The 102,707-nt window shown below is 72.3% G+C and carries 96 protein-coding genes, 1 tRNA gene and 1 pseudogene (1 of these 98 cut by a window edge); 60 read left to right on the forward strand and 38 right to left on the reverse strand.

Annotation, left to right across the window (positions count from 1 at the left end; genetic code table 11):
* A pseudogene (locus HHX41_RS03295) lies at positions 1-226 on the forward strand (FGGY-family carbohydrate kinase) (its annotated part extends 485 nt beyond the left edge of the window); the annotation flags it as partial.
* A 45-nt stretch (positions 227-271) separates the two neighbouring features.
* Here the strand turns inward: HHX41_RS03295 and HHX41_RS03300 are convergent.
* From HHX41_RS03300 to HHX41_RS03315, 4 genes are read right to left on the reverse strand one after another with little or no spacing between them, the layout of a single operon-like run.
* A complete protein-coding gene (locus HHX41_RS03300; RefSeq protein ID WP_259400626.1) occupies positions 272-1,660 on the reverse strand; it encodes an NAD(P)/FAD-dependent oxidoreductase in 1,389 nt (462 codons plus the stop codon).
* Positions 1,660-3,105 carry an NAD(P)/FAD-dependent oxidoreductase gene (locus HHX41_RS03305; protein WP_310741747.1) on the reverse strand — a complete coding sequence of 482 codons (1,446 nt, stop codon included), beginning with the start codon at positions 3,103-3,105 and terminating at the stop codon, positions 1,660-1,662. The genes HHX41_RS03300 and HHX41_RS03305 overlap by 1 nt, the downstream gene beginning before the upstream one ends.
* On the reverse strand, positions 3,102-4,550 hold the full coding sequence (locus tag HHX41_RS03310) for an FGGY family carbohydrate kinase (protein WP_182904720.1): 1,449 nt from the start codon (positions 4,548-4,550) through the stop codon (positions 3,102-3,104). Before HHX41_RS03310 ends, HHX41_RS03305 begins: the two co-directional genes overlap by 4 nt.
* Positions 4,551-4,593: 43 nt before the next feature.
* The gene (locus HHX41_RS03315) at positions 4,594-5,358 is read right to left on the reverse strand and encodes a DeoR/GlpR family DNA-binding transcription regulator (RefSeq protein WP_182904721.1); all 765 of its coding nucleotides are present in this window, start codon (positions 5,356-5,358) and stop codon (positions 4,594-4,596) included.
* Positions 5,359-5,560: 202 nt separating this feature from the next.
* Here HHX41_RS03315 and hisD point away from each other — a divergent pair, with 202 nt between their 5' ends.
* The 9 genes from hisD to hisF all read left to right on the forward strand — a co-directional run bounded on the left by hisD (position 5,561) and on the right by hisF (position 11,724).
* A complete protein-coding gene (hisD, locus tag HHX41_RS03320; protein WP_182904722.1) occupies positions 5,561-6,868 on the forward strand; it encodes a histidinol dehydrogenase in 1,308 nt (435 codons plus the stop codon).
* Positions 6,865-7,941 carry a histidinol-phosphate transaminase gene (locus HHX41_RS03325; protein WP_182904723.1) on the forward strand — a complete coding sequence of 359 codons (1,077 nt, stop codon included), beginning with the start codon at positions 6,865-6,867 and terminating at the stop codon, positions 7,939-7,941. The genes hisD and HHX41_RS03325 overlap by 4 nt, the downstream gene beginning before the upstream one ends.
* A complete protein-coding gene (gene hisB, locus HHX41_RS03330) occupies positions 7,938-8,543 on the forward strand; it encodes an imidazoleglycerol-phosphate dehydratase HisB (protein ID WP_169978398.1) in 606 nt (201 codons plus the stop codon). The genes HHX41_RS03325 and hisB overlap by 4 nt, the downstream gene beginning before the upstream one ends.
* The gene (locus tag HHX41_RS03335) at positions 8,543-8,695 is read left to right on the forward strand and encodes a hypothetical protein (protein ID WP_169978396.1); all 153 of its coding nucleotides are present in this window, start codon (positions 8,543-8,545) and stop codon (positions 8,693-8,695) included. The genes hisB and HHX41_RS03335 overlap by 1 nt, the downstream gene beginning before the upstream one ends.
* Positions 8,692-9,324, forward strand: a complete 633-nt coding sequence (gene hisH, locus HHX41_RS03340) for an imidazole glycerol phosphate synthase subunit HisH (protein ID WP_182904724.1) — start codon at positions 8,692-8,694, stop codon at positions 9,322-9,324. Before HHX41_RS03335 ends, hisH begins: the two co-directional genes overlap by 4 nt.
* A gap of 108 nt (positions 9,325-9,432) precedes the next feature.
* Positions 9,433-9,804 carry a hypothetical protein gene (locus HHX41_RS03345; protein ID WP_182904725.1) on the forward strand — a complete coding sequence of 124 codons (372 nt, stop codon included), beginning with the start codon at positions 9,433-9,435 and terminating at the stop codon, positions 9,802-9,804.
* Positions 9,805-9,808: 4 nt separating this feature from the next.
* The gene (priA, locus tag HHX41_RS03350; protein WP_169978392.1) at positions 9,809-10,534 is read left to right on the forward strand and encodes a bifunctional 1-(5-phosphoribosyl)-5-((5-phosphoribosylamino)methylideneamino)imidazole-4-carboxamide isomerase/phosphoribosylanthranilate isomerase PriA; all 726 of its coding nucleotides are present in this window, start codon (positions 9,809-9,811) and stop codon (positions 10,532-10,534) included.
* Positions 10,531-10,950 (forward strand): RidA family protein, encoded by a 420-nt coding sequence (locus HHX41_RS03355; protein ID WP_211591421.1) that lies wholly within the window; start codon positions 10,531-10,533, stop codon positions 10,948-10,950. The genes priA and HHX41_RS03355 overlap by 4 nt, the downstream gene beginning before the upstream one ends.
* 3 nt (positions 10,951-10,953) lie before the next feature.
* Positions 10,954-11,724, forward strand: coding sequence for an imidazole glycerol phosphate synthase subunit HisF (gene hisF, locus HHX41_RS03360; RefSeq protein ID WP_169978390.1), 771 nt, complete (start codon positions 10,954-10,956; stop codon positions 11,722-11,724).
* Positions 11,725-11,764: 40 nt separating this feature from the next.
* On the opposite strand, the gene HHX41_RS03365 is transcribed toward hisF, so the two are convergent.
* Entirely contained in the window at positions 11,765-11,995 is a 231-nt protein-coding gene (locus HHX41_RS03365) for a hypothetical protein (protein WP_169978387.1), read from the reverse strand.
* 215 nt (positions 11,996-12,210) lie between these two features.
* On the opposite strand from HHX41_RS03365, the gene HHX41_RS03370 reads away from it, so the two are divergent.
* Positions 12,211-12,498, forward strand: coding sequence for a chorismate mutase (locus HHX41_RS03370; protein ID WP_169978385.1), 288 nt, complete (start codon positions 12,211-12,213; stop codon positions 12,496-12,498).
* A gap of 263 nt (positions 12,499-12,761) precedes the next feature.
* On the opposite strand, the gene HHX41_RS03375 is transcribed toward HHX41_RS03370, so the two are convergent.
* From HHX41_RS03375 to HHX41_RS03385, 3 genes are all read right to left on the reverse strand, one after another.
* Positions 12,762-12,923 (reverse strand): hypothetical protein, encoded by a 162-nt coding sequence (locus tag HHX41_RS03375; protein ID WP_167530286.1) that lies wholly within the window; start codon positions 12,921-12,923, stop codon positions 12,762-12,764.
* A 139-nt stretch (positions 12,924-13,062) separates the two neighbouring features.
* Positions 13,063-13,227: a hypothetical protein gene (locus HHX41_RS03380; RefSeq protein WP_182904726.1), complete on the reverse strand. Its 165-nt coding sequence runs from the start codon at positions 13,225-13,227 to the stop codon at positions 13,063-13,065.
* 101 nt (positions 13,228-13,328) lie between these two features.
* Positions 13,329-13,964, reverse strand: coding sequence for a TIGR03085 family metal-binding protein (locus HHX41_RS03385; RefSeq protein WP_182904727.1), 636 nt, complete (start codon positions 13,962-13,964; stop codon positions 13,329-13,331).
* Between the two features lie 262 nt (positions 13,965-14,226).
* On the opposite strand from HHX41_RS03385, the gene HHX41_RS03390 reads away from it, so the two are divergent.
* The 3 genes from HHX41_RS03390 (at position 14,227) to HHX41_RS03400 (ending at position 18,284) form a co-directional block, all read left to right on the forward strand.
* Positions 14,227-16,017, forward strand: coding sequence for an ABC transporter ATP-binding protein (locus HHX41_RS03390; RefSeq protein ID WP_182904821.1), 1,791 nt, complete (start codon positions 14,227-14,229; stop codon positions 16,015-16,017).
* Positions 16,018-16,099: 82 nt separating this feature from the next.
* Positions 16,100-17,908, forward strand: a complete 1,809-nt coding sequence (locus tag HHX41_RS03395; protein ID WP_396703009.1) for an ABC transporter ATP-binding protein — start codon at positions 16,100-16,102, stop codon at positions 17,906-17,908.
* An 82-nt stretch (positions 17,909-17,990) separates the two neighbouring features.
* On the forward strand, positions 17,991-18,284 hold the full coding sequence (locus HHX41_RS03400; RefSeq protein WP_182904728.1) for a hypothetical protein: 294 nt from the start codon (positions 17,991-17,993) through the stop codon (positions 18,282-18,284).
* A gap of 7 nt (positions 18,285-18,291) precedes the next feature.
* Here HHX41_RS03400 and HHX41_RS03405 read toward each other — a convergent pair whose 3' ends face one another.
* The 4 genes from HHX41_RS03405 to HHX41_RS03420 all read right to left on the reverse strand — a co-directional run bounded on the left by HHX41_RS03405 (position 18,292) and on the right by HHX41_RS03420 (position 22,370).
* The gene (locus tag HHX41_RS03405; RefSeq protein WP_182904729.1) at positions 18,292-19,092 is read right to left on the reverse strand and encodes an ABC transporter permease; all 801 of its coding nucleotides are present in this window, start codon (positions 19,090-19,092) and stop codon (positions 18,292-18,294) included.
* A gap of 10 nt (positions 19,093-19,102) precedes the next feature.
* The gene (locus HHX41_RS03410; protein WP_182904730.1) at positions 19,103-19,969 is read right to left on the reverse strand and encodes an ABC transporter permease; all 867 of its coding nucleotides are present in this window, start codon (positions 19,967-19,969) and stop codon (positions 19,103-19,105) included.
* A gap of 70 nt (positions 19,970-20,039) precedes the next feature.
* Positions 20,040-21,269, reverse strand: a complete 1,230-nt coding sequence (locus HHX41_RS03415) for an ABC transporter substrate-binding protein (RefSeq protein ID WP_182904731.1) — start codon at positions 21,267-21,269, stop codon at positions 20,040-20,042.
* A 48-nt stretch (positions 21,270-21,317) separates the two neighbouring features.
* Positions 21,318-22,370 carry an ABC transporter ATP-binding protein gene (locus HHX41_RS03420; protein ID WP_169978369.1) on the reverse strand — a complete coding sequence of 351 codons (1,053 nt, stop codon included), beginning with the start codon at positions 22,368-22,370 and terminating at the stop codon, positions 21,318-21,320.
* A gap of 120 nt (positions 22,371-22,490) precedes the next feature.
* Between HHX41_RS03420 and HHX41_RS03425 the strand changes: the two genes are divergently transcribed.
* The 18 genes from HHX41_RS03425 (at position 22,491) to HHX41_RS03510 (ending at position 36,250) form a co-directional block, all read left to right on the forward strand.
* Entirely contained in the window at positions 22,491-23,237 is a 747-nt protein-coding gene (locus HHX41_RS03425; protein WP_169979692.1) for a FadR/GntR family transcriptional regulator, read from the forward strand.
* Positions 23,238-23,241: 4 nt separating this feature from the next.
* Positions 23,242-24,003 carry a cache domain-containing protein gene (locus HHX41_RS03430; protein ID WP_182904732.1) on the forward strand — a complete coding sequence of 254 codons (762 nt, stop codon included), beginning with the start codon at positions 23,242-23,244 and terminating at the stop codon, positions 24,001-24,003.
* A gap of 35 nt (positions 24,004-24,038) precedes the next feature.
* Positions 24,039-24,389 carry a phosphoribosyl-AMP cyclohydrolase gene (gene hisI / locus HHX41_RS03435; protein WP_030509961.1) on the forward strand — a complete coding sequence of 117 codons (351 nt, stop codon included), beginning with the start codon at positions 24,039-24,041 and terminating at the stop codon, positions 24,387-24,389.
* The gene (locus HHX41_RS03440) at positions 24,386-25,012 is read left to right on the forward strand and encodes a Trp biosynthesis-associated membrane protein (RefSeq protein WP_182904733.1); all 627 of its coding nucleotides are present in this window, start codon (positions 24,386-24,388) and stop codon (positions 25,010-25,012) included. Before hisI ends, HHX41_RS03440 begins: the two co-directional genes overlap by 4 nt.
* A gap of 150 nt (positions 25,013-25,162) precedes the next feature.
* Positions 25,163-25,633 (forward strand): DUF4190 domain-containing protein, encoded by a 471-nt coding sequence (locus tag HHX41_RS03445; protein WP_310741748.1) that lies wholly within the window; start codon positions 25,163-25,165, stop codon positions 25,631-25,633.
* Between the two features lie 50 nt (positions 25,634-25,683).
* Positions 25,684-26,325 carry an RDD family protein gene (locus HHX41_RS03450; RefSeq protein WP_182904734.1) on the forward strand — a complete coding sequence of 214 codons (642 nt, stop codon included), beginning with the start codon at positions 25,684-25,686 and terminating at the stop codon, positions 26,323-26,325.
* A 10-nt stretch (positions 26,326-26,335) separates the two neighbouring features.
* Positions 26,336-26,761, forward strand: a complete 426-nt coding sequence (locus tag HHX41_RS03455; protein ID WP_182904735.1) for a DUF2752 domain-containing protein — start codon at positions 26,336-26,338, stop codon at positions 26,759-26,761.
* Positions 26,762-26,905: 144 nt separating this feature from the next.
* Complete coding sequence (gene trpC, locus HHX41_RS03460; protein WP_169978359.1) at positions 26,906-27,730, forward strand: indole-3-glycerol phosphate synthase TrpC; 825 nt, start codon at positions 26,906-26,908, stop codon at positions 27,728-27,730.
* 47 nt (positions 27,731-27,777) lie between these two features.
* Entirely contained in the window at positions 27,778-29,001 is a 1,224-nt protein-coding gene (gene trpB / locus HHX41_RS03465; protein ID WP_182904822.1) for a tryptophan synthase subunit beta, read from the forward strand.
* Positions 29,002-29,023: 22 nt separating this feature from the next.
* Positions 29,024-29,818 (forward strand): tryptophan synthase subunit alpha, encoded by a 795-nt coding sequence (trpA, locus tag HHX41_RS03470; RefSeq protein ID WP_182904736.1) that lies wholly within the window; start codon positions 29,024-29,026, stop codon positions 29,816-29,818.
* A 137-nt stretch (positions 29,819-29,955) separates the two neighbouring features.
* Positions 29,956-30,525 carry a DoxX family protein gene (locus tag HHX41_RS03475; RefSeq protein WP_169978355.1) on the forward strand — a complete coding sequence of 190 codons (570 nt, stop codon included), beginning with the start codon at positions 29,956-29,958 and terminating at the stop codon, positions 30,523-30,525.
* Positions 30,526-30,576: 51 nt separating this feature from the next.
* The gene (locus HHX41_RS03480; protein ID WP_310741749.1) at positions 30,577-31,323 is read left to right on the forward strand and encodes a thioredoxin domain-containing protein; all 747 of its coding nucleotides are present in this window, start codon (positions 30,577-30,579) and stop codon (positions 31,321-31,323) included.
* 211 nt (positions 31,324-31,534) lie between these two features.
* On the forward strand, positions 31,535-31,696 hold the full coding sequence (locus HHX41_RS03485; protein ID WP_169978353.1) for an alpha helical protein: 162 nt from the start codon (positions 31,535-31,537) through the stop codon (positions 31,694-31,696).
* 34 nt (positions 31,697-31,730) lie between these two features.
* Entirely contained in the window at positions 31,731-32,426 is a 696-nt protein-coding gene (locus HHX41_RS03490; RefSeq protein WP_182904737.1) for a GPR1/FUN34/YaaH family transporter, read from the forward strand.
* A gap of 72 nt (positions 32,427-32,498) precedes the next feature.
* Complete coding sequence (locus tag HHX41_RS03495; RefSeq protein ID WP_182904738.1) at positions 32,499-33,467, forward strand: ADP-ribosylglycohydrolase family protein; 969 nt, start codon at positions 32,499-32,501, stop codon at positions 33,465-33,467.
* 91 nt (positions 33,468-33,558) lie between these two features.
* Positions 33,559-34,605, forward strand: a complete 1,047-nt coding sequence (lgt, locus tag HHX41_RS03500; RefSeq protein WP_182904739.1) for a prolipoprotein diacylglyceryl transferase — start codon at positions 33,559-33,561, stop codon at positions 34,603-34,605.
* A complete protein-coding gene (locus HHX41_RS03505) occupies positions 34,602-35,321 on the forward strand; it encodes a VIT1/CCC1 transporter family protein (protein ID WP_182904740.1) in 720 nt (239 codons plus the stop codon). Before lgt ends, HHX41_RS03505 begins: the two co-directional genes overlap by 4 nt.
* Positions 35,318-36,250, forward strand: a complete 933-nt coding sequence (locus HHX41_RS03510) for a hypothetical protein (protein WP_182904741.1) — start codon at positions 35,318-35,320, stop codon at positions 36,248-36,250. Before HHX41_RS03505 ends, HHX41_RS03510 begins: the two co-directional genes overlap by 4 nt.
* Before the next feature lie 17 nt (positions 36,251-36,267).
* Here the strand turns inward: HHX41_RS03510 and HHX41_RS03515 are convergent, their stop codons facing one another.
* The 3 genes from HHX41_RS03515 to HHX41_RS03525 all read right to left on the reverse strand — a co-directional run bounded on the left by HHX41_RS03515 (position 36,268) and on the right by HHX41_RS03525 (position 39,190).
* Positions 36,268-36,456, reverse strand: a complete 189-nt coding sequence (locus HHX41_RS03515) for a hypothetical protein (protein ID WP_169978341.1) — start codon at positions 36,454-36,456, stop codon at positions 36,268-36,270.
* A 114-nt stretch (positions 36,457-36,570) separates the two neighbouring features.
* Positions 36,571-37,425, reverse strand: a complete 855-nt coding sequence (locus HHX41_RS03520) for an LLM class flavin-dependent oxidoreductase (RefSeq protein WP_182904742.1) — start codon at positions 37,423-37,425, stop codon at positions 36,571-36,573.
* Between the two features lie 214 nt (positions 37,426-37,639).
* Complete coding sequence (locus HHX41_RS03525; protein WP_169978337.1) at positions 37,640-39,190, reverse strand: bis-aminopropyl spermidine synthase family protein; 1,551 nt, start codon at positions 39,188-39,190, stop codon at positions 37,640-37,642.
* A gap of 159 nt (positions 39,191-39,349) precedes the next feature.
* Between HHX41_RS03525 and gltB the strand changes: the two genes are divergently transcribed.
* From gltB to HHX41_RS03545, 4 genes are all read left to right on the forward strand, one after another.
* Positions 39,350-43,876 carry a glutamate synthase large subunit gene (gene gltB, locus HHX41_RS03530; protein ID WP_182904743.1) on the forward strand — a complete coding sequence of 1,509 codons (4,527 nt, stop codon included), beginning with the start codon at positions 39,350-39,352 and terminating at the stop codon, positions 43,874-43,876.
* A gap of 66 nt (positions 43,877-43,942) precedes the next feature.
* The gene (locus HHX41_RS03535) at positions 43,943-45,427 is read left to right on the forward strand and encodes a glutamate synthase subunit beta (protein WP_182904744.1); all 1,485 of its coding nucleotides are present in this window, start codon (positions 43,943-43,945) and stop codon (positions 45,425-45,427) included.
* A 178-nt stretch (positions 45,428-45,605) separates the two neighbouring features.
* Positions 45,606-47,243 (forward strand): S8 family serine peptidase, encoded by a 1,638-nt coding sequence (locus tag HHX41_RS03540; protein ID WP_259400568.1) that lies wholly within the window; start codon positions 45,606-45,608, stop codon positions 47,241-47,243.
* A gap of 104 nt (positions 47,244-47,347) precedes the next feature.
* Positions 47,348-47,764, forward strand: coding sequence for a DUF2784 domain-containing protein (locus HHX41_RS03545; RefSeq protein ID WP_182904745.1), 417 nt, complete (start codon positions 47,348-47,350; stop codon positions 47,762-47,764).
* On the opposite strand, the gene HHX41_RS03550 is transcribed toward HHX41_RS03545, so the two are convergent.
* Positions 47,685-48,539: a hypothetical protein gene (locus tag HHX41_RS03550; protein WP_182904746.1), complete on the reverse strand. Its 855-nt coding sequence runs from the start codon at positions 48,537-48,539 to the stop codon at positions 47,685-47,687. The two genes, HHX41_RS03545 and HHX41_RS03550, sit on opposite strands and share 80 nt — an antisense overlap.
* A gap of 107 nt (positions 48,540-48,646) precedes the next feature.
* On the opposite strand from HHX41_RS03550, the gene pyk reads away from it, so the two are divergent.
* The 4 genes from pyk (at position 48,647) to HHX41_RS03570 (ending at position 54,439) form a co-directional block, all read left to right on the forward strand.
* Entirely contained in the window at positions 48,647-50,077 is a 1,431-nt protein-coding gene (pyk, locus tag HHX41_RS03555) for a pyruvate kinase (protein WP_169978328.1), read from the forward strand.
* 130 nt (positions 50,078-50,207) lie between these two features.
* Positions 50,208-52,013 (forward strand): ABC transporter ATP-binding protein, encoded by a 1,806-nt coding sequence (locus HHX41_RS03560; protein ID WP_182904747.1) that lies wholly within the window; start codon positions 50,208-50,210, stop codon positions 52,011-52,013.
* Positions 52,010-53,923, forward strand: coding sequence for an ABC transporter ATP-binding protein (locus HHX41_RS03565; RefSeq protein ID WP_182904748.1), 1,914 nt, complete (start codon positions 52,010-52,012; stop codon positions 53,921-53,923). Before HHX41_RS03560 ends, HHX41_RS03565 begins: the two co-directional genes overlap by 4 nt.
* Before the next feature lie 153 nt (positions 53,924-54,076).
* The gene (locus tag HHX41_RS03570; RefSeq protein WP_182904749.1) at positions 54,077-54,439 is read left to right on the forward strand and encodes a nuclear transport factor 2 family protein; all 363 of its coding nucleotides are present in this window, start codon (positions 54,077-54,079) and stop codon (positions 54,437-54,439) included.
* Between the two features lie 72 nt (positions 54,440-54,511).
* Here HHX41_RS03570 and HHX41_RS03575 read toward each other — a convergent pair whose 3' ends face one another.
* The 7 genes from HHX41_RS03575 to HHX41_RS03605 form a co-directional block, all read right to left on the reverse strand.
* The gene (locus HHX41_RS03575; RefSeq protein ID WP_169978320.1) at positions 54,512-54,940 is read right to left on the reverse strand and encodes a thioesterase family protein; all 429 of its coding nucleotides are present in this window, start codon (positions 54,938-54,940) and stop codon (positions 54,512-54,514) included.
* Positions 54,937-56,082 carry an acyl-CoA dehydrogenase family protein gene (locus HHX41_RS03580; protein WP_182904750.1) on the reverse strand — a complete coding sequence of 382 codons (1,146 nt, stop codon included), beginning with the start codon at positions 56,080-56,082 and terminating at the stop codon, positions 54,937-54,939. Before HHX41_RS03580 ends, HHX41_RS03575 begins: the two co-directional genes overlap by 4 nt.
* Before the next feature lie 74 nt (positions 56,083-56,156).
* Positions 56,157-57,440 carry an ABC transporter substrate-binding protein gene (locus HHX41_RS03585; protein WP_182904751.1) on the reverse strand — a complete coding sequence of 428 codons (1,284 nt, stop codon included), beginning with the start codon at positions 57,438-57,440 and terminating at the stop codon, positions 56,157-56,159.
* Positions 57,401-58,483 (reverse strand): branched-chain amino acid ABC transporter permease, encoded by a 1,083-nt coding sequence (locus tag HHX41_RS03590; RefSeq protein WP_396793972.1) that lies wholly within the window; start codon positions 58,481-58,483, stop codon positions 57,401-57,403. The genes HHX41_RS03585 and HHX41_RS03590 overlap by 40 nt, the downstream gene beginning before the upstream one ends.
* A gap of 64 nt (positions 58,484-58,547) precedes the next feature.
* Positions 58,548-59,438: a branched-chain amino acid ABC transporter permease gene (locus HHX41_RS03595; RefSeq protein ID WP_169978312.1), complete on the reverse strand. Its 891-nt coding sequence runs from the start codon at positions 59,436-59,438 to the stop codon at positions 58,548-58,550.
* On the reverse strand, positions 59,438-60,331 hold the full coding sequence (locus HHX41_RS03600) for an ABC transporter ATP-binding protein (RefSeq protein WP_259400569.1): 894 nt from the start codon (positions 60,329-60,331) through the stop codon (positions 59,438-59,440). Before HHX41_RS03600 ends, HHX41_RS03595 begins: the two co-directional genes overlap by 1 nt.
* On the reverse strand, positions 60,319-61,185 hold the full coding sequence (locus HHX41_RS03605) for an ABC transporter ATP-binding protein (protein WP_182904753.1): 867 nt from the start codon (positions 61,183-61,185) through the stop codon (positions 60,319-60,321). The genes HHX41_RS03600 and HHX41_RS03605 overlap by 13 nt, the downstream gene beginning before the upstream one ends.
* Before the next feature lie 187 nt (positions 61,186-61,372).
* Here HHX41_RS03605 and HHX41_RS03610 point away from each other — a divergent pair, with 187 nt between their 5' ends.
* Entirely contained in the window at positions 61,373-62,551 is a 1,179-nt protein-coding gene (locus HHX41_RS03610; protein WP_182904754.1) for a CdaR family transcriptional regulator, read from the forward strand.
* A gap of 112 nt (positions 62,552-62,663) precedes the next feature.
* Here HHX41_RS03610 and HHX41_RS03615 read toward each other — a convergent pair.
* Positions 62,664-62,738: transfer RNA gene (locus HHX41_RS03615), tRNA-Leu, on the reverse strand.
* 120 nt (positions 62,739-62,858) lie between these two features.
* Between HHX41_RS03615 and HHX41_RS03620 the strand changes: the two genes are divergently transcribed.
* Both HHX41_RS03620 and HHX41_RS03625 read left to right on the forward strand, forming a co-directional pair.
* Positions 62,859-63,455, forward strand: coding sequence for a response regulator (locus HHX41_RS03620; RefSeq protein ID WP_310741750.1), 597 nt, complete (start codon positions 62,859-62,861; stop codon positions 63,453-63,455).
* 206 nt (positions 63,456-63,661) lie between these two features.
* On the forward strand, positions 63,662-64,966 hold the full coding sequence (locus HHX41_RS03625) for an ABC transporter substrate-binding protein (RefSeq protein WP_169978304.1): 1,305 nt from the start codon (positions 63,662-63,664) through the stop codon (positions 64,964-64,966).
* A gap of 104 nt (positions 64,967-65,070) precedes the next feature.
* On the opposite strand, the gene HHX41_RS03630 is transcribed toward HHX41_RS03625, so the two are convergent.
* The 6 genes from HHX41_RS03630 to HHX41_RS03655 all read right to left on the reverse strand — a co-directional run bounded on the left by HHX41_RS03630 (position 65,071) and on the right by HHX41_RS03655 (position 70,568).
* The gene (locus tag HHX41_RS03630) at positions 65,071-65,544 is read right to left on the reverse strand and encodes a hypothetical protein (protein ID WP_182904755.1); all 474 of its coding nucleotides are present in this window, start codon (positions 65,542-65,544) and stop codon (positions 65,071-65,073) included.
* 103 nt (positions 65,545-65,647) lie between these two features.
* The gene (locus HHX41_RS03635) at positions 65,648-66,526 is read right to left on the reverse strand and encodes an ABC transporter ATP-binding protein (protein WP_182904756.1); all 879 of its coding nucleotides are present in this window, start codon (positions 66,524-66,526) and stop codon (positions 65,648-65,650) included.
* The gene (locus tag HHX41_RS03640) at positions 66,523-67,452 is read right to left on the reverse strand and encodes an ABC transporter ATP-binding protein (RefSeq protein WP_182904757.1); all 930 of its coding nucleotides are present in this window, start codon (positions 67,450-67,452) and stop codon (positions 66,523-66,525) included. Before HHX41_RS03640 ends, HHX41_RS03635 begins: the two co-directional genes overlap by 4 nt.
* The gene (locus HHX41_RS03645) at positions 67,442-68,431 is read right to left on the reverse strand and encodes a branched-chain amino acid ABC transporter permease (protein WP_169978296.1); all 990 of its coding nucleotides are present in this window, start codon (positions 68,429-68,431) and stop codon (positions 67,442-67,444) included. The genes HHX41_RS03640 and HHX41_RS03645 overlap by 11 nt, the downstream gene beginning before the upstream one ends.
* Before the next feature lie 13 nt (positions 68,432-68,444).
* Positions 68,445-69,728 (reverse strand): branched-chain amino acid ABC transporter permease, encoded by a 1,284-nt coding sequence (locus HHX41_RS03650; RefSeq protein WP_259400570.1) that lies wholly within the window; start codon positions 69,726-69,728, stop codon positions 68,445-68,447.
* Positions 69,729-70,187: 459 nt separating this feature from the next.
* Positions 70,188-70,568: a PaaI family thioesterase gene (locus HHX41_RS03655; RefSeq protein ID WP_169979678.1), complete on the reverse strand. Its 381-nt coding sequence runs from the start codon at positions 70,566-70,568 to the stop codon at positions 70,188-70,190.
* A gap of 98 nt (positions 70,569-70,666) precedes the next feature.
* Here HHX41_RS03655 and polA point away from each other — a divergent pair, with 98 nt between their 5' ends.
* On the forward strand, positions 70,667-73,348 hold the full coding sequence (gene polA, locus HHX41_RS03660; RefSeq protein ID WP_182904758.1) for a DNA polymerase I: 2,682 nt from the start codon (positions 70,667-70,669) through the stop codon (positions 73,346-73,348).
* Between the two features lie 165 nt (positions 73,349-73,513).
* Here the strand turns inward: polA and HHX41_RS03665 are convergent, their stop codons facing one another.
* On the reverse strand, positions 73,514-74,311 hold the full coding sequence (locus HHX41_RS03665) for a DUF2127 domain-containing protein (RefSeq protein WP_211591419.1): 798 nt from the start codon (positions 74,309-74,311) through the stop codon (positions 73,514-73,516).
* 75 nt (positions 74,312-74,386) lie between these two features.
* Between HHX41_RS03665 and HHX41_RS03670 the strand changes: the two genes are divergently transcribed.
* The 3 genes from HHX41_RS03670 (at position 74,387) to HHX41_RS03680 (ending at position 77,761) form a co-directional block, all read left to right on the forward strand.
* Positions 74,387-75,436, forward strand: coding sequence for a polysaccharide deacetylase family protein (locus HHX41_RS03670; protein WP_182904759.1), 1,050 nt, complete (start codon positions 74,387-74,389; stop codon positions 75,434-75,436).
* Between the two features lie 207 nt (positions 75,437-75,643).
* Complete coding sequence (rpsA, locus tag HHX41_RS03675) at positions 75,644-77,110, forward strand: 30S ribosomal protein S1 (RefSeq protein WP_169978289.1); 1,467 nt, start codon at positions 75,644-75,646, stop codon at positions 77,108-77,110.
* A 180-nt stretch (positions 77,111-77,290) separates the two neighbouring features.
* Positions 77,291-77,761, forward strand: coding sequence for a GNAT family N-acetyltransferase (locus HHX41_RS03680; protein WP_310741751.1), 471 nt, complete (start codon positions 77,291-77,293; stop codon positions 77,759-77,761).
* A gap of 85 nt (positions 77,762-77,846) precedes the next feature.
* Here HHX41_RS03680 and HHX41_RS03685 read toward each other — a convergent pair whose 3' ends face one another.
* Together HHX41_RS03685 and HHX41_RS03690 are read right to left on the reverse strand one after the other, a co-directional pair.
* The gene (locus HHX41_RS03685; protein WP_182904760.1) at positions 77,847-78,503 is read right to left on the reverse strand and encodes a response regulator transcription factor; all 657 of its coding nucleotides are present in this window, start codon (positions 78,501-78,503) and stop codon (positions 77,847-77,849) included.
* On the reverse strand, positions 78,500-79,663 hold the full coding sequence (locus HHX41_RS03690; protein ID WP_310741752.1) for an ATP-binding protein: 1,164 nt from the start codon (positions 79,661-79,663) through the stop codon (positions 78,500-78,502). The genes HHX41_RS03685 and HHX41_RS03690 overlap by 4 nt, the downstream gene beginning before the upstream one ends.
* An 85-nt stretch (positions 79,664-79,748) precedes the next feature.
* Between HHX41_RS03690 and HHX41_RS03695 the strand changes: the two genes are divergently transcribed.
* The 4 genes from HHX41_RS03695 (at position 79,749) to HHX41_RS03710 (ending at position 83,460) form a co-directional block, all read left to right on the forward strand.
* Positions 79,749-81,269 (forward strand): hypothetical protein, encoded by a 1,521-nt coding sequence (locus tag HHX41_RS03695; RefSeq protein WP_182904761.1) that lies wholly within the window; start codon positions 79,749-79,751, stop codon positions 81,267-81,269.
* 46 nt (positions 81,270-81,315) lie between these two features.
* On the forward strand, positions 81,316-81,921 hold the full coding sequence (gene coaE / locus HHX41_RS03700) for a dephospho-CoA kinase (RefSeq protein WP_182904762.1): 606 nt from the start codon (positions 81,316-81,318) through the stop codon (positions 81,919-81,921).
* A 104-nt stretch (positions 81,922-82,025) separates the two neighbouring features.
* Entirely contained in the window at positions 82,026-82,886 is an 861-nt protein-coding gene (locus tag HHX41_RS03705; protein ID WP_259400571.1) for an alpha/beta fold hydrolase, read from the forward strand.
* Positions 82,879-83,460: a TetR/AcrR family transcriptional regulator gene (locus tag HHX41_RS03710; protein ID WP_182904763.1), complete on the forward strand. Its 582-nt coding sequence runs from the start codon at positions 82,879-82,881 to the stop codon at positions 83,458-83,460. The genes HHX41_RS03705 and HHX41_RS03710 overlap by 8 nt, the downstream gene beginning before the upstream one ends.
* Here HHX41_RS03710 and HHX41_RS03715 read toward each other — a convergent pair.
* Positions 83,429-89,161, reverse strand: a complete 5,733-nt coding sequence (locus tag HHX41_RS03715) for a TIR domain-containing protein (RefSeq protein WP_182904764.1) — start codon at positions 89,159-89,161, stop codon at positions 83,429-83,431. The two genes, HHX41_RS03710 and HHX41_RS03715, sit on opposite strands and share 32 nt — an antisense overlap.
* 78 nt (positions 89,162-89,239) lie before the next feature.
* Between HHX41_RS03715 and HHX41_RS03720 the strand changes: the two genes are divergently transcribed.
* The 6 genes from HHX41_RS03720 (at position 89,240) to HHX41_RS03745 (ending at position 94,959) form a co-directional block, all read left to right on the forward strand.
* Positions 89,240-90,430 carry an SLC13 family permease gene (locus tag HHX41_RS03720; protein ID WP_182904765.1) on the forward strand — a complete coding sequence of 397 codons (1,191 nt, stop codon included), beginning with the start codon at positions 89,240-89,242 and terminating at the stop codon, positions 90,428-90,430.
* A 115-nt stretch (positions 90,431-90,545) separates the two neighbouring features.
* Positions 90,546-91,154, forward strand: a complete 609-nt coding sequence (locus HHX41_RS03725; RefSeq protein WP_169978265.1) for a biotin transporter BioY — start codon at positions 90,546-90,548, stop codon at positions 91,152-91,154.
* A 7-nt stretch (positions 91,155-91,161) separates the two neighbouring features.
* On the forward strand, positions 91,162-92,535 hold the full coding sequence (locus HHX41_RS03730) for an AMP-binding protein (protein WP_182904766.1): 1,374 nt from the start codon (positions 91,162-91,164) through the stop codon (positions 92,533-92,535).
* A 1-nt stretch (position 92,536) separates the two neighbouring features.
* The gene (locus tag HHX41_RS03735) at positions 92,537-93,682 is read left to right on the forward strand and encodes a thiolase family protein (RefSeq protein WP_182904767.1); all 1,146 of its coding nucleotides are present in this window, start codon (positions 92,537-92,539) and stop codon (positions 93,680-93,682) included.
* Positions 93,683-94,357: an energy-coupling factor ABC transporter ATP-binding protein gene (locus HHX41_RS03740; RefSeq protein WP_182904768.1), complete on the forward strand. Its 675-nt coding sequence runs from the start codon at positions 93,683-93,685 to the stop codon at positions 94,355-94,357.
* A complete protein-coding gene (locus HHX41_RS03745; RefSeq protein WP_182904769.1) occupies positions 94,354-94,959 on the forward strand; it encodes an energy-coupling factor transporter transmembrane protein EcfT in 606 nt (201 codons plus the stop codon). Before HHX41_RS03740 ends, HHX41_RS03745 begins: the two co-directional genes overlap by 4 nt.
* 18 nt (positions 94,960-94,977) lie before the next feature.
* Here the strand turns inward: HHX41_RS03745 and HHX41_RS40165 are convergent, their stop codons facing one another.
* From HHX41_RS40165 to HHX41_RS03760, 3 genes are read right to left on the reverse strand one after another with little or no spacing between them, the layout of a single operon-like run.
* Entirely contained in the window at positions 94,978-95,820 is an 843-nt protein-coding gene (locus HHX41_RS40165) for an inositol monophosphatase (RefSeq protein WP_182904770.1), read from the reverse strand.
* Positions 95,793-96,446 (reverse strand): hypothetical protein, encoded by a 654-nt coding sequence (locus HHX41_RS40170; RefSeq protein ID WP_182904771.1) that lies wholly within the window; start codon positions 96,444-96,446, stop codon positions 95,793-95,795. The genes HHX41_RS40165 and HHX41_RS40170 overlap by 28 nt, the downstream gene beginning before the upstream one ends.
* On the reverse strand, positions 96,443-97,495 hold the full coding sequence (locus HHX41_RS03760; RefSeq protein ID WP_259400572.1) for a hypothetical protein: 1,053 nt from the start codon (positions 97,493-97,495) through the stop codon (positions 96,443-96,445). The genes HHX41_RS40170 and HHX41_RS03760 overlap by 4 nt, the downstream gene beginning before the upstream one ends.
* A 245-nt stretch (positions 97,496-97,740) precedes the next feature.
* Between HHX41_RS03760 and uvrB the strand changes: the two genes are divergently transcribed.
* The 3 genes from uvrB (at position 97,741) to HHX41_RS03775 (ending at position 101,921) form a co-directional block, all read left to right on the forward strand.
* The gene (gene uvrB, locus HHX41_RS03765; RefSeq protein WP_211591417.1) at positions 97,741-99,852 is read left to right on the forward strand and encodes an excinuclease ABC subunit UvrB; all 2,112 of its coding nucleotides are present in this window, start codon (positions 97,741-97,743) and stop codon (positions 99,850-99,852) included.
* 557 nt (positions 99,853-100,409) lie between these two features.
* Positions 100,410-100,892, forward strand: coding sequence for a hypothetical protein (locus HHX41_RS03770; protein WP_182904772.1), 483 nt, complete (start codon positions 100,410-100,412; stop codon positions 100,890-100,892).
* 423 nt (positions 100,893-101,315) lie between these two features.
* A complete protein-coding gene (locus HHX41_RS03775; protein ID WP_182904773.1) occupies positions 101,316-101,921 on the forward strand; it encodes a DUF4126 domain-containing protein in 606 nt (201 codons plus the stop codon).
* Positions 101,922-101,969: 48 nt separating this feature from the next.
* Here the strand turns inward: HHX41_RS03775 and HHX41_RS03780 are convergent, their stop codons facing one another.
* Positions 101,970-102,497: a Uma2 family endonuclease gene (locus HHX41_RS03780; RefSeq protein WP_259400573.1), complete on the reverse strand. Its 528-nt coding sequence runs from the start codon at positions 102,495-102,497 to the stop codon at positions 101,970-101,972.
* Between the last annotated feature and the right edge of the window lie 210 nt (positions 102,498-102,707).

Here is a 102,707-nt window from a genome sequence, read left to right on the forward strand (position 1 = left end):
GCGCCGGATCGCGCCTACTGTCTTCGGCCGCCCCGTGCTCGTCCCACCACTGGGGGAGTACGTCGCCGACGGCGCCGCCCGCCAGGCGGCCTGGGTGTTGTCGGGCGGGCAGCGGCCGCCGTCGTGGACGGTCGGGCAGGTTGAGATGCACGAGGCGGACGCCGTGCCGGCGATCCGCGAACGGTACGCCGTGGCCCGCGCGAACGTCCTCGACCGCGCCGGCTGACGGCGGCGGCACCGGTGCCGGAATCACCGGCAGCGGGGCCCGCGGTCACGCCAGCGAGATGGTGATCGCGCCGCCGCGTGGGTCGGCTCCGGACAGCATCGACGAGGGCACACGGAAGACCCGGCCGGGGGAGACCGGCCACGGCAACGTGCGGCGGGCGATCTCGCGGCCGTCCTGAGTCACGACGACCCGGGCGATCGGGCGGTGCTCGGCCGGCCACAGCAGGATCCGGCGGCGCGGCGGCGCGCCCGCACCCGGCCGGATCAGGCCGGGGAAGACCCATCGGAACGGCGCCTCGGCCCGCAGCGGGATCGCACCCGCGAAAGTGCCGCCTGTCTCGCCGCCTCCGGCGTCTCCAGGCTCGTCATCGCCGTGAGCACCGCCCGTGCTCGTCCCGGGACCCGTTCCGCTGCCGGAGGGAGGTGCCGCGTCAGGGAGATCCCTCGCGGCGGACTGGTCCACGGTGCGGGAGGCGGCGGGGGAGGGCGCGGCGAGGTACGTCTGGACGTGCCGCACCACGTGACGGCCGTCGAGGGCCGCCACGTCGGCGGTGTCCACCGGGTGGACCAGGTTGCCGACGGCGAAGACTCCGAGGCGGCTGGTGGTCAGGGTGTTGTCCACCAACGGGCTTCTGCTGCCCGGGTCCATCGCCAGCCCGGCCGCCCGGGCCAGCTCGTTGTCCGGAACCCAGCCGCCCGTGAACACCACCGTGTCGCAGGGCACCGTACGGCGCTCGCCCGTGCGCAGGTCCTCGACCTCCACGGACTCGACGGCGTCGCGGCCGTTGATCCGCACGACCCTGGTGGCGGTGGCGACCGGTACGCGCAGCCCGGCCCGGCCCGGCACGCTGAACGCCGCGTACGACTCGGCGCGGGCGTGCTCGCTGGTCATCAGCACCGTACGGCAGCCCGCCTCGCGCAGCGTGAGCACGGCCGACCAGCTCACCGGCTCGGCCCCGACGACGACGGCCCGCGTGCCGACCCTGCCGCGATGCAGGTGGACGACGTTCTGCAGCTGCCCGGTCGTCAGCACACCGGGCGGGCGGTCACCCGGCACCATCCGGGCCGTACGGGGACGCTCCCTGGCGCCGGTGGCCAGGACGACGGCGCGGGCGTCCACCCGCAGGCGGCCCTCCGGTGTGGTGACGTCCAGGACGCGCTGCCCGGCCCACCCGGTGACCATGGCCGAGGTCCGCACCAGCGCTCCCGCCTCCAGCGCGCGGTTGGCCAGCAGGCGGGCGTACGCCGGGCCGGTCATCAGCGTGCGCAGGTCCCGCAGGCCGTACCCCGTGTGGTCGCTGTGCCGGGGAATGCCGCCGGCCTCGCGTTCCCGGTCGAGCACGAGGACCCGCAGGCCGGCGGCCGCGAGACCGGCGGCGGCGGTCAGCCCGGAAGGGCCGCCGCCCACGACGGCGACGTCGGTGGTGAGGCGCATCACGATCCCTCCACGCGGGCGAGGCGCTCGGAGATCTCGGCTCCGCAGTAGAAGCCCTGGCAGCGGCCCATCGTGGCCCGGGTGCGGCGGCGCAGGCCGTCGAGGTCGGCCGGGGGGAGTGGGGAGTCCAGGGCGTCCCTGATCTCACCGGCGGTGACCCGCTCACAGAAGCAGACGACGGTCCCGTACGCCGGGTCCCGGCGGATGAGGTCGTCGCACATGTACGGCCGGGGGAACGCCTCTCCGATATTGGGCATCCGGGGCGGATCGGGCAGATCGTCGCGTACGGAGGTGACGAGGCCCGCCTCGGCCAGCAGCCCGGCGGCGTGCTCGGCGAGCGCCATGGACGAGGTCAGCCCGGTCGACCGGATGCCGCCGAGCACGAGGTACCGCTGCGCGGCGTCCAGGTGGACCTGGTAGTCGCCGTGCTCGGTGGCCGCCCGCAGCCCGGCGTAGGAGGCCGTGACCTCCTCCTTCAGCAGCGCCGGCATGAGCGCGAGGCCCTTGTCGACGAGGAACGCGAACCCCTCCTCAGAGGTGGAGGTGTCGGCGTGGTCGCGCAGGTCCTCCGCCGTCGGGCCGAGCATCACGTTGCCGTAGATGGTCGGGCTGATCAGCACGCCCTTGCCACGTGAGCCGGGCACGGGAAGCACGATGCGGTTCGCCAGCGGCCTGGCCATCTTGTCGAAGACCAGCAGCTCGCCCCGGCGCGGGGTGACCGTGAACCGCTCGTGGCCGAACATGCGGTCGACCGCGCCGGACCCCAGCCCCGCGGCGTTGACGACCCAGCGGGCCCGCAGCGGGCCCCGGTTCGTCACGAGCACGGTCTCCTCGCCGCCGTCGTGCTCGACGCCCTCGACCCGCGTGTTCAGCAGCACGTCGGCGCCCCGGGCCAGCGCCTCCGTGGCGTACGCGAGCGTGGTGGTCCACGGGCAGATGATCGACTCGCCGGGCACGGTCAGCCCGCCGAGCGCGCCCGGGCCGAGGGCCGGGACCAGCCGGTAGACCTCGTCCGCGCCCACGACCTCGCACTCCCGGTAGCCGTTCTTCACCGCCTTGTCCGCCAGTCCGGCCAGCACGGCGAGCTCCTCGGCGGTCCACGCGACCAGCACCGCGCCCGTCGGCTCGACCGGGATGCCGGCGCGCTCGGCGTACCCGCCGAGCAGCTCGTGTCCCCGCCGCACCAGCCGCGACTCGAGCGTGCCCGGCGTCGCGTCGAAGCCGGTGTGCAGGATCGCCGTGTTGGCCTTGCTGGTGCCGTCGCCGACGTCCGAGCGCGCCTCGACCAGCGCCACCGTCAAGGACCGGCCGTCGCGTTCACACCCTGTCACTTGCCGTCCTGCCAGCTCGCGGGCCACGGCGGCGCCCACGACGCCGCCGCCGACGACCGCCACGTCGACCGTCCTCTCCGGCAGCGGCCCGGACCTGCTGACTCCTCGGCTCACGCGCCCCTCCCCGTCTCGATCGCGGCGCGGACGCCCCGCCGCCAGCGCGCCATGAACTCCTCCGCCCGGTCCGCCGGCCAGCGCGGCTCGTACGTCGTCGCCGGGGCCCACGCGGGCACGGCGTCCGCCACGGTGAGCGAGGGGGTCATGGCGAGGCGGGCCAGCGCGGCGGCGCCGAGGGCGGTCGCGTGCGGCGACGGGTAGACGTCGACCGGCGCCTGCAGCAGGTCCGCCTGGGCCTGCATGAGCGCGGCCGACCCGGTGAGCCCGCCGTCCACCCGCAGGCGGGTCAGCGGGCGGCCGAGATCGGCCGCGACGACCGCGGCCAGGTCGGCCACCTGAGCCGCGATGCCCTCCAGCACGGCGCGGATCAGGTGCCCGGGCCGGGTGGACAGCGTCATGCCGAGGAACGCGCCGGTCGCGTCCGGCCGCCACCAGGGGGCGGCCAGCCCGGCCAGCCCGGGGACGAACAGGGCGCCCTCGGCGTCCGGCGCGGCCAGCGTGTCCAGGTCGGAGGCGGCGCCGACGAGGCCGAGGCCGTTCAGCCACCGCACCGCCGAGGCCGCCGTGTAGACCTGCCCGTCCACGCAGTACGGCGTGGCCCCCCTGGCCCGCCAGGCCACCGACGTGGTCAGGCCGGAGGCCGAGCGCACGGCCCGCTCGCCGGTGTTGGCGAGCAGGAACGCCCCGGTGCCGTACGTGCACTTGGCCTCGCCCGCGGTCAGGCAGCCCTCGGCCAGCAGCGCGGCCTGCTGGTCGACGACCAGGCCGCCGACCGGGATCTCCCCGCCGAAGGCCCGGGTCGTCCCGGCCACCTCGTCGCAGGCGACGATCGCGGGCAGCCGCTCGCCGTCCAGGCCGAACAGGCCGAGCAGCTCCCCGCTCCACTCGACCGCGTCGAGGTCGAGCAGCGCCGACCTGCTCGCGGTCGCCGCGTCGGTGACGAACTCCCCGGTCAGACGGTGGACGAGCCAGGTGTCGCTGGTCGTCACCACCCCCTCGCGGGTGAGGTTGCGGCGGATCCAGGCCATCTTCGGCGCCGAGAAGTACGGGTCGAGGACGAGGCCGGTCAGCTCGGCGACCCTCTCGGCGTGCCCGGCGAGACCGGTGCAGACGTCCTCGGCCCGCCGGTCCTGCCACACCAGGGCCGTGGTCAGCGGCTCGCCGGTCGCCGGGTCCCAGGCCAGCACGGTCTCGCCCTGGTTGGCCAGCGTGACCGCGCCGACCGGCACGCCCGCCGCCTCGACGGCCTCCCGCCCGGCGGCCAGCACCGAGGCGAGCAGCTCGCGGGGGTCCTGCTCCACCCGCCCGCCCGGCAGGTACGCGGGGTGGACGGGTGCCTCGGCCAGCGCGAGGACCGCGCCGTCGCCGTCCACCACGACCGCCTTGGTGCCCGAGGTGCCCTGGTCGATCGCCAGCACGGACGGCGTGGAGGGGCGGGACATGGATGGTCTCCTCGCTGGAGCTGGGGGAGTCGCGACGGCCACCCTATGGGTTGATCACCTGGGTGCCCGCCCTGACCAGGGCGGACGCGAGCTCGGGAGGGGGCTCCGCGTCGGTGATGAGACCGGACGGGCCGTCCAGGGCGCACACCCGGTAGGCGGCGACCCTGCCGTGCTTCGAGCTGTCGGCGAGCACGTACGTCCGGGCGGTGCCGGCGAGGATCACCCGCTTGGTCGCGACCTCGTCCAGGAAGTAGTCGGTGAGCCCGGCCTCGGCGTCCACGCCGCCCGAGCCGAGGAACGCCACGTCGGCGCGCAGGTCCTGGAAGAACCCGAGCGTGTGGGCGTTGGAGACGGCGAGGTCGCCCTGCCGGACGCGCCCGCCCGCCACCAGCACCTCCACGCCGGGACGGCCCGCCAGCTCTGCCGCCACCAGCAGCGAGCAGGTGGCGACCACTCCCCGGAAGGACGGGGGGAGGGCCCTGGCGACGTGGACGGCCGTGGTGCCCACGTCGATGATCACGGTCTGGCCCGGCCGCAGGAGCCGCGCCGCGAGCTCGCCGATCAGGGCCTTCGCCTCGGACTGGCTCGTCGAGCGCTCCAGGTAGGACAGCTCCTCGCCGGTGCCGGACGGCGCCGCGGTCGCCCCGCCGTGGACGCGGACGAGCAGCGCGCGGCGCTCCAGGATCGCCAGGTCGCGCCGGACGGTCTCGTGGGAGACGCCGAGCAGCGCGGCCAGATCCTCGGTGCGCACGGTGCCCTTCCGCCCGAGGGCTTCGATGATCCGCTGGTGACGCTGTGCCGGCAGCACGAGACCCGCCTTCGACCGACCGAATATGACTGTTCTCGCCCGAGAGTGTGGATCGGTGCCCGGAAACCCGTCAAGGTCCGCGCCCTTAATCGGGCGTGGACGACGACGTCGCAGCTCCGGGAGGGTGCGCCCGCCGGTGAAACACCCGTCCCGCATGCTGGACACACGCGGATCCGTCCCTGGTCATCCGTAGACTGGGACGGTGATTTCCCGTATCGACCTGCGCGGGTCCCTTCCTGCCGACCTGCGCGACGTGCTGCCCCGCGCCGAACTCGACGTCGAGGCCGCCCTGGAGAAGGTGCGGCCCATATGTGAGGACGTACGCCATCGTGGCGCGGCAGCCGTACGGGAGCTGACCGCGAGGTTCGACGGCGTCGAGATCGAGTCGGCCCGGGTGCCCGCCGAGGCCCTCGCGCGCGCCCTCGAGGGGCTGGACCCGGTCGTGCGCGCGGCGCTGGAGGAGTCGATCCGCCGCACCCGCCTGGTCCACCACGATCAGCGGCGTACCGACACCACCACGCAGGTCGTGCCGGGCGGCACGGTCACCGAGCGCTGGGTGCCGGTCGACCGCGTGGGGCTGTACGTCCCCGGAGGCCGGGCCGTCTACCCCTCCAGCGTGGTCATGAACGTGGTCCCCGCGCAGGAGGCGGGCGTGCCCTCGCTGGCCGTCACCTCGCCCGCGCAGAAGGAGTTCGGCGGCCTGCCGCACCCCACGATCCTCGCCGCCTGCGCGCTGCTCGGCGTCGACGAGGTGTACGCCGTGGGCGGGGCCCAGGCCGTGGCGATGTTCGCCTACGGCACCGAGGAGTGCCGCCCGGCCACCATGGTGACCGGTCCGGGCAACATCTGGGTGGCCGCGGCCAAGCGCCTGCTCAAGGGCCGCATCGGGATCGACTCGGAGGCGGGTCCGACCGAGATCGCGATCCTCGCGGACGAGACCGCCGACCCCGCGCACGTGGCCGCCGACCTGATCAGCCAGGCCGAGCACGACGTGATCGCGGCGGCCGTCCTGGTCACCACCAGCCCCGAGTTGGCCGACGCGGTGGAGAAGGAACTGCCCGGCCAGGTGGCCGCGACGCGGCACTCCGCGCGCATCACCGAGGCGCTCACCGGCCGCCAGTCCGGCATCGTGCTCGTCTCGGACCTTGAGGACGGCCTGAAGGTCGTCGACGCCTACGCCGCCGAGCACCTGGAGATCCAGACGGCCGACGCGCACGCGGTCGCCGCCCGCGTGCGCAACGCCGGCGCGATCTTCATCGGCCCGTACGCGCCGGTGTCGCTCGGCGACTACATGGCGGGCTCCAACCACGTGCTGCCGACCGGCGGCTGCGCCTGCCACTCCTCGGGGCTGTCGGTGCAGACGTTCCTGCGCGGCATCCACGTGGTGGACTACAGCCGCGAGGCGCTGGCCGGGGCCGCGGCGCACGTGTGCGCGCTCGCCGACGCGGAGGACCTGCCCGCCCACGGCGCCGCGATCCGCGCCCGCTTCGACTGGGAAGTGCCCGCATGACGACTCTCGACGACCTGCCGATCCGCGACGACCTGCGGGGCAAGCAGCCGTACGGCGCGCCGCAGCTCGACGTGCCGGTCCAGCTCAACACCAACGAGAACCCCTACCCCCCGTCGGCGGCGTTGATCGACGACCTCGCCCGTGCCGTGCGGCAGGGCGCGGCGACGCTCAACCGCTACCCCGACAGGGACGCCGTCGAGCTGCGCAAGGATCTCGCCGACTACCTCGGCCACGGGCTGACGGCCCGCCAGATGTGGGCGGCCAACGGCTCCAACGAGGTCATCCAGCAGATCCTCCAGGCGTTCGGCGGCCCCGGACGCTCGGCGATCGGGTTCGAGCCGTCGTACTCGATGCACCCGATCATCGCGGGCGGCACGAACACCCGGTGGATCGAGGGCCTGCGTGAGGATGACTTCGCGATCGACCCGGACGCCGCCGTGCGGATGATCGAGGAGCACCGGCCCGACCTGGTGTTCCTGACCTCGCCGAACAACCCGACCGGCACGGCCCTGCCGCTGGAGGTGATCGAGCGGATCCTCGCCGCCGCGCCCGGCATGGTCGTGGTCGACGAGGCGTACGCCGAGTTCGCCCGCACCGGCACGCCGTCGGCGCTGACCCTGCTGCCGGGCAACCCCCGGCTGATCGTGACGCGGACCATGTCCAAGGCGTTCGCGATGGCCGGCACCCGGCTCGGCTACCTCGCCGCCGACCCGGCGGTGGTCGACGCCCTGCTGCTGGTCCGCCTGCCCTACCACCTGTCCACGCTGACCCAGGCGGCAGCGCGGGTGGCGCTGGCGCACCGCGAGGAGTTGCTCGGCACGGTGGACGCGCTGCGCGCCGAGCGGGACGCCACCGTGGACTGGCTGCGGGAGCGCGGCCTCACGGTCGCCGACTCCGACGCCAACTTCGTGCTGTTCGGTACGTTTGCGGATCGGCGGTCCGTGTGGGAGGGACTGCTCGATCGCGGGGTGCTGATCCGGGAGACCGGCCCCGCGGGCTGGCTGCGCGTGTCGATCGGCACGCCGGAAGAGATGGCGGCGTTCCGCGCCGCGCTGGAGGGGGTCCTCGCATGACCGAGATCGACGAGCGCCGCGGCCGTATCGAGCGCACGACGAAGGAGACGTCGGTGCTGGTCGAGGTGGGCCTCGACGGCACCGGGATCGTCGACGTGTCGACCGGCGTCGGCTTCTACGACCACATGCTCGCCCAGCTCGGCAAGCACGGACTGTTCGACCTGACCGTGAAGACCGAGGGCGACCTGCACATCGACGCCCACCACACGATCGAGGACACCTCGATCGCGCTCGGCGCGGCGTTCCGCGAGGCCCTGGGCGACAAGTCGGGCATCCGGCGGTTCGGCAGCGCCTCCTGCCCGCTGGACGAGGCGCTCGCGCAGGTCACGGTGGACCTGTCCGGCCGGCCGTACCTCGTCCACACCGAGCCCGAGGGCATGGCCCCGATGATCGGGCCCGACTACGACACCACCATGACCCGGCACATCCTGGAGTCGTTCGTCGCGCAGGCGGCGGTCTGCCTCCACGTGCACGTGCCGTACGGGCGCAACGCGCACCACATCGTGGAGGCGCAGTTCAAGGCGCTCGCGCGGGCGCTGCGCGAGGCGTCGGAGCGGGACCCGCGGGCGACCGGGGTGCCCAGCACCAAGGGCGTCCTCTGATGACCTTCGCGTCCGGAGGAATGATCTTCATCGGCCTCTTCCTGATCGGCGGGGTCATCTCGGGCATACGGCAGGGCTCGAAGCTGCTGGCGGCACTCACCGGCGTCGGCGCGGCCCTGGCGCTCACCGCGGGGGTGATGTGGTGGCAGTGAGCAAGCGCGTGGTCGTGCTCGACTACGGCTCGGGCAACCTCCGCTCGGCCGAGCGGGCGCTGGCCCGGGTGGGGGCGGACGTCACCGTCACCGCCGACTTCGACGCGGCCCTCGACGCGGACGGGCTCGTCGTCCCCGGCGTCGGGGCGTTCGCGGCGTGCATGGAGGGCCTGAAGGCCGTGCGCGGCGACCAGATCGTCGGCCGCCGCCTGTCCGGCGGGCGCCCGGTGCTCGGGATCTGCGTCGGCATGCAGATCCTGTTCGAGAAGGGCGTCGAGCACGGCGTCCACACGGAGGGCTGCGGCGAGTGGCCGGGCACGGTCGAGCGGCTCGACGCGCCCGTGCTGCCCCACATGGGGTGGAACACCGTCACCGTCCCCGAGGGCAGCGTGCTGTTCCGCGGCCTGGACGAGGGCGTGCGCTTCTACTTCGTCCACTCCTACGGCGTGCGCGACTGGGTGCTGAAGGCCGGCGACGGCTTCCACGAGCCGCTGGTCACCTGGGCCGAGCACGGAGTGCCGTTCGTGGCCGCCGCCGAGAACGGTCCCCTCATGGCCACGCAGTTCCACCCGGAGAAGTCCGGGGACGCGGGGGCCGTGCTGCTGAACAACTGGCTGAGCACGTTGTGAGCGTGTCCGGCACGCGAAATCTCGAGGCAGCGGTGCGACACTGGGGAACGGCGGGGCTGCGGCGCGTACGGCCGGCCAGGCCGTGACCGGACCCGAGCGGGAGGCCCGATGAGCAAGGAACGGGCCCGCCGGAGGGCGGAGCGCGAAGCCGAGCGCGAACGCCTCGCGGCGGCCCGCGCCGCTCGCGAGGCGAAAGCCGCCAGGCGGCGCGAGGTGCGCGACCGGCTCGTCGGACCCGTCGCCGGAGCCGTGGCCGCGGTGCTGCCCCGGCCGGCCAGACCGGTGCGGGTGGCCCGGCAGCGGGGCTACCTCGCCCGTCGCCGCCGCACGGAGAACGGCGTCGTCGTCGTGCTGTGGTTCCTCGTCCAGGTGCTCGCCTGGATCCTGCTCGACTCGTGGATGGCCCGGCTGGGCGTCTTCCTCGGCTCGATCCTGCTGCTCCCGGTGCTCGTCACCATCGTTTTCGACCGGAGGTCCTGACCAAATGTCGCTCGTATTGCTCCCAGCCGTCGACGTCGCCGACGGCCAAGCCGTCCGCCTCGTGCAGGGCGAGGCGGGGACGGAGACCTCGTACGGGGATCCGCTCGCCGCCGCCCTCGCCTGGCAGAAGGCCGGCGCGGAGTGGATCCACCTGGTCGACCTCGACGCGGCGTTCGGCCGGGGGAGCAACCGCGAGCTGCTCGCCTCCGTCGTCGGCGCGCTCGACGTGAACGTGGAGCTGTCCGGCGGAATCCGCGACGACGCCTCGCTCGAGGCCGCGCTGAGCACCGGCTGCCGCCGCGTGAACATCGGCACCGCCGCGCTGGAGAACCCCGAGTGGTGCGCCAAGGCGATCGCCGAGCACGGCGACCGCATCGCCGTGGGGCTGGACGTGCGCGGCACCACGCTGGCCGCCCGCGGCTGGACCCAGGAGGGCGGCGACCTGTGGGAGGTGCTCGACCGGCTGGAGTCCGAGGGCTGCCCCCGCTACGTCGTCACCGACGTCACCAAGGACGGCACCCTGCGCGGCCCCAACCTCGACCTGCTGCGCCAGGTGTGCGCGCGTACCGACCGCCCGGTCATCGCCAGCGGCGGGGTGTCCTCGCTCGACGACCTGCGGGCGATCGCGACGCTCGTGCCGGACGGCGTCGAGGGCGCCATCGTGGGCAAGGCGCTGTACGCCCAGGCGTTCACGCTGGAAGAGGCGCTCGCGGCGGTGAAGAGCGCATGAGCACACAGATGCCCGAAGGGCGGATCTCCTCCGGCGGCCCCTGGGAGGACCGTTACGGCTACGCCCGGGCGGTCGTGGCCGGGCCGCACGTGCTCGTGTCCGGCTGCACCGCCACCGTGGGCGGCGAGGTCCAGCACGTGGGCGACGCCTACCAGCAGACGCTCACCGCCTTCTCCATCGCGCTGGACGCCGTCGAGAAGGCCGGCACCACCCGGGCCGACGTGGTGCGCACCCGCATGTACGTGGTGAACGCCGACGACTTCGACGCGGCGGGCAAGGCCCACGGCGAGATCTTCGGCGACGTACGGCCCGCCTGCACGAGCGTGCAGGTCGCCGGGTTGGTCGACGCGCGCATGCTGGTCGAGGTCGAGGTCGAGGCCTACCGGCCGGTGGAGCGCGGCAACGATGAGGGCTGAGCGATGACGGTGGCGGTGCGGGTGATCCCCTGCCTGGACGTGGACGCGGGCCGGGTCGTCAAGGGGGTCAACTTCGAGAACCTGAGGGACGCCGGCGACCCCGTCGAGCTGGCCGCGCGCTACGACGCCGAGGGGGCCGACGAGCTGACCTTCCTCGACATCACCGCGTCCTCGGGCGAGCGCGAGACCATGCTCGACGTGGTGCGCCGTACGGCCGAGCAGGTGTTCATCCCGCTGACCGTCGGCGGGGGAGTGCGTTCGGTCGACGACGTGGACCGGCTGCTGCGCGCGGGGGCCGACAAGGTGGGCGTCAACACCGCCGCCATCGCCAGGCCGGAACTGCTGACCGAGGCCTCGCGCAGGTTCGGGTCGCAGTGCGTCGTGCTGTCGGTGGACGCGCGCCGGGTGGTCGACGGGCCGCCCACGCCCTCCGGGTTCGAGGTGACCACCCATGGCGGACGCCGCAGGACCGGCATCGACGCGGTGGAGTGGGCCAGGCGCGGGGAGGAGCTCGGCGTCGGCGAGATCCTGCTCAACTCGATGGACGGCGACGGCACCAAGTCGGGGTTCGACCTGGAGATGCTGCGGGCCGTACGGGCGGCGGTGAGCGTCCCGCTGATCGCCTCCGGCGGCGCCGGGCGGCTGGAGGACTTCCCGCCCGCGGTGGACGCCGGAGCGGACGCCGTGCTGGCCGCCTCGGTCTTCCACTTCGGCCAGCTCAAGATCCACGAGGTCAAGGACACGCTGCGCGCGGCCGGTCACCCGGTCCGCTGAACGTCACCGGGGGCCGGGTCCCGGCCCCCGGTCGCGGGTCCTAGTCGATGTCGACGATCGCCGTCGGGTAGGCGTCCGGACCGGTGCCGAGCGAGGAGGACGCCATGGACTGGTACTGCCACTGTCCCTGGAAGGATCCGCCCTGGCCGCACCCGCCGTCGCCCCAGCAGGTCGCGGCGGCGGACGCCTCGTGGGTCGGCTGGGCCGCCGCGAGACCGACGGCCGCGAGGAACGCCAGGCCCAGCAGGCTCGGGAAACGCTTGGCACGCATAGCTGTCTCCTGTCCGTAGAGGGATCCTGCGGCGCTCCGGAGCCCGCCTCCTCAATGGTCAGCCGGTGGTGAGGGAACCGTCCATACCAATCACCCCAAATAGGGCGATAGTGGGCGAAAACCGGCATGAGCGATTGTGTGGTCTTTTATCGGCTATGTCTGGCCGGTGTGGCCTAAGGTTGCCAGTGATCATCGCTGACCATCGGAGGGAACGCATGTCCGACCCCACCTCGCTCGACGAGGTCCGCCGCCGGATCGACGAGATCGACGCCCGTCTGACGACGCTGCTGGCCGAACGGCAGAAGCTCGTCCGCGCGGCGGCGGCGTTCAAGACGGACGAGCAGTCCGTACGGGCTCCCGACCGGGTGGAGCGCGTCGTGACGGCGGCGCGGGAGAGGGCGGAGCGCGAGGGGCTGTCCCCGGAGGTCGCCGAGGCCGTCTGGCGGGCGATGATCGGGGCGTTCGTCGAGTACGAGCTCAGCGAGCACCGGCGGGCCGGGTAGATCGCCCGGCGCTCCCGTCGCCCGGGTCTGTCATCCGGGGTTGTCAGCCGGGGTTGTCAGCCGGGCCCGTGCGCGACAGGCGGGTGTGGAAACGGGATTCGGGGGCAGGTGGGTGCGCGGAGGGGATGCGGAAGGAGAGGCCGGCGGAGCAAGGCGGATGCCCTGCCGGCCCTTGTACGCGGAGAGCCTCGCGGCTCCGGTCACTCGAAGTGGTTATCGTCGGAGCCGCCGGGATGGAGAGCGGGAGCGGGGAGTCCGCGACCTCAACTCAGGACCGAGGTGAAGAAGGTCGCCAGCCGGCTGGCTCCGGTGTTGACCGTGTCGAACACGCCTCGCACGGCGCCTGCCGCCGCTTGCGGCTGGCTGTAGAGGTAGAAGACCACGAACGCGATGGCCGCGTACGTAAGAACCTTCTTCGCCTTCATCGGGGGGCCTCCTGCAGTCGGTATCCCGGTCGTTTGTACCCGGCGGCAGTTTTGATCATAACTAGCCGCGAGGACATGAGGCCGTTCCGCCCTCATCGTGAGACGCGGGCGCGGACGGCCTCGCCGGGGATCTGACCGATCAGCCCGAGACGAGCGAGGTGAAGAACGCGGACAGGCGTTCGGCCCCCGTGGTGATGCCGCCGAACAGGTTCCTGACCGCGCCGGCGGCGTTCGCGGGCTGCGTGAACAAATAAAAGATCACGAACGCGATGGCCAGGTAGGTCAGGACCTTCTTGAGGTTCATCCGGGGCTCCCAAACGCTCCCACACATCGTGGCTCGTCTCATGCTGCCCCATTGAGCGGCGTTTACGTGGAGAATTCCGGACAAGTCCAGAAACTCCGTTCTCATGGCCCCAATCGGGCCTCGCGCAGCCGGGCGACCGCCGCGGCGTCCCCGTCGTACGTCACCCGGGCGTGCGCCTGCCTGCCGAAGGCGAACAGCACCAGCTCCGACGGCTCGCCGGTGACCACCACGGCCGGCTCGGCCATGCGCCCGGCGGCCTTCGCCCCGTCGGGACGGCGGAGCACGACCCCCACCGGGGCCTTGCGCAGGAAGAGCCGGGCGGCGCCGCGCAGCCGGTGCCAGAGCGCCTCCTGCAGGTCCCTCGGGACGACGCGGGGCTCCCATCCGCTCTGCGCCCGGCGTACGTCCTCATGGTGGACGAACAGCTCGACGGTGTTGACGATCTCGTCCAGACGGGGGACCAGGCCGTACGGCGTCCAGCGCGGCGGCCCGTGCCGGACGAGCCCGACCAGTTCGGAGTAGGGGTGACGCCGCTTGAGACGCTCCTGCACGGCGGCGGTGTGCCCGGCCAGGAGCGGCAGCGCGATGCCGGGCACGGCGTCGAACCGGCGCTCGCGCAGGACGAGGTGGGCCGCGAGGTCCTCGGTCGTCCATCCCTCGCACAGCGTGGGCGCCCCGGGACCGAGGCGGTCGAGCAGGTCGCAGAGCGTCGCGCGCTCCGTCTGGGCGTGTGTCACGTGATCAGCCTATGCGCCGGTCACGCCACCCGGATCGGAGGCCGGGCACGTCCGAGGAATAAACAGCTTGATCAGGATGATAGGGAGTATCTAGGACCAAGGGCTCGGGCGGCGTCGGTCCGGTGACCGATCCGGCGGCGTCCCCGAGTGGGTAACGTCCCCCTCCGGGGCGCTCGCAGGGAGCGGCCCGGCTGGTCCCCGATCGGAAGGAACGCACCGCGTGCCGACGAAGGAGTCTCCCGCGCGGCCCCGCAGCTCAGTGATGCTCCAGGGTCTCAAGGTCATCGGTGTGGCGATCAGTACCGAGCCGAGGATCTTCACCGGCGCGGTCCTCGCCAGCGCCCTGTACGGCGCGATGACCGTCGCCTCGTCCTGGGCGCTCGGCTGGGCGACCGACAACGCCGTGCTGCCCGCGTTCCGGGACGGCGCGGCGAGCAGCGGCGCACTGGTCACCGCGGCCCTGCTGATCGTGGGCGTGGCGGTGTTCAAGGCGGCGGGGATCATGGGCCGGCGCATCATGGCCGGCATCCACCAGTACCGGATGCAGGCCCACTCCCGCCGTGCGGTCACCCGGCAGTACCTGCGGCTGCCCCTCGCCTGGCACCACCGTCACCCGACCGGGCAGCTGCTGTCCAACGCCAACTCCGACGTCGAGGCGGCCTGGGGGCCGCTCGCGCCGCTGCCGATGGCGGTGGGCGTTGTCGTCATGCTCGTGACGGCCGCCGCGGCGATCGTGCTGGTCGACCCGGTGCTCGCCGTCGTCGGCTTCCTGATCTTCCCGGCCGTGGCCGTGCTCAACCTGGTCTACCAGCGCAGGCTCTCACCGCTGGCGATGCGGGCGCAGCAACTGCGGGCCGAGGTGAGCGAGGTCGCGCACGAGAGCTTCGACGGCGCGCTCGTCGTCAAGACCCTCGGCCGCGAGGACGCCGAGACCGCGCGGTTCCAGGCGAAGGCCGACGCGCTGCGGGACGCCAACGTCGCCGTCGGCCGGGTCCGCGGGCTGTTCGACCCCATGCTGGAGGCGCTGCCCACGCTGGGCGTGCTGGCCGTGCTGCTCGTCGGGTCGCTGCGGCTGGAGTCGGGCGGCGTGGCGGCCGGCGACCTGATCCAGGTCGCCTACCTGTTCACCCTCCTCGCCTTCCCGATCCGGGCGCTCGGCTGGGTGCTGGCCGAGCTGCCGCGCAGCGTCGTCGGCTGGACGCGGGTCAGGGACGTCCTCGACGCCTCCGGCTCCATGGAGTACGGCACCGCCCGCCTGGAGGCCTCGGGCCCGGCCCGGGTCGAGGCGGAGGGCGTCGGCTACGCGTACGTGCCGGGGAGCCCGGTGCTGACAGACGTGACCTTCTCGGTCGCGCCGGGCCACACGATCGCGGTCGTCGGACCGACCGGAGCGGGCAAGTCGACGCTCACCCAGCTGCTGGCGCGCCTGATCGACCCCGACGAGGGCGTCGTCCGCGTCGACGGCGTCGACCTGCGCACGGTGGCCAGGGGTGGGGTCAGCGACTCGGTGGCGTTCGTCCCGCAGCAGACGTTCCTGTTCGACGACACCGTGCGCGGCAACCTCGCGCTCGGCGCGGCGGTGCCGGACGAGCGGATCTGGGCCGCACTGCGGCTCGCGCAGGCCGACGGCTTCGTCAGCGCGCTGCCGTCCGGCCTGGACACCAGGATCGGCGAGCGCGGCGCGACGCTGTCGGGCGGGCAGCGGCAGCGCCTGGCGCTGGCCCGCGCGGTCGTGCGCGAGCCCCGGCTGCTCATCCTCGACGACGCCACCTCCAGCGTCGACCCGCAGGTGGAGAAGCGCATCCTGTACGGCCTGCGCGACGGCGCGGCCGAGGCCACCGTGATCGTGGTCGCCTACCGGATGGCGACGATCGCGCTGGCCGACGAGGTCGTGTACCTGGAGCAGGGCGTGGTCGCCGACCACGGCACGCATGAGGAGCTGCTGGCTCGCTGCGCGGGCTACCGCGACCTCGTCACCGCCTACGAGCGCGAGGAGGCCGAGCGGGCCGAGCTCGACATCCGCGACGACACCGACGAGGAGGTCGTCGCATGACGTACGGCCCGAAGCCTTTGACGAGGAGTGTGACGCGGTGACCGCCGTGACCGACCCAGCGAGTGACCCAGCGAGTGACACGGTGAGTGACACGGTGAGCGACACGGCCACGGGACAGGCCTCGTCCCTGCGGTCGGCCGACCGGGGCGCGCTGGAGACGCTCAGGCAGGGCCTGCGGCTGTCGCCGGAGTTCCGCCGCGGGCTCGCCGGGACGCTCGTCCTGGCCGTGCTGGCCACGCTGGGCAAGGTCGTCGTGCCGATCGCCGTGCAGCAGGTGATCGACCGGGGCCTGGGGTCGGGCGGGCCCGACCTGCCGTTCATCCGGAACGCGGTCGTGCTGTGCGCGCTCGCGGTGGTACTGACCGCGCTCTGCGGCTACCTGATGAACGTCCGGCTCTACCGCTCCACCGAGTCGGGCCTGGCGGCCCTGCGCGGCAAGGGCTTCCGCCACGTGCACGACCTGTCGGTGCTGACGCAGAACACCGAGCGGCGCGGCGGCCTGGTCTCCCGGGTGACCGGCGACGTCGACCAGATCAGCACGTTCATGCAGTGGGGCGGGTTGATGGTCATCGTGTCCGCCGGCCAGCTGGTGGTGGCGACCGTGCTCATGGCCGTCTACTCCTGGCAGCTCACGCTGCTCGTGTGGGCCTGCTTCCTGCCGCTGGTGCTGGCCCTGCCCCGGTTCCAGCGCCTGGTGGCCAGGGCGTACACCCGGGTGCGCGAGCGCGCCGGCGACGTGCTCGCCGCCGTCAGCGAGTCGGTGGTGGGCAGCGCGGTGATCCGGGCGTACGGCTCGGAGGACCGCACGGCCGAGCGGATCGACACGGCGGTGGACGGCATGCGCGCGGCGCAGACCCGGGCCCAGAAGATCGTCGGGTTCACGTTCCCGACCACCGAGCTGGTCGCCTCGATCTCGGTGGCGCTGGTGGTCGTGGCCGGGGTCTGGCTGGGCGTCGCCGACTCGATCACGGCGGGGCGGCTCATCGCTTTCCTGTTTCTGATCACGCTGTTCATCAGCCCCCTGCAGACCGCGACCGAGGTGCTGAACGAGGCGCAGAACGCGATCGCCGGGTGGCGGCGCATCCTCGGCGTGCTCGACACCCCGGCCGACGTGGCCGACCCGGTGAACGGCGCGACGCTGCCGCGCGGCCCGATCTCGGTCCGCTTCGACGGCGTGGGCTTCGCCTACCCGGGCGGACCGCCCGTGCTGCACGACGTGTCCGTGGACATCCCGCCGCGCACGCGGATCGCGGTGGTGGGGGAGACCGGCTCGGGCAAGACGACCTTCGCCAAGCTGCTCACCCGGCTCATGGACCCGACCTCAGGCCGGATCCTCGTGGACGGTGCCGACCTGCGCACCGTGAGCTTCTCCTCGCTCAGGGAGCGGATCGTGATGGTCCCGCAGGACGGGTTCCTGTTCGACTCGACGCTGGAGGACAACATCCGCTTCGGACGGCCCTCGGCGACCCGGGAGGAGATCGCCCGGGCGCTGACCGAGCTCGGCCTGGCGGACTGGCTCGACGGCCTGCCCGCCGGCCTGGACACCCCCGTGGGCCAGCGGGGCGAGTCGCTGTCGGCCGGGGAGCGGCAGCTCGTCGCCCTCGCCCGGGCCTACCTCGCCGACCCCGACCTGCTGCTGCTCGACGAGGCCACCTCCGCCGTGGACCCCGCCACCGAGGTGCGGCTCGCCCGCGCTCTCGACGGCGTCACCCGGGGCCGTACGGCGGTCTCGATCGCCCATCGCCTGTCCACCGCCCAGGCGGCCGACGAGGTCCTGGTGTTCGAGCACGGCCGGATCGTGCAGCGCGGGCCGCACGCCGTCCTGGTCGAGCAGCCCGGCGTGTACGCCGACCTCTACGCCTCCTGGACCACCGCCACCACCACACGCTGACGCCCCGCGCCGCCGACGGCGGACCGGACGACGCGCCTCCCGCCGATCGCGCGTGCGACGGTACGGCCGGCAGCCTGCGGCGATGCGCTGGGAGCAGGCCGGCTGGCGCCTGATCGGGGTGCCCGACCTCGAGAAACCGGACCACGACGTTGACGGCAGGGGCGGCCTGTGGGTGCTCGGTCGCCGCGATCTGCTCTGGCATCTGTCCGGCGGGCGCTGGACCCGCCACCGCGTGCCCGCGCCGGCCGGGCACACGGCGGAGGTCGCCTCCCTGGCCCGGCGGCCCGGCACGAGCCAGGTCTACGCGGTGGGCTCGGTGATCCTGAAGAAGAACGCCTCCGACGTCTCCCACGCCGCCCTGTGGCGTGCGGGCTGAGCAGGGTTCAGTGGGTCTGGGGGTCGCCGCCGGACAGGCGCTGGGCGAGCCAGATCGGGATCACCGACAGCAGGATCAGCGCGGCGGCGACCACGTTGACCACCGGCGCCTGGTTGGGCCGGAACAGGTTCTCGAAGATCCAGATCGGCAGTGTGCGGACGCCGGCCCCGGCGGTGAACGTGGTGACGATGATCTCGTCGAACGACAGCGCGAAGGCGAGCAGCCCGCCCGCGAGCAGCGCCGAGCGCATCATCGGGAACGTGACCAGGCGGAACGTGGTGAACGTGTCCGCCCCGAGGTCGGCCGAGGCCTCCTCCAGGTTCAGGCCCATGCGGCGCAGCCGGGCCAGCACGTTGTTGTAGACGGTGACGACGCAGAACGTCGCGTGGCCGACGATCACGGTCAGCAGCCCGAGGGGAAGCCCGAGCACCGTGTGGAAGGTGTTGCTCAGCGCGATGCCGGTCACGATGCCGGGCAGGGCGATGGGCAGCACGATCACCAGTGAGACGGTCTCCCGGCCGAAGAACGCGTAGCGCTGCACCGCGAACGCGGCCATCGTGCCGAGCACGAGCGCGATCGCGGTCGCGCCGAGACCCGCCAGGACCGAGGTCCACAGCGCGTCGCGCAGGCCGGCGGAGCTCCAGGCGGCGCTCCACCAGCGCAGGGTGAACCCTGCGGGCGGCCAAGAGAAGGTCCTGTCGGAGTTGAACGAGTTGAGCAGCACCACGGCCAGCGGCACGTAGACGACCGCCAGGCCGGCCGCCAGCGCCGCCCGCAGCAGCGTCCGGGACGTACGGGAGAGGTTCACCGGGCCTCCTTCACAGGCTCTCCAGCGCGCCGGTGCGGCGTACGGCCGCGAGGTAGACCAGCATGATCACGACGGGAACGGTGGCGACGGCGGCGGCGAACGGCAGGTTGTTGGCCGCGCCGATGTTGTCGTAGACCACGTTGCCGATGAGCTGGGTCTTACCGCCGACGATCTTCACGGTGATGTAGTCGCCCAGTGAGAGCGAGAATGTGAAGATCGACCCCGCCACCGCGGCGGGGAAGGTCAGCGGCCAGACCACGGTGCGGAAGGTGCGCCACCCGCGCGCGCCCAGGTCGCCGGCCGCGTCGAGCAGCGAGTTCGGCAGCCGTTCGAGACCCGCGTAGATCGGCAGGATCATGTACGGCAGCCACAGGTACGACAACGTCACCACGGTGGCGGTCAGGCCGTAGCCCCAGCCGAGCACGCCGTCGGAGGACAGCATCACCCGCCAGGCGTACGCCTTGACCAGATAGGACGCCCACAGCGGGGTCAGCACGGCGATCACCAGCCAGCGCTGGGCCCGGGGTGAGGCGAGCTTGGCCATCGCGAAGGCCATGGGGAAGGCCACCACCAGGTCGATCAGCGTGACCGCCGCCGCCACGCCCAGCGAGCGCAGGGCGACCGTACGGTAGACCTCGCCGGTGACCAGGTCGGTGAAGTTGGCCCAGGTGAACACCCTCACCACGTCGCCGGTGAACACGTCCGTCGACCAGAACGCGGTGACGAAAAGGGCCGCGAGCGCGCCCAGGTAGGCCAGCCCCAGCCAGGCCAGCGGCGCCGACAGCAGCAGCGACAGCCGCACCCCGGAGTGCCGGTGCAGGAATGATGCGGCTCGCCTCCGCACCCCGGCGGGGGCGGCCGTCGTTGTCGTCGTCATCGTCCTCTCTCCGTGGGGCTGTTCGTGCTGCCGAGGGGGACGGCCGGGCGGCCGCCCCCCGGAGGAGCGCTCAGCCCTTGATCTCGGTCCAGGCCCGGGTCCACTCGGAGTAGTCGGTGCACTTGACGTCGGTGCGCCCGTCGAGGCACTGCGCGATCGGCGTGGTCCAGTAGTGGACCTTGGAGAAGTACTCCTCGTCCGTCGCGTGGTAGGTGTCGCAGAACGACTTGTCGGAGGTCTCCGCGCACGCCTTGACGTTGGACGGCGCCTCGCCGAACCACTCGGCCACCTGGGCGTTGGCCATGGGGGAGATGATCCAGTCGAGCCACTTGTAGGCGCAGTTGGGGTGCTTGGCCTTCGCGGCGACCATCCACGTGTCGGACCAGCCGGTGGAGCCCTCCTTCGGCAGCGTCGTCTCGACCGGCGCCTTGTCGGCCTCCACCAGGTTGGCGATCACCTGCCAGGTCGTGCCCACGGCCGTGTCGCCGGACTTGAACGACTGCACCGCCTTGGTGTAGTCGGACCAGTACTCGCCGATGTTCTGCTTCTGCTGCTTGAGCAGGTCGACGGCGGCCTGGAGGTGCTTGTCGTCCAGCGCGTACGGGTCCTTGATGCCCAGCTCCGGCTTGGCCGACATCAGGTAGAGCGCGGCGTCGGCGATGTAGATGGGCGAGTCGTAGGCCGTCACCTTGCCCTTGTACGGCGAGGCCGGGTCGAACACGACGCCCCAGGAGTCGGGGGCGGGCTGCACCGTGTCCGTGCGCCACATGAGCAGGTTCGCGCCGCGGCCGTGGGGGATGCCGTACGCGACCCCGTCGACCGAGTTCCACGGCTTGAGCTTCAGGCCCTCGAACACGTCCTTGTAGTTCGGCACGAGGTCGGTGTTGACCGGCGCGACCGTGCCCGAGGCGATCAGGCGCAGCGAGGCGTCGCCCGAGGCCGACACGGCGTCGTACTCGCCGGTCTTCATCAGGTTGACCATCTCGTCGGAGGTGCCGGCCGTCTTGGTGTTGACCGTGCAGCCCGTGGCCTTCTCGAACGGGTGGACCCAGTCGACCTTGGGGTCGTTGGAGCCGTCCTCCGCGTACCCGGCCCAGGCGACGAGGTTGACCTGACCCTCGCCGGGGCCGAGGGACTTCAGCGCCTCGATCTTCGGCGGCGTGAAGGCATCGCCGCCGGGGGCCGCGGCCGAGCCGCCGGCGGTGGACGACCCGCCGCCGCAGCCCGCGACGGCGGCGAGCGCCAGTGCGGCGGTCACGACGAGGGAAGGCCTGGCGAAACGCGGACGGGGGGACCGCATCGTGGTTCTCCTTGCTGTGAGGTGGTGCTGTGGGCGCGGTGGCAAAGCTCAGCCGGCGATGACCGGCTCGGCGGGGGCGTCGATGGGGAACTCGTGCCGGCGGTGCCACACGAGGCGGACGCGGGCGCCGCGCAGGCCCGTCACGTCCATTGAGGAGGCCTGCAGGTTCTGCTGCAGGGCGATCAGGCGCCCGCCCGCGTCGAGGTCCACGACGAACCGGGTCGCCGGGCCGGCGTACACCACCTCGCGGACCGTGCCGGCCGCCTCGTGCTCGTCGGGACCGGTCTCCTCCTGGCCGAGCACGACGCGCAGCTTCTCCGGGCGGACGCTGAAGGTGCCCTCCCTGCCCAGCACGGTCCGCGCGGCCTCGCCGGAGATGAGGTTGGAGGTGCCGACGAAGGAGGCGACGAAGGCGGTGGCGGGGCGCTCGTACACCTCGGCGGGGGTGCCGACCTGCTCGATCCTGCCCTGGTTGAAGACCGCGATCCGGTCGCTCATCGTCAGCGCCTCCTCCTGGTCGTGGGTCACGAACAGGAACGTGATGCCGACCTCGCGCTGGATCGCCTTCAGCTCGACCTGCATCTCCTCGCGGAGCTTGAGGTCGAGGGCGCCGAGCGGCTCGTCGAGCAGGAGCACGCGCGGCCGGTTGACCAGCGCGCGGGCCAGCGCGACCCGCTGGCGCTGGCCGCCGGACAGCTGGGCCGGGCGCCGCTTCTCGAAGCCCTCCAGCCGCACCGAGCGCAGCGCGGCGAGCGCCCGCTCGCGCCGCTCGGCTCTGGGCACCTTCTTCACGCGCAGGCCGTACTCGACGTTGTCCAGCACGCTCATGTGGGGGAACAGCGCGTAGTCCTGGAAGACCGTGTTCACGTCCCGCTCGAACGGCGCGAGCCGCGTGACGTCGCGCCCGCCCAGCTCCACGGTCCCGGCGGTGGGCGACTCGAAGCCCGCGATCATGCGCAGCACGGTGGTCTTCCCCGAGCCGGACGGCCCGAGCATCGCGAAGAACTCCCCGTCGGCGACGTCGAGGTCGACTCCGGCCACCGCCTCGACCGGCCCGAAGCTCTTGCGCAGGCCCCGGAGACTGACTGCTTGGTCTGGCATGACCTGAAACATATGGAGTTAAATGTTTCGCGTAAAGACCTGATCCGGTATCACTGTTGTCAACTTTCGCGATGTCGGTTCTCGCGGACGGCGTGGGCGAACAGGAGTGCGACCGTGAACATGGCCCGCCTGGCCGTCTTCTCGCCGGTGGACAGCACCGCCCGGGTGGACGCCGTGGTGCGGCGGCTCGCCGACGCCATCGCGGTCGGCCTGCTCGCCGACGGCGAGCAGCTGCCCAGCGAGGCCGAGCTCGCGGGCCGGCTCGGCGTGTCCACGGTGACCCTGCGGGAGGCGCTCATGGCGCTGCGCCAGCAGGGGATGGTCGAGACGCGGCGCGGCCGGGGCGGCGGCAGCTTCGTGCGCCTGCCCGCCGAGCTCGACCCCCTGGCGCGGCTGCGCACGTTCGCGGCCGACGAGCTGCGCGACTTCGGGGACCACTACGCGGCCATCGCCGGGACGGCGGCCCGGCTGGCCGCCGAGCGCTCGCTGCCCTCGGACCTCGCGCCCCTGTGGCGCACCCTGGACGAGATGGACGAGGTCGCCGCCGCGCCGCGGGCGGCCGGGTCCCCCGGTGAGGCGTGCGCCCGGCTGCGCAGGCTCGACGGCCGCTTCCACATCGAGGTGGCGGCGGCCTCGCAGTCGGCCCGCCTCACTCAGGAGGAGATCCGGTTACAGGCTGACATCGGACCGTTGCTCTGGCTTCCGCACGAGGGGCTGAGCGGGCACGATGAGACGGCGGCACAGCATCGCGCCATCGCCGGGGCCGTCCGGCGCGGCGACGGCGAGCAGGCCAGGGCCGTCGCCGAGCGGCACGTGCTCGACGCGACACGACACCTCATCGAGCTGCGGTTGCGGCTGCGGGAGTAGAAGCATGAGCACACCGGTGTCCCTTGCGCAGGCCGGGCACGACCACGCCGCCGCGGCGGTGGCGCGGGTGCGCGAGGCGGCCGAGGGCGTATTCGAGGCGCTGCGCGAGGTCCGCGACGCCGCCGTCGCCTGCGTCAGGCCCGCGGGCGGCGCGCGCCGCCCGGTCGCGGCCGACCTCGCGGCGCTGCGCCCGCTGCTGTGGGCGCGGCTGCGCGGCGGCGCGCTGCCCGCCCATCTGCCCGCCCACGTGACGGCGCTGATCGCGGGGATCGGCTTCATCGCCGCGCCAGGCCTGCTGGCCGACGCGCCGTGGTACCTCGAATGGTGGCAGGAGAACCCGTCCGGCGCCCCCGTGCGGCTGCTCAGGAACATGGACCCGGCCAGCAGCGCCTTCTACGACTACACCCACTGGGACTGGTACGCCGGGCCGTCCTCGGGCGCCGAGCGCACCGTCTGCGGCCCGTACGTCGACTACCTGTGCACCGACGAGTACAGCCTCACGCTGTCCGTGCCGGTGGTGGCCGGCGGGAGCTTCGCCGGGGTGGCCGCGGCCGACGTGTTCGTCCGGCGGTTCGAGGGCGCCGTGCTCCCGGCGCTCCGGGAGATCCCGGGCCCCGCGTTCCTGGTCAACGCCGAGGGCCGGGTCGTCGCGTCCAACACCGCGAGCTGGGTGGCGGGCTCGGTCTACCGGGACGGCGGTTCGGCGGCCTTCTCCGTACGTCCGGTGGGCGACCTGCCGCTGTCGCTGGTGACCGCCGCCGGGTAGCGGGGGCGGCCGAAGCCTGCGGCACAATTGGCCTCATGGCCCTCGACCCCAAGATCGCCGACCGGCTCAAGCGCACGCCGGACGGCCTGGTGCCCGCGATCGTCCAGCAGCACGACACCGGCGAGGTGCTCATGCTCGCCTGGATGGACGACGAGGCGCTGCACCGCACGCTCACCACCGGCCGGGCGACCTACTGGTCCCGCAGCCGGGGGGAGTACTGGGTGAAGGGCGACACCTCCGGCCACGTGCAGTGGGTCAAGCACGTGGCGCTCGACTGCGACGGCGACACGATCCTGCTCAAGGTCGACCAGGTGGGGGCGGCCTGCCACACCGGTGACCGCACCTGCTTCGACGCCGACGTCCTCGACGTGAGCGGCGCGCCGTGACCGCCCCGGCGCCCGCCCGCGACCAGACGCACAAGGCTCGGCGCTCGCTGCTCGCCTGGCTGGCCGCCTGCGCCGTGGGCGGCGGGCTCGCGCTGCTGGCCGCAGGCCGCGTCTGGGTCACGCTCGGCACGGCGGGGGGCCCCGCCGGAGCGAGCGGCGGCTCCCTCACCGGCAACGACCTGGTCGCCTGGCTGACCCCCGCGGCGCTGGCCGCGCTCGCCGCCGTGCTGGCCGTACTGGCGACCCGGGGGGTCGCGCGGCGGGTGACGAGCGTGGTCGTGGCCCTCCTCGGCGCGGCGGTCGCGGCCGGGGCGTGGGACGGCACGCGCGGCGGCACCATCGCCGCCGCGGCCGCCCAGCACATGACGACCGCGGTGACGTCCGCCGGTCACATCTCCGTGGAGTCGCGCGCCTGGGCCTGGCCGGTGCTGGCCGCCGCGGGCGGGATCGTCCTGGCCGGCGCGGGCGCCGCGGCGGCGGTCCTGAGCGCGCGCTGGCCCGGCATGTCGGGCAGGTACGACCGGGGGACCGGGCGCGCCGGAGCCGGAGGGACGGCGCGGGTGAAGGACGCCGACAGGGCGATGTGGGACGCCATCGACGAGGGCGACGACCCCACCGTGTGACGGCCGGCTGATTCGCGGCCCCGGCAGCGGGCCGGCGGCCGGCCGAAGGGGGCGCGGACGGCAGTTTTCGAAAGGCACCAACGACCGGCAAGCCGACCGTGTTGGACCGTTCCTGCCTCCCAGATCACAAATCATCCACAATGTGGCCTCGTGCGCAAAGTCCGCGCCCTGCCGTCGATAAGCTTCGCGCCGACTCAGACGATCGCACAGGAGACCCTGATGAGCTACGGGCAGCAGCCGGACGACACCGGCGGCTACGGATACCCGCCGGCCGGCGGCTATCACTCGCAGGGCCCCGGCGGCTACGGCTACCCGCCGCCGCCGTCGGGTCCGTACGGCTACCAGCCCCCGCTGGGTCGCAAGACGAACGGCATGGCCGTCACTTCGCTCATCATGGGCATCGTCGGCCTTCTCCTGTGCGGGTTCACGGCAATCCTCGGCGTGATCTTCGGACATGTCTCACTAAGCCAAATAAAGCGCACGAATGAAGAGGGGCGGGGCATGGCGATCGCCGGTCTCGTCCTGTCCTACGTCGGCCTCGCCGGGTGGATCATCTTCGCGGTGATCTGGCTCGGCGTCTTCGCCGCGGCGGTCAGCACCTCGACGAACGGCGGCTACTAACCCCGTCCGGGTCTCTCCTTCCTTCCCCCCCACTTCGCAGGGAGCACCACATGAGCTACGGCGACGACCCGAACTACAACCCGGGCGGTTACCCCCAGAACCAGCCCGGCCCGCAGGGCGGTTATCCGCAGGGCGGCTACCCGCCGCCGCCGCAGGGCTCGTACCCTCCCCCGCCCGCCGGCGGTCAGTACGGCGGCGCGTACGGCGCGCCCGGCGGCTACCCGGCTCCCGAGCTCGCGCACTGGGGCCTGCGCGTCGGCGCGTACCTGATCGACGGCCTGATCGTCGGCGTTCCGGTCTGGATTCTCACGTTCATCGCCGGCGGCATGCTCGCCGGTTCGATGGAGGTGGACCCGGAGACGGGTCAGGCCACCATGTCGGGCGGCGGGACCGGGATCGCACTGATCGTCTACCTTCTCGCCATCGTCCTCGGCCTGGGGCTGGGGCTCTGGCTGAAGTACAAGGAGGGCACCACCGGTCAGACGGTCGGCAAGAAGGTCGTCGGCATCAAGACGATCAAGGAGCAGACCGGCGAGTACATCGGATTCGGCATGGCCTTCGTGCGTTCCCTCTGCCACTTCGTCGACGGCCTGCCCTGCTACATCGGCTTCCTCTGGCCGCTGTGGGACGACAAGCGGCAGACCTTCGCCGACAAGATCGTCGGCACCGTGGTGGTGCGCGCCCCGCGTTAGGCTGATCTCCATGCAGGTGACCGGACGGCGCGCGTGGGACCAGATGCGGTCGCTGCGCGCGCCGTTCGGCGCCGCGGCCGTTCTCGCCGGGGCGGTGACGTACCTGGCGGTGGTCGACCCGCACGAGCCCGGCCACTACCCCGTCTGCCCGCTCTACTGGCTGACCGGCCTCTACTGCCCGGGCTGCGGCGCGCTGCGCGCCGTGCACGACCTCGCCCACGCCGACCTCGCCGGGGCGGCGCGGATGAATCTGCTCTTTGTCTTCTGCGTCCCCGTCGTAATCACGCTGTGGGCCCGCTGGACGTTACGATCATGGCAGGGACGGCCTGTGCGCGCGAGCCTCGCGCACCCCGCGTACCTGTGGGGGCTCCTCGCCATCGTGATCGTTTTTGGGGTAATACGGAACACGCCCTTCGGGCATTTCCTCGCACCCTGAATCGACCCGGTGGCGGATCGACGCGAGACGGGCCGATACCATCGCAGGGCAGGACACGCAGAGCAGTCGACCGGAGGGACCCTTACGCGTGAGCGAGCGGACAGGCAAATCGCGCGAGCTCCGAGCCGAGAGCGAGGAGGACGCGTGAGTGTTCTTGAGGACATCATCCTGGGCGTGCGGGAGGACCTCGAAGAGCGGCAGCGCGACGTGCCGATCGAGGAGCTCAAGCGGCTCGCCGCCCGTGCCCCCGAGCCCCGTGACGCCTATGCCGCGCTCGGCGGCGACCGGGTGTCGGTCATCGCGGAGGTGAAGCGGTCGAGCCCCTCGAAGGGCGCGCTCGCCGCCATCGCCGACCCCGCCGCGCTCGCGGCGGACTACGAGAAGGGCGGCGCCCACGTCATCAGCGTGCTGACGGAGCGGCGCAGGTTCGGCGGCACCCTCGCCGACCTCGCCGCCGTGCGCGCGGCCGTGGACATCCCCATCCTGCGCAAGGACTTCATCGTCACCTCCTACCAGCTGTGGGAGGCCAGGGCGCACGGCGCGGACCTCGCCCTGCTCATCGTGGCGGCCCTCGACCAGCAGGCGCTCGTCTCGCTGATCGAGCGGGCCGAGTCGATCGGGCTCGCCCCGCTCGTCGAGGTGCACACCGAGGAGGAGCTGGACCGGGCGGTCGACGCCGGTGCGAAGATCATCGGGGTCAACGCCCGCAACCTCAAGACGCTCGAGGTGGACCGCGAGGTGTTCGCCAAGCTCGCGCCCAAGGTGCCGGACGGCGTCATCAAGATCGCCGAGTCCGGGGTGCGCGGCCCGCACGACCTGCTCGCGTACGCGCGGGCGGGGGCGGACGCGGTGCTGGTGGGCGAGAGCCTGGTCACCGGCAGAGACCCCAAGGCCGCGGTCAACGACCTGGTTACCGCCGGCGCCCACCCGGCCTCACGGCAGGACACCGGCTCCGAGAGGCACCCGTGAACGACAGCGCTGCAGAGGGAGGCCGCGTGACCCCGACGGAAGCGACCATGATCACCCCCGCCGACCTGGCCGGGGGCGGGGTCCGCGGCGACGACCCGGACGTCCACGGCAAGTTCGGCAGGTTCGGCGGCAGGTACGTCCCCGAGGCGCTCATCCCGGCCCTCGACGAGGTCGCCGCGGAGTACGAGAAGGCCAAGACCGACCTCGGCTTCATCCGCGAGTTCGACCACCTGCTGCGCACGTACGCCGGCCGTCCGACGACGCTGACCGAGGTGCCGCGGTTCGCCGAGCACGCGGGCGGCGCGCGGATCCTCCTCAAGCGCGAGGACCTGACCCACACGGGCGCACACAAGATCAACAACGTGCTCGGCCAGGCGCTGCTGACCAAGCGGCTCGGCAAGCGGCGTGTCATCGCGGAGACCGGGGCGGGGCAGCACGGCGTCGCCACCGCCACCGCCGCGGCGCTGATGGGCCTGGAGTGCGTCATCTACATGGGCGCCTTCGACTGCGAGCGCCAGGCGCTCAACGTGGCCAGGATGAAGCTCCTCGGCGCGACGGTCGTGCCGGTGACCAACGGCAGCCAGACCCTCAAGGACGCCATCAACGAGGCGTTCCGCGACTGGGTCACCAACGTCGACCACACCCATTACCTGTTCGGCACGGTCGCCGGGCCGCACCCGTTCCCGGAGATCGTCCGGGACTTCGCCCGGATCATCGGGGTCGAGGCGCGCCGTCAGGTCCTCGAGCTGACCGGCCGCCTGCCCGACGCCGTCTGCGCCGCCGTCGGCGGCGGGTCGAACGCCATCGGTGTCTTCCACGCCTTCATGGAGGACCAGGACGTCAAGCTGTACGGCTACGAGGCCGGCGGCCGGGGCGCGGAGAACGGCGAGCACGCGCTGACCCTGACCCAGGGCAGCGTCGGCGTGCTGCACGGCTCCCGCACCTACGTCCTGCAGGACGAGGAGGGCCAGACGATCGAGTCGCACTCGATCTCGGCCGGCCTCGACTACCCGGGCGTCGGGCCCGAGCACGCGTGGCTCAAGGACACCGGACGTGCGACCTACGAGGGCGTGACCGACGAGGAGGCCATGGAGGCCTTCGCCCTGCTCGCCCGCACCGAGGGCATCATCCCGGCCATCGAGTCCTCGCACGCGCTCGCGGGCGCGCTGCGGCTGGGCCGCGAACTCGGTCCCGAGGCCGTCATCCTGGTGAACCTGTCGGGCCGCGGCGACAAGGACATGGGCACCGCGATGAAATACTTCAACCTCTGATCAGCATCGACAGGACATCCCGATGACGACACTCCAAGCGGTGTTCGACAAGGCCCGCGCCGAGGACAGGGCCGCGCTGGTCGGCTACCTGCCGGCCGGCTTCCCGACCAAGGACGGCGCGGTCGCCGCGGCGACGGCGATGGTCGAGGCCGGCTGCGACGTGATCGAGATCGGCCTGCCGTACTCCGATCCGCTCATGGACGGCCCGACCATCCAGGACGCGGTGCACAGGTCGCTGACCAACGGCACCCGCATCGCCGACGTGCTGCGCACCGTCGAGGGCGTGGCGAAGTCGGGGGCCGCGACGCTGGTCATGACGTACTGGAACCCGATCGACCGTTACGGCGCCGAGCGCTTCGCACGCGACCTCGCCTCCGCGGGCGGCGTCGGGACCATCACGCCGGACCTGACGCCCGAGGAGTCCGACCCCTGGCTCGCCGCGAGCAAGGAGTCCGGCATCGACACGGTCTTCCTCGTCGCGCCCAGCTCGCCGGACGAGCGCATCGCGCGGGTCGCCGCCTGCTGCACCGGCTTCGTGTACGCGGCCTCGCTGATGGGCGTGACCGGCGCGAGGGAGTCCGTCAGCTCGGCGGCCGAGGGCCTGGTCAAGCGGACCAGGGCGCACACCGGGCTGCCCGTCTGCGTCGGCCTGGGCGTCGGCAACGGCGCCCAGGCGGCCGAGGTTGCGGCGTACGCCGACGGCGTCATCGTCGGGTCCGCCTTCATCCGGCGCCTGCTCGACGCCCCGGACGAGAAGTCCGGTCTCGCGGCCGTACGCGAGCTCGCGTCCGAACTCGCCCGGGGTGTCCGGCGCTGAGCCGCCCTGAGGTTTCCTTCCCGTAGGTGCGCCACGACCGGCCGAGATAAGGCGGCTTACCATGCTCTTATCCAGCACATGGTGAGGTTGGGTCCCGGTACTGTTCAGTCGGTGTTGCCTACCGGGCGAGGAGACTCATGGTTCAGTTGGCATCCGGCACCTCGGTGTCCGAGCGGTTACAGCCTGCGAAGCCCGCGCTCTCCTGGGTCACGACCGCCGCACGGGTCGTGCTCGCCGGTGTACTGATCGTCGCCGGTGCGCTCAAGATCGGCGCGCCCGCGTTGTCGGTGCAGGCGGTGCGGGCCTACCAGCTCCTGCCCGACTCCGTCGCGCAGGTCGTCGGGTACGGCCTGCCCGTCCTTGAGATCATCACCGGCCTGCTGCTGCTCGTCGGCCTGTTCACGCGCGCGGCGGCGGTCGCCGGCGGGGTGCTGATGGTGGCCTTCGTCATCGGCATCGCGTCGGCCTGGGCCAGGGGGCTGCGCATCGACTGCGGCTGCTTCGGCGGCGACGGAACGCTGGCCGCGGGACAGGACCCCAACTACTTCTGGGAGCTGCTGCGCGACTTCGGACTGCTCGTCTGCGCGGCGTGGGTCGTCGTCAGGCCGGCGAGCCGCTTTTCGCTGGACTCCGCGCTGGGCTTCACCGGGGAGCGGGAAACGACGGACGAGGACGGCTCGGACGACGGTGAGGACGACGGCGCGTGACCGCGGACGACCGCGGGACGTGGCCGTGGAAATAGCCAGGGGGGAAGTTTCGTGAGCAAGCGTACGAGCGAGGCGGCCAGGGCCCGCATCGCGGCCCAGCGGGAGGCGCTGCGCAAGCAGGAGCAGCGCAAGCGCATCACGATGATCGTGACCATCGCGGTGGTCGTCGTGATCGCGGCCGCCTTCGCGGCGTGGTCGATGCGCCAGGGGGCCTCGGAGAAGGTCGCGGGCGGCCTCGCTCCCGTCACCGTGCAGGAGGACGGCACGGTCGTGATGGCCAAGTCCGGCGTGACCGCGCCCGTGGTCGACGTGTTCGAGGACTTCCAGTGCCCGGCGTGCAAGCAGTTCGAGGAGACCAGCGGTTCCACGCTGAAGAACCTGGCGGCCGAGGGCAAGGCCAAGGTCGTGTACCACCCGATCACGATCTTCGGGCAGGAGCCGACCAAGGGCAACTCGCTGCGGGCGGCCTCCGCGGCCCGGTGCGTGACCGACGGTCAGCAGTGGCTGGCGTACCACGACAAGCTCTACAAGAACCAGCCGAGTGAGACCGTGACCGGCTTCACCATCGACGAGCTGATCAAGTGGGGCAAGGAGGCCGGCGTCACCGCGACCGATTTCGACAACTGCGTGCGGGAGCAGCGCAACGTCGCCGCTCACCAGCAGTTCTCCGAGAAGACCATGAGCACGCAGAAGCTGACCGGCACGCCGACCGTCAAGCTCAACGGCAAGGACCTCGACACCAACGTCGCCTTCGTGCCGAACTCGCTGCGCGACGCGGTGGAGAGCGCCGGCAAGTGACCTCCCGCCGGGACGGCCCCGCACGGGCCGTCCCGCGCCCGGCCTTCGCCGGCCAAGAATCGGGCAAGGGCCGCGTGGTTCTCCCGTGACGGGGGTATCGAGCGCGATGTCACAAGCTCCGCACAGGGCGGGGGAGAGGCCGGTCCGACCGGAGTCCCGCCCGCGCCTGCCACGAGCGGTTCCCCCGCGATGAGCTGAGCGAGGAGGCGCCGTGCCCGCCCACACCGGTGAGAAGGCCCGCAAGACCGGCGTCTTCCACTGCGCCGTTTGCGGGGAGAAGGTGTCGGTCCACGAGGGCGACACGATCCCGGAGTGCCCGAACGGCCACACCGAGTTCGACAGCCGCACCCAAGAGCCGGACAACCGCTCGTGACCGAGCGGCGGCCGACGCCGGTGCCGCCGGGCCGATGAGCGGGCGCGACCTCCCCGGGGAGCCGGCCGGCGGACAGGCCGGCGCCGCCCGCGTCGTCCTGCGGCCCATGGGCAGCCCGCTGCCGCTGGGCTTTCTCGGGCTCGCCCTGGCCACGACCGCCTTCGCCGCAATGGAGCTCGGCTGGGTGCCCGCCGCGCAGGGGCGCGTCGTCGCCCTGGCCGCGCTGCTGTTCACCGCGCCGCTGCAGTTCCTCGTCTGCGTGCTCGGCTTCCTCGCCCGCGATGCGGTCGCAGGGGCCGCGATGGGCGTCCTTTCCGGCACGTGGGCGGTGATCGGCGGCGTCACGCTCACCTCCCCGCCCGGCACCACGAGCGCGGCGCTGGGCGTCGTCCTGCTCACGGCCGCCGCGGCGATGCTCGTCCCGGCCCTCGCGGGCCTGCCCAAGCTGGTGGCCGCCACCGTGATGGCCATGTCTGCCACCAGGTTCGCGATCACCGGCGTCTACGAGCTCACCGCGTCCGCGGGATGGAGGACCACGGCGGGCGTCGCCGGTCTGGTGCTCGCGGTCGTCGCCTACTACGCCGCCCTGGCGTTCGAGCTGGAGGACGCGCACGGGCGTGCGCTCCTCCCCGTGGCCCGCCTCGGCCGGGCCCGTACGGCGGCCCGGGGCGATCTGAGCGACCAGACGAAGGGGCTGGCGCGCGAAGCGGGCGTGCGCGAGCAGCTGTGACGCTCGCCTGAGAGGTTCCCGGCGGCCGCGCGTGCCGGGTTTCGCCTCCGCGGCCGTGGTTAGCATGCCCGCATGCCGTACGACGACCGGTCTTCCCTCAATGAGTCCGCGGGCGCCGCGAGGAGGATCCACGCGGCGATGCTCGCCTTCGCGGCGGGCGACGCGCTCGGCGTGCCGTGGGAGGGCCGCCCGCCGGAGCGCGTCGACCCGGCCGAGGTCGTCCGGCTGCCGGCGCCGGACCGGGGCTGGCCGCGCGGCGCGACCTCCGACGACACGGCGCAGATGGTGCTGGTCGCGCGGTGCCTGGCCGACACGGGCGGGCGGCCCTCCTCCATGGACTTCCTCACCCGGCTGGCCGGCGCGGCGCCCGCGGTGCGCGGCCTCGGGCCGACGACGCGGCGGGCTCTCGCGCACTTCGCCGAGACGGGGGAGATCCCCGTGCCCTCGGCGGACGACCTGGCCACCAACGGCGCGGCCATGCGCGTCGCCCCGGCCGGCTGGGCCGTGCCGCCGCACCACCCCGGACGCCGCCGGAGTTCGTGCGAGGTGCTGTCCGCCGCGACGCACCGGGCGCCCGCGGCCGTGGCGGCGGCCTGCGTGATCGCGGCCATGGCGTCGTACGCGGTGGAGGGGGCCGGCCCGGCCGACCTGCTGGACGCGGCGGCGGCCGAGGCCCGCTGGGCGGGTGAGCGCTACGGCCCGATGGGCGCGGTGACGGACGCGGTGACGGACGCCGCGCGCGGGAGGTGGTCGCCCCCGCCCGCGGGGGTCTCCCTGGACGCCGTGGAGACGGTCGCCGCGGTGGTCCACGTGATCCGCGAGGCCCCGGACCCGGCCGCCGCGCTGCCGTACGCCGTGTCGCTCGGCGGGGACACCGACACGGTGGCGGCGCTCGCGGGCGGCGTACTGGGCGCGTGCGACCCCGGCGGGGTGACCGCGCTGGGCTGGCTGGGGCTCGTGGATCTCGGTGAGTACCCCGGTCTGGAGGACCTCGCCGCGCGCCTGTCCGCCCTCCGCGAGGACGCCGCCGCCGGGCTCTGAACGGGGTGCGGCGGGTGGTCGGCGCAGGTCGGGCAGACGTTGCCCGTGCCTCGCTCCGGGGCCGCCCTCTCTTGCGGTAACGTCACGTTACATGCCCCTCCTCGCCTCGATTCCCAGCCCGTCACAGGGGGTCTGGAATCTCGGACCGATCCCGATCCGCGCGTACGCGCTGTGCATCGTGCTCGGTGTCATCGTCGCCGTCTGGATCGGCGAACGCCGCTGGCGCGCCCGTGGCGGCGCACCCGGGACGATCACCGACCTCGCGGTCTGGGCCGTGCCGTTCGGCCTCGTCGGCGGACGTCTCTACCACGTCATCACCGACTGGCAGATCTACTTCGGCTCGGAAGCGCCCAAGCGGCCGATCGACGCCCTGTTCATCTGGGAGGGCGGCCTCGGCATCTGGGGCGCGATCGCCCTCGGCGCGCTCGGCGTCTGGATCGCCTGCCGCCGGCGCGGCATCTCCTTCACCGCCGTCGCCGACACCCTCGCCCCCGGTGTGGCCGTGGCCCAGGCCATCGGCCGGTGGGGCAACTACTTCAACCAGGAGTTGTTCGGCGGCCCCACCGACCTGCCGTGGGGCCTGGAGATCGAGCCGGGCCGCCCGGGCACCATCCCCGGCGCGACCACCTACCACCCGGCGTTCCTGTACGAGTCGCTGTGGGACCTCGCGCTCGCCGTGGTGCTGATCCTGGCCGCCCGCAGGTTCACGCTGCGGCACGGCCGGGTGTTCGCGCTGTACGTGGCGGGCTACACGCTCGGCCGGTTCTGGATCGAGGGGTTGCGGGTGGACCCCGCCCACCACATCCTCGGCCTGCGGCTGAACCAGTGGACCTCGATCGTCATCTTCCTGTGCGCGCTGGCGTACCTGTGGCTGGCCCGCAACCGCGCGGGTGAGGAGCCGCTGGGCGTCCAGATCGGCGACGGCGACGGCGACCCCGCCCACGCCGACCCCGCTCACGGGCGGGACCAGGCCGACGAGCCGGAACTCCTGCGTGAGGAGGAACCGGACGAGACGCCGCGGGATCCCCACGACGAGGGCGGCGGCGCGGGCTCCGGCGAGACGGCGACCGCGGGCGCGAACGCCGCGAACGCCGCGAGCGACGCCGGGGCGCCGGAAGGAGAGGCCGACCGGCGATGACGAAGGCCACGACGGGGGCGCGGGCCGAGATCCACCACGAGCACCGGGACGTCAACGGCGGCTGGTTACGCCCGGCGGTCTTCGGCGCGATGGACGGGCTGGTCTCCAACTTCGCGTTGATCGCCGGTGTCGCGGGCGGCACCGCCGAGACCAGGATCATCGCGCTCGCGGGCATCGCCGGCCTGGCCGCAGGAGCGTTCTCCATGGCGGGCGGCGAGTACGTGTCGGTCGCCAGCCAGCGCGAGCTCGCGCAGGCTGAGATCGACGTCGAGCGCCGGGAGCTGGAGCGGCACCCGGAGGCCGAGGAGGCCGAGCTCGCCCGGATGTACGAGCAGCGGGGTGTGGACCCGGAGACCGCCAGGGAGGTCGCCCGGCAGATCTCCCGCGACCCCGAGGAGGCCCTGGCCGTCCACACGCGGGCCGAGCTGGGCGTGGACCCCGACGACCTGCCCTCGCCCGTGCTCGCTGCCGTGTCGTCGTTCCTGTCGTTCAGCCTGGGCGCGATCGTCCCGCTCCTGCCGTACCTGCTGGGCGTGCGGGGGCTGTGGGTCTCCGCCGTGGTGTCGATGGTGGCGCTGTTCGCCGCCGGCGCCGTGGTCTCCCGGGTGACGGCCCGCAGCTGGTGGTTCAGCGGCCTGCGCCAGCTCGTGGTGGGCGCCGTGGCCGCGGCGCTGACCTGGGGTCTGGGCTCGCTCATTGGAACCGGCGGTCTATGACCAAGCGCAAGCGCCGGTCGTCCGCGCCGGCCGAGGGCTGGACCGGGGCCGCCCTCACCGATCTGGGCCTGGACGACCGGCAGCAGCGGGTGTTCGTGTGGTCGGTCGTCGGCGCGGGAGTGCTGGCGATCGCCCTGGTGCTGACGCTGACGGTCAACGCGATCGGCGGCGCGCCGCCGCAGCCGGCGCAGGCGGCGGGCGGCGTGGTCGGGGAGGGACTGCCCGCGTCCTTCCAGTCCTGGCCGTCGCTGAAGGAACTGGCCCCGGTCCAGGACCGCAAGGCCGACGCCGCGCCGCTGACCGCCCAGGAGGTGTTCGGCGCACGGACGCTCACGGCCGGGAAGGTCACGCTGCGCAGGCTCGCCAGCCGCCTGGACCAGGCCTGCGCAGGCGCGGTGTGGGGAGCCGATCTCGCCGACGCCCTGGCCGAGGCCGGCTGCACCCAGGCCGTCCGCGGCCTGTACGCCACGGCCGACGGGACGTACGTCGCGCAGTACACCCTGTTCAACCTCGCGGACGTCGCGGCGGCCGATTCGCTGGCGAAGTCGCTCGCGTCGCTCTACCGGGGCGCCTGGGTACAGCCGCTGGAGTCGCCCCGCGCGAAGTTCGGCGCCTACAGCGAGGCGAACGCCTACGTCCTGGGGCACTACCTCGGGGTGGCCTGGGTCGGCAGGACCGACGGCGCCGAGCCGGGGGAGAGGGACGACTTCATCATGCTCGGCCTGGCCGTGCGGGAGGCCGAGAAGGCGGTCTTCCGCCGCGTGGTCAAGATCGCCGGGGTGCCCTCGGACCCCGCGCAGCCGCCCGGCCCGGCCGACACCACCCAGCCCTCGGAGGCCCCTCCCACCGACCCCGGCGCCACGCCGGCGGTCTCCACCCCCGCGGCCACCGTCATCCCGTCTGCGGGCGGGGCCCAACCGTCCAGGTAGACCGGTGGGCGGCCTCGTTACCGCTTGCGCGGACCGGAGGATTTACTCCGGGACGAACCGGCGATTATCAGTAACATCATCGCGCCGGCTGCCAGAACGGCGGCCTTGCTCGGGCTGTGCTGGAAGATCCAGACGATGACCGCGCCGGCGAGGCACAACACCGCCGCCACTCCGACGATCTTCTGTAGGACGCGGTTCCGCTGCACGCTGCCACCCCTCCGCTGCACGCTGCCACCCTTCCGTCGCGCGATGCTTTCGCCCGCCGGCACTTGACGTTTCTTTCAACGGTATCTGACCGTGTGTATACGGCCCTGTCCTGATCATGTGACCGCCGCGCCGGCGGCTCTCACGGCCCGCGACGCTTCCAGGATCTCCGCTGCGTCCTCCACCGCGGCCTGGCAACCCTCGGTCACGTGCACGCCGGCGGCGTTCAGGACGACCTCGTCCACGCCTGCCCGCTCGTATTCGTGCAGGGCCGCCATGATCTGCTCCGGGGTGCCGAAGACGAAGATCCCGCTGTCCACGAGCCTGCGCGCACCCGACCCGGGATCACGGGGATCCACGTCGCAGCCGGCGCGACGCAGCATGTCGGCGTAGTGCGGAGATCTCAGATGGCCTTGGGCCGCCGCGTACGCCAGATGAGCCGCGTCCCGCCCGGGTCGCGCGATCGCCACGTGCACGACGGTCGTGATACGCGGCGGAGGGCGGCCGTCGCCCGCGCCCTCCCGCAGGGCGGGGGCGATCGTGCCCTTGACGTAGTCGGGCGGGGTCATCCAGGTGATCGCGACGTCGGCGCTTTCGCCGGCGGCGCGGGCCATGCCCCGCCGGAGCACACCCGCGCCCAGTTCCACCTCCACCCGCCGGGCCGGCCCCACGGCCGGGTCTCCGGCCCGGTCTCCGAGCGGGGGCAGGACCGGGTTCGCGCTGTCCAGGAACGCGCGGACGCCGAGCAGGTAGTCGCGGACCGCGACGGCGGGACGCCGGTAGGGCTCCCCCCGGACGTACGCGACGAACTCGGGCGTGGCGGCCCCGAACCCGGCTGTCACCGGAGCGCCGGTGAGCAGTGCCAGCGATCGCGCCTCCACGGCGGCCTGCAGCGGAGGCCGCATCGGTGTCAGGGAGACCGACGTTCCCACGGGAATCCGATATCCGGCCCCCGCCATGAAGGCGAGCATGCGACTATCGGTAGTCTTCCCCGTCCAACCCCGGCTCGGAATCGAATCCCAGCCGTACGCGGAGCTCGTGCGACGCGGCAGGGCCGAGCGGTTCTGGATGGGCACATCGCTCTTCGTCGACACCCATCACAGCTGGTCGTACGGCATCCGGGGCAATGCGGCGACCGTCATGTGCCGGGACGGCCGAAGAACGGCTGGGCCAGATTCCCGCGGATCACGTCAGGCCCGGGACGGCGTGCCGGAAGGCGGCCAGGCGGTGGAGGGGGAGTTCGAGCGGCGTGGCGTCGAGCGCCCACGGCGCGGTCTCCTCGACGGCCGCCCTCGCCTGCCGCTTGGTGAGACCGGCCGTACCGGTCAGCGCCTCCCGCCAGGTGTTGGCGACCTTCCCGTGCGCGCTGTCCATGATCTTGCGTGCCACCCGCTCGGGACCGCTCGCGGGCGGCGCGAGCCGTACGGCGTCGAGCACGTGGCCGGTTCCGCGGGGCGCGACGGTCAGCGAGTAGACGGGGGCCAGCAGCGCGGCCAGCGCGGTCGGGTCCGTGATCGGACCGGCCGTGAGCACGCGCACGTGCCGGGCGCGCGTGGCGAGCAGCAGGCGGGGCAGCGCCGCCTCCAGCCCGGCCGGAACGGCGATCGCCACGCGCCCGGGATCCGCGGCGTACGGCTTGGCAAGCAGGGTGGCGAGCCGGGTGCGCGGCACCTGCGGCAGCAGGCCGCGCGGCCAGTCGCCGGCGAGCAGGTCCGGTCCGAACGCCGCCACGGCCGCCTCGTCCGGCGGCGCCGCCGGGGCGGACTCGACGGCCTGGGGGCCCTGCGTGTAGATGGCCGTGGCGAGGCGGTCGAGCCGGGCGGCGATCGCCGGCCACGTCTTCGTGGTGGGGCGCAGCACGTACAGGTCCGCCGCGCTGCCGATCGCCTCCGCGCCGTGATACCGGTTGAAGTGCGGAAATATCGCCTCTTGCAGTAGGTTGAGGTCGATGAGAGCCTTCTGCACTTTGAGGGCGAGCATCGGAGTGCGCTCGGAGGCGCCGTAGGCCACCAGGATGCGTCCCTGGTCGCGGTCGCGCAGGCCCTCGGCGGCGCGGGCGGCGAACAGCCCGATCCCCTCCGGCGTGTACGGCGGGTCGGTGATCGCGAGGTCGGCCCAGCCGCGCAGCGACGGCGGCAGGCCGAGGCGCAGGTCCGCCCAGCGGGTGCGCACTCCCAGGTCCTGGGCGTCGATGTACTCCAGGATGCGGTCGTCGATGTCGGCCACGGCGACCTCGACCTCGGGGTGGACCATCCGCACGGCCAGCGAGGTCAGGTCGTGGTCGCCGACGCACAGCAGGCGGGCGCCGGGCAGCCAGAACCGCCGCCCCAGCAGCAGGGCGCGGCGCAGCACGGTCTCCGCGGTGGCGGAGACGTGGTCGAGCGCGTGCCGTCCCCGGGGGGCCCCGGCGATCAGGGCCTTGAGGCGGTCGAGCGTCTCGGCGTGCGCCTCGACCATCCCGGAGACCGGATTCCCCAGACCGGAAATATCCGTATCAATCCCGACGTTGTAGCGGTTGACCTGATCGCTGGGAATACGGACGCGGTCGCCGCTGTGCTCGAGGGGGAGCAGCCGCAGCAGCGACTCGATCGTCCGCCGCGACGTCGCGGTCTCCCTGACCAGGTCGGACAGGGTCCACCAGCGGCCGCCGGACAGGAGCGCCAGCGCTCCGCGCAGGCGCAGGCCGTCCACGCCGGCCTCCGCGAGCAGTTCGTCGATCGCCTCATGACCACTCATGCGCAAACCATATCCACGGCGCTGACCTGTGAAGGTTCGCGAAGCGGACCTGGGGGGCACTATTCCGGCAGCGTGTTGTAATCTCTTAAGCACTCAACCCGCAGCAGGGCCAGCGTCGTCCCTCTGTTCCACGCAGACGTTGACGACGGGAGTGACTACATGCCTGCTGCCCGCCTTGGCCTTCCCGGAGGTCTCCCCGAGCCCCAGGGACTCTACGACCCCGGATTCGAGCACGACGCCTGTGGCGTAGCCATGGTGGCCGATGTCGCGGGCCGCCGCAGCTACGACATCGTCGCCAAGGCACTGACCGCGCTCCGCAACCTCGACCACCGGGGTGCCAGCGGCAGCGAGCCGGACACCGGCGACGGTGCGGGCATCCTCACGCAGATCCCCGACGCGTTCTTCCGCGCGACAGTGGACTTCCCGCTGCCGCCCGAGGGCGCGTACGCCGCGGGCACCGCGTTCCTGCCGCTGGACGAGCAGGCGAGGGCCACCGCGATCGGCCTCATCGAGCAGATCGCCGCCGAGGAGGGCGTCACCGTCCTCGGCTGGCGCGACCTGCCGGTGGACCGCGACCTGCCCGGCGCCACCGCGCGCGCGGTCATGCCCGACTTCGCCCAGTTGTTCGTCACCTCGCCCGGCGGCGAGACCGGCGTCGACCTCGACCGGATCGTGTTCGCCTTCCGCAAGCGGGCCGAGCACGAGGCGGACGTCTACTTCGCCTCGCTGTCCTCGCGGACGATCGTCTACAAGGGCATGCTGACCTCGCTGCAGGTCGATCCGTTCTTCGCCGACCTGTCCGACGAGCGCTACGTCAGCGCCATCGCGCTGGTCCACTCGCGCTTCTCGACCAACACCTTCCCCTCCTGGCCGCTGGCCCACCCGTACCGATACGTCGCGCACAACGGTGAGATCAACACCGTGCGCGGCAACCGCAACTGGATGCGCGCCCGCGAGGCGATGCTCGCCACCGGCCTGATCCCGGGCGACCTGCGGCGGCTGTTCCCGATCTGCGACCCCGACGGCTCCGACACCGCCTCGTTCGACGAGACGCTGGAGCTGCTGCACCTCGGCGGCCGGTCGCTGCCGCACGCCGTGCTGATGATGATCCCGGAGGCGTGGGAGAACCACACCGAGATGGACCCGGCCCGCCGGGCCTTCTACGAGTTCCACTCCACGCTCATGGAGGCGTGGGACGGCCCCGCGTCGATCACCTTCTCCGACGGCACGCTGGTCGGCGCCGTCCTCGACCGCAACGGCCTGCGCCCGGGCCGGTTCTGGGTGACCGACGACGGCCTGGTCGTGCTCGCCTCCGAGGCGGGCGTGCTGTCCGACATCCCGCAGGAGAAGATCGTCCGCAAGGGCCGCCTGCAGCCGGGCCGCATGTTCCTGGTGGACACCGCGCGCGGCCGGATCGTCGAGGACGACGAGATCAAGGCCGAGCTCGCCGCCGCCGAGCCGTACGGCGAGTGGCTGCACGCGGGCCTGGTCCGCTTCGAGGAGCTGCCCGAGCGCGAGCACGAGCACCCGACCCACGAGGCGCTGGTCAAGCGGCAGCAGACCTTCGGCTACACCGAGGAGGAGCTGCGGGTCATCCTCACGCCGATGGCCAAGAACGGCGCCGAGCCGATCGGCTCGATGGGCACCGACAGTCCGGTGGCCGTGCTGAGTGAGAAGCCGCGGCTGCTGTTCGACTACTTCAGCCAGCTGTTCGCGCAGGTCACCAACCCGCCGCTGGACGCCATCCGCGAGGAGCTCGTCACCTCGCTGCAGTCGACGATCGGCCCCGAGGGCAACCTGCTCGACCCCGGCCCGGCCTCCTGCCGCCGGCTCGTGCTGCCCTACCCGGTGATCGACAACGACGAGCTCGCGAAGATCGTCCACATCAACGACGAGGGCGCGCTGCCCGGCTTCCAGCCGTACGTCGTGTCCGGCCTGTTCGACGCCGCCGGCGGCGGCGAGGCGCTGGTGCGGCGGCTGGAGGAGATCCGCCTGGAGGTCTCCCGGGCCATCGAGGACGGTGCGCGGATCATCGTGCTGTCCGACCGCGGGTCCTCCCGCGAGCGGGCGCCGATCCCGTCGCTGCTGCTCACCGGCGCGGTGCACCACCACCTCATCCGGGAGAAGTCCCGCACCCGGGTCGGCCTCGTGATCGAGACCGGCGAGGCCCGTGAGTGCCACCACATGGCCCTGCTCATCGGGTACGGCGCCAGCGCGATCAACCCTTACCTCGCCCTGGAGACGGTCGAGGACATGATCGCGACGGACCGGCTCGACCTCGACCCGCGCAAGGCCGTGCGCAACCTGATCAAGGCGTACGGCAAGGGCGTGCTGAAGGTCATGTCCAAGATGGGCGTGTCCACGGTCGCCTCCTACACCGGCGCGCAGATCTTCGAGGCCCTCGGCCTCGGCGCCGAGGTCATCGACCAGTGCTTCACCGGCACCACCTCCCGCCTCGGCGGCGTCGGCTTCGACGTGCTCGCCACGGAGGCGCTGGAGCGGCACGCGCGGGCCTACCCCCGCGCGGAGAACCCGCACCGGCGGCTGGAGGTCGGCGGCGAATACCAGTGGCGCCGCGAGGGCGAGCCGCACCTGTTCAACCCGACCACCGTCTTCAAGCTGCAGCACTCCACCCGCACCCGGCGGTATGAGATCTTCAAGGAGTACACGTCCCTCGTGGACGGGCAGTCCGAGAAGCTCATGACGCTGCGCGGCCTGTTCAAGCTGCGTCCCGCCGGCGCGCCCGTGCCGATCGACGAGGTCGAGCCGGTCGAGTCGATCGTCAGGCGGTTCTCCACCGGCGCCATGTCGTACGGCTCCATCTCGATGGAGGCGCACGAGACGCTGGCCATCGCGATGAACCGGCTCGGCGCCAAGTCGAACACCGGCGAGGGCGGCGAGGACCCCGAGCGGCTGTACGACCCCGAGCGGCGCAGCGCGATCAAGCAGGTGGCCTCCGGCCGCTTCGGCGTGACCAGCGAGTACCTCGTCAACGCCGACGACCTGCAGATCAAGATGGCGCAGGGCGCCAAGCCCGGCGAGGGCGGCCAGCTGCCCGGCCACAAGGTGTACCCGTGGATCGCCAAGACCCGGCACTCCACGCCCGGCGTCGGTCTCATCTCGCCGCCGCCGCACCACGACATCTACTCGATCGAGGACCTGGCCCAGCTCATCCACGACCTGAAGAACTCCAACCCGCGCGCCCGCGTCCACGTGAAGCTGGTCGCCGAGGTCGGGGTCGGGACCGTGGCGGCGGGCGTCAGCAAGGCCCACGCCGACGTCGTGCTGATCTCCGGCCACGACGGCGGCACCGGCGCCTCCCCGCTGACCTCGATCAAGCACGCGGGCGCCCCCTGGGAGCTCGGTCTGGCCGAGACCCAGCAGACGCTGCTGCTCAACGGGCTGCGCGACCGCATCGTGGTGCAGGCCGACGGCCAGCTCAAGACCGGCCGCGACGTGGTCATCGCGGCGCTGCTGGGCGCCGAGGAGTACGGCTTCGCCACCGCTCCGCTGGTCGTGTCCGGCTGCGTCATGATGCGGGTCTGCCACCTCGACACCTGTCCGGTGGGCGTGGCCACCCAGAACCCCGAGCTGCGCAAGCGGTTCACCGGCAAGCCCGAGTTCGTGGTGAACTTCTTCGAGTTCATCGCCCAGGAGGTGCGCGAGTACCTCGCCGAGCTCGGTTACCGCTCGCTGGACGAGGTCATCGGACGGGCCGACCTGCTCGACACCACCCAGGCCGTCGAGCACTGGAAGGCCTCCGGCCTCGACCTGTCGCCGATCCTGCACCAGCCGGAGCTGCCCGAGGGCACCGCGCGCCGCAAGGTCGTCGAGCAGGACCACGGGCTCGACAAGGCGCTGGACAACACCCTGATCCAGCTCGCCGAGGGCGCGCTGAACCTCGGCGAGCCGGTGACGCTTGAGCTGCCCATCCGCAACGTCAACCGCACGGTCGGCACCATGCTCGGCCACGAGGTGACCAAGCGGTACGGCGGCGCCGGCCTGCCGGACAACACGATCGACGTGTCGTTCACCGGGTCGGCCGGCAACTCGTTCGGCGCGTTCGTGCCGCGCGGCGTCACGCTGCGGCTGACCGGCGACGCCAACGACTACCTCGGCAAGGGCCTGTCGGGCGGCCGGATCGTCGTCCGCCCGCACCCCGACGCGCCGTTCGAGGCCGAGACGCAGGTCATCTCCGGCAACGTCGGCCTGTACGGCGCGACGTCCGGCGAGGTCTTCGTCCGCGGCATCGTGGGCGAGCGGTTCTGCGTCCGCAACTCCGGCGCGACCGCCGTCGTCGAGGGCGTGGGCGACCACGGCTGCGAGTACATGACGGGCGGCCGGGCCGTCGTCCTCGGGCCGACCGGCCGCAACTTCGCCGCCGGCATGTCGGGCGGCGTCGCGTACGCGCTCGACCTGCGGCCCGAGCGGGTCAACCGCGAGATGGTCGAGCTGGAGGCGCTGGACGACGAGGACGCCGAGTTCCTGCGGGAGATCGTCGACAGGCACTTCGCGGAGACCGGGTCCACGGTGGCCAAGGCGCTGCTGGCCGACTGGGACACCGCGCTCGGCCGCTTCTCGAAGGTCATGCCGTCGGACTACAAGCGGGTCCTGCTGGCGCGGGCCGCCGCCGAGGCGGAGGGCCGCGACATCGACGAGGCGGTCATGGCCGCCGCCCACGGGTGACGCCGATGCGGATCATCGCGACCGTCTCCATGACCGTTTCCACGCAGCGATAAGGGGGGTACACCGATGGCTGACCCGAAGGGGTTCCTGACACACGGGCGCGAGCTGCCGGCGCGCCGCCCGGTCGACGTCCGCATCCGCGACTGGCGCGAGGTCTACGAGGACTTCCCCAAGCCCGCGCTCACCAAGCAGGCGGCCCGCTGCATGGACTGCGGCATCCCGTTCTGCCACAACGGCTGCCCGCTCGGGAACCTCATCCCCGAGTGGAACGACCTCGTCTACCGCGACGACTGGCGTGAGGCGATCGAGCGGCTGCACGCGACCAACAACTTCCCGGAGTTCACCGGCCGCCTGTGCCCGGCGCCGTGCGAGTCGGCGTGCGTGCTCGGCATCAACTCCGACCCGGTCGCGATCAAGCGAGTCGAGGTCGAGATCGTCGACCGCGCCTTCGCCGAGGGCTGGGTGACGCCGCAGCCGCCCGCCGTGAAGACGGGCCGTAAGGTCGCGGTCGTCGGATCGGGCCCGGCCGGCCTCGCCGCCGCGCAGCAGCTCACCCGCGCGGGGCACGACGTGGTCGTGTTCGAGCGGGCCGACCGCATCGGCGGGCTGCTCCGCTACGGCATCCCCGAGTTCAAGATGGAGAAGCGGCACGTCGACCGCCGTATCGCGCAGATGGAGGCCGAGGGCACCGAGTTCCGCACCGGCGTCGACGTCGGCGCGGACGTCACGGTGGCCCGGCTCCGCGAGGAGTTCGACGCGGTCGTGCTGGCGGGCGGCGCCACGGCGTGGCGCGACCTGCCGGTGCCCGGCCGTGAGCTCAAGGGCGTCTACCAGGCGATGGAGTACCTCCCGCCGGCCAACAAGGCGCAGGAGGGCGACTTCGCCGAGTCGCCGATCTCGGCGGAGGGCAAGCACGTCGTCGTGATCGGCGGCGGTGACACCGGCGCCGACTGCATCGGCACGGCGATCCGGCAGGGGGCCCTTTCCGTCACCCAGCTGGAGATCATGCCGAGGCCGCCGGCGGCCCGCCCGGGCAGCCAGCCGTGGCCGACGTACCCGCTGCTGTTCAAGATGGAGAGCGCGCACGAGGAGCTCGAGGCCGGGGCGGGCGACCGGGTGTACGCCGTGTCCACCACGGAGTTCGCCGGCGACGACGAGGGCAACGTGCGGGCGCTGCGCCTGGTCGAGGTCGAGGGCCCGGCGGCGGGGTTCAGGCCGATCCCCGGCACCGAGCGGGAGATCCCGGCCGAGCTGGTCACGCTGGCGATGGGCTTCCTCGGCCCGGAGAAGGGCCCGCTGCTGAACGACCTCGCGGCGCTGTCCGGCGACCCGGAGTCGTTCTTCGACGCCCGGGGCAACGTGGCCAGGAACGCGTCGTACGAGACGTCGGTCGAGGGTGTGTTCGCGGCCGGCGACATGGGCCGGGGCCAGTCGCTGATCGTGTGGGCGATCGCCGAGGGCCGGTCGGCGGCGGCGGCGGTCGACCGCTACCTGAGCGGGCGGACCGTCCTGCCCGTTCCCATCCCGCCGACGGCGCGGCCTCTCGTCTGAGATGTGAACCGGCGGCCGTGGTCCCAGGGGACCGGACCACGGCCGTCCGGCTTTTAGGGGATAAAACGGGCATATCCCAGTTCGGTGGCCGGCTTGCGAGCGCGCGCGGCTGCCGGGAGGATGCTTCAGCCCGGATCGAGGGGCCCCGGCACCGGGGGCCCGCAACCGAGGAGGATCGTTGTACGCACGGGGGCGGCTCGCCGGGGCCATCATGTCCATCACGTTGCTCGGCGGGCTGGGGGCCGCGGGCCTGCAGGGGACGGCGACCGCGTCCGAGCCCTCGCAGGACTACCTGGTCTTCTATACGGACGGCGGCCGGGCCGCCGCTCAGCGGGCGGTCGAGGCGGCCGGAGGCACGGTGCGGGCGCGGGACGACAAGCTCGGCTACCTCGTCGTGCGCGCGTCCGACCCCGTGAAGATCGGCGCCGACCCCTCCGTGGTCGGCGTCACGCTCGACCGTCCCGTCGGCAAGGCCGCGGACGCGCCCGCCTCCGCCGGCGCGCCGGCCGCTGTGACGCGCGTGGCGGACGTCAGGAAGGCGCCCGGCGGCGACCCGCTGTCGGACCGCCAGTGGGACATGAAGATGATCGGCGCCACGCCCACCGGCTCGTACTCCAAGGCCCGGGGCAGCCACAAGGTGCTCGTGGGCGTCATCGACACCGGAGTCGACGGCGCGCACCCCGACATCGCGCCGAACTTCAACCGGGCGCTCAGCCGCAACTTCGTGATCGACCAGCCCACCGACGAGAACGGCAAGAAGCTCGACGGCCCCTGCGAGCACAAGGGCTGCAAGGACCCGGCGGACGTCGACGACGACGGTCACGGCACCCACGTCGCGAGCACGATCGGCTCGCCGATCAACGGCCTCGGCGTCAGCGGGGTCGCCCCCGATGTCTCGCTGGTCAACCTCCGCGCCGGCACCGACTCGGGCTTCTTCTTCCTCAAGCCCACCATGGACGCCCTGGAGTACGCCGCCGACGTCGGCGTCGACGTGGTCAACATGAGCTTCTACGTCGACCCCTGGACGTTCAACTGCGCGAACAACCCGAGCGACACGCCCAGGGAGCGGCTGGAGCAGCGGGCGATCCTGGAGGGGATGCGCCGGGCGGTCAAGTACGCCCGGGCGCACGGCGTCACGCTGGTCACGGCCATCGGCAACTCCGGCGGCGACCTCGGCAAGCCGAAGGCGGACACCGCCAGCCCGGACTTCCCGCCGGGCGCGGAGAAGAAGCGGCCCGTCGACAACACCTGCCTCAACGTCCCCGCCGAGCTCGACGGCGTCATCTCGGTGTCCTCGGTCGGCCCCAGCGGGCGCAAGGCGGGGTATTCCGACTACGGCGTCGAGCAGACCGACATCGCCGCGCCGGGCGGCGACATGTTCGACGGCGGCACCGATCTCAAGGGCGCGACCCGGGAGATCCTGGCCGCCGCCCCCGAGCACGTCCTGCGGGCCAAGGGCCTCCTCTTCGCCGACGGCAAGCCGAAGACGTCCTCGGTGATCCGCGACTGCCAGGGCGGCAAATGCGCCTACTACCAGTACCTGGAGGGCACGTCCATGGCCGCGCCGCACGTCACCGGCGTGGCGGCACTGATCATCGGCCGGTTCGGCAAGCCGGGCAAGGGTGGGCTCCAGATGGACCCCGCGCAGGTGGAGCGCCTGCTGTACGCGACGGCGATCCCGAAGGGCTGCCCCTCGCCCCGGACCTACCGCTACGGCACGGGCGAGACCCAGGTCTGCGAGGGGCCCACGGCCAAGAACGGCTTCTTCGGCCACGGCCTGGTCGACGCCGCCCGGGCCGCCACCGTCTCGCCCTGAGCCCGTCGATCTGAGCCCGTCGATCTGAGTACGGGCCTGAGTAGCCCGCCGGATGCCCCCGCGGGCCATGGCGGCCTAGCCTCCTTCGCGGAGGAGGGCAGATCATGATCTACCGGCTCGTCTGGCAGGCCACGATGGTGGCGCATTTCCTCGTCATCGCCTACATCGCCCTGGGCGGCTTCCTCGCCTGGCGGCGGCCCCGGCTGATCTGGCCGCACCTCGGGCTGTGCGCCTGGGGGCTGGTGCAGCTCGCCGGGCTCGTGGAGTGCCCGCTGACCGCGCTGGAGAACTGGGGGCGGGCCAGGGCGGGGGAGCGCGGCCTGCTGCCCGGCGGCTTCATCGACACCTACATCGAGGGTGTCGTCTACCCGGAGGCGTACGTCACGCACGTGCGGCTGGCCGTGATCGCCGTCGTGCTCGCCTCCTGGGCCGGGCTCGCGGTCAGGATCCGCCGACGCCGCACACGTCCTGCGCGTACGACAGGAACGTCCGCTGCACCTGAGCGGGAGGCGTCGCGATGAGGTAGCGTCTCTCGCCGCCGCCCACGATCCCGTAGACGGGGAACAGGTAGGCCTTCTTGGCCTCGGCGAAGGCGTGCCAGTCGCAGCGCATCGGGGTGACCTCCACGGGGATCTCCAGCCGCGTGGCGTCCGCCGTGAGCACCGCCACAGGCCGGCGTTTCCCGGAGCGGGGAAACAGCGTGTAGTGCGTGGTGGCGCCGAGGTCGTCGATCGTGATCGGCTCCGATCCGCCCTTCCTGGTGACGACGAGGTCGCCGTGGAGGGCCCGGCCCGCCCGGGTCCACGCGTCCCCGAACGTCACGTCCACCGACCGGCGCAGGATGTACGCCCCGCACTCGGCCTTCACCAGGCCGTCCAGGGTGGGATCGGGGTGGCGGACCGGGAACTCCACCTTGCGCGGCGGTCCGTCGGCGACCTGGATGTGCGCGACCACCGTGGCGGGCCTGACCGGAGGGATCGTCGCCGGATCGCAGCGCGCCTCGCCGTACGGGATCCGCAGGTCCGTGCGCGGCGTCCTGCCGAGGGTGGTGTCCACGCGGGTCGGCGGGAGCGTCGCGAACGAGCCGGTGACCAGCTGGACGTCCCGGAAGCGCACCGGCGTGCCGGTGTCGTTGCGCACCGAGACTTCCAGCGCGTGGGACGCCTCGTCGCTGCGCCATTGGTTGAGCGATACCGAAACGCCCGTCGGCGGGGCCGTGGATTCGGTACCCTGGCCTCCGCACGCGGCCAGGGTGAACAGCGCCGTTATTACCCCCCAGGTCCGGGTACGTCCCATGGCTGCCAAGGCTAGGGCACGCGGATGATCGCGTGAAGTGTCTGAACATTAGGCGACGGCTGTGTGCGCCGTCACCGCAAGTGGTCTGTACCAATTAGGGTAGTGCTGTGAGTCGTCGAGCAAAGATCGTCTGTACCCTCGGGCCCGCCACCTCCTCGCCGGAGCGCCTACGCGAGCTCATCAAGGCGGGCATGAACGTCGCCCGCTTCAACCTCTCGCACGGCAGCCACGAGCTGCACAAGGAGGTGTTCGACCGGGTCAGGGCCGCCGCCGACGAGCTGGGCTGCGCCGTCGGCGTCCTCGCCGACCTACAGGGTCCCAAGATTCGTGTCGGCCGCTTCGCCTCCGGTCCCGTGCGGCTCGGCTACGGCGACGTCTTCACGATCACGACCGAGGACGTCCCCGGCGACCGGGACATCGTCTCCACCACGTACGAGGGCCTGCCGGGCGACGTCAAGCCGGGTGACACGATCCTCGTGGACGACGGCCGGCTGAACCTCGAGGTGACCGCGGTCGAGGGGCCCCGCGTCGTCACCCGCGTCGTCATCGGTGGCATGATCTCGGACAACAAGGGCCTCAACCTCCCCGGCGTCGCCGTCAGCGCCCCCGCGCTCACGGAGAAGGACGAGGAGGACCTGCGCTGGGCGCTGCGCACCGGCTTCGACATGATCGCCCTGTCGTTCGTCCGGTCGCCGGACGACGCCGCGCTCATCCACGCGATCATGGAGGAGGAGGGCGTCAGGCTCCCGCTCCTCGCCAAGATCGAGAAGCCGCAGGCCGTCGACTGTCTCGAGGAGATCGTCGACGCCTTCGACGGCGTGATGGTCGCCCGCGGCGACCTCGGCGTCGAGCTTCCGCTGGAGCAGGTGCCGATCGTCCAGCGCCGCATCATCGAGCTGTGCCGGGAGAAGGCCCACCCGGTCATCGTGGCCACCCAGATGCTCGACTCGATGATGAGCGCCCCCAGGCCCACCCGCGCCGAGGCGTCCGACGTCGCGTACGCGGTGATGGACGGCGCGGACGCGGTGATGCTGTCCGGCGAGACCTCGGTGGGCACCTACCCGATCGAGTCGGTCGCCACGATGGCCCGCATCGCGGTCGCCGCGGAGGGCACCTACCTGCAGGCCACCCACACCCTGGAGCGCCTGCCGGAGACGACCGGCGGCGCCATCGCCCGCGCCGCGGCCGAGGTCGGCGCGATCGTCAACGCCAAGGCCCTGGTCGCGTTCACGATGTCCGGCGAGACCGCCCGGCGTCTGGCCCGCTACCGCTCGCCGATCCCGCTGCTGGCGTTCACGTCCAACCCGCTGGTGCGCGGCCAGCTCGCGCTGACGTGGGGCGTGGAGACGTTCGAGGTGCCGTTCGTCCACCACACCGACGACATGGTCCGCCAGGTGGAGGCCTCGCTGCTGTCGCTCGGCGTCTGCGAGAAGGGCGACAAGATCGTCGTCGTGGCCGGCTCGCCGCCCGGCAACCACGGCTCCACCAACTCGCTGCGCGTCCACACCATCGGGTCGGCGGTCGCCCACCCGCGCTGAGGCGGCTCCGCCGGGCTGTGACACCCGGCGGCGGGCGAAAACCTCTTGAAGGCGCGGCGCCCTTCGACGGAGCATGGCAGGAGCGAGTCGTCCTGTCCTGTCAGACGCCGGAGGAGCGCTGCGCCCGTTGATGGACTCCCCTCAGGCACAGGCACCGGCACGGGCACAGGCACCGGGGCCCGGTGTCCGCCGGTCCTCGTGGGGCTCGTTGTGGCGGTTGCGGTCCTACCTGCGCCCGTACGTGCGCAGCCTGGTGGTGTCCTGGCTCGCGGCGCTGCTCGGGATCGCCGCCGGCACGGTGATCCCGCTCGTCGGCAAGGAGATCATCGACGGTCCCGTGGCCCACGGGGATCGCGGCGGGCTGGTCCCGCTCGGGCTGCTTGCCCTCGGCCTCGGCGTCGCCGAGGCGGTCCTCACGTTCGTCCGCCGATGGTCGCAGGCCGGGCCGGTCCTCGGCCTGGAGACCGCCATCCGCGACGACCTCTACCGGCACCTCCAGCGGCTGCCGATGAGCTTCCACGACCGGTGGCAGTCGGGCCAGCTCCTGTCCCGGGCGACGACCGACCTGTCCACGATCCGCCGGTTCCTCGGCTTCGGCGTGCTCTTCCTGATCATGAACATCCTGCAGCTCACCGCGGTCACCGTGGTGCTCCTGCGGATGTACTGGCCGCTCGGCCTGGTCGTCGCCGTCTCCGCCGTCCCGGTCGTGGCTTTGTCGCTGCGGTTCGAGCGGCGCTACATCGTCATCTCCCGGCAGGTGCAGGACCAGCAGGGCGACCTCGCCACGCTGGTCGAGGAGTCGGCCGTGGGAATCCGCACGGTCAAGGCGTTCGGTCGGCGCGGGCACGTCTTCGCGAACTTCGCCGCCGCCGCGCGCGAGATCCGCCGCACCTCGCTGTCGAAGGTGCGGCTGGCCTCGCGGTTCTTCACCTTCCTCGAGGTCGTGCCGAACGTCACGCTCGCCCTGGTCCTGCTGCTGGGCGCGATCGCGGTCGGCGCCGGAGCGCTGACGCTCGGCACGCTGGTCGCCTTCACCACGCTGGTCCTCCAGCTCGTCTGGCCGGTCGCCTCGCTCGGCTACATCCTCGCCATGGGCCAGGAGGCGATGACCTCGGCCGATCGGGTGGTCGAGGTGCTCGACACGGTGCCCGCGATCAGCGGCGGCCCGGCCGTCATCGAGCGCCCGCGCGGCCACGTGCGCTTCGAGGGCGCGGGGTTCCGCTTCCCTGGGGCCGACGGTCCGGTGCTGCGCGACGTGTGGCTGGAGGTGCGGCCGGGGGAGACGGTCGCCCTCGTGGGGGCCACCGGGTCGGGCAAGACGACGCTGACCGCGCTCGTGCCCCGGCTGCTCGACGTCACCGCCGGGCGCGTCACGATCGACGGGCACGACGTGCGGGACCTGTCGCTGGCCTCGCTGCGCTCGGTGGTCGCCACCGCGTTCGAGGAGCCCACGCTCTTCTCGATGAGCGTGCGCGAGAACGTGACGCTCGGCCACGGGCACGCCTCCGAGGAGGAGATCAGGCAGGCGCTGGAGATCGCGCAGGCGGCGTTCGCCTACGACCTGCCGTGGGGCCTCGACACCCGCATCGGAGAGCAGGGGATGTCGCTGTCGGGCGGCCAGCGGCAGCGGCTCGCGCTGGCCAGGGCCGTGCTCGGCAGGCCGCGCGTGCTCGTCCTCGACGACACCCTGTCGGCGCTCGACGTGGAGACCGAGGCGCTGGTCGAGGAGGCGCTGCGGCGGGTGCTCGCGGAGGCCACCGGCATCGTCGTGGCGCACCGCGCCTCGACCGTGCTGCTCGCCGACCGGGTGGCGCTGCTGCGCGACGGCACCGTCACCCACGTCGGCCGCCACGGCGACCTGCTGTCGGACGTGCCGGAGTATCGCGAACTGCTCGCCCAGGACGCCGACCTCGACCCCGAGGGATCCATCCGATGACCCGCGAAACGGGAAACACCGAGCGAGCGGGAAACACCGAGCGAGCGGGAAACACCGAGCGAGCGGGAAACACCGAGCGCCGCGACGAGCGAGCGGGAAACACAACCTGGCGGGGGGTGGCCGCGGAGGACCGTGACGAGATCTCCGAGCGCGTGTCCCTGCTGCTGCGCACCCGGTCGCGCCGGCTGCTCGGCGACCTGCTGCGCCCGCACCGCCGGGCGATCGCCGTGCTCACCGCGGTCATCGTGGTGTCCAACGCGGCCGGCCTGGCCCTGCCGTACCTGGTGAAGGCGGGCATCGACGACGGCATCCCGCCCATGCTGCGCGGTCAGGGCGCGGGCACGCTGCTCACGATCGTCGGCGCGGTGCTGGCCGCCGCGCTCACGCAGGCGTTCACCCGGCAGGCGTTCCTGCAGATGTCGGGCCGGATCGGCCAGGACATCCTGCTGGAGCTGCGCCGCCGGGTCTTCGACCACTTCCAGCGGCTGTCGCTGCCGTTCCACGAGAAGTACACCTCGGGGCGGGTCATCTCCCGGCTCACCTCCGACGTGGACGCCATCGCGGAGCTGCTCGAGTCCGGTTTCGACGGCCTGGTCACGGCCGTGCTCACGCTGTGCGGCACCGCCGTCATGCTGCTCGTCCTCGACGTGCGCCTCGGTCTGGTGGCGCTGCTGCCGCTGCCGGTCCTGCTGCTGTTCACCCGGTGGTTCCGCCGCCAGTCGAGCGTCGTCTACCGCCGTACGCGCGAGGCGGTCGCGCTGGTCATCGTCCACTTCGTGGAGTCGATGACGGGGATCCGCGCGGTGCAGGCGTTCCGCAGGGAGCCACGCAACCAGGAGATCTTCGAGCGGCTCAACGACGGCTACCGGGCCGCCAACACCCGCGGCATGCGCCTGGTCGCCGTGTTCATGCCCGGCATCAAACTGATCGGCAACGTCACGGTCGCCGCCGTCCTGCTGTACGGCGGCCTGCTCGCGATGCGAGGCACGGTCACGGTCGGCGTGCTCGCCGCGTTCCTTCTCTATCTGCGCCAGTTCTACGAGCCGATGCAGGAGATCAGCCAGTTCTACAACGCCCTGCAGTCCGCGGGGGCGGCGCTGGAGAAGCTGTCGGGAGTGCTGGAGGAGCGGCCGTCGGTGGCCGAACCGCGCCGCCCGGTGCCGCTGCCGCGCGCCGCCGGGGCGTTGCGTTTCGAGGGCGTCCGGTTCGCCTACGGCGACGGCCCGCCGGTGCTGCCGCTGCTCGACCTGGAGATCCCCGCCGGGCAGACCGTGGCCGTCGTCGGAACCACGGGCGCGGGCAAGACCACGCTGGCCAAGCTCATCGCCCGGTTCCACGATCCGGTCGCCGGGCGGGTGCTGCTCGACGGCGTCGACCTGCGTGACCTGGACGAGGACACCCTGCGCCGCCACGTGGTGATGGTCACCCAGGAGAACTACCTGTTCAGCGGGACGATCGCGGACAACGTGCGGTTCGGGCGGCCCGGCGCGCCGGACGCGGAGATCGAGCGGGCCGCCGAGGCAATCGGCGCCCACACGTTCGTCTCCGCGCTCCCCAGCCGGTACGAGACGCATGTCGGCAAGCGCGGCGGCCGCATGTCGGCGGGGCAGCGGCAGCTCGTCGCGTTCGCCCGGGCCTTCCTGGCCGACCCCGCGGTGCTGATCCTGGACGAGGCCACCTCCAGCCTCGACGTGCCGAGCGAGCGGCTCGTGCAGCGGGCGCTGCGGACGATCCTCGCCGACCGGACCGCGCTGATCATCGCCCACCGCCTGTCCACCGTGGAGATCGCCGACCGGGTGCTCGTCATGGAGCACGGCCGGATCGTGGAGGACGGCCCGCCCGACCGCCTCATCGCCGGCGCCGGCCGGTTCGCCCGCCTCCACCGCGCCTGGCTCGACAGCCTCGCCTGAGCTGCTCCCCGGGTCCCGGTCCACCCGGCCGGGCTGATCCCGGGGGAGTAGCGGCGGATGACTCCGTGAGTGGGACGCCGCCAGAGGTCCGGCCGTACGAGGATTGCCGGTCATGAGAACACCATTCAGGTACGTCCGCCGCGAGGTGGTCTGATGCCCGATTTCCACGCCTTCCTGACGCGGCTGCCGTACGAACTGGCCTTCGGCCACGAGGACCCGGCCACGATCGTGGACCGCTACCACACCCCTGACCTCGAATACCGCACCGACGGCAACATCCTCGACCGCCGGCGGCTGATCGACCACGCCGGTCCGGCCCGCAAGAACGCCCGCGAGCTGGACATCCAGGTCCATGAGACGCTGATCGACGACGACCGGGCCGCCGCCCGCTACACCATGACCGTCCGGACCAGGAAGGACAAGACCCTGCGGATCGAGGTCCACCTGTTCGCCCGGCTCGCCCCCGACGGGCGGGTTCGCCGCGTCGACTCGATCACCCGGACGGTGGAGCCGTGAACCTCGCTCTCATCGGCTTCACGGGCCGCATCGGCCGCCCCGCGCGACCGGGGCGCCGTCCGTGCGGCACGGTCACGCGGGGGAAGGGGGGAGGAGGAGTCGTTCCATGGCGGGGCGCAGGGGCGGGCCGATCTCCACCGGGCGGCGGGTGTGCCGGTCCACGAAGACGTGGGTGAAATCGCCCTCGGCGATCAGCGTGTCCCCGGTGAACAGGCCGAGCTCGTAGCGGACGCTGGAGCGGCCCAGATGGCCGATCCGCAGGCCCACGCTGATCACCTGGGGGAAGGACACCGAGGCCCGGTAGGAGCAGCGCGACTCCACACACAGGCCGATGGCCGGGCCCTCGTGGATGTCCAGCCCGCCCTCCTCGATGAGCCAGGTGTTGATCACGGTGTCCATCAGCGAGTAGTGCACGACGTTGTTGACGTGCCCGTAGACGTCGTTGTCCTTCCACCGCGTGGGCACGTCCCGCCAGTGCGGATATGCTCCCCGGTCCTTCACAGGCCCAGATCCCGGCCGACGATCTCACGCATGATCTCGTTGGACCCCGCCCAGATCCGGGTCACCCGGGCGTCCATCCATGCCCGCGCCACGCGGTACTCCCTCATGTAGCCGTAGCCGCCGTAGAGCTGCACGCAGGCGTCGATCACCTGGTTCTGCACATCGGCGGTCCACATCTTGGCCTTGGCCGCGTCGACCGCCGTCAGCTCGCCGTCCGCGTGGGCGGCCACGCACTGGTCGACGTACGCCCGGGTCACCTCGACCTTCGTCACGAGGTCGGCGAGGGTGAACTTGTTGTACTGGAAGCTGCCGATCGCCTGGCCGAACGCCTTGCGCTCCTTCACGTACGACAGTGTCTCGGCGAGCACGGCGGCGGCGTGCGAGATGTTGGTGACGGCGCTGCCGAGGCGTTCCTGAGGGAGGCGCTCCATCATCGCGACGAACCCCCGGTCCACCTCGCCGATCACGTTGGCGGCCGGCACCCGCACGCCCTCGAAGAACAGTTCGGCCGTGTCGGCCTCCGGCTGGCCGACCTTGTCCAGCTTGCGCCCCCGGTGGAAGCCGGGCATGCCCTCCTCGACCGCGAACAGCGTGATCCCCTTGGCCCGCTTCTCCGGGCTGGTCCGGGCCGCGACCACGACGAGGTCGGCCTGGTAGCCGTTGGTGATGAACGTCTTGGAGCCGTCGATGATCCAGTCGGAGCCGTCCCTGACGGCGGTGGTGCGCAGTGCCGCCAGGTCCGACCCGCCGCTCGGCTCGGTCATGCCGATCGCGGTGATCACCTCTCCCGAGCAGAACGGCGGCAGCCAGCGCTTCTTCTGCTCGTCCGTCGTCAGCTCCACCAGGTACGGCGCGACCACGTCGAAGTGGATGCCGAAACTGGACGCCAGAGCCATGCCCACCCCGGCCAGTTCCTCGGTGAGCACGGCGTTGAAGCGGTAGTCGCCCGCCGCCGCGCCGTCGTACTCCTCGGGGACCTCCAGGCCGAGGAGTCCCTGCCGGCCGGCCTCCCGCCACACCTCGCGGTCGATCAGCCGGCGCTCGATGAACTCCTCGGCCCTCGGGGCGACCGAGCGGATCACGAACTGCCGCACGGAGTCGCGGAAGGCCTCGTGGTCCTCGCCGTAGATGGTGCGTCGCATCGATTCTCCAGACGATTGTTCGGCATGGGGATACTAGCCAGTGCCCCACCGGTGCGGACGTGGCCCCTCGCGGGTCAGCCCACCGGCACCGGGTAGTCCTTCGCCAGCTCGGAGACCTCCGGCTCCCTGAAGACCACCGCGCCGCCGAGCGCCGCCTTGTCGGGCTTGAGCACGTACGACGAGCGGGAGGCGGGCTTGTCGAAGAACGTGAAGTCCATCGGCGTGCCGAAGTCGCCGCCGAAGCTCGACTGCGAGCGGTGGGCGTTCAGGACGCCGTCCCGGCTGAGGTCCTTGGCCTCGCACGCCTTCTTCATCGCCTCGTCCACGATCATCGCGGCGCTCCAGCCGCTGGCCACACCGCTGTCGAGCGTCTCGCCGGGGTACTTCGCCTGGTAGTCGGCCACCAGCTTCCGCATTCCCGGGTTCTTCACGCTGACCGGCGTCCCCGCCGTCACGTAGTAGAAGTCCTTGAGCAGGGCCGGCGCGGCCGGCGTGCCGAGCAGTTGCGGCGAGTACGCCGAGTTGCTGCCGACGAACGGCACGTCCATGCCCTTGGCGAGGGACACGCCGACCAGCGAGGCCGTCTGCCGGGGGCCCACCGAGACGAGCACGGCCTTCACCCCGGCCGCCTTGAACGCCGCCACCTGCGCGCTCATGTCCTGGTCGGTCGCCTTGATCTTCTGCTCGACGATCCGCAGGCCGAGCCTGTCCGCGGCGTACTTCGAGCCGTTCAGCGAGCTCTCGCCGTAGTCGCCCTCGAAGTACAGGTGCCCGATCTTGTCGCCGGACCTGACGCCCTTCTGCTTCGTGAGGAACTCGACCCCGTTGATCATGTCGATGTCGTACGTCGTGCCGGTCACCTGGATGGCCCGGCTGCCGAGCAACGTGGTCGCCCACGCCATCGGGATCGTGAGCAGCCTGTCGCCGTCGACGCGCTGCTTCAACGCGGTGATCATCGGGGATCCGATGAACTGCGCGATCGCCGCCGACCTGGGCGCGACCTCGGTGTAGGCCGCCACCGCCTTCTGCGTGTCGTAGCCGTGGTCGCGGACGACCAGCTCGTACTTGCGGCCGCAGACCCCGCCGCCGGCGTTGACCTGGTCGAAGTACAGCTGCTGCGCCTGCGTCTGGCTCTTGCCGAACGACGCGTACGGGCCGGTCAGGTCGGTGAGCGCGCTCACGGTGATCGTGGTGGCCGTGACGCCGGGGCCGGTCTTGACCCCGTCCCCGCTCACCGCCCCGGCGTCCGCGCCGCCGCCCGTCGCCTTGTCGCTGGCGCACCCCGCGGCCGAGGTCGCGACGGCCAGGGACAGCAGGGCTAACGCCGCGATGCCGGCGCGGGTGCCGATTTCGCCCATTTGAGCTCCTTGAGTCGAACGCGGCCGAGCCGCGTGGCGAGCCCGGCCAGACCACCGGGCAGGAACAGCACCACCGCGACGACGGCGGCGCCGTAGAGGATCCGCGCGGCCTCGGCGGGAGAGACCCCGCCGGAACCCGGCTCGGCCACCAGCGGCAGCGCGTCGCTGTAGCGGGTGAGCAGCTGGGGGAGCAGGGAGACGAACGCGGCCCCGGCGACCGCCCCGGCGACCGATCCCAGGCCGCCGATCACGATCATCGCGAGGTAGTCGAGCGACAGCAGCATGCCGAAGTAGTCCGGCACGACCTGCTGGAAGACCAGGGCGACCAGCACCCCGGCGAGCCCGCCGTACATGGACGACAGGACGAACACGCCCGCGCGGTACCGGGCGACCGGGACGCCCATGACCCCCGCGGCGATCTCGTGGTCCCTGATCGTGTTCATCGCCAGGCCGGGACGGCCGCGCAGCACACCCCGGGCGAACGCCGCCGCGCCCGCGAGCAGCGCGATCCCGAGGAACCACAGCCGTTCGAGCGACCCGAACGGCACGTTCAGCACCACCAGCTCCGGGGTGTCGGCGAAGACGAACCCGAACAGCTCCATCGGCGGCACCGGCCGTCCGTTGAAGCCGCCGGTCACCGGCTCGGCGTTGAACAGGACGTGCTGGCCGACGAAGATCAGGGCGAGCGTGGCGATGCCGAGGTAGGCGCCCTTGAGGCGGCCCGCGATCGGGCTGAACAGTCCGCCGCACACGCCCGCGACGGCCACCGCCGCCACGGCCGCGAGCGGTGCGGGCAGCCCCAGGTCCGACGACAGGTAGACGTAGGAGTACGCCCCGGCCGCGAGGAAGAAGGCATGTCCCAGGGACAGCTGCCCGGTCGCCCCGGTCAGCAGGTTGATCCCGATGGCGCCGATCGCCGCCGACATCGCGAACAGCCCCGCCTGCAGCCAGAACCCCTCCAGGTAGAACGGCACCGCCACGGCCGCCGCGAGCACCGTGAGCCACAGCGCGGCCCGGATAGGCCGCGCCGGGAGGCGCAGCACGGCGGGCCGGTACGCGGGCCGTGTGGGCGTAGCGGGGGTGGACGTCGCGGCTGTGGGTGTGGAGTCAGACACGGGCCGGCTCCTTCGTGCCGAACAGCCCGGAGGGCCGCAGCAGCAGGATCACGATCATCACGAGGAACGGCGCCGCGTCGCCGATGCCGCGGCCCAGGAAGGCGAGCTCGCTCTGGTAGCCGCTCATCAGCGTCTCGGTGACGCCCACGATCAGTCCTCCGGCCAGCGCCCCGGTGGTCGAGTCGAGCCCGCCAAGGATGGCCGCGGGGAAGGCCTTCATCGCCGCCGCGGCCGTGCCCCGGTCGAGACCCGGCGTCGGGAAGACGCACAGGAACATCGCCGCGACCGCGGCCAGCGCCCCGGCGACCGCCCACGCGCTGAGCGAGACCCGGCCGAGCCGCACGCCCATCAGCGCGGCGGTCTCGGCGTCCTCGGCCGTGGCACGCATCGCCACGCCCCAGCCGGTGAACTTGAAGGCGAGCAGGAACGCCACGATCAGCGCGGCGGCGACCGCGAGGGCCACGACGCGGGTCTCGGCGACCGTGATCGGGCCCAGACGCAGCACCCGGTCGCCCCAGGGGTCGCCCAGGGCGAGCACCTCGGTGCCGATCCGGCGGGTGAGCTCGGTCGTGAGCAGGATGTCCACGCCGATCGTGACGATGGCCAGCACGCCGCGCGAGCCGACGTGCGCCCGGCGCAGGATCAGGAACTCCACCAGCGCCCCGACCAGCGCCGCCGCCGCGATCCCCGCCGCCAGCGCCGCCCAGAACCCGACCAGCGGGTGCAGCCTGGCGATCACATAGCCACCGGCCAGCAGCAGCGACGCGTGCGTGAAGTTGACCACCTCGGTCGCCTTGAAGATCACCACGAAGCCGAGCGCGATCAGCGCGTACACGGCTCCGACCGAGATCCCGTTGACGAGCAGTTCCAGGAAGACCGCCATCACGCCTCCCCGCCCAAGCCGCCGGAGTCGAAGTCGCCGAGGTAGGCGCGGACGACCTCGGGGTCGCGCTGGACCTCCTCGGGCGGGCCGTCCGCGATCCGCCTGCCGAAGTCGAGCACGGTCACCGCGTCGGCGATCCGCATGACCATGCCCATGTCGTGCTCGACCAGCAGGACCGAGATGCCGAGGCTCTCGCGCACCGACCGGATGAGGGCGGCCATCTCCCGCCGCTCGCCGCCGTTCATCCCCGCGACCGGCTCGTCCAGCAGGAGCAGTCGCGGTTCCATGCACAGCGCCCGGGCCAGCTCCACCCGCTTCTGCACGCCGTACGGCAGCAGGCCCACCGGGACGGGCAGCGCCTCGCCGACGCCCGCGAACGCGGCGATCTCCTCGACCCGCGCGCCGTGCCGTACGGCCTCGCGCCTGGCCGAGGGCAGCCGCAGACCGGCCGAGACGAATCCCGCCCTGGTGAGGCGGTGCCGGCCGAGCATGAGGTTGTCGCGGACCGTGAGGTGCGGGGACAGGGCGATGTTCTGGAAGGTCCGGGCCACGCCCAGCGCCGCCACCCGGTGCGGGCGCAGCGAGGTCAGCTCGGCGCCGCCGAAGCGCACGCTGCCTGAGGTGACGCGGTAGACGCCCGACAGCACGTTGAAGCAGGTGGACTTGCCGGCGCCGTTCGGGCCGATCAGCGCGTGCACGCTGCCGGGGGCCACGGTGAAGCTGACCGCGTCGAGCGCGGTGAGCCCGGCGAAGCGGACCGTCACCTCGCTGACCACGAGGTGCGCCGGGCCGTCCCCGCCTGTCGTACCGACCGGTTGGTTTGCCGGGGGCGTGCGGAGGCGCCTCGCCGGGTGCGCCTGCGATTCGCCGCGGTGGCGGGTCATGCCGTCCATCTCGCCAGCCTGGTCCTCTCGTGCCTCTCGTGGCTCTGGTGGCCGTCGGCGGCGCCGGGGTCGGTACCGACCGGTCGGTCTGTATCGGGCGCGCCGACGCCGAGGTAGCGGCGGCGGACCTCGTCGCTGGCCGCCAGGTCCGCCGCCGGTCCCGACAGCGTCACCTCGCCCACCTCCAGCACGTACGCCCGCTCGGCCAGCGCGAGCGCCATCGCCGCGTTCTGCTCCACCAGCAGCACCGACGTGCCCTGGGCGTTGATCTGCCGCACGGTGTCGGCGATCCGGGCCGCCATCAACGGCGCCAGTCCGAGCGTGGGCTCGTCAAGCAGCAGCAGCGAGGGACCGGCCATGAGCGCCCGGCCGATCGCCAGCATCTGCTGCTCGCCGCCCGACAGCAGGCCCGCGCGCTGGTGCGCCCGCTCGGCCAGCACCGGGAACAGCTCCAGCACCCGCTCGCGGGCCGCCGCCGCGCGCCTGCCGGGCACGCCCAGCGCCCCGGCGCGCAGGTTCTCCGCCACGGTCATCCGCCCGAACACCCGCCGTCCCTCCGGCACCTGGACCACGCCGCGCCGCACGACGGCCGCCGCCTGCGCGCCGTCGAGGCGGGACCCGCCGAAGGAGACCGTGCCCGACGTGATCGCGCCCCGGTGGAACCGCAGCGTCCCCGACACCGCACGCAGCAGCGTCGTCTTGCCCGCGCCGTTCGCGCCGAGCACCGCGGCCACCGCGCCCCGGGGCACGGCCAGGTGGACGCCGCGCAGGGCGCGCACGGGGCCGTACCGCACCTCCAGGCCGACGACCTCGAGGCCCCGCTTCCCCGGGCCGCCGCTCGCCGGGCCCGCCTCACCAGACATCAGCGCCTCCTGTGACTTCGATGAAGGCACACCCAACCCAGCCTGGTCGAGGGCCGTCCAGCGCCGGGAGTCAAGTCGGGACCCCAGCCCATGCCCGCCGGTCGTGTCCTGTGCTCCAGCACAATCCCGCATCACGAAACGAGAACCGAACCTTGTTCCGGACGCTGCCGGCTGGCACATTCGGGGCATGAGGTCCAGGACGGACTCCGAGGTCCGGGAACTGCTGCGGACCTCCGCCGCAGGACTGCTGGAACGGCTCCCCCGGCTCGCCGACGAGCTGGTGAAGCGCGGCAGGGACAGCGACGAGGCCTACCGCATGACGGTCCCTTACGAGGACCACTGGAAGAGCACCCATGAAGGGCTGCGGGTCGGCATCACCGCGATCCTGCAGCCCCGGCACGAGCGGCGCGACGTCGCCTACGCCCAGACGGTCGGGCGCAGGCGGGCCGAGTTCGGGCTTCCGCTGGACTCGCTCATGCGCAGCTACCGCCTGGCCGCGCAGGTCACCTGGAACGGCGTGATCGACATCATCGGCGACCAGGGGCAGGAGCGGCTGCCCGCCCTGCTGCGCAGCGCCACCCATGTGTGGCACGCCATCGACCGTCAGGCCGTGGCGGCGGCCGACGCCTACCGCCGCCGGGAGAACGAGCTGCTCGGCCGGACCAACCAGCGCGTCAACGCCATGCTCGACGCCCTCCTGGAGGGCCGCGCCGACGCGGCGGTGGCCGGCGTGGCCGCCGGCGCCCTCGGCCTGCCGGAGCACGGCCGCTATGCGGTCGTCACAACGCGGCTGCCCGCGCAGCCCGACCGCGTGCACCGCCCCGACGAGATCGGCGGGCTGCGCTTCCTGTGGCGCATGCGCCCGGACCTGGAGATGGCGGTCGTGTACCTCGGCGACCGGGAGCTGGACGACCTGGTGGCCGCCATCACCCCGGTCGTCTGCGCGAGCGCCGGCGTCAGTCCGGTGGTGGAGAGCCTCGCCGACCTCGGCACGGCCCGCCGCCTGGCGGAGGTGGCGATGCGCACCTGCTCGGGAAGCGCGCCGGAGGTCGCGCGGCTTGACCGGCGGCTGCCCGCCGCCCTGGTGGTCTGCCAGCCGGAGCTGGCCGGGCACCTCGCGGGCGGCGTCCTCGGCCCGATCATCGCCTCACCCGACGGCGGCGTGCTGCTGGCGACGCTTGAGGCGTGGCTGCGCTGCGAGGGGTCCGCGGCCCGGGCGGCGGCCGAGCTCTACTGTCACCGCAACACCGTCTTCAACCGGGTGCGCCGCATCGAGCAGCTCAGCGGCCGGTCGCTGGCCCGGCCGCTGGACGTGGTCGAGCTCTCCCTCGCCCTCGACGCCGTCCGTCTCCTCCCCGGCACCTGAGTCCGTTCGGACGAGGAGACGGAGAGCCCGACGGCGAGTCGTGGAATCGTCACACGTCGCCGGCCGTTGCAGTCGCCGCTGACGGTTTCCGGGCGAACGCGAGGAGTGAAAGTGCCCCGGGTGGGACTCGAACCCACACTGTACGGGTTTTGAATCCGCTCCCTCATGCCAATTGGGGTACCGGGGCTTCAATCCGGACATTATGTGACTTGTCCGAACCCGTCGCGCAGAAGCCTACCAAACGGATGATCATTCACGAGGCCCCTGGCGTGGTTCTAATGTAGCGGACGTCGGTAACCTCTTGTGCGTGAGTACGCAGCGGCGAGTGGTGATCGCGGAAGACGAGGCACTGATCCGCCTCGACCTGAAGGAGATGCTCGAAGAGGACGGTTACGCCGTGGTCGGCGAGGCCGGCGACGGTGAGACGGCGGTCAAGCTCGCCATGGAGCTCCGCCCCGATCTGGTGATCCTCGACGTCAAGATGCCCGTGCTCGACGGGATCTCGGCGGCCGAGCGCATCGTCTCCGAACGGATCGCGCCGTGCCTCATCCTCACCGCGTTCTCCCAGCGCGACCTGGTCGAACGCGCAAGGGACGCGGGCGCGATGGCCTACCTGGTCAAGCCGTTCACCAAGGGCGACCTGGTTCCGGCGATCGAGATGGCGGTCAGCAGGCACGAGGAGATCGCCGCGCTGGAGAAGGAGGTCTCCACGCTGTCGGAGCGGCTGGAGACCAGGAAGCTCGTGGAGCGGGCGAAGGGCCTGCTCATGGCCCAGCACGGGTGGACCGAGCCCCAGGCCTTCCGGTGGATCCAGAAGGCGTCCATGGACCGGCGTATGAGCATGCGCCAGGTCGCGCAGGTCGTGGTGAACGAGAGCGGCGGCGAGGCCCAGCCGCCCGCCTGAGCGTCCTCTTCTGGACCCGGAGGAGAAGACTCCTGGTCAGGGGCCGTCCCGCTAAGTTGAGGAGTTATTACGACTCCGCATCCAAGTGCGGACAGTTCTGATGCATCCCTGGTCGGGCCGTGCCCGGCCTATGTACCTTTCAGCCATTCGATCGGGACCAGTCGGCAGCGCTGACGATTCCCGGGCCTGGATGAAGGAGATGCTTCATGATCCGCATTGCCCCCCTCGGGCGGGCGCTGGCCGTCGCCGCGGCCGCCAGCCTCGCGCTGACGGCCTGTGGCGGTGGCGAGGACAGCGCCGCGCCGGCTTCCTCGGCACCGGCGGCACAGTCGTCCTCCGCGCCCGCCGCCGCCACGGCGCAGGGCGACGGCGTTCTCACCGTCGGCACGCTGTTGCCGCAGACCGGTTCCCTCGCCTTCCTCGGTCCGCCGGAGTTCGCGGGTGTCGGGCTGGCGGTGAAGGAGATCAACGACGCCGGCGGTGTCCTCGGCAAGCCGGTGGTCCAGATCGACACCGACTCGGGTGACACGTCGACCAACATTGCGTCCCAGTCTGTCGACAAGTTGCTGCAGCAGAAGGCCGATGTGGTCGTGGGCGCCGCCTCGTCCTCGGTGTCGCTGTCGGTCATCGACAAGATCACCGGTGCGGGCGTCGTGCAGATCTCGCCGGCGAACACCTCCGACCAGTTCACCACCTACAACGACAAGGGCCTGTACTTCCGTACGGCTCCGCCGGACGTGCTGCAGGGCCGCGTCCTCGGCGACCTGATCCTCGCCGACGGCAACGACACGGTCGGCATCCTGGCCCTCCAGGACGCGTACGGCACGGGCCTCGCGGACAACGTCCAGAAGGCGGTCGAGGGCGGCGGCGGCCAGGTCGTGGAGAAGGTCATCTACGACCCGAAGGCGGCCGACTACTCGGCGGACGTCGCCAAGATCAAGGAAGCCAATCCGAAGGCCATCGCGCTGATCGGCTTCGACGAGACCAAGAAGATCATTCCTGAGCTCGTCAAGCAGGGCCTGACCGCCAAGAAGGTCAAGTACTACTTCGTCGACGGCAACCTGTCCAACTACGGCACGGGCAAGGACGGCTTCCCCAAGGGCACGCTCGACGGCGCGAAGGGCACCCAGCCGGGCGCCCAGGTCTCCGACGACTTCAAGGCCAAGCTGATGACGATCGACCCGAACCTCAAGGACTTCAACTACGGCCCCGAGTCGTACGACGCCACGATCCTCAGCGCGCTCGCGGCCGTCGCGGCCAAGAGCGACGCGCCGGCGGACATCGCGGCCAAGCTCCAGGAGGTCTCCAGCGGCGGCGAGAAGTGCAAGGACTTCAAGTCCTGCAACGACCTGCTGTCGGCCGGCAAGGACATCGACTTCGACGGCGCGTCCGGTCCGATCGAGTTCAACGAGGCCGGTGACCCGGCCGAGGCGACGATCGGCATCTACGAGTACGGCGCCGACAACACCAACAAGAACGTCGCCTTCAACACCGGCAAGATCGCCGGCTGATCCACAGCACGGCTGATCCACAGCACGAGGGGGCCCGCTCGGTGGAGCGGGCCCCTGTCGCGTTCTCGCGGCCGATCCGTTCCGCGTGACACCCCGTGCCCGGGTCAGGAACGGCCGCAGGCGGCCAGGACCGCGGCGGACGCCGCGCGATACCGGCGCAACAGGCCCGGACGCCGGGAAGCGGCCGTGCCGGCCCGGGACAGGGTCCGCGCGACGCCGTCGACGGCCGCGACGGCGTCCTTGGCCGGCGCCGGCAGACGGGGGCCGTACATCTCCAGCGTGCCGCGCAGGTAACCGAACCGGCCGCGTACGTCGCCGTCCCAGTGCTGGGCCTCCTCCTGCCCCGGCGGCAGCAGCGACAGCCCCAGGTAGCCGATGGCGGACACCACGCGGGCGCAGGGATCGTCCCCGGCCTTCGCACCGGTGACGTAGATCGCGCCGGTGGCGGCCGGCGAGGCGGCGGGGGAGTCTGGGGAGGCGGGGGAGGTCCGCGGCCCGGAGGACGGCGCCTGGCAGGCGGACAGGCCCGCCGCCAGCGCCGCGACGACCAGTGCCGCCCGGAGGGGGGTTCGGGTCATACGGCTCATTGTGGCCCCGGCGGTCGCCGATCAGGTGCGGATGAGGTCACAGACGTACGACGAGGGCCCCGGCGCGGGTGCGCCGGGGCCCTCGGAGGAAGGCTCAGGCCCGGGCGAGGGTGCCCAGGTAGAGCTGGATGACCTTGGGGTCGTTGATCAGGTCGCTACCGCTGGCCATGTAGGCGTTGCGGCCCTGGTCGAGCACGTAGCCCCGGTGACAGATCTGCAGGCAGCGGCGCGCGTTCTGCTCGACCATGATGACGGTCACGCCGGCCTTGTTGATCTGCTGGGCCTGGATGAAGACCAGGTCCTGCAGCTTGGGCGACAGGCCCGCGGACGGCTCGTCCAGGAGCAGGACCGACGGCTCGGTCATGAGCGCGCGGCCCATGGCGACCATCTGCCGCTCACCGCCGGACAGCGAACCGGCGCGCTGCTTGCGGCGCTCGCGGAGCGCGGGGAAGATCTCGCAGACGAACTCGAACCGCTCCTTGAACTTTCCGGGCACCTGGTAGGCGCCCATCTCGAGGTTCTCCTCGATGGTGAGGCTGGGGAAGACGTTGTTCGTCTGCGGGACGTAGCCGACCCCGCGGGCCACCAGCGAGTGGGCCTTGAGGCTGGTGATGTCCTCGCCGTTCAGGATGACCGAGCCGCTGCGCACCGGCACGAGCCCGAACAGGGTCTTCAGCAGGGTCGACTTCCCGGCGCCGTTCGGGCCGATGATGCCGATCAGCTCGCCCTTCTTCACGTACAGGTCGGCGCCGTTGAGGATGTTGACCCCGGGGATGTAGCCGGCGTACAGCTCGTCGGCCCGCAGGAGCGCCTTCTCGGCGCCGGCGAGATGGTCGGAGCGGTCGACGACGGCCGCCTGTGAGACCTGCTCTTCGGGGTTGTCCGGCGTGGGGGCGCGGTCCGGCTCCGCGGCGTCCTCCGGGGTGGGGACGCGGTCCGGCTCGGCGCCGTTGTCCGGCGTGGGGGCGGTCATGCCTTCTCCTCGATCCCGGCCTCCAGCTCGGCCTCGGCCTCCTGCAGCTGCTCCTCGAACTCCTCGGCGGACATCGGCGCGTCGTGGTGGGCGCCCAGGTAGGCGTCGATGACGCGCGAGTCCGACATGATGGTGTCCGGCGGGCCCTCCGCGATGACGGCGCCCTGGGCCATCACGACCACCCAGTCGCTGATGTCGCGGACCATGTCCATGTCGTGCTCCACGAAGAGCACCGTCATGCCCTCCTCGCGCAGGTCCTTCACGTGCCCGAGGAGCGACTGGGTCAGGGCCGGGTTCACGCCCGCCATGGGCTCGTCCAGCATGACCAGCTCGGGGCCGACCATCAGGGCCCGCGCCATCTCCAGCAGCTTGCGCTGGCCGCCGGACAGCGAGCCGGCGAAGTCGTCGCGTTTGGCGTCGAGCTTGAAGCGCTCGAGGAGCTCCTCGGCGCGTTCGGTGATCTCGTCCTCCTGACCGCGCCAGCTGCCCGGGATGAGCGCGCGGAAGAAGTTCTCGCCGCGCTGGTTCTGCGCGCCGAGCCGCATGTTCTCCATGACGGTGAGCTTCGACAGGGCCTTGGTGAGCTGGAACGTGCGGACCATGCCCGCACGGGCCACCCGGTGGGCGGGCACGCCCTTCAGCTGCTTGCCGTTGAAGGTCCAGGACCCCTCGTCGGCGCTGTCGAAGCCGGTGAGCTGGTTGAAGAACGTCGTCTTGCCGGCGCCGTTCGGGCCGATGAGCGCGGTGATCGACCCGCGCTGGATCTCCACGTGGTCGACGTTGACGGCGGTGAGGCCGCCGAACCGGCGCACGACCTTGTCGACGACGAGGATCGGGTCGGGCTTGGGAACGCCGGGCTCGCGGTCGAGGCCCGCGAAGGCGGCCAGCGCCGCCGCCTTCCTGGACGGGGTGGTGTCAGCGTGCATCGAGCGCGATCTCCCTCTTGTCGCCGAAGATGCCCTGAGGCCGGAAGATGAGCAGGAGCATCAGGCCGAGACCGACCAGCATGAAGCGGACCGCGCCGATGTTGTTCACGGTGAACAACGAGGGGAGCAGGCCGGCGGAGACGGCCTCGCTGAGCGTGTTCCCGACGAAGACCAGCAGCACCCAGAAGATCGCGGCGCCGACGACGGGGCTGAAGACGCGGGCCGCGCCGCCGAGGATCACGATCGTGTACGCGTAGAAGGTGAACTCCGTGCTGAACAGGTCGGGCTGCACCGACGCCTGCCCGAGCGCGAACAGGAAGCCGCCGAGGCAGCCGACCACGCCGCCGAGCACGAGGGCCTGCATCTTGTAGGAGAAGACGTTCTTGCCGAGGCTGCGCACGGCGTCCTCGTCCTCGCGGATGGCCTTGAGCACGCGGCCCCAGGGGCTCTTCATGAGCAGGTAGACCAGTCCGCAGGCGATCGCGATGAGCACCCAGCCGACGGTCAGCACCCACGTCACCCGCTCGTTGAAGCTGATCGGGCCTATGCCGTACGTGCCGGGGGAGTAGGGGTTCATCGCGAAGAAGTCGCCGGAGAAGTTCTGCCGGCCGTCCGAGCCGCCGAAGACGCTGCTGAACTTGACCGACCTGAAGACGAGCCGGACGATCTCGGCCGCCGCGATGGTGACGATGGCGAGGTAGTCGGCGCGCAGCCGCAGGGTGGGGATGCCGAGCAGGAAGGCCAGCACGACGGTGGCCGCCAGGCCGATCACGATGCCGAGCCAGAACGGCAGGTGGAAGGTGGCCACGGTGACGGCCATGCCGTACGCGGCGACGCCGAGGAAGGCCGCCTGGCCGAAGTTGAGCAGCCCGGCGTAGCCGAACTGGATGTTGATGCCGATCGCGGCGAGCGCGTAGACGACGGTCTCCAGGCCGATCGAGGCCTTGACCGTGGTGATGAGGATTGTGGTCCAGTCCACGTGTGGTCTCCGATCAGCCGATGCGCTCGCGCCGGCCGAGGATGCCCTGCGGCCGGAAGAGCATGACGAGGATGAGCACCAGCAGCGCGCCGACCGTCTTCAGCTCGGTCGGCACCACGACCGTGGACAGCTGGATGAACAGGCCGACGACGATGGAGCCGACCAGGGCGCCGAACGCGGTGCCGAGGCCGCCGAGGGTGACGCCCGCGAAGACCAGCAGCAGGACCTGGAAGCCCATCTGGTAGCTGACGTTCTGCGCGAGGCCGAGCATGACGCCCGCGAGCGCGGCGACGGCGCCGCCGACGGTCCAGATGATCCGGATGACGCCGTCGACGTTGATACCCGAGGAGGCCGCCAGGGCGGGATTGTCGGCGACAGCCCGGGCCGCCTTGCCGACGCGGGTCTTGAGCAGCGCGACCCCGACGACGACGAGCACGGCGAGTTCGATGCCCATCGCGATGAAGTTCTTCGGCGCGGCGGAGATCGGGCCGACCTGGATGCCGGGCTGGGCGTTGTATTCGGCGTACGGGGCGCCCTCGCCGCCGAAGAAGAAGAGGAAGACGTAGCGCAGGAACAGGGCCAGGCCGATCGAGATGATCATCATGGCGACCAGGCTGCTGCCGCGCTTGCGCAGGCGCCCCCAGAAGAACCGGTCCTGGCCGTACCCGAAGACCCCGCCGATCGCGACCGAGATCACCGCGGCCCAGATGAGCGGGAGTCCCACGACCACGTTGAAGAAGTAGGCGCACATCGCGCCGAACGTGAGCAACTCGCCGTGGGCGAAGTTGGTGAGCCCGGTGGTGCCGAAGACCAGCGAGAGGCCCATGGCCGCGAGGGCGATGATGAGTCCGAGGTTGAAGCCCTCGAAGGTGAGCTGGGCGACCCGGTCCCAGAAGGAGGAGGAGTCCGAGGACGCCGCGGCGGCCCCGTCCTGCTGACCGGCAGGGGCGAGGGCGAACAGGACGTTGCGCTCGCTTCCGTCGTAGACCTGGACGTTCAGGGTGGCCCGGTCCTTGAACTTCAGCGCGACTCCCGGGGGGAGCGTCGACTGGTCAAGTGTGACCTTGTATGTGCCCGCCTTGGGGACCGGCATCTCCCACTTGCCGTCGGCACCCGTGGTGGCGTCGCCGACGGGTTTGCCGTCTTCGCCCGCCACGCTGATCTTGACGCCGTTCACCGGCTGGCCTTGGTTTTGGAGTGTGCCCTTCAGGGCCTCCCCGTCCGCCCAGGCGGGGGAGGAGAGGAGAAAGACGAGTCCACCCAGGAAGGCCGTGAACGCGATCACGGCTCTGCGCAATGGTGCTCCCTCTGTTCAGGTCATGGCGGGGTCGTGCCCCCACTGCGGACGCGCAACATCGGTCAGGTTGCTGCGATGTTGTGGCCGGAGCATAAGCCTGAGACGCCCGTTTCCGGGTCGTTCGTCACCAATTGGTGACCATGGTGTGTCACTGACGTGAGAAAGGGTTCGCAGGTCAGGGCATGTAAGGAGTCAACTGGGGATCGGTGCTGAGATTTGGTGCCGAGAAGGCATGAGCCCGTGGGAGGACCTTTGGGACCGTACACAGCTTCCCCGGCTCCGCACGTTGTCTACTCGGTCTCCCACGGGCTCTGGAGCCACAACGGTAGCGACCGGAGCGACTCCCGTGCAAAGAGAGTCGCAAGCCGTTCCGCTATGAGGCCCAATGCGTCGTAAGGGGTTTTCGTGGTGCTTGCCTGGCCGGCGCGCGGGCGAGTCCGGCCCGCGCGCCTCCCGGCCTCAGCGAGCGTCCCTGATCATGCAGGTCAGACGGGCCGTGCAGACCGTGCGGCCCTCGGCGTCGGTGATCTCGATGGCGTACGTCGCGAGCGTCCGGCCGCCGTGCACGCGGGTGGCGACGGCGGTGACGTCGCCGGAGGAGGCGGAGCGGTGGTGGGTGGCGTTGATCTCGATGCCGACGACCACCCGTCCCGCTCCGGCGTGCAGGGCGGCACCGGTCGAGCCGAGCGTCTCGGCAAGCACGCAGGAGGCTCCGCCGTGCAGCAGGCCGTGCGGCTGGGTGTTGCCCTCGACGGGCATGCGGCCGACCACCCGGTCGGCGCTCGCCTCCAGGATCGTGATGCCCATCCGCTGGTGCAGGTGGTCCCCGGACGCGTTCATCGACGCCGCCAGTTCCTCGGGATCCGTCAAGGTCAAGGGGACGCCTCCTGTGGGAAGAGCACGGGTTTTCTGTCGTACAGGGAGACTAGGCTGCGGGTGTGCCGAAGAGTGAAGCGACCCCCACCCGTCCGTGTCTGCTGCTCCTGGACGGGCATTCTCTTGCTTATCGCGCGTTCTACGCGTTGAAGGACGCGAACCTCATGACCACGGACGGTCAGCACACCGAAGCGGTGTACGGCTTCACCTCGATGCTGGCCAACATCCTGCGCGACGAGCAGCCGAGTCACGTCGCGGTCTGCTTCGACCGGAGCGAGCCCACCTTCAGGCACGAGGCGTACGACGGCTACAAGGCCAACCGGGCGGAGACCCCCGAGGACTTCCGCGGCCAGATGCAGCTCATCTTCGAACTGCTCGACGCGCTGCGGATCCCGCGGCTGTCGGTGCCGGGCTTCGAGGCGGACGACCTGATCGCGACGCTGGCGACGCGCGCCTCCGGCGAGGACATGAGCGTGCTCATCGTGACCGGCGACCGCGACGCGCTCCAGCTCGTCGACGAGAAGGTCACGGTGCTGATGACCAGGCGGGGCATCAGCGACATGACCCGCTTCACCCCCGGCGCCGTCATGGAGAAGTACGGCCTCACCCCGGCCCAGTACCCCGACTTCGCGGCCCTGCGCGGCGACCCCAGCGACAACCTGCCGAGCATCCCGAGCGTGGGGGAGAAGACCGCCACCAAGTGGATCGTCGAGTATGGCTCGCTGGACGAGCTGGTCCGGCGGGCCGACGAGGTGAAGGGCAAGGTCGGCGACAAGCTGCGCGAGCACCTCGGCCAGGTGATCCACAACCGGATGCTGACCGAGCTGAAGCGCGACGCCCCGGTCGACGCCGAGGTGTCCGCGCTCACCATGGGCCTGTGGGACCGCGAGGAGGTCAACAAGCTCCTCGACGCGGTGCAGATCCGCGGGGAGCTGCGCGAGCGTCTGTTCAAGGTCCTCGGCACCACCGAGCCGGAGGCCGGCGAGGGCTTCGAGCTCGAGGTGACGGTGCTGGAGCCGGGCCAGGTGGCCGGCTGGCTGGCGGCCATCCCCGGAGCCCGCGCCGGGCTGGCCTTCCAGGGCTCCTACGGCAGCGGCACCGGACGGCTGGAGGGCGTCGCGATCGCGGGGCCGGACGGCGCCGCCTACCTCGACCCCACGCGGCTGACGGAGGAGGACGAGGCGGCGCTCGGCGGCTGGCTGGCCGACGAGAAGCGGCCGAAGGCCGTGCACGACGCCAAGGGGCCGCTGCTCGCGCTGTGGGCACACGGCCTCGACCTGCGCGGCCTCACCTGCGACACGGCGCTCGCCGCCTATCTGGCGATGCCGGGGCAGCGGTCGTTCCCCCTGGAGGACCTGGTCCTGCGCTACCTCCATCGCGAGCTGCGGGCCGAGTCCGCGCCCGGCGGGCAGACCTCCCTGTTCGATGACGCCGACGAGGGCGCGGCCCGGGACCTGGCCCTGCGGGCCCAGGCCGTGCGCGACCTGGCCGACGCGCTGGAGGCGCACCTGTCCAAGCGCGGCGGCACCCGGCTGGTGACCGAGGTCGAGCTGCCCCTGGTGCGGGTGCTGGCCGAGCTGGAGCGGGACGGCATCGCCGCCGACCGGCAGTACTTCGCGGCGCTGGAGGCGGAGTTCGGCGCGGCCGTCAAGCAGGCGGTCGAGGCCGCCCACCAGGCGGTGGGGGAGCAGTTCAACCTCGGCTCGCCCAAGCAGCTGCAGGAGATCCTGTTCGGCAAGCTCGGCCTGCCGAAGACCAAGAAGATCAAGACGGGCTACACGACCGACGCCGACGCGCTCGCCTGGCTGGCCCAGCAGACCGACAACGAGCTGCCGGTGATCCTGCTGCGCCACCGCGACCAGACCAAGCTGCGCACCACGGTCGAGGGCCTGATCAAGGAGATCGCCGACGACGGGCGGATCCACACCACGTTCAACCAGATCGTGGCGGCCACCGGGCGGCTGTCGAGCGAGAAGCCCAATCTGCAGAACATCCCGATCCGCACTGTCGAGGGCCGGCGCATCCGCAAGGGCTTCGTGGTGGGGGAGGGCTTCGACACGCTCCTGACGGCCGACTACAGCCAGATCGAGCTGCGGATCATGGCGCACCTGTCCCGGGACGAGTCGCTGATCGCGGCCTTCGAGTCGGGCCACGACTTCCACCAGGCCACCGCGTCCCGCGTCTTCGACCTGCCGCCCGAGCAGGTGGACGCCGACCTGCGCGCCCGGATCAAGGCCATGAACTACGGCCTCGCCTACGGCCTGTCCGACTTCGGCCTGTCGGGGCAGCTCAACATCCCCGTCGCAGAGGCCAGGGCGCTCAAGGAGGAATACTTCGAGGAGTTCGGCGGCGTCCGCGACTACCTGGAGTCGATCGTCGCCCAGGCCCGCACGGACGGCTACACCGAGACGATCCTGGGCCGCCGCCGCTACCTGCCCGACCTGACCAGCGACAACCGGCAACGCCGGGAGATGGCCGAGCGGATGGCGCTCAACGCGCCCATCCAGGGTTCGGCCGCCGACATCATCAAGGTCGCCATGCTGAACGTGCAGAGGGCGATCGAGGGCATGCGCTCCCGCATGCTGCTCCAGGTCCACGACGAGCTGGTGTTCGAGGTCGCGCCGGGCGAGCTGGAGGAGCTGACCGAGGTCGTGCGCACGCAGATGTGCCGGGCCTACGACCTGAGCGTGCCGCTGGAGGTCAGCGTGGGCGTCGGGACCACCTGGGAGGACGCCGGCCACTGATCCTTCCCGCCGACCGGCCACCGCTCGCGGGGAACGCCGCGGTGGACCACGGCCCCGCCCGTGTGGGGTCCGCGGCGGGCCCAGCCGGCCCGGGTCCGCCCCGGAGGCGACCGGGCCGGGGCCCGCCGGATCAGGGGGCAGGGGTTGGTGGTTAGGGGGCAGCGGTCAGGAGTGGCCGGTGGAGCGGGCGGCCCGGTGGTCTCGCCCATGCACGGCCAGGCCCGCCTCCTCGACCTCCAGCAGGCTCGCCTCGTGCCGCTCCGCCTCGAAGGCCGCTCGCCCGCCCCGCAGGCCGAACAGGCGCTTGCTCAGCGCGATGTACAGCACGGCCGCGATGTTGATCAGGAGGATCGTGATCCGGAGCGGGCTCACCTTCTCGGCGATCTCGTAGATCTCCACGGGGATGAACGCCGAGGTGACGATCACCGAGAAGTACTCGCCCCACCGCTTCAGCAGCCACAGGCCGGCCCCTTCGGTCAGCAGCAGGGCCGCGAGGGCGAGGAGGGCGAGGAAGATCCAGGTGAGCGTCGTCGTCCGCGCGCCCAGCGCGGTCCGCAGCGTGTGCACCACGCCCGACTGGTCGAGGTTCCACCCGAGCTTGTGCGCCAGCGGCCTGACCAGCGGGAGATCCTGGTCGAACGCCCGCCGTACGGCGTCGTGGTGGGCCCGGAACCGCCACACCCCGTACGCTCCGGCGAGCACGAGCACGGCCTTGGTCCAGCGGAAGACGGCGATCAGCCGTAGCACGGCGGCGTCCCGCAGCGCCCGGCCCCGCAGCACGACGGGCGCGTCGCCCGCCGGACCGGCGGCGCGTGGCGGGCCGAGAGTGAAGTCGCCGCAGCGCAGGCAGCGCCACGCCTCGCCCAGCGCGGTCTCGGCGCGCAGGCGGGTGCGCAGCGCGTCCTCGTCCGGGGCGTAGGTGACGTGCCCGTGCCGTCCGCAGGCACGCAGGCTCCAGTCCACAGGAAAATTGCAACACATGCGAAATGCGGACACGCCGGGCAGTAAGGTCAAATAACTGTGCGCAATCTTGCCCGGATGACTGCAATCGCCAATGTCGTCGTTGTCGTGATCGGACTTGCCGCGCTTGTGCTGCTGCCCCGCTCCTCGGGAGAGGGGCGGTCACAGGTGCAGGCGCACCCGCGAACACCGTCGTCCAAGCCCAGTGCGACGGCCCCGCCGAGGGCGACCGCGGAGTCGGCCAGGAAGGTCAAGGCGAACGAGGCCGGCCTGGTGCCCGTGATCATGTATCACCGCATCCTGCCCAAGCGGAGGGCGTCCATCGACCGCACTCCCGACCAGTTGCGCAAGGAACTGGAGCGCCTGGCCAAGAGCGGCTACGTGCCGATCACCGCGGCCGAACTGGTCGCCAGGAAGATCGACATTCCCGCGGGGGCCCATCCCGTCGTCCTGACCTTCGACGACGGCCACCCCAGCCACTTCGCCATGGACCAGAACGGCATGCCGGAGAACGACACGGCCGTCGGCATCATCTACGAGGTCGCGGCGAAGTACCCAAACTTCCGGCCCACGGCCACCTTCTGGGTCAACCGCGACCCGTTCGGCCTGCGCGACCGCAAGCGGCAGCAACAGGCGGTGAAGTGGCTGCTCGACCATGGTTTCGAGGTGGCCAACCACACCTATGCCCACCCCGATCTCCGCCGGCTCTCGAACCAGAAGGTCAGTGAGCAGATCGTCCGGCAGGAGCGGCTGCTGAAGCAGATCGGCGTGCCGGACTCGACGACCATGGCGCTGCCGTACGGCTCGCGGCCGAGGAAGCTGAGCAGGGCGCACGACGGGAAGTGGGATGGCAGCGAGTACCACTTCGACGGCGTCTTCCTGGCCGGGGCGGAGCCGACGGTTTCGCCCTACGCGAAAAGTTTCCCGCGCTACGCGATCCCGAGGATCCAGTCCAACGGAAAACGAGGCGAATGCCGGCGCTGGTGCACGACCTACTGGCTCGACTGGCTCGATAAACACCCAGGGGAGCGTTATACGTCGGACGGGGATCCCGCCCGTGTGTCTGTGCCGCGCAAACTGCGGGCAACGCTCTCGCCGGCCCGGGCCAAGTCGGTGATCACGTACTAGAGGCCCGTCTGGTTGCCTCGGATTGACCCGGCTCGCTCCGTCTCATATGCTGATCGCTGCGTTGTGGGCTCGCGCGCGTCACGGACGGAGAGGGCTCGCGCTCGGTCATCTGGTGGCTACCAGGAATCAGCATCATCCGGTGAACGAAAAACGGCCCGCCGCGCTCCTGTCACAACGACATCTGTCCGGTTCGGAGCAATTCCACACATGACGAGCAGCACTGAGGCCACCTCGAGCACCCCGCAGGTAGCGGTCAACGACATCGGTTCCGAGGAGGCCTTCCTCGCCGCGATCGACGAGACCATCAAGTACTTCAACGACGGCGACATCGTTGAAGGCACCGTTGTCAAGGTCGATCGAGACGAGGTCTTGCTCGACATTGGCTACAAGACCGAGGGCGTCATCCCGTCGCGAGAGCTCTCGATCAAGCACGATGTCGACCCCGCTGAGGTTGTCGAGGTCGGAGAGCACGTCGAGGCCCTGGTTCTCCAGAAGGAGGACAAGGAAGGGCGTCTCATCCTGTCCAAGAAGCGCGCCCAGTACGAGCGCGCCTGGGGCACGATCGAGAAGATCAAGGACGAGGACGGCATCGTCACCGGTACCGTCATCGAGGTCGTCAAGGGCGGCCTGATCCTCGACATCGGCCTGCGCGGCTTCCTCCCCGCCTCCCTGGTGGAGATGCGCCGCGTCCGCGACCTGCAGCCGTACGTCGGCCGCGAGCTCGAGGCCAAGATCATAGAGCTGGACAAGAACCGCAACAACGTGGTCCTGTCCCGCCGCGCCTGGCTGGAGCAGACCCAGTCCGAGGTTCGCCAGACGTTCCTCAACACCCTGCAGAAGGGCCAGGTCCGCAAGGGCGTCGTGTCCTCGATCGTCAACTTCGGTGCGTTCGTGGACCTCGGTGGCGTCGACGGCCTGGTGCACGTGTCCGAGCTGTCCTGGAAGCACATCGACCACCCGTCCGAGGTCGTCGAGGTGGGCCAGGAGGTCACCGTCGAGGTTCTCGACGTCGACATGGAGCGCGAGCGGGTCTCGCTGTCGCTCAAGGCGACGCAGGAGGACCCGTGGCAGCAGTTCGCCCGGACCCACCAGATCGGCCAGGTCGTGCCGGGCCGCGTCACCAAGCTGGTGCCGTTCGGTGCGTTCGTGCGGGTCGAGGAGGGCATCGAGGGCCTGGTCCACATCTCCGAGCTGGCCGAGCGCCACGTGGAGATTCCGGAGCAGGTCGTGCAGGTCGGCGACGAGATCTTCGTGAAGATCATCGACATCGACCTGGACCGCCGCCGCATCTCGCTGTCCCTCAAGCAGGCCAACGAGGGCGTCGGCGCCGAGGTCGAGTTCGACCCGACGCTGTACGGCATGTCGGCGACCTACGACGACCAGGGCAACTACATCTACCCCGAGGGCTTCGACCCGGAGACCGGCGAGTGGCTCGAGGGCTTCGACAAGCAGCGTGAGGAGTGGGAGCGGCAGTACGCCGAGGCCCAGGCCCGCTTCGAGGCGCACCGCTCGCAGATCGAGAAGGCCCGCCAGGAGGAGGCGGCGGCCAGCGAGGCCGCTCCGTCGTCCTACAGCGGCGAGACCACCTCGCAGACGAGTGGTGGTGGCGGCGCCCTGGCCTCCGACGAGGCCCTCGCCGCGCTGCGCGAGAAGCTGGCCGGCGGCCAGAGCTGACCCCGGTCTCCTGACCGGAGGTCGTGTTCCAGCCTCCACAGCATGACGAAAGGCCCCGCTCCGGCGGGGCCTTTCCGCTTTCCCGGCGACGTCATGTCATCGGTACGGCGGCGGGCCGCGCGCGTGAGGTCCGGAAGGCTCGCGCCTGACGGAGGCGGGTGTGCCGATAGGGTGGCCCCCGTGGTGGAGATCACGCGGGCCCTGCCCGAGGACGCCGGGGAGATCCTTACCCTGCAGCGGGCCGCGTACGTGACCGAGGCGCAGCTCTACGGCGATCCGTTCATCGGGCCGCTGGTGGAGTCGCTCGACCAGGTGCGTACGGTGATCGGGACGGCGGTCGTGCTGAAGGCGACGGACGGCGGCCGGGTGGTCGGCGCGGTCCGGGGCAAGATATCCGGCTCGACCTGCCTGGTGGGCCGCCTCGTGGTCGCGCCGGACCGGCAGGGGCAGGGGATCGGCACCGCGCTGCTGGCCGCGATGCACGAGGCCGTGCCGGAGGCGGCGGCGTTCGACCTGTTCACCGGGCACCTGTCGGAGGGGAACCTCCGGCTCTACCGCCGTCTCGGCTACCGGGAGACCCAGCGGGAGCGGGTGCAGGACCACCTGACGCTGGTCCACCTGCGCCGCAGGCCCGAGACGAGTACGTCCTGAGTCGTCCTGCGGCCGGGCAGCTCACAGCGGGCGCCACGGTGCCCCAGGCGGGACGCTCCACCGTTCGACGCCGGCCCGGACAGGGTCAGGCGAGCCGATATCCCACGCCGGGTTTCGTCATGATGACCGGTGGTTCGCCGAGCTTGCGGCGCAACCGCCCCATCGTCACCGTCACCGTATTGGTGAACGGGTCCGCGTTCTCGTCCCAGACCTGCTCCAGCAGCGCCTCCGCGCTCAGGAAGCCGGGACTCGCCCGCATCAGCGCCCGCAGCAGGGCGAACTCCTTCACGGACAGGTCGAGCTGCCGGCCGTCGCGCACGACGGTCCGGCGTATCGGGTCCAGCTCGATCCCGGCCGCGCGCAGGGTCCGCGGGCGCGCGTGCGGCTTACGACGGGCCAGCGCCTGGACACGCAGGATCAGCTCCGGGAAGTGGAACGGCTTGGTGAGGTAGTCGTCCGCTCCGAGGGTCAGGCCGGTGACGCGGTCACCGGGTGTCGCGGCGGCCGTCAGCATCAGCACCATCGGGCGGTCCGGCCGCTCGGTGATCATCTGGCACAGCGTGTCGCCGTGCAGGCCGGGCAGATCGCGGTCCAGGACCACCACGTCATACGCCGTGAGGTCGAGCTTGGCGGCGGCGGACAGCCCGTCGTGACTGACGTCGACGGCCATGCCCTGATCGCGCAGGCCCTCGGCGACGACCTCGGCGAGCGGCCGTGCGTCTTCGACGACCAGGATCCTCACGCCGGCACCTCGGCCGGGACCTGGACGGACGGCAGCGAGATCGAGACACGCAGGCCTCCCCGCGGCAGGGCGAGCAGTTCGAGCCGCCCGCCGTGAGCGGCCGCGATCGCCGCGACGATGGACAGCCCGAGGCCGGAGCCGTTCTCGGACCCGGTGCGATCCGCGCCGAGCCGCTCGAAGGGCTGTGCGAGCCGGTCCGCATCCCGCTGGTCGAGGACGCGTCCCCCGGTCTCCACGACGAGCCGGACCTCGGCGTCCTCCCGGGAGGTCTCGAGCCGGATCCAGCCGTCGTCCTCGTTGTGCGTCACGGCGTTGTCGACCACGTTCTCCACCATGCGAGCGAGCAGCGCGGTGTCGCCCCGGGTGACCATGCCTGCCCGCAGATCCTCGGTCACGGTGAGCCGTTTCGCCGTGATCCCGGTGGTGCGATCGGTCGTCGCCCGCGCGGCCAGCCGACCCAGATCGACGTCGGCGGCACCGGTCAGCGCGCCGTGCTGAGCCCTCGCCAGCACGAGGAAGCCGTCGAGCAGCCGATCCACCCGGTCCAGCTGCGTACGGAGCCGGTCGCCCAGGACGAGCGTCTGCCGCGCCGCGCCGGGCTTGGCCACGGCGACGTCCAGGGACGCGCGCATGGTCGCCAACGGGGTCCGCAACTCGTGCGAGGCGTTGGCGACGAACCGGCGCTGGGCGGCGAACGACGCCTCCAGCCGTCCCAGCAGGCCGTCGATGGTGTCGGCCAGGTCCTTCACCTCGTCCGCCGGGCCGTTGACGTCCAGACGCCGGTGCAGGTCGTCGGCGGTGATGCGCCGGGTCGCCGCGGTGATCACCCGCAGCGGGCGCAGCACCCGGCGGGCGAGCACCCGGCCGGCCAGCACGGAGACGACCGCCATCACGGTCAGCGCGAGCAGGGAGCCGACCAGCAACTGCCGGGAGTGCTGCGCGTTCACCTCGGCCAGTTGCTCCTGGAGATGACGAACGCGCTGGTCCAGCTCGTCCAGGTCGCCCGCGGCCGAGGGGTGCGGGGTGACGGGGACGCTACGCCTTACCCCGCCGGCCAGCAGGAAGGTGAGCGACAGCAGTCCGATTCCGGAGACGAGAAACACCCCGGCGTACAGGATCGTGAACCGGAGTCCCACGGTCCCGTTGCGCAACCTGATCACGCCTCCAGCATGCCGGGCCGGACCTAACAACGGGGTGACAGGCGTGGTTCGGGCCGGGACAGGTCCACATCCGTAGAACGGCGGCATGCTCACCAGAGAACTCCTCCACCGGGAGTGGGCGGCCTTCCGCCGCCCCGCCCGGCTGATCGCCCTGGCGGCGGCGGCCCTCGTCGTGATCGCCGCCGGCCTGCTGACCGCCGCCGGGAACCGGGCGTCCTGCCAGGGGCCCTGCCCGGCCGATCCGGTCGCCGCGGACGGCTCGATCGTCGGCGACCGGTTCTGGTTCCTGCACCGCGACCTCGGCCGGGAGGGCGCCATCACCGTGCGGATGACCTCGATGACCGGCACGATCACCTATCCGCCGCCCGGCCACGACCGGATCGTCCCCGGCCTGGTGCCATGGGCGAAGGCCGGGATCATCATCAAGGACGGCGTCCGGCAGGGCTCCTCCTACGCGGCGCTCATGATGACCGGCGGGCACGGCGTGCGGATGCAGTACGACTACCGGCACGACATCGCCGCGGGTGGGACCGGCCTCGCACCGCGGTTCCCACGCTGGTTGCGCCTGACGCGGTCCGGCGACACCGTCACCGGTTCCGAGTCGGCCGACGGCCGGCGCTGGCACACCGTCGGGACGGTGAGACTGGCCGGTCTCCCGGCGACGGCGCAGGTCGGGCTGTTCGCCACGTCCCCCGGCGACCTCACCCTACGGAAGGTCGGGCTCGGCGGGGCGGTCGAGGAGAGCCGTTTCACGCAGGCCACCGGGGTGTTCGACCACGTCACGGTGGTGGGCGGGTCCGCCGGCGAGTGGCGCGGCGAGGCCGTCGGCGAGATGAACCAGACCGACTGGGAGAAATACCACAACGCCTCCGGTGCGGTCGAGAGGGACGGCGTCGTCACCGTGAGCGGGACCGGCGACATCGGCCCGAGCGGGAGCGAGGGCGCCGTCCCCGCCGAGAGGACGCTGCCCGGTCTGGTGATCATGCTGATCGTCGTCATCGTCGTGGCCGCCCGGTTCGGCGCCCGGCCGGACACGGCGGTGTCCCGCCGGGTCCTGACCGCCCGAGCCGCGGTGCTCGGCGCCGCGACCATCGCGGCCGGACTCGCCGCCGTCGGCGTGGTCCTGCCGGCCGGCGTCGCGATCCTGAGCCGCAACGGCGTCGCCGTGCAGCCGGTCTCCGCGCTGACCGGCGTCCGGGTCGTCGCCGGGACCGCGGCGGTGCTCGCCCTCTGCGCCGTCTTGGCGTATGGGCTGGGTGCCTGGCTGCGGCGCGGCTGGGCGGCGATCACCCTCGCGGTGTCGCTCGTCGCCGTGCCCTACGTGGTGACCGCGTTCCCGTTCCTGCCCGACGACGTGTCGCGATGGCTGCTGCGGCTCACCCCGGCCGCGGGCTTGGCCGTCCAGCAGACGGCGGTGGAGTATCCGCAGGTGGTCGCCCACTACGCGCCGTCCGCCGGCTACTTCCCGCTCCCCGGCTGGGCCGGCTTCGCCGTGTTGTGCGCGTACACGCTCGCGGTCGCCTGGCCGGCCGTGAAGCGCACGCCGGGGGAGCGGCCCGCGGACCGGCGCCAGCGTGCCGCCTCCGTTGGCGGCTCCCGTTCGTGACGAACCGGGTCGGGCATGCCGCGAACCGCCCGATAGGCTGCGGGACGTGCTGAAGGTTGGGCTCACGGGCGGCATAGGTTCGGGCAAGAGCGAGGTGTCGCGCCGGCTCGCGGCCCGCGGCGCCGTCGTCATCGACGCGGACAAGATCGCCAGGGAGGTCGTGGAGCCGGGCACCCCCGGGATCGCGGAGATCGTCGAGGCGTTCGGCGAGGACGTGCTCCGCCCCGACGGCACGCTCGACCGGGAACGGCTCGGCGCCATCGTCTTCGCCGACGCGGAGAAGCTGAAGGTCCTCAACGGGATCGTCCACCCGAAGGTGGGCGAGCGCACCCAGCAACTCCAGCGGGAGGCCCCGGACGACGCCGTCGTCGTCTACGACGTGCCGTTGCTCGCGGAGAACAACCTCGCCCCTCTGTACGACGTGGTCGTCGTGGTGGACACGCCGGACGAGGTCCGGCTGGACCGTCTGCGGCGTTTCCGCGACATGCCGGAGGCGGACGCCCGCGCCCGGATCGCCGCTCAGGCCTCCCGCGAGGACCGGCTGAGGATCGCCGACATCGTCATCGGCAACGAGGGTTCCCTGGAGGAGCTCGACGCCCAGGTCGACAAGGTCTGGCAGGACCTGAGCGCCCGGGTCTCCCCGGAGGGCTGACGCCCCGGAAGCCCTTCGCGAATCTACAACGTAAAGCCGATCGGCCGGAATCGACGCCGCCTCAATCTTGACGGCCGTCGGCTAATCCTATTAGCCTATGAGCTATGCACTTGAGCCTGGAGGGCGGCATGACGGAGTTCTTGAAGATAGGCGACGGCGAGATCGCGTACGACGTGACCGGGGCGGGCCCGCTGGTCGTGCTGGTTCCCGGCATGGGCGACAGCCGGCGGGCCTTCCGTTTCCTCGTCCCGGCCCTGGCCTCCGCCGGGTACCGCGTGGCGACCACCGACCTGCGTGGGCACGGCGAGTCGAGCCTCGGCTGGGACTCCTACACGCGCAGCGACACCGCGGACGACGTCATCGCCCTGATCGAGCACCTGGGCGAGCCCGCCGTCGTCGTGGGGCACTCGTTCGCCGGTGGGGCGGCCACCATCGCGGCGGCGCGGCGGCCCGAACTGGTCACCGCCCTGGTGGAGATCGCCCCGTTCACCCGGCCGCAGAAGCCCGACCTGGGCGCCCTGCTGCGCAACGGCCGCTACCGCACGGGCATGACGCGGCTCATGGGCGTGGCGCTCCTGCGCAGCATCGGGTTCTGGAAGAGCTACCTCGACCACGCCTACCCGGGGGTCAAGCCGGCCGACTGGACGGACTACCTGGCCGCACTGGACAAGGACCTGCGCAGGCCCGGCCGCATGGCCGTGGTCAGCGCCATGGGCGCGTCCGCCCCCGCGGACGCCGGCGCGCACCTCGACGGCATCCGGTGCCCGGCCCTGGTGGTCATGGGCACCCACGACCCTGACTGGGCCGACCCCCGCGCCGAGGCGGACGGGGTCGTCGCCGGCATGCCGGCCGGGCTCGGGAGGGTGGTGATGATCGAGGGCGCCGGGCACTACCCGCACGCGCAGTACCCCGACGAGGTCGCCGCCGCGATGCTCGCCTTCCTCGGGGAGCGGGCCCGTGGCTAGGGCGCCGCTGTCCCCGGACGCCGTCGTCGACCTGGCGCTGCGGATCGTGGACGAGGAGGGCCCCGACGCGCTCACCCTGTCCGCGGTCGCCGGGCGCGCGGGGGTCGCCACCCCCTCGCTCTACAAGCACGTACGCAACCTCGCCGAGCTGCGGGTCCTCGTCACCGGGCGGGTGCTGGGCGAGCTGACGGAGGTCGCGAGCGAGGCGGTGCTCGGCCGGTCCGGCGACGAGGCGCTGCGCGCCCTGATGGACGGCTGGCGCTCCTACGCCGCCCGGCACCCGAACCGCTACTCCGCCCTGATCCAGGCGCCCCGGCCGGAGACGGCCGAGGCGGGGGACCGGCTCATCGGCATCATCCTCGCCGCGCTGCGGGCGTACGGGCTGGAAGGCTCGGCCGCGATCCACGCGGTCCGCTGCCTGCGCGCCGCCATGCACGGCTTCGCGGTCCTGGAGGCGGCGGGCGCCTTCCAGCTCGCCGAAGACCTCGACGAGAGCCACGCCCTGCTGGCGCACATGGTCGTCTCCGGGCTCCAGACCCTCCCTAGAACGGCTCGTCCAGGGCCAGCCGCCTGACCTCGGGCAGGTACTCGTCCAGCTCGCCGGGCTCGAACCGGCACATGCCGATGACGTACCAGAACTGGCCCGTCACGTCGCCCTCCAGCTTGTACAGCCCGCCGGGCGAGAACGCGGCCCAGCCCTCCGACAGGCCGAGCAGGGTGGCACGGCGTTCGCGGCGGGCGACGTCCCACAGGATCGCCACGCCGTCGTCCCCGGCGCTGGCGAGCAGGTCCCCGGAGGGGTGGAAGGCGACCGACCAGACCCGGCGGCCGTGCCCGGCGAGGGACGCGACGCGCGCGCCGGAGGCCGGGTCCCACAGGTGGACGGCGAGGTCGTCCCCGGCGGTGGCGAGCAGGTCGCCCGACGGGCTGAACGCCGCCGTCCACAGCCGCCCGCCGCCGTCGAGCACGCGCAGGCACTCGCCGGAGGCGGTCTCCCACAGGCGGGCGGTGCCGTCGTTGCTCGCGCTCGCGAGCAGGCCGCCCGTCGGGGAGAAGGCCACCGCGTAAACCCGGTCGCCGTGCCCGTTCAGCGTCGCCGCCGACCGGCCGGTCGACACGTCCCACAGCCGGACCTTGCGGTCGTCGCAGCCGGTGGCCACGAGCCGGCCGTCAGGACTGAAGGCGATCGACCTGACCCGGCCCCGGTGCCCGGTGAGGTTGGCGACCTGGCGTCCGGAGGGGCGGTACCACAGCCGGACGCTGTCGTCGTCGTTCGCGGTGGCCAGCAGTTGCCCGTCGGGGCTGAACGCCTCCGCCCACACATGGTCGGTCTCCACGTTGAGCTCGCGCTCGTACGTCCCGGCGACCGGGTTCCACAGGTAGACGCCGCCGTCGTTGCTCGCGGTGGCGAGCAACGGGCCCGCCGGGCTGAAGACGGCCGACACCAGCCGGTCGGCCGTCCCGGTGAGCGAGCGCAGGCGGCGGCCCGTGACCGGGTCCCACAGCCGTACGTAGCCGTCGTTGCCGCAGGCGGCGAGCATGCCGCCGTCGGCGGAGAACCGCACGGACGTGACACGGCGGCCGTGGCCGCGCAGCGTCTGGACGCACTGACCGGTGTGGGGATCCCACAACCGGGCGGTGCCGTCGTTGCTGCCGGTCGCGAGCTGCCGGCCGTCCGGGCGGAACGCGAACGGCCACACCGATCCCCGGTGCCCGGTCAGCTCGGCCCGCGTCTGGCCGGTGCGGTGGTCCCAGAGCCGGACGACCCCGTCGCTGTCGCCGGTCGCCAGCAGTTCACCGGTGGGATCGAACAGGACCTGGTAGACCGCGCCGCGGTGCCCAGGCAGGCTGCCGGCCGCCGCGCCCGTGACAGGGTCCCACAGCCGTACGGCTCCCTCGGTGTCGCCGGAGGCGAGCAGCCGGCCCTCCGGATGGAAGGCGAGGGTGTAGATCCGACCGGGATGACCGGTCAGCTCGTGCAGCGCGGCGCCGGTGCGGGGGTCCCAGACGCGCAGCACGCCCTGGGCGTCCCCGGCGGCCAGGCGGGTGCCGTCGGGGCTCAGGGCCAGGCGGTAGACGGCCCCGCTGTGGCCGTGCAGGTGGTGACGCACGCGCCCGGTGGCGAGGTCCCACACGCGGATCGCCCCGGCGCTGTCGCCGGTCACCAGCAGTCCCGGCAGGAACACGGCGGTGTAGATCGGGGCGGTGTGGCCCGGCAGCTCCCACGCCGGCTCCCCGGACCTCCAGATCCGCATGATCCCGTCCGCGCCGCCGGCCGCGATCAGGTCGCCGGAGGTGACCACGGGCCACACTCCCTCGGCATGAGCGCGCAGGACGTGCGACGGCTCGCCGGTGGCCGGATCCCACACCCGGACGGTTCCGTCGCTCGCGCCGGTCACCAGCCCGGCCTCGCCGTAGGCGACCTTGTAGACGCGGCCCCGGTGGCCCTGCAGCGTCCGCAGGACGGACCCGGTGACGCTGTCGCAGACCAGGACACCGCCGTCCTCCCCGCCCAAGGCGAGCACGCCGCCGTCGGGGCGGTAGGCGACCGGTTCGGGCAGGCGGCTGCTCTCGAAGTGGTAGCCGTACGGCACGCCGACGACGGCGGGGGCCGGCTCGGCGCCGACCCGCCCGCCGTCCGCGCCGGCGCCGTCGGGCGCGACGGCGGCGCCGCGCAGCTCCGGCGCTCCCCGGGGGACGCCGGTGACGTCGATGAGCGCGGCCCGGTCCCAGCGGCTGCCCTCGACGGCGGCGTCCCGCAGGTCGGCGCGGGCGAGCCGGGCCCGGGTGAAATCGGCCCCGCGCAGGTCGGCGCCGACGAGGACGGCCTCGTCGAGGCGCGCCCCGGCCAGGCGGGCGTCCCGCAGCACGGCGTGGGACAGATCGGCCCCGACGAGGCGGGCGTCGGTCAGGTCGGCGCCGGTGAGGTCCACGCCCTGCAGCTCCCGGTACGACAGGTCCTCGCCGCTGAGCCGTGCCCCGCGCAGGTCGGTCCTGGCCGAGGTGCGCAGCCGGGTGGTCACCTTGATGGCGTTGGCCCGCGCCACGTCGCCCGCGCCGGGGGAGGCGAGCGTGCGCGCGGCCCACGCCTGCAGCCGCGAGGCGTCGGCCAGGTCGCACAGGAAGTCGACGGTCAGCGCCGACAGGGGCCGCAGGCCCAGGCCCCCCGCGTGGCCGGTGCCGAGCGACTCCGCGAGGTGCCGGGCCACCAGCCACTCCACGACCGAGGCGTGGATGAACCCGAACAACCCCTCGTCCGTGCGCACCAGCAGGCTGCCGGCTCCGACGGCGTGCGCGGCCTGCTCGGGCGTCAGCCGCGCGGCCCCCTGCCCTCCCGTGGTCCCCGTGCCGTCCGCGCCCGGCCCGTACGGCACGCGGGTCTGCGCGTCGGAGGCCAGGCCGGTGAGCGTGTCGGCGGCCTCGGCCAGCTCCGCCGGCCGCAGGTAGGTCTCACCGGTCTCCCACAGCCGCAGCGCGAGCGTGGTCGCGGCCCGCCACAGCTCCTCGCGGGTCAGTCCGCCGGGGGCCCCGGCCACGCCGCGTACGCGCTCCTCCTCGAAGGCCAGCCACGTGTCGAGGATCTCCTGGTAGAGACCGGCGGCGCTGATCGCCTCCCCGGCCTGGGCGACGGCGCGCAGCCGTTCGGCGGGCAGGTCGGCGATGAAGCTGAGCATGCGGGGGTTGTGCGCCAGGCCGAGCAGGTCGGCGATGCCCGTGAGCAGGGCCATCCGGTCGTCGGCCGCCTGCTGCGAGCCGTACCGGTTGACCAGGTACGCGCGGATCTGCTCCTCGGTGAACTCCTCGATGCTGAGCACCCGGCGGTTGGGCAGCAGGCCGACCTTCTCCCCGAGGGCGGTCATCACCTGGCTGCGCGACTTGAAGTGCTGGGTGCGCCCGGCCACGACGATCTTCGCCTTGTCCTCCGCCGCGCGCAGCAGTGTGTCGAGGTGGTCGGCCGCCCGTTCGTACGTCACGCGGGTGACCAGTTCGTCGAAGCCGTCGAACAGCAGCACGATGCGGCCCTGGCGCAGCATGTAGTGGAACGCCTTGAGGTCGATCAGCTCCTCGCCGTGGTTGGCGAGGTGCGCCGCGACCAGCCCGGCGACCGAGTGCGCCTTGTCGAGGGCGCGCAGCTCGATCAGGATCGGCGTGAGGTGCGGCAGCTCGGCGGGGATGCGCCGGGCCACCTCGCGCAGCGAGAACGTCTTGCCGCGGCCGAAGTCGCCGAGCACGAGCACGAACCGCCCGTGGTCGGCCGCGAGCAGCCGCGTCAGCTCGCCGGTCAGGTCGTCGCGCACCTCGCCGCCGGTCCGGTCGAGCTCCCGGAACCGCTGCGGCACGTACAGCTCGGGCGGGTAGCGGCGGTCGCCGCGCAGCCTGGCCGTCTGCCCCGCCACGTAGGACGACAGGTCGAGCAGGCCTTGGAACTCGGTGAAGCTGCGCAGCCGCAGCCCGCGCCGCAGGGCGTCGTCGCGTAACGCCCGGGGTGGCGGGGGTCCCTGGTACACCAGCTCGGCGGCGTGCTCCAGCCCCGCCGCGTGGACGTGGCCGAGGAACGCCTCGACCCGCTCCTGGCTCAGCTCCCCGGCGTGCGCGCCGACCAGGACCTGGCGCACGAACCCGTCCTCAGGATGTGTGACGAGCAGGCGCGGCGGCTCGCCCGCGACACGGCGGATCTTGGCCCGTTCGAAGCGGGTCTCACAGACCTCGGCGATCCGGTCCAGCAGCAGGTCGGCCGGGCCCGCGGGCTCCTCGGGCTCCGGCGCCGGCTCGGGTGCGGCCGCCGCGGGGGCCTGTGGCCGCCAGCCGCGCCAGCCGTACGGCAGGACCTCGGGGTCGCGCAGCTCGGGGCGGTCCCGGGTCCACCGGCGCAGTCCCTCCGGGCTGACCTGGAGGATCTGGTGACGGCCCGGGGCGAGTGCGGGCACGCACGGCAGCCCATCCAGCTCCCAGACCTCCTCCGGCCCGCCGCGCCGCGCGTCGCGCCCGTGGACGAGCAGGTCGAGCCGGGAGCCGAGCAGCCGTTCCAGGGTGGCGGCGTCGCGCAGGCCGGGGCGCGGGGGATGGGCGACCGCGCCGATCCGCAGCCATCCCTCGAACGGCCGTAGCCGCTCGGCGAACCACGCCGCCTGGGCCTCGCCGACGAAGCCGTGGTCGTCCTCCTCGCGGTGGCTCATCGCGATCGTGGAGTTGACCCCGGCGACGACCGTGCGCAGCTCGGGCAGTTCGAACAGCGTCCAGGGCTGGGCGCTGTCGAAGGCCGGGCCGTCGAGGCCCTGGTACAGCTCGCCGAAGAGCGTGGAGAAGTGCCGCCACTTCGGCCAGTACGGCGGCTGCGGCCGCACGTCGTCGGCCTCGCAGGTCGCGAAGTAGGCCCGGCAGGCCGCCTTGGTGACGTCGCGCGGCCCGGGGACGACGACCAGCCGTCCGGGTTCCAGCCCCAGCAGCACCCGTAGCCCGGTGAGGAACGCGAGGGCCTGCTCGCACTCGCGGATGCTGCCCGACTCGGTGAGGTCGCCGGTCACCATCAGGAGGTCGGGCCGGGGAACCCCGGCGTCGGCGAGGCGGGTCAGGTCGGCCCACACGCTCGCCTGCAGCTCGCCCGCGTCGAGCGGCTCGTCCGCCTCCGCCAGCCCGCGCCCGAACCGCGGCCCGGCGACGTGCAGCACGGTCACCGAGGAGGCGCCGCCCGCGCGCTCGGCCGTCGGGAAGGACGGTTCGGCGGCCGGGGTGCGCCGGGCCCGGGGCACCCGTACGGCGGGGGGCGCGGGGTCGGCGGCGGGCTGGAGGGCATGCCTGCCCGGCTCGGCCGGGAACCGGGGCGGTTCGGCCGGCTTGGCCCGGCCGGCCAGCGCCTGGCGGATCCGGGTCAGCAGCAGCCGCCGCGCCTCGGCGGGATCGGTCACGCCGAGGAGGTCCACCCAGGTGATCGTGGACAGCAGGCCGTCGAGCGGGCAGTCCTCCAGCCGGACCGTCACGAGCTTGTTGGACGGGTTGTCCGGATCGGCGCGCAGCGCCGCCTGCCATTCGAGCCTGCCGTACCGGGAACCCAGGTAGTTGCGGGTGAGGACCGCGACGACCAGGTCGGCCTCGCTGACCCCGCGGTCCATGAAGTCGATGAAGTTGGTGCCCGGCACGAAGTCCCACGCCTGCAGCATCGTGCGGTAGCCGGCGGCTTCGAGCTGCCAGGCGATCCAGGTCGCCCACCGCTCGTCGGCGGGGGAGTAGCTGACGAAGATCTCGGTCCGCGCGTCCCCCCGACCGCTGTGTGTCATGAGGCCCAGTATCACCGTTGCCACCGACGGTTTGGAGGGGGTTCGATCATCCTCCGGCCGCCGATATAGGGTGTGCGCGTGGCGACCGGGCTGCGGCGACTGAGCGTTCTCGACTGGATCAGGTTCGGACTGCTCGCGGCGGGCCTGGTCTTCGTGGCCACCGGCCTGCTGCCGGCCGAGGAGGCCAGGGACAGCATCGAACGCATCGCCCCTCTGCTGCTGTTCCTCGGCGCGGTGATCGTGCTTGCGGAGTTGACCAAGGAGGCGCAGGTCTTCGACGTCATCGCGACCCGCATCGCGATCGTCGGCCGGGGCAGCTACGCCGTTCTCTTCCTGTTCTGTACGGCTTTCGCCTCGCTGGTCACGATCTTCCTGAACCTGGACACGACGGCCGTCCTGCTGACGCCGGTCATGCTGGCCCTGGCGCCGCGCGCGAAGATCGCGCCGCTGCCGCTCGCGATGACCACGGTCTGGCTGGCCAACACCGCGAGCCTGCTGCTGCCGGTCTCCAACCTCACCAACCTGCTCGCCATGAACCGGGTCGCGCTGACCACGCAGGAGTTCGCCGCGCGGATGTGGGCCCCGCAGGCCGTGTCGATCGCGGTGACGATGGCGTTCCTGTGGGCGTTCTACTGGCGGCGGGGCGAGCGGGGCGAGGACCGCTACGAGCCGCCGCCACCGGTGCCCGTGGCCGACCGGGTGCTGTTCGGCGTCGCGGGGGTGGCGTGCCTGCTGTTCATCGTCGCGATCCTGGCGGGGGTGGAGATCGGCGTCGCGGCGCTCGTCGCGGCGGTCGCGGTGGTCGCCGCCTTCGCCTGGCGCGACCGGGCCAAGCTCGTGTGGGGCCTGATCCCCTGGCGGCTGCTGGTCTTCGTCACCGGGCTGTTTCTCGTGGTCCCGACGCTCAGCCGCCTCGGCCTGGCGGACGTCATGCGCGCGCTCGTCGGCGTGGGCGGCGACGGGGACGGCGCCTACCGCGCGGCGGCCGCCGGAGCCGCGCTGTCCAACGTGCTCAACAACCTCCCCGCGTACGTCGCGGGCGAGCAGGTCATCCCCGCGGCCAACCACACACAGCTGCTGTCGCTGCTCGCGGGCACCAACCTGGGCCCGCTGATCACGCCCTGGGGCTCGCTCGCGACGCTGCTGTGGTTCGAGTGGTGCCGGCGGGGAGACGTGCGGGTGCCGCTGGCCAAGTTCGTCGCCACCGGCGCGGGCCTCGCCCTGGCGGGCCTCGCCGCCACGGTCACCGTCCTGGTCCTCACCGCCTGAGCCGCCGCCCGGCCGGGGTCCGGCCCACGGCTATGGTCGCCGCTGAGAACGACACGGCGAAAAGTTGTGGGTTTCCTCATTCGCCGGATGGAGGGTCTTGGTATGGGATCGATTCGTGACAGATGAACAGAGCACGCCGAAGCGGCGCTTCCCCGCAGCCGACATCGCCAGAGTCAGCGTCTTCGCCGCGCTGATCGCCGTGCTCGGCCTGCCGGGCGCGCTGAACGTCTTCGGCGACGCGGTGCCGATCACGCTGCAGACACTCGGCGTCATGCTCGCCGGGGCGATCCTGGGCACGTGGCGGTCCGCCCTCGCCGTGACGGTCCTGCTCGTGCTGGTCGCCGCGGGGCTGCCCCTGCTGGCCGGCGGACGCGGCGGGCTCGGCGTCTTCACCGGTCCCTCGGCCGGCTTCCTGCTCGGCTGGCTTCCCGGCGCGGCCCTGACCGGGTGGATCGTCGAACGCGGCGGACGCGCGCCGGGCACGGTCCGGCTGGTGGCCGCCTGCCTGGCCGGCGGCGTCGGCGTGGTCTACCTGTGCGGCATCCCCGTGCAGGCCCTGGTCACCGGGCTGTCCCTGGGCAAGACCGCGCTGCTCAGCGCAGCCTTCCTGCCGGGCGACCTGGCCAAGGCGGCGCTGGCGTCGATCGTGGCGCGGGGCACCCAGCGGGCCTATCCTGACGCGGTCCCGGCGGTGCACCGCGAGCGGCTGAGGGCAGGGGGGTGACCCGTCCGTGCCGGTAGCCGCGCAGGTCATGCGGCACGCCGCCGTCCGCCCGCAGCGAATCGCTGTGTCCGGTCCTGAGGGGGACCTGACCTATGCCGAGCTCGCGGACCGGGCCGTCCGTGCCGCACGCCGTCTCGCCGACGACGGGATCGGGCGCGACGCGCTCATCGCGGTCGGCCAGGCCGACCCGGCGGCGCTGCTCGTCGCCGTGCTCGCCGCCGATCTGGCGGGGGTCACGCCGCTGCTGTGCGACCACGCCTGGAACGAGGAACGGCGGGCGCAGGTCATGGCCGCGGTGCCGGCGGCCGCCCGTTTCGACGCCCCGCTCCCGGAGGCGGACGGCCCGCCCGTACGGCACCGTCCCGAGCCGGACGACCTCACCTGGGCCTGCTTCAGCTCCGGCAGCACCGGCAGGCCCCGCGCCGTGGTGCGTGGCCGCGCCTCGTGGACGGGGTCGTTCGCCCACCTGGACGAGCTGACCGGGATCGGCCCCGGCGACGTCGTGCTGATCCCCGGCCCGCTGGTCTCCTCCCTGTACGGCTTCGCCGCCGTGCACGCGCTGGCGGCGGGCGCGACGGCCGTGGCGCCCGGCCGGTGGTCGCCGGGCGCGCTGGCCGGGCAGTTGCGGCGGGCCACCATGGTCCACGTGGTGCCGCACCGGCTGCCCGCCGTGCTGGACGCCCTGGCCGCGGCCGGAGGCCCGCTGCGCACCGCCGTGGTCGGCGGGGCGGCGACGGACTCCGCCGCCCGGACCCGGGCGGCGACGGCCGGAGTGCGTGTGGTGTCCTATTACGGCGCCACCGAGCTGTCGTTCGTCGCCGTGGACGCCGACGGCTCCGGGCTGCGGCCCTTCCCCGGCGTCGAGGTCGACGTCAGGGCGCTGCCCGGGCAGGCCCTCGGCGAGGTGTGGGTGCGCTCCCCGTGGCTCTGCGAGGGTTACCTGGCCGGCGCGACGGGCCCCCTCCGGCGGGACGGCGACGGCTGGATGACGGTCGGCGACCTGGCGGAGCCGTACCGGACGGGCGAGGTCCTGCGGCTGCGCGGCCGGGGCGACGGCGCGATCCAGACCGGCGGCGCCACCGTGGTGCCCGAGGACGTCGAGGAGGTGCTGAGGAAGGTGCCGGGAGTGGACGACGTGGTCGTGGTCGGCACGCCGCACCCGCACCTGGGCGCCGTGGTCACCGCGGTCGTCGAGGGCGAGGACGCGTCGCGGGCGGCGCTGGAGGCGACGGCGCGCGCCGAGCTCGACCCGGCGCAGCGCCCCCGCCGCTGGTACGCGGCCCGGTCCCTGCCCCGCACCCCCACCGGGAAGCCGGCCCGCGGCCTCGTCGCCGCCCGCCTCGCCGCCGGCGGCGACCCCGGCCTGCGAAGGCTCGGCTGAGATGGACGAGCAGGCGGTCGTCGTGGCGGCCCGCCGCACTCCCATCGGCACCGCCGGCCACGCGTTCCGGGCCCTGACGGCCGACCGGCTCGCCGCGCCCGTCGTCGAGGCGGTCGCCCGCGACGTGGCGCACCTCGGCGTCCCGGTCGACGACGTGGTGCTGGGCAACTGCACGGGACCCGGGGGCAACCTGGCGCGGGTCTGCGCGCTCGCCGCCGGGATGGGCCACGAGGTGCCCGGCGTCACCGTCGACCGGCAGTGCGGCAGCGGCCTCGCGGCGATCCTGCTGGCCGCCCAGGCGGTGCGCTGCGGTGACGCGGACCTGGTCGTCGCCGGGGGCGTGGAGAGCGCCTCGACCGCGCCGCTGCGGGCGCACCGGCACGAGGGTGAGCCGGCTGTGCCGTACGAGCGGGCGCCGTTCGCCCCCGAGGGACACCCCGACCCGGACATGGGTCCGGCCGCCGAGGCGCTCGCCGCCGCGCGCGGCGTGACCAGGCAGCGCCAGGACGCGTACGCCTGCCGGAGCCACGCGCGGGCGCTGGCCGCCCGGGAGGCCGGCCGGTTCGCGCGCGAGATCGTCCCGATCGGCGGCCGGGTGGACGACCAGCGCCCGCGCGTGCTGCGGGCGAATTCGCTGGCCCGGCTGCCCGCCGCGTTCGTGCCGGGGGGTACGGTGACGGCCGGCAACTCCTCCCCGGTCAGCGACGGGGCCGCGGCCGTCGCGGTCGTGCCCGAACGGCTGCGCGCGGCGGGCGGTCTGCCCGGTCTGCGCCTGCTGGCGGGCGCCGTCGCGGGCTGCGACCCCGCGCTGCCCGGGTGGGGACCGGTGCCCGCCGTACGGCGGGTGCTGCGGCGGGCCGGGGCGGACCTTGAGAGGGTGGCGGCGGTGGAGATCGTGGAGGCGTTCGCGGCGCAGGTGCTCGCGGTCACCGACGCGCTCGGCCTCGATCCCCTCGGCGCGGACTCCGAGCGCGTGTGCGCCGACGGCGGCGCGCTGGCCCTCGGCCACCCCTGGGGCGCGAGCGGCGCCGTGGTGGTGACCCGGCTGTTCAGCCGGCTGGCGGGGGCGCCGAAGGGGACTTTGGGCCTGGCGGCGGTCGCGGTCGGCGGCGGTCTCGGGATCGCCGCCCTGTTCGAGGTGGTGTGAGTGATCCGGCTGGAGGACGTCCATGTGCGGCTCGGGCAGCGGGAGGTGCTGCGCGGCGTCACGGCCTCGCTGACCGAGCGCCGCGTGGGCGTGGTCGGGGCCAACGGCTCGGGCAAGAGCACGCTCGCGCGCCTGATCAACGGGCTGGTCCTGCCGTCCTCGGGCACCGTGACCGTGTCCGGGCTCGACACCCGCCGCCACGCGGCCCGCATCAGGCGCGGCGTGGGGTTCCTGTTCACCGACCCGGACGCGCAGATCGTGATGCCCACGGTGGCCGAGGACGTGGCCTTCTCGCTGCGCCGCAAGGGGCTGGCGCGCGAGGAGGTCGAGCGCCGGGTGCGGGAGGTCCTGGAGAGGTACGGCCTGGCGGAGCACGCCGACCATCCCGCCCACCATCTGTCCGGCGGCCAGAAGCAACTGCTCGCCCTCTGCTCGGTCCTGGTGCTCGAACCGGAGATCCTGGTCATGGACGAGCCGACCACGCTGCTCGACCTGCGCCACTCCCGGCAGGTCGCCGTGCTGCTGCGGGACCTGCCGCAGCAGGTGGTCGTGGTCACCCACGACCTCGCGCTGCTGGAGGACTTCGACCGTGTGCTCGTGATCGACGAGGGGCGGGTCGTCGCCGACGCCGATCCCGCCGCCGCGATCGGCCACTACCGGAAGACGATGGCGTGACCGGGCTCACCGGCGCCTACGTGCCGGGCGGATCGATCCTGCACCGGCTGCCCGCCGGCGCCAAGCTCGCCGGGCTCGCCGTGTCCTGCACCGCGCTCCTGCTGCTGCGCTCGCCCGCCGCGCTGGCGGGCGCCGCGGCCGCCGTGGTGCTGCTGTACGCCGTGTCCGGGGTCGGCGCCGCGGCCGCCTGGGCGCAGGTGCGGCCCGTCCGCTGGTTCGCCGTGGCCCTGTTCTGCGTGCAGCTGGTCTTCGCCGACCTGCCCGCGGCGGCGTCCTCCACGCTGCGCGTCGTGCTCGCCGTCGCCCTGGCCGGACTGGTCACGCTCACGACGCGCACCGGCGCGCTCATGGCCTGCCTGGAGCGCTGCCTCACCCCCGTCAGGTTCGCCGGGCTTGACCCGTTCCGCCTGTCGCTGCTGCTGTCCCTCACGCTGCGCAGCGTGCCGGTGATGGCGGACCTGGTCACCCGGGTGCGGGACGCCCAGCGCGCCAGAGGGGTCGAGCGCAGCGCGCGCGCCTTCGCCGTCCCGCTGGTGGTGGGCGCACTGCGGCACGCCGACGCGCTGGGCGAGGCGCTCGCCGCGCGCGGCCTCGACGACTGACCCCGCGCCGGCGGCGAGTCAGAGCGGCGGCAGGGCGGACGCGAGGCGGCGGGCCTCGGCGACCAGGTCGAGCAGCTCCCCGACCAGTGCGGGCGGCGCGGCGACGAAGCTGCGGTCCTCGGGCGGGCCCTCGGCGGACGCCTCGAACGGCCCGCCGTCGAGCCGCCGGATCTCCACGCCGGCCTCCCGCGCGATCAGGGCCCCGGCGGGCAGGTCGAGCCCCTCCGCGCGGTAGCCGATCATGCCGTCGATGTCGCCGCGGGCGAGCATCGCCCAGCACAGCAGCGGGGCCCAGAGCTGGAGCACTCGCCGGGCGCGGGCGTCCATCGTCATCTTCAGCGACCGCGCCGCCGGGTCCCGCCGGGAGACCCCGTGGCCCTGCGTCCAGGCCAGCACCGGCCCGTGCGGGAGCTCCCGGCGCGGCGGTCCGGTCAGCGGTCCCGCCGGCCCGCGGGCCCCCGCCCCGGCGACGGCGGACCAGGTGCGGCCGGACAGCGGCTCGTGGACGACCCCGAGCACCGGGCGGTCGCCCGCGCACAGCGCCAGGCCCACGACGTACGCCGGGAGACCGATCGCCACGTTGTTCGTGCCGTCGAGGGGATCGACGAGCCAGGTCCACCCGCCGTCCGCCAGGTCGCCGTCGTGGGCGCCCGACTCCTCGGCCACGATCCGGTGGGAGGGGAACTCGGCCCGGATGCGGTCGAGGATCAGCTTCTCGGCGGCCAGGTCGAGGTCGGTGACGACGTCGCCCGACCCGCCCTTGGCGTGGACGGCGACCGCTCCCGGCGCGCTCTCGCGCAGCACGGCCCCGGCGGACAGGGCGGCCTCGACGGCTACCCGCCTGGCGTGTTCGAGGTCCACAGGCTCCTCCTGGCCAGCTCGGCGGCACGTACGGTCTCGGCGTCGTCGAGGCGTTCCCGCCTGACGTGGTGGAGGGGTGTGACGAGCGGCCCGAGCGACAGGTCGCCCAGGCCCGGCCTGCCGCGGCCGAGCGCCACGGTGGCGGCCTCGCCGTCCTCGGGGATGACGCTGCTGTGGAAGGCGCCCGCGGCGAGCGTGTAGGTCTCCCCGGCGCCGAACAGCTCGGCGCGTCCCGGGGCGTACGCGACGGTCCTGGGGGTGGGGCGGACGACGTCGCCCGACGGCGTGCTGACCACTTCGAAGACGCGGTGGGTGGGAGACCGCGAGGTGTCGGTCACGACGGCGTGGACGTTGCGCACCTGGCCGTACAGGACGTGGCTGACCAGGTCCCAGCTGTGGCAGTGCACCTGCGAGGTGGTGCTGCGGGCGCGCCGCGTGGCGGGGGTCCACACGTGCACGCACACCCCGAGGTCTCCCTCGCGGACCAGCGGCAGGCAGAGGAACCCCAGCGGGTGCCGCACGCCCCGCACCTGCGAGCCGCCCGCGGCGATGTCCCCGAGCACGCCGAGAGCCCACTCGCGGGCGTCCCCGCCGGCGAGCGCGTCGAGCACGTCCCGGTACCTCATGGCGCGTACGGGTCCTTGGCGCGAAGCGCCTTGCGGGTGACCTCGACGACGTCCCGGTCGGTGAACGACTTGGGCAGCGGGAGGCCGACGCGGTCGAACAGCCTGCGGACCTCCTCGACGGTCGGCTCGTCGCTCAGCGGCACCGACCGGTACCGGTCGATCGCCACGCGCCGGGCCTGCTCGAAGCTCGTGCGCAGCTCGGTGCCGCAGCTCTCGTAGAAGAACGAGCCGCTGAAGGCGATGATGGCCCGGTTGGGGTCCTCGGACGTCATGATCAGGGCACGGCCCGACATGTCCCAGCGGAAGGTCGTCATCACCGGCGACAGCCCCACCGCGATGTCGAGCAGGCCGTACCGCTGGCGGTACCAGAACGCGGCCAGGACGCTCGCGTACGACTCCTTCCTGGCCCGGTCGGTCGTCCACACCTCACCGGTTCCGTCGGGCCGGTCCGACAGCGACCTGCGGTAGTGCGCGTAGCCCTCGCACACCGCCTCGTCCGTCGGGTCGATGATCTCCAGGCGGACCGTGAGGTGCCGCTTCTCGCGCCGCGCGGCGGCCACGCACTCGGGCAGGGTGACGGCGCGCATGTAGGTGCCGGTGCCCCCTTTGAACGCCCAGCGGTCGGTGCCCCGCCGCGCGTCCGCGTGCGCCTGCGCGATCTCGTCCTGACTGCCCAGGATGCGGATGACCGCCATGTCCTCCAGGGCCCGGCGGGTCCCCGCGACGAGGTCCTCCAGCTCGTCGAGGCGGTCCAGGCGTTCGGGAAGCCGCGTGAGGACGCCGGAGGTCGCGTGCATGGCCTCCTCGACCGGCTCCTGCCGGGCCCGGTCGCGCAGCAGCGCGGTCGCGACCAGGGCCAGCACGACCAGGGTGGTGCCGCTGACGAGCTGCGACTTCACCTTGTCCGGGATCACGTCGTCGGGCAGCACGCCGAGCACGCCCACCGCCACGGCCAGCACGAGGGCGATGGCCCCGTCGACGTTCTTGGCCGCCCACGCGAGCGATTGGCCGACGGCATTCCGCAACCCCGCCATGGTCAGCCCCGCCATCCCGTCAGTGTCGGCCCCCGACTGGAATCGTAACTACAGGGTCATGATCCGGCCAAGGGTCGGCCATGGGTCGGCCATGGCTCGGCCATGGGCGGGCCGCGGGCCTCGCGGGCGAGGAGCGGAGCGGGTATCGGGACCGGAATTGTCGGTCGCCGCGCGTAGGTTATGGAGGTGAACCGGAGCGGACGTCGCACACGTCTGCGTCCCGCGCCGGTGGACGGGGCGAGTGAGGAGCTGAGCGGGCGATGACATCCATGATGGACCTGAAGCGCAAGGTCGCGCCCTTCGAGGTCGTCACCGACATGACGCCGTCCGGCGACCAGCCCACGGCGATCGCGGAGCTGGAGCGCCGGGTCAGGGCCGGGGAGAAGGACAGCGTCCTGCTCGGTGCGACCGGCACCGGCAAGACCGCGACGGTCGCGTGGCTGATCGAGCGGGTGCAGCGCCCGACGCTGGTCATGCAGCCGAACAAGACGCTCGCCGCCCAGTTCGCCAACGAACTGCGCGAGATGCTGCCGAACAACGCGGTCGAGTACTTCGTGTCGTACTACGACTACTACCAGCCCGAGGCGTACGTCCCGCAGAGCGACACCTACATCGAGAAGGACTCCTCGATCAACGAGGAGGTCGAGCGGCTGCGCCACTCGGCGACCTGGTCGCTGGTGTCGCGCCGCGACGTGGTGGTGGTCGCCTCCGTCTCCTGCATCTACGGCCTGGGCACGCCGCAGGAGTACGTCGACCGGATGGTCGGGCTCAAGGTCGGCCAGCAGATCGAGCGCGACCAGCTGCTGCGGCGGCTGGTCGACATGCAGTACACCCGCAACGACCTCGCCTTCACCCGGGGCACGTTCCGGGTGCGCGGCGACACGGTCGAGGTCATCCCGGTCTACCAGGAGCTGGCCGTCCGCATCGAGATGTTCGGCGACGAGATCGAGAAGCTGGCGACGCTGCACCCGCTGACCGGCGAGGTCGTCGGCGAGGACGACGAGCTGCACATCTTCCCCGCCTCCCACTACGTGGCCGGCCCCGAGCGGATGGAGCGGGCCATCGCCGGCATCGAGGCGGAGCTCGCCGAGCGGCTCGCCGACCTGGAGCGGCAGGGCAAGCTGCTGGAGGCCCAGCGGCTGCGCATGCGCACCACCTACGACATCGAGATGATGCGCCAGGTCGGCACCTGCGCCGGGATCGAGAACTACTCGCGGCACATCGACGGCCGCGAGGCGGGCACCGCGCCCCACACGCTGCTCGACTTCTTCCCCGACGACTTCCTGCTGGTGCTGGACGAGTCGCACCAGACCGTCCCCCAGATCGGCGCGATGTACGAGGGTGACGCCTCGCGCAAGCGGACGCTGGTCGACCACGGGTTCCGCCTGCCGTCGGCGATGGACAACCGCCCGCTCAAGTGGGAGGAGTTCCTGGAGCGCATCGGCCAGACCGTCTACCTGTCCGCGACGCCCGGCCCGTACGAGCTGGGCCGCAGCAAGGGCGACGTGGTGGAGCAGGTCATCCGCCCCACCGGCCTGGTGGACCCCGAGGTGATCATCAAGCCCACCAAGGGGCAGATCGACGACCTCATGGAGGAGATCCGCGCCCGGGCGGAGCGGGACGAGCGGGTCCTCGTCACCACCCTGACCAAGAAGATGGCCGAAGACCTCACCGACTACCTGCTCGACAACGGCATCCGGGTCCGCTATCTGCACAGCGAGGTCGACACGCTGCGCCGCATCGAGCTGCTGCGCGAGTTGCGCATGGGCGAGTTCGACGTGCTCGTCGGCATCAACCTGCTGCGTGAGGGCCTCGACCTGCCCGAGGTGTCGCTGGTGGCGATCCTCGACGCCGACAAGGAGGGCTTCCTCCGCTCGGAGACCTCGCTCATCCAGACGATCGGCCGGGCGGCCCGCAACGTGTCCGGCCAGGTCCACATGTACGCCGACAAGATCACGCCCAGCATGGAGCGGGCGATCGAGGAGACCAACCGGCGCCGGGCCAAGCAGATCGCCTACAACGAGGCGCACGGCATCGACCCGCAGCCGCTGCGCAAGAAGATCGCCGACATCCTGGACAGCCTCGTCCGTGAGGACGCCGACACCGCTCAGCTTCTCGGCGGCGCCGGGCGCCAGCAGTCGCGCGGCAAGGCGCCGGTGCCGGGGCTCGCGTCCCGGGGTGCGGGCCAGCACGCGAAGGCGATCGCGGGGGAGATGCCCCGTGCCCAGCTCGAGTCGCTGATCGAGTCGCTGACCGAGCAGATGCACAACGCCGCCGCCGATCTGCAGTTCGAGGTGGCGGCCCGGTTGCGCGACGAGATCAAGGAACTCAAGCGGGAGGTCCGCGACATGCGCGAGGCCGGCGTGAAGTGACGGAGCGGGCGACCGTGCGGTCACCGCACAAGGACCCGCGCGGGAGCGCGGCGAGCGCTCCTGACCTGGCGATGATCGCGCGGTAAGCGCGCCAAGCCGTGACCGCCCGGGCCCGCCGGTCCGGGCGAGTCTCCATGGCCGGGCGGTGACTCGCAACACCGCCCATAACTCTGTGAGACCGTCGGGGTCCGCCGGCCTGCGAGCCGCGCGGGCGGCACCTCCTCGGGCCGGCGCCCATGCGGCCGAATTTCAACCCGGTTCTGGTGAATCGTGCGCTGGAACCGCCGGTGGGTGAAGTGCGCAATTTCGCCGTTTCGACAACGTGGCGGAAATGCCGCCGGCTGCGAGGAGATGGGCGGGGTGCGGGCTCCGAACGCGGTTGACCTGGACTGTCGCGGGGAAGGCATTCGCTGGCGCGTGGATCCGCGCGTTATGGGAGTAGCTCGATTGGAGCGGCTCCGACCGGGCGAATTCGTCTGTGACAAATCGGGGAAATCATGCGTTCGACGACCAACGCGTCAGGGCCTGCCGTTCGCCTCGCACTCGCCGTCGGATCGGTGACCGCGCTCCTGGCCGGTTGCGGCGAGGCTCCGGCGCGCTCGTTCGCGGCGGTGCCGGTGAACCGGCCGGTCACGCTCGTCCCGGTCTCGTCCAGCCCGCCCGCGACGCCCGCACCGTCGCCGGCGGCGGGCCTGTCGGCGACACCGAGCGACTTCGCCGGCTGCCGGGACGGCGACTGCGAGGCGCGGGTGCGTGCGGGGGACACCATCCCCATCGACCCGGGGCTGGGCGTGGACGAGATCTCCGTGGTGGGCCTGCGGGGAGACGCCGCCAGAATCGCCTTCACCGGCACCTCGACGGTCGTCGACGGCGCGAACACCAGCATCAGCCGGAGCTGTTACAACGACCGCTGCCGAGTCAGGGGTGCGTTGACGATCAGCACCAGCAGGCCGGGCCGCATCGGCGACGTCGGACTGCGACTCACCCGGGTAGAGGGCGACAGCGCCTTGTTGGTGCTCCAGCCAGCCGCTGGCGAGTAGTGATTCCACGAGTTCCCAAGGGCGCGACTGCGCGCAGGCCCGGCGGTGTCACCGTATCGACGCATCCCGCGCCGACCGGCGGCGGCGATACGGGGGAAACGCGGTCACGACTGGTCCGGAGACCTTGGCCTTGCGCGAAAGTAGCGTGCGGTACGCGCCATTTCGCCATCTCGGGCCGGCAGCCACGACGCGGAGCGTGAACGCCGTGGGGTGGGCGGCAAACCGGTGGCCGGTCTCCGTGGGCCCGGCCCAGCCCGGCATTTTCCGGCGGAGGTCCCCGGCCCCCGCCTGCCCGCCGGCCGCGCCCCGGCTCAGGCCCGAGAGTGTCGCAAGCCCGATTCGCGGTAGTAGCCGGGGACACGGCGCCGGGGCCGTCCGTTGACGGGAAGGCGGGACCGTCCCGCCGACCGGAGGAGGTTGCCGATGTTCGCGGCGCTCACCGGGCTCGGACTGTCGACCGCGGCCGGGCTCAACGCGTACATCCCGTTGCTGCTCGTCGGCGTGCTCGCGCGGCTCACCGACGCCGTGCGGCTGCCGCACGAGTACGCGTGGCTGTCCGACACCTGGGTCCTCGTGATCGTCGCCGTGCTGCTGGTCGCCGAGTTCGTCCTCGACAAGGTGCCGGTGGTCGACCACGTCAACGACATGATCCAGACAGCGGTACGCCCCGCCGCGGGCGGCGTGGTGTTCAGCGCCACGGCCGCGGCGGAGCGGCTGGACGAATCGACGTGGATGGCCGAGCATCCGGCGGTCGGCTGGCTGCTGGGGATCGCGGTCGCCCTCGCCGTGCACGTGGTCAAGGCCACGGCCCGGCCGGTGGTGAACGCCACGACGGTGGGTGTGGGGGCGCCGGTTGTGAGCACGGCCGAGGACGTGGGCTCGCTCGGCATGAGCCTGATCGCGATCTTCCTGCCCGTCCTGGTGGTGGTGGCGCTGACCGTGCTGGCGTTCACGGCCTGGCGGCTCATCCGCAGGGTGCGGCGCTACCGGGCGGCCCGCCGCGCCCGGGCCGCCGCGCCGCCCGGCTGACGGCGGGGCACGGCACCCGCGCCTCGCGCCGACGCTGCGCAGGTCGGATCAGCCGAGGAACCGGCTCAGGTCCAGGTCGATGTCAACGTCGAAGCCGACGTAGGTCGCGAGGCGCTTACGGTGGATCCCGGTCGGCACGTACGCCTTCACGCTCGGCTCCAGTTCGAACGTGTACAGGACCGGCTCCTGGTCCTCCAGTTCTATTCGCCAGAGATATCTGATCCCGGCGTCCGAGTACTTGATCGGCTTGGTTGTGCGGTCCCGCTCCTCCGAGTCGGGCGACACGACCTCGACGACGAGGTGGACCTCCTCGGGGCGGTAGAAGGTTCTCTGTAGATCGGAGACTGCCTCCCTGTTGACGACGAGGACGTCCGGTTCCGGCCGCTGCCGCAGGCCCAGAGTTATGGACATCTCTCTGGCGACCGCGAGATGACCCGGCGGCCGAATCCCGCGCTCGCGGTCGACCAGCAGATTGACCATCAACATATGAAAGTTGGTCTGGGGAGACACCATGATGAGAGACCCATCGATCAGCTCGACGTGCGCGGGGGCGTCAGGGGGAAGGTGGTCGAGCATGTCGGCGGTCCATCCGCCCGGCGGACCGGGATAGAACCACTCGGGGAAAGCCGCAGTCATCCGGTGTCCTCCTCTCCTTAGGGCGATCACTCGTCATGACAATCCTGCCACCCACCGTAGTCATAGCGACTCATTCTCAGGAAGGTCGCCGGCGCTCGGTCAGGCCGTACGTGACTCGTGCTCGGCGCAGGGGCGGGGGCGGGGGTCGGC

Source organism: Microbispora sp. H13382, assembly GCF_014161445.1.
GTDB lineage: Bacteria > Actinomycetota > Actinomycetes > Streptosporangiales > Streptosporangiaceae > Microbispora.

What these genes read in the sequence shown, in the direction of transcription:
- HHX41_RS03425 (WP_169979692.1), top strand. Translation starts at nt 22,491, where the DNA reads ATGGCCCGCCTGGCCGTCTTCTCGCCGGTGGACAGCACCGCCCGGGTG.
- HHX41_RS03490 (WP_182904737.1), top strand. Translation starts at nt 31,731, where the DNA reads ATGAGCGGGCGCGACCTCCCCGGGGAGCCGGCCGGCGGACAGGCCGGC.
- rpsA (WP_169978289.1), top strand. Translation starts at nt 75,644, where the DNA reads ATGACGAGCAGCACTGAGGCCACCTCGAGCACCCCGCAGGTAGCGGTC.
- HHX41_RS03505 (WP_182904740.1), top strand. Translation starts at nt 34,602, where the DNA reads ATGACGAAGGCCACGACGGGGGCGCGGGCCGAGATCCACCACGAGCAC.
- HHX41_RS03585 (WP_182904751.1), bottom strand. Translation starts at nt 57,440, where the DNA reads ATGGGCGAAATCGGCACCCGCGCCGGCATCGCGGCGTTAGCCCTGCTG.
- HHX41_RS03635 (WP_182904756.1), bottom strand. Translation starts at nt 66,526, where the DNA reads ATGACCGCCCCCACGCCGGACAACGGCGCCGAGCCGGACCGCGTCCCC.
- HHX41_RS03420 (WP_169978369.1), bottom strand. Translation starts at nt 22,370, where the DNA reads ATGCCAGACCAAGCAGTCAGTCTCCGGGGCCTGCGCAAGAGCTTCGGG.
- HHX41_RS03605 (WP_182904753.1), bottom strand. Translation starts at nt 61,185, where the DNA reads ATGTCTGGTGAGGCGGGCCCGGCGAGCGGCGGCCCGGGGAAGCGGGGC.
- HHX41_RS40170 (WP_182904771.1), bottom strand. Translation starts at nt 96,446, where the DNA reads ATGAGGTACCGGGACGTGCTCGACGCGCTCGCCGGCGGGGACGCCCGC.
- HHX41_RS03715 (WP_182904764.1), bottom strand. Translation starts at nt 89,161, where the DNA reads ATGACACACAGCGGTCGGGGGGACGCGCGGACCGAGATCTTCGTCAGC.
- HHX41_RS03335 (WP_169978396.1), top strand. Translation starts at nt 8,543, where the DNA reads ATGACCTTCGCGTCCGGAGGAATGATCTTCATCGGCCTCTTCCTGATC.
- HHX41_RS03495 (WP_182904738.1), top strand. Translation starts at nt 32,499, where the DNA reads ATGCCGTACGACGACCGGTCTTCCCTCAATGAGTCCGCGGGCGCCGCG.
- uvrB (WP_211591417.1), top strand. Translation starts at nt 97,741, where the DNA reads ATGACATCCATGATGGACCTGAAGCGCAAGGTCGCGCCCTTCGAGGTC.
- HHX41_RS03455 (WP_182904735.1), top strand. Translation starts at nt 26,336, where the DNA reads ATGCAGGTGACCGGACGGCGCGCGTGGGACCAGATGCGGTCGCTGCGC.
- HHX41_RS03655 (WP_169979678.1), bottom strand. Translation starts at nt 70,568, where the DNA reads ATGAACGCGTCCGGGGACCACCTGCACCAGCGGATGGGCATCACGATC.
- HHX41_RS03630 (WP_182904755.1), bottom strand. Translation starts at nt 65,544, where the DNA reads ATGACCCGAACCCCCCTCCGGGCGGCACTGGTCGTCGCGGCGCTGGCG.
- HHX41_RS03705 (WP_259400571.1), top strand. Translation starts at nt 82,026, where the DNA reads ATGCACTTGAGCCTGGAGGGCGGCATGACGGAGTTCTTGAAGATAGGC.
- HHX41_RS03695 (WP_182904761.1), top strand. Translation starts at nt 79,749, where the DNA reads ATGCTCACCAGAGAACTCCTCCACCGGGAGTGGGCGGCCTTCCGCCGC.
- HHX41_RS03760 (WP_259400572.1), bottom strand. Translation starts at nt 97,495, where the DNA reads ATGGCGGGGCTGACCATGGCGGGGTTGCGGAATGCCGTCGGCCAATCG.
- HHX41_RS03560 (WP_182904747.1), top strand. Translation starts at nt 50,208, where the DNA reads ATGGACTCCCCTCAGGCACAGGCACCGGCACGGGCACAGGCACCGGGG.
- HHX41_RS03450 (WP_182904734.1), top strand. Translation starts at nt 25,684, where the DNA reads ATGAGCTACGGCGACGACCCGAACTACAACCCGGGCGGTTACCCCCAG.
- HHX41_RS03640 (WP_182904757.1), bottom strand. Translation starts at nt 67,452, where the DNA reads ATGCACGCTGACACCACCCCGTCCAGGAAGGCGGCGGCGCTGGCCGCC.
- HHX41_RS03535 (WP_182904744.1), top strand. Translation starts at nt 43,943, where the DNA reads ATGGCTGACCCGAAGGGGTTCCTGACACACGGGCGCGAGCTGCCGGCG.
- hisF (WP_169978390.1), top strand. Translation starts at nt 10,954, where the DNA reads ATGACGGTGGCGGTGCGGGTGATCCCCTGCCTGGACGTGGACGCGGGC.
- HHX41_RS03670 (WP_182904759.1), top strand. Translation starts at nt 74,387, where the DNA reads ATGACTGCAATCGCCAATGTCGTCGTTGTCGTGATCGGACTTGCCGCG.
- HHX41_RS03400 (WP_182904728.1), top strand. Translation starts at nt 17,991, where the DNA reads ATGCGCTGGGAGCAGGCCGGCTGGCGCCTGATCGGGGTGCCCGACCTC.
- HHX41_RS03570 (WP_182904749.1), top strand. Translation starts at nt 54,077, where the DNA reads ATGCCCGATTTCCACGCCTTCCTGACGCGGCTGCCGTACGAACTGGCC.
- HHX41_RS03390 (WP_182904821.1), top strand. Translation starts at nt 14,227, where the DNA reads ATGCTCCAGGGTCTCAAGGTCATCGGTGTGGCGATCAGTACCGAGCCG.
- gltB (WP_182904743.1), top strand. Translation starts at nt 39,350, where the DNA reads ATGCCTGCTGCCCGCCTTGGCCTTCCCGGAGGTCTCCCCGAGCCCCAG.
- HHX41_RS03300 (WP_259400626.1), bottom strand. Translation starts at nt 1,660, where the DNA reads ATGCGCCTCACCACCGACGTCGCCGTCGTGGGCGGCGGCCCTTCCGGG.
- trpA (WP_182904736.1), top strand. Translation starts at nt 29,024, where the DNA reads ATGACGACACTCCAAGCGGTGTTCGACAAGGCCCGCGCCGAGGACAGG.
- HHX41_RS03370 (WP_169978385.1), top strand. Translation starts at nt 12,211, where the DNA reads ATGTCCGACCCCACCTCGCTCGACGAGGTCCGCCGCCGGATCGACGAG.
- HHX41_RS03525 (WP_169978337.1), bottom strand. Translation starts at nt 39,190, where the DNA reads ATGAGTGGTCATGAGGCGATCGACGAACTGCTCGCGGAGGCCGGCGTG.
- HHX41_RS03780 (WP_259400573.1), bottom strand. Translation starts at nt 102,497, where the DNA reads ATGCTCGACCACCTTCCCCCTGACGCCCCCGCGCACGTCGAGCTGATC.
- HHX41_RS03550 (WP_182904746.1), bottom strand. Translation starts at nt 48,539, where the DNA reads ATGGGACGTACCCGGACCTGGGGGGTAATAACGGCGCTGTTCACCCTG.
- HHX41_RS03520 (WP_182904742.1), bottom strand. Translation starts at nt 37,425, where the DNA reads ATGCTCGCCTTCATGGCGGGGGCCGGATATCGGATTCCCGTGGGAACG.
- hisI (WP_030509961.1), top strand. Translation starts at nt 24,039, where the DNA reads ATGGCCCTCGACCCCAAGATCGCCGACCGGCTCAAGCGCACGCCGGAC.
- HHX41_RS03410 (WP_182904730.1), bottom strand. Translation starts at nt 19,969, where the DNA reads ATGACGACGACAACGACGGCCGCCCCCGCCGGGGTGCGGAGGCGAGCC.
- priA (WP_169978392.1), top strand. Translation starts at nt 9,809, where the DNA reads ATGTCGCTCGTATTGCTCCCAGCCGTCGACGTCGCCGACGGCCAAGCC.
- HHX41_RS03380 (WP_182904726.1), bottom strand. Translation starts at nt 13,227, where the DNA reads ATGAACCTCAAGAAGGTCCTGACCTACCTGGCCATCGCGTTCGTGATC.
- HHX41_RS03325 (WP_182904723.1), top strand. Translation starts at nt 6,865, where the DNA reads ATGACGACTCTCGACGACCTGCCGATCCGCGACGACCTGCGGGGCAAG.
- HHX41_RS03735 (WP_182904767.1), top strand. Translation starts at nt 92,537, where the DNA reads ATGGACGAGCAGGCGGTCGTCGTGGCGGCCCGCCGCACTCCCATCGGC.
- HHX41_RS03610 (WP_182904754.1), top strand. Translation starts at nt 61,373, where the DNA reads ATGAGGTCCAGGACGGACTCCGAGGTCCGGGAACTGCTGCGGACCTCC.
- HHX41_RS03475 (WP_169978355.1), top strand. Translation starts at nt 29,956, where the DNA reads ATGGTTCAGTTGGCATCCGGCACCTCGGTGTCCGAGCGGTTACAGCCT.
- HHX41_RS03375 (WP_167530286.1), bottom strand. Translation starts at nt 12,923, where the DNA reads ATGAAGGCGAAGAAGGTTCTTACGTACGCGGCCATCGCGTTCGTGGTC.
- trpB (WP_182904822.1), top strand. Translation starts at nt 27,778, where the DNA reads ATGATCACCCCCGCCGACCTGGCCGGGGGCGGGGTCCGCGGCGACGAC.
- HHX41_RS03565 (WP_182904748.1), top strand. Translation starts at nt 52,010, where the DNA reads ATGACCCGCGAAACGGGAAACACCGAGCGAGCGGGAAACACCGAGCGA.
- HHX41_RS03415 (WP_182904731.1), bottom strand. Translation starts at nt 21,269, where the DNA reads ATGCGGTCCCCCCGTCCGCGTTTCGCCAGGCCTTCCCTCGTCGTGACC.
- HHX41_RS03365 (WP_169978387.1), bottom strand. Translation starts at nt 11,995, where the DNA reads ATGCGTGCCAAGCGTTTCCCGAGCCTGCTGGGCCTGGCGTTCCTCGCG.
- hisB (WP_169978398.1), top strand. Translation starts at nt 7,938, where the DNA reads ATGACCGAGATCGACGAGCGCCGCGGCCGTATCGAGCGCACGACGAAG.
- HHX41_RS03545 (WP_182904745.1), top strand. Translation starts at nt 47,348, where the DNA reads ATGATCTACCGGCTCGTCTGGCAGGCCACGATGGTGGCGCATTTCCTC.
- HHX41_RS03355 (WP_211591421.1), top strand. Translation starts at nt 10,531, where the DNA reads ATGAGCACACAGATGCCCGAAGGGCGGATCTCCTCCGGCGGCCCCTGG.
- HHX41_RS03430 (WP_182904732.1), top strand. Translation starts at nt 23,242, where the DNA reads ATGAGCACACCGGTGTCCCTTGCGCAGGCCGGGCACGACCACGCCGCC.
- lgt (WP_182904739.1), top strand. Translation starts at nt 33,559, where the DNA reads ATGCCCCTCCTCGCCTCGATTCCCAGCCCGTCACAGGGGGTCTGGAAT.
- HHX41_RS03510 (WP_182904741.1), top strand. Translation starts at nt 35,318, where the DNA reads ATGACCAAGCGCAAGCGCCGGTCGTCCGCGCCGGCCGAGGGCTGGACC.
- HHX41_RS03600 (WP_259400569.1), bottom strand. Translation starts at nt 60,331, where the DNA reads ATGGACGGCATGACCCGCCACCGCGGCGAATCGCAGGCGCACCCGGCG.
- HHX41_RS03625 (WP_169978304.1), top strand. Translation starts at nt 63,662, where the DNA reads ATGATCCGCATTGCCCCCCTCGGGCGGGCGCTGGCCGTCGCCGCGGCC.
- HHX41_RS03595 (WP_169978312.1), bottom strand. Translation starts at nt 59,438, where the DNA reads ATGGCGGTCTTCCTGGAACTGCTCGTCAACGGGATCTCGGTCGGAGCC.
- HHX41_RS03580 (WP_182904750.1), bottom strand. Translation starts at nt 56,082, where the DNA reads ATGCGACGCACCATCTACGGCGAGGACCACGAGGCCTTCCGCGACTCC.
- HHX41_RS03345 (WP_182904725.1), top strand. Translation starts at nt 9,433, where the DNA reads ATGAGCAAGGAACGGGCCCGCCGGAGGGCGGAGCGCGAAGCCGAGCGC.
- HHX41_RS03775 (WP_182904773.1), top strand. Translation starts at nt 101,316, where the DNA reads ATGTTCGCGGCGCTCACCGGGCTCGGACTGTCGACCGCGGCCGGGCTC.
- HHX41_RS03310 (WP_182904720.1), bottom strand. Translation starts at nt 4,550, where the DNA reads ATGTCCCGCCCCTCCACGCCGTCCGTGCTGGCGATCGACCAGGGCACC.